This is a genomic window from Denitrificimonas caeni (assembly GCF_905120345.1).
Taxonomy (GTDB): Bacteria; Pseudomonadota; Gammaproteobacteria; order Pseudomonadales; family Pseudomonadaceae; genus Denitrificimonas; species Denitrificimonas caeni_A.
The window spans coordinates 133,302-248,644 of record NZ_CAJHOA010000005.1 but is presented as its reverse complement, the minus strand read 5'-3'; the positions used below and the strand labels follow the sequence as shown (position 1 = coordinate 248,644).

The following is a 115,343-nucleotide window of genomic DNA, read 5'->3' as shown; positions in this document are numbered from 1 at the left end:
TTGCGTAATGCTCGGCGCACGGCCCAAGTGGGTAGAAAATAAGGGGTGGCCAGCCAAACGGTCTGGTGCGCACCTTTGATGCTACGCAGTAATGATTTTTGGATATCGCGGTGCTGGGTCGAAGCCGCATAGGCAACGCGAGCTTTGCCGATATTCGCAAAAGGCAAGGCAGGTATATCCTGGATGGCTGTTGGTCGAGGGCTATTATTTTGTTGCCAAAAAAAGCGTTCAAGACAACTGTGCCACTGGTAATCAAATAAGGCTTGCCAGTCGCTAATAACCGGGCCTTGGACACGCACCATAACTTCATGCCACAGGCTATGCTCAGCGCCTGGCTGCCAAAAATGATCGGTTAAACCGGCGCCACCAACATACGCCAGCTGTTGATCAATCAGTAGTAATTTACGATGGTCACGGTAGAAGTTTTGCAGCCCCCGAGTCCAACGCAGAGGATTGTAAAAACGCAATTCAATACCCGCATCAAGCCAACGTTGACGCTGCGAATGTTTGAAATGGCGGCTGCCAAAGCTATCAAATAGACAACGCACGCGCACGCCACGTTGCACCGCGGCGATCAGTACTGCTTCAACATGATCGGCACTCTCACCACTACGGACCAGATACAATTCAACATCAATCTGTTCGCGTGCAGATTCGACTCGCGCCAGCCAATCTGAAAAAAACGCAGGACCATCAATCAACAGTTTAAATTGGTTACCGGCCCGCCAAGGGAAAATCAAACCAGCCATGTTTAATTCTCCTTAATGTTTACAGTGTGGGTGGCTGCGCAGAATCCGCACACAGACTATCACCTGCTTGCATGCTGGCAGGAGCGCTGTTGCACAGCGATCATAGTAAGCGCTGTGCCATTTTTTAAGCCAGATATTAACTCACAAAGACTTGACCAATACGTCGATAAAGCCTTTGTGAGTGACTGATCAAGGTTAAGTGGCACACCTTAACGCAGAATCTGTGGATCACCTTTACCAGCAACCGCCGCCGCTTCTTCGATGGTCAGTAAGGCTGTACGTGGTAAGTCTTGTAAACGCGCACAGGCGGCCAAGACATTCCCCCAACAAGCACGGTTAACAAACTGCATACCGAACTCATCCAAGGTACCGCCACGGTTACGATAGCCCAAAACATAGGTGCTGTTGGCATTGGGTAAAATCGTCCATAAATGACCACGAATCACTTCTGGACGCATGTGTGTCAATAGCACACGCATACGGAAACGATCAGGGAATAACCGCTCAACCAATTCATCACTGGCGAGGCTTTCCAGCTCCCAACGGTCACGTGGCGCGCGGAAACGTCCAGGCTCTTGTAAGTAAACCACGCGATAACCCATTTCTGCTTCTTCTAAACGCTGCGCAGCACGCAGTACTTGCTCCAATTGATAACTACCATTGGCGATCAGCAGTAACGGATCCTTACCCTCAACCTCTTTCACCACGATGGCGCCATCGCGGGCCAATTGTTCAGCTTGTGCTTGGCTGAAGTAAGCTGGACGCTCGCGTTTAGCCGCAACAATGCAGGCAATTTGCCCACGCGCACTGTAAACCTGTGGCAATAGCGCCAACATGCTGTTGTAGTCAGCAGGGAATAACACCCGAGAGACATCATTCATCTCTGCCAGCATCGCTTCACAGAACGTAGTGTCTTGGTGCGATTGCTGGTTTTTACCATTTTCCCAGGTGTGTGAAGTGGCGACTAACGGCCAGCCTAACCAACCTGCTGGACGACCAACTTCTTTTTGCTGACGCGAATAAATCAAACTCTGACGCACCGCACCGAGCATTTTTACACAAAACGCTTCGTAACTGGCGACAAGATTTAAGCCCGATTGATTGGCTAAACATGCCGAAACCACAGCTTCTTCATTCAGCGCAGTAATAATTTTGCCATCAATGGCTTCTAAATCACTTTCTGGCTCACAGACACGGTGACGTAAGGTTTTTAGCACCTCAGTTAAACGGTTACTGGCCAGTTCATCAGGGTTACCCACGCGTGGACGTAAGTCTGGATTGGCGGCAACCAGATCAACAAAGTAACGATCGAGAGCCGTCATGGTTGAGCAGGCATCATCACGGTAATGCAACTCGGGCTGCACTGGCGTTTGCGGATGACGATTGGCTAAGGGATTGTCACGCTCAAGTAGACGGTCTTGCGCTTTATGGGTATTAAGCAGTGCTAAAGCCTCGCGCATATCCTCAGGGGACACATACAACGGCTTAATATGTTGATTAAACAGCTCGCGTGAATGGGCATCCACGTGTGGATTACCCGGCAAAGGTAAGTTGTGTGCTTTATTTTCATCAGCACCATAAAAACCAAAACCTTTAACAGTTTCGGCAATGCCGTACGGAATCGGTAACGGGTAGGACAAAATGCCGCTATCTTTTTCTTGTACCCGACGCTCTAAGCGTTGCTCCATTTCCCAGATCGTACAAACAAAGGCGGCTGGATCACGACCATCAAACTCAATCGGATCAAAACCACAGCCGCGCAAATGGCGCTGGAAGCCTTTTAAACCTTCCAAGGTGCCCAGCTCTGTTCGCTGTTCAATCCGACGGCCATTAGCAATCATAATTGGCATGGCTGCGCCACTATCTTCAGCGCGCCACCAGCGGGGAATCCAATCGCTACCGCGTTGTTCTTCTGCGGCGCCATCTGATAAAAAGGCGACCAACTTTTCACCGGGCAACGGCATATGCGCATATTGCAACTCAGCAAAGCCTAAATAGCCACCCTCAATAATACCACCTGCGGTATGGGGGTTAACGTGACTGCCCAGCGGCGCAGCCATGGAACCATCAGAGGCAATCGCATAACCGTAAAAATCATTTAATAAGCGATTGATGCCTTCTTCACCATTGCCATAGGCTTGCTCTTGCTCAGGATGCAAGTTACCTAAGAGTACGTTCAGCGCCTCAATAGCTGCAACACTATGGCCCTGCCCCATGAGCCAACCACGGGTTTCGCCGGTCAGAGCATTCAGCGCCATGTATGCGGCATAACCTGGAACCATATTTAAAGCACCACCGGTGTGCCCTTCAGGCTGCACTTTAAACTCATCAGCGCTTAAATCGCTACCATCTAAATGTACTTTACGTGCATAGGTCATATGCACCACTAACGACATACCCGCCGCAGTGATTTTATCTAACGCACAGAACTTGCTATATACACTGGCCAAATCAGGCTGTATACCCGCTTGTACGAGTTGGTGGGCAAGACGATATACTGCAGCTTGAGTTTCTGCTGTGTGCTGGATGGGGCCATAGCCCTTTTGCCATTGCGCAAACACTGGCTCAGTTTTAGCATGCTCATTTAAGTCAGCTAGGCTCGGCAAAATTTGATGCATAGTAATACTCCATAAACTCGAATGTGGTGCAGTTTAAAGACAGCTCGATAAGGTTATCATGATAACCATCAATCACAGCTCACCCTGTAATACTCAATTCACACAGCCAAAAAGGAAATATCATGGCCTTACTCAATTTTCTCGGTGCAATTCAACAAGTAACTGGCTCGTGTTATTTGATCGAAACCTTTGATAAGAAGAAGATTCTACTTGAATGCGGTATGCAACAAGGTAATCACGAAGAAAACGATAACGGCAACCGCTCGCCTTTCGCCTTCAATCCAGAGCATATTGATGCTGTGGTGATATCCCATGCTCACATTGATCATTGCGGTATGTTACCGCGTTTAGTAGCAGAAGGCTTTCGCGGACCGATTTATGCAACCGATGCAACCTCTGAATTATTAGAGCTGATGCTACTCGATGCCGCGCATATCCAAGAAAAGGATACGGAGTGGGAAAACCGCTGGCGTGCCCGTAAAGGCAAACCAGCCATTAAACCGATCTATGTCAGCTCAGATGCTCAACGTGTTCTTAAACAACGTGAACCAGTCAACTACGAAGAAAGCGTTGAGATCGTACCGGGTGTCCATGTCACCTTCTACGATGCCGGTCATATTATTGGCTCTGCAATTGTCGAGTTACAGTTCAATGAGCCGAATAACAGCGTGCGCACTTTAGTCTTTTCAGGCGACTTAGGCAGCACTTGCTCACCGCTCATGAAAAACCCATCGGTGGTTAAGAAAGCCGATGTTTTGCTGCTTGAGTCAACCTATGGCGACCGTGATCACCGCTGCAGTGAAGACACCCTTGATGAGTTGGTAGCGATTCTTGAGCAAGCGGAAAAAGACGGCGGCAATGTGATGATTCCGGCGTTTTCTGTCGGTCGCACCCAAGATATTTTATTCCATCTAGGTCGTTTTTATCAGGAAGGCCGTTTGCCGCAACATACGGTATTTTTAGATAGCCCGATGGCAATTCGCGCCAATAATATTTACTTCCGCCATCGAGATGAGTTTGATCAATACCATCGAGATATGCTCGTCAAGTACAACATTAAATCAGAAAAAGACTGGCTACCGATTCTGCAGATGACACCGTCACCTGAAGAGTCGATGGCGATTAACCAAGTCAAAAGTGGCGCAATCATTGTGGCAGGTAGCGGCATGTGTAATGGCGGGCGTATTGTCCATCACTTCAAACACAACCTATGGCGTAAGGATTGCCATTTGATTTTTACCGGTTTCCAAGCCCGCGGTACCACTGGCCGTGCCATTGTCGATGGCGCCAAAAGCGTGCGTGTCTTCCGTGAAGATATTATGGTCGGCGCACATGTGCATACCTTAGGCGGCTTCTCGGCGCATGCTGGCCAATCTCAATTAATCGAATGGGCCAGCAATTTTGAGGACCGTCCAGAATTACATTTAATTCATGGCGAATTGGAAAAAATGCAGATCCTACAAAGCGAATTTAAAAAACGCTTGGATTGGGATGTCAATATCCCAGAATTAGGTGACCGTATTGCTCTATAAGGAGTTGTTATGTCGTTTCAGAATGATGATTATTTAGCGCGTCAGTATCAAGTCAGCAGCATCAATTTAGACAGTAAAGTTGATGAACTGCTGAGGATGGCAGTGCCGCCTACCAGCACTAATCTTGAGTTGTATCGCGAGATGATGCTAACCGTAGCGCGTATGGCGGAGGATGATCGGAACCGTTGGGATGCAAAAATAATGATGCAGACCCTACGCGAAATGGAGGCCTCCTTCAGTTTACTGGAACGCTTTAAACGCCGCCGCAAGGTGACTGTGTTTGGTTCGGCGCGCACTGAGCCAGACCACCCCTTGTATCAACAAGCCAAAGAGCTGGGAGAAATTTTAGCGCGCCATAACTTGATGGTCATTACCGGTGCTGGCGGCGGTATTATGGCGGCGGCACACGAAGGCGCAGGCTTGGAAAACAGCCTAGGTTTCAATATCGCTCTGCCCTTTGAGCAAGGTGCCAATGAAACAGTGAATGGCAGCGGCAACTTATTGTCGTTCCACTTTTTCTTCTTACGTAAGCTATTTTTCGTTAAGGAAGCAGACGCCCTCGTCCTTTGTCCGGGTGGTTTTGGCACGCTGGATGAGGCTTTGGAAGTACTGACGCTGATCCAAACGGGGAAAAGCCCACTGGTACCGGTTGTCCTTCTGGACCAAGAAGGTGGTACTTATTGGGATAAAGCCTTGGAGTTTATGCGGGAAGAACTGGCTGATAAAGCGTATATCTTGCCGAGTGATTTACGTTTAATGCGCCAAGTTCGCACGCCTACCGAGGCGGGACTAGAGATTGCGCGTTTCTATCGCAACTTTCACTCCACTCGCTGGTTTCAAAATAAATTTGTCGTGCGCATGAATCATCCACTCAATGGTGCAGCACTGGAAACGCTACATAAAGAGTTCTTAGACCTGTGTGTGAAAGACGGTTATAGCCAGACACCCTACTGTGCTGAAAAACATAATGAGCCTGAGTTCTGTAATCAGCACCGTTTAGAGTTTGTCTTTAATGGTCGCGATCACGGTCGCTTACGTGAGATGGTTGATTTTATTAACCTGCCGCAAAACTGGAAAAGCAACAGCTAAAGCAACTCAATGCGCTCAGCCAGATCATCGCTGAGCGCATTATTAGCGCGTTTAAATAGCAGTCATACCGCCATCAACCGTTAACGCATGCCCGGTGGTAAAGCCTGCACCATCACTGCACAAATACATCACTGCCGCCGCCACTTCCTCAACATGCCCCACACGCCCCATCGGATGCAGCTGCGGGATACGCTGGGCTGATGCAGGATCCATTTCACAGACACGCTGATACATAGCCGTATCAATCACCGCTGGGCATACCGCATTGACCCGAATATTTTTACGTGCATATTCAACAGCGGCGGTGCGGGTTAGACCTAACACTGCATGTTTAGACGCAGCATAGGCCGCCATTTTCGGCGCAGCACCTAAGGCCGCAACCGAAGCAGCATTAACAATAGCTCCGCCGCCTTGCAGCAACATCTGTTGTAACTGATACTTCATGCACAACCAAACACCCTTGACGTTAACATCCATAATCATCTCAAAGGAATGCATCGAACCTTCATGCAAGCGCTGGTTTTCCATCTCAATACCGGCATTATTAAAAGCGTAGTCTAGGCTGCCATACGTCTCAACCGTGGTCGTGAGCAGATGTTTAACCTGCTGCTCATCGCGCACATCACAACTGACAAACAGCGCCGAGCCGCCCGCATCAGTAATCAACTGCACTGTTTCTGCGGCACCTTCTGCATTGATATCGGCAACCACGACCTTAAGACCTTGCTCAGCAAAGGCCAGTGCTGTAGCACGACCAATACCTCTAGAAGCGCCGGTCACTAGTGCAACTCGTCCTGTTAACGTCATCAGCAACACCCTCAGTTATTATTTTCTGTAGGTGTTGATTCTAGTCAGCTCAGCGAACAGGCACAGCACTATCACTGCGCATGATAAGCAATTATAAATGGAAGACGTTTGTATGTCATCGCGGTAAAATATATGTATGCGTCACCCGCTCTTCTCAAGCACCGATAGAGTCTATAACTACTGTATCAATGCAAGAAAAGGACCAGACGTTCTTAGATAGGATTGCTTATGCCAGATCCGCCCAAATATCGTTCAGCGCTTGTGCTGGATCGGCGGCTTGGGTGATTGGACGACCAATGACCAAATAGTCCGAACCGGCCTGCATCGCTTGTACTGGGGTCAAAATACGTTTTTGATCATTTTGCGCACTGCCGGCAGGACGAATACCTGGGGTGACCAACTGTCCAGCAGGCCATTGTTTTTTCAGTAGACTGGCTTCTTGCGCGGAACAAACTAAACCATCTAAACCCGCTTGCTCGGCTAAACGTGCTAAACGTAATACTTGCTGCTCCGGGGTGACATCTAAACCGATCCCAGCTAAGTCTGATTGCTCCATGCTGGTCAGTACTGTTACACCAATTAATAAGGGTTTAGCCGCATGGCGCTGATCAAGGACTTCGCGGCAGGCTTGCATCATTTTTAAGCCACCGGAGCAATGCACATTGACCATCCAAACACCCAACTCAGCCGCAGCTTTTACTGCCATGGCTGTGGTATTGGGAATATCATGAAACTTAAGGTCTAAAAACACATCAAAACCCAATGCATGCAAACCCTCTACCACTTTAGGTCCGCAGCGAGTAAACAGTTCTTTACCGACTTTAAGGCGGCACTGCTGAGGATTTAAACGTGCAGCAAGCGCTAAAGCTTCGGCTTCACTGGAAAAATCTAAGGCAACAATAATGGGACTAGTCATGTCTTGAGTCTCGTATCAATAAAATGCTGCAGCATTGTAGCCTTCCTCTAAGCAAACTGTCTTATCGACTTTACTATTACTGTATTTTTCTAGTAAAGAAAGATCATATTAAATAAACCTACATTACCTAACAGTATGACAACATCAATTATATTATTAATATCAGTAGCATAAGTGTCCCATAGCGGTATGGGTAATAAAGATGTAGCATAATTACTCATGAGACTCATGAGTCAGATTCTCATTAATAGAGCTTTGGAGGTTTACATGCCTTGGTATATTTGGTTATTAATCGCTCTGGTACTTGGCTCAGTGGTTGCCGGTCTACTCAGACTGCGCAATACCGCGGACAAAATGCCCATCAGCAAGGAAAAGCTAGAATTAATGCGTAAACACAATGAAGAAATGGAGGAAGCGGAACGTAAGGAAGAAGAATAACCCTCACTACATCGTTGGAGATTTGTTATGTCCCGTACAGAAACCGATAGTCTAGGTGCCATTGAAGTTCCCGCTAATGCCTATTGGGGCGCGCAAACACAGCGCTCTAAAGAAAACTTTGCAATTGGCTCACAGCCAATGCCGCTGGCTCTAATACATGCTTTAGCTCAGGTTAAAAAAGCTGCAGCGCGAGTCAACGCTCGTTTAGGCGAACTGCCCGAAGATATTGCCACACTGATCGAGCAAGCGGCTGATGAAGTCATTAGTGGCACACTTGATGAACACTTTCCCCTAGTGGTTTGGCAGACGGGCAGCGGCACGCAAAGCAACATGAACGTCAACGAAGTGATTGCTGGTCGTGCCAATGAGATCGCTGGTCAAGGCCGCGGTGGTAAATCTCCAGTGCACCCTAACGACCACGTGAACCGTGCGCAAAGCTCCAACGACTGTTTCCCGACGGCAATGCATATTGCGGCACTACAAGCGGTTGAACACGATTTATTTCCTGCTTTAAAAATGCTACGTGATGGTTTGCATAAACAAGCCAAGCGTTACGCTAATTTAGTGAAAACGGGCCGCACCCATATGATGGATGCAACTCCGATAACCTTTGGCCAAGAGTTGTCCGCTTTTGTTGCGCAATTGGATTATGCGACCCATGCTATTGAAGCAACGTTGCCAATCGTGGGCCAGCTCGCACAAGGTGGTACTGCGGTAGGTACCGGTCTTAATGCTAATGCAAACTTTGCCGAGAATATTGCTCGCGAACTTGCCTCAGCGACTAAGTTACAGCTCACTTCGGCACCCAATAAATTTGCTGCGCTGGCAGGTCATGAAGCGCTGGTAAGCTTATCAGGCGCATTAAAAACCTTAGCCGTGGCGCTAATGAAAATTGCCAACGATTTACGTTTGCTTGGCTCTGGTCCTCGTGCAGGCTTAGCAGAAGTACTCTTACCGACTAACGAACCCGGCAGCTCAATTATGCCTGGTAAAGTGAATCCAACGCAGTGTGAAGCACTGTCAATGCTGGCCTGCCAAGTGATGGGTAATGATGTCACCATCAATATCGCAGCCAGTCACGGTCACTTACAGCTCAACGTATTTAAGCCGGTCATTATTCACAATATTCTTGAGTCGATTGAGTTAATGGCGGATGGTTGCCGCAACTTCCAAGAGCATTGCGTGGAAGGCATGCAGGCCAATGAGCAGCAAATGGCTGACCACTTAGAAAACGGCCTGATGTTAGTGACTGCGCTGAATCGTCATATTGGTTATGACAATGCTGCAAAAATTGCTAAAAAAGCTTACGAAGAAAATCTCACTCTACGTGCGGCAGCGCTTGAACTAGGGCTTGTGACTGACGAGCAGTTTAGCGAATGGGTGCGCCCAGAAGACATGCTCCATCCTACCCCGTACAAAGATGAGAGCAGCAAATCCGGCTCGCTCACCAGCCGTCGAAGTTGGTCTTAATAGCGGATACCCATCTGCGACTTAACCAGTGCGGGCAATTGCTCGCACTGGTTAGCAGTAGAGAGCTACGCTATTGCGCAACCCCATAGGGGTGACACAGCCGCCAAGTGCCACTAGAACAGCATACCTCGCAAAAATATCAGTCAACTGACTTTGCAACTGCTTGAGTTTTTGCGCCGCCATTGAGCCCAAACGTTATAAAGCAGGTTACCTATATGACTTATTCCGGGCAGGCTTAGCAAGACGACTGTTTTATTCAACCCCGCCACACGCCAATAGGCCAAGGTAGCGTTGAAGCCAATATGCATAGTCTGTCCATCAAAAAAATGAATACGAGTCAATAAGTCTTCAAGGGTGTAGCCTTCTGGTGTCTGAAAATTTTCAGCGCTAATATCGACCAACTTAACGTTAGGCTCTAAACGAGGTCGTAGATGTTCGATTTCCTTTTGGCATAAACCGCAGGAAGCGTCGTAATAGAGTTGGGCATGATAAGTCTTCAAGCAAGCTCCTCGTATATCACTGTAGACCTATCGCATATGATCCGTATAAACCATGCATAAGTAAAGCCTGACGTGTGAGTAAGCGCGTATCGGAGCGGTCACATGGGGCGCAGATGTGTAGAGTTATTTAAGGCTAGAAGGCTGCCGTCGCAGACATGGCTCGCATGGACTAAAAAGCCCAGGAGTAACACTATTTAGCAGGCGTGTGCGGGGTGTTTATGCCTGTGGGGTGCTACAGATCTGAGCCGCCACAGGCATATGGTTTAACCGCGGACAGCGGCAGCGACAATTAAGGCTTTCATTTCAGCAACGGCTGCTGGTAAGCCAACAAACAGGGCGTGAGCAATAATTGCATGACCGATATTAAGCTCATTAATCCCAGGAATCGCGGCAATTGGCTCCGCATTATGATAATTCAAACCATGTCCTGCATTCACCACTAACCCTTGCTTTAAAGCAAAAGCGGCCGCTTTACGAATCAAGTCTAACTGCTCGAGCTGCTCAGCCGGTGTTACTGCGTCCGAGTAATGTCCGGTGTGCAGTTCAATCGTCGTCGCACCGACGCGCTTGGCCGCCAGAATCTGTTGTTCATCGGCATCAATAAACAACGACACATCACAGCCCACCGCTTGTAAACGCTCCACGGCACTGGCAATACGTGCTTCCTGTGCCACCACATCCAAGCCACCTTCAGTGGTCAGTTCAGCTCGGGTCTCAGGTACAAAGCAGGCATGCTCAGGACGAATCTCTTCAGCCAAGACTAACATCGCCTCAGTCACACCCATCTCAAAATTCATCGGGGTCTGCATCACCTCACGCAACACCCGTATATCTCGATCCTGAATATGACGACGATCCTCACGCAAATGCACGGTAATACCATCGGCACCAGCTTGCTCAGCATCAAGCGCCGCCTTGACCGGATCAGGATAACGCGTACCGCGCGCCTGACGCACAGTCGCAATATGATCAATATTGACACCTAACAAAATACGCTTATTTAAATTCATCACACAGACCCTTTTTGTGCTAAAAACAATTCACGACTCATCAGCGGACGTCCACCTAAATGAGCAGCCAACGCCTGACGCATTAAACGCTTAGCCGTATGTAAAACACTTGCTTGTTGCCAGTCAACCGCTGTTAACGCCAAAATATCAGCACCTAAAAAAACACCCGGCTGCAACATCGACACCGCTACAAAGCCAGTGTCGGGAACTAGACGATACAACATTTGCGCCTGCAATGCCTGCCCTGCACTATCCCGCTCAAATGAAAAGCCATAGCCCAATTGCTCAAGCAGCCGCCACTCAAAAGTACGTAACAAAGGCTCAACCGGTAAAGCATGGGCCAGACCTTGCACTGTTAGAGCATAGTGATCAAAAAGTACAGGATGCGGATCATTGAGCGGCAATAAGCGCACCAAGAGTTCATTAAGATACAAGGCACAAAATAATGCCTGCCCCTGCAAGAAATTAAACTCGCCAGCAGGCTCAATACGGCTGATAGTTTTTAATTCCGTACGGCCACGTAACTCAATATCCAAGACAGAAAAAGGCCGTGCCACGCTCCCTAGCTTACCGCGCGCACCACGTAAAATGGCTCGCAAGCGTCCGTCAGGAGTAAACACATCCATTAACGCACTGGTTTCTTTGTAGGGGCGACTGTGCAGAATAAAGGCTAACGATGACTGCATAATTGAGCCTCTAAGCAGCATACGCTCCAGAACAGAGCGCATGCTTGATAGGTTTCAATACTCTTGATAACCCAATGAGCGCAAGGCGCGCTCATCATCAGACCAACCACTTTTAACTTTAACCCACAAGTTCAGCATAATCTTCGAGCCAAACATGGTTTCCATATCTTTACGGGCTTCTTGGCCGATTCGCTTAATACGCTCGCCTTTATCACCAATAATGATTTTCTTCTGGCCATCACGCTCAACTAAGATCAGCGCATGGATATGTAAAATGCGTCCTTCTTGCTTAAACTCTTCAATTTCCACATTGATCTGGTACGGCAATTCCGCACCCAATTGACGCATAATTTTTTCACGGACCAATTCAGCGGCCAAAAAGCGGCTGGAGCGGTCAGTGATTTGATCTTCAGGAAAGAAATGCTCACTTTCTGGTAAAAAGCCGCTGACTAAACCCTCAAGTGCCTCAAGATTATGACCGTGCAATGCCGATATCGGCACAATCTGTGCATTGGGTAATTTCTGAGAAAGCCACTCAAGATGCGCCAATAGCTGGCTTTTATCTTCTAAGCGATCGGCTTTATTCACTGCAATAATCAGCGGACAAGTCAGATACTGAATACGCTCGAAAACCATTTCATCTTCTTCGGTCCAGCGCATACGATCGACCACAAAAATGGCCACATCAATATCTTTCAGTGCGGTTAAAGCACTGCGGTTCATATAGCGGTTCAGCGCCGTTTTGCCACCCATATGTAAGCCTGGGGTGTCCACATATACCGCTTGCACAGCGCCTTCGGTTTTAATTCCGAGCATATTGTGACGAGTGGTCTGTGGTTTACGCGAAGTGATCGCTAATTTCTGGCCAAGAATATGGTTGACCAGTGTTGATTTACCCACGTTGGGGCGGCCAACTACGGCAACATAGCCACAGCGGGTTACTTGTTCAGTCATGCTGATGATTACTCTCTATGCCCAATGCCACCAGTGCTAAAGTCGCTGCCACTTGTTCGGCGATACGTCGACTTGCACCCTGACCGCGGGTTTTTTCATTAAGTAAGCTGACCTGGCATTCCACAAAAAAGATGCGGCAATGCGGCTCGCCCTGAATATCAACCACGTCATACAACGGTAAATCGCTACCACGTGATTGTAAAAATTCTTGCAGCCGAGTTTTGGGATCCTTGTTGGTATCCACCAGTGTCAGCTCAGAAAAATGTTGCTCAAGCCAAGCTAAGACGCGCTCACGCGCCACTTCCATACCTGAGTCTAAATAAATCGCGCCAATAATGGCTTCAGTCGTATCGGCTAGAATTGAATCGCGGCGAAAACCACCACTTTTCAACTCACCTGAGCCTAAGCGTAGATATTCGCCCAAACCAAAACCTCGCGCTAATACGGCTAAAGTTTCACCTTTAACCAAACGAGAGCGCAGCCGTGACAGCTGCCCCTCTTTCGCTTGTGGAAAGTGATGAAACAATGCCTCACCGGCAACAAAGTTTAAAATAGCATCACCTAAAAACTCTAAGCGCTCATTATTGCGCCCAGCAAAACTGCGGTGGGTCAGCGCTAAAGTTAACAATCCGCCATCTTTAAAGGTGTAACCAATTTTTCGCTGTAAAACCAGTAATAAATCACTCACCGGGCACGCACTCGATATTTTTTGTCAAAAGTTACCACCAAATTAATATTCTTAATAAGAGGCTCGCGTCTCTCATAGTTAAGGTGCACTAAAAATTCATTATTGGCTTGCGTGATCTGAATAATATCATCCACTTTCAAGTCGCGAATATTATTGGCCAGTATCGTTTTACTGATATAGCTGTACAGGTCAGCAGTGCTATCAATGCTATCTCCGATAGAGCTGTCAGCAGCGATAATGGCCTTATCTAACGTGGCATTATCAATGTAGTGCGGAATCAACTTAAAAGCAGCACTAGCAAAAAAACCAAGCAAGGCCAAAATCACTAGACCAGTAAAAAATGACACGCCCCTTTGTGCACGAACTTGATGCATAGCAACCTCGGCTTTTCATTAATGACTGTGCACTTTAATAGGTCTATGCATCAGCTCTGTCAGTGTATAACGCAGGTTTAAATTCTTTAGTGGATTAATCCTGCACGACTCAAGCTCGGCAATGCACTGAACTTAGGATCGGCCCATGTCAGCCAAATTGCAAAAGCTTTACCGACAATATACTCATCTGGAACCATCCCTTGCAGCTCAAAAGGTATGCTTGGATCATCCCAGTAACGGCTGTCTTTTGAGTTATCGCGGTTATCACCCATCATAAAGTAATGACCAGCGGGAACACGCCACTCACGCGTCGGCTCAGTTCGACGGCGCATTTCTTTACGAATATAATGCTCCTGCTCGCCCAACTGTTCGGTATATAAACGTGCACTACCCAGACTGCCTGGCTCTTCACCTAAGAAGGTTTCAGCAACAGGCTTACCGTTAATTAGAATACGCTTTTCATTGGTATAGGTGATGATATCACCCGGCAAGCCAACCACACGCTTAATGTAATTGATACGTGTATCTTCAGGGTATTTAAACACCATCACATCGCCACGCTTCGGATCACTGATCTCAATAATCTTCTCATCAATCACCGGCAGACGGATACCATAGGCAAACTTATTAACCAGAATAAAATCGCCCACTTCAAGGGTTGGTATCATCGATCCCGAGGGAATCTGAAAGGGCTCAACGATAAATGAGCGCAAAACAAAAACCACCGCCAAGACGGGGAAAAATGATTTGCCATACTCAATCAGTACCGGTTCTTTCTCTAAGCGCTCGCGCACTTCAGAATTATACGCCACTGCCTCTTTTTCATATTGAGCAATCGCTGCACGGCGGCGCGGTGCAAAATACACCACATCCAATAAGGCTAATAAGCCAGAAACAGCAACAGCGACTGCTAATATTAATGGGAAATTAAATGTCATGGGTTAATCATCCACTCTGAGTACTGCAAGGAAGGCTTCTTGTGGAATTTCCACATTACCCACTTGCTTCATCCTTTTCTTACCCGCTTTTTGCTTCTCTAACAGTTTACGCTTACGACTCACGTCACCGCCATAGCACTTAGCTAAAACGTTTTTACGCAACGCCTTAACCGAGGTTCGTGCCACAATTTGCCCACCCAGTGCCGCTTGAATGGCCACATCGTACATTTGTCGTGGAATCAGCTCTTTCATTTTCTCAGCCAATGCTCGGCCTTTCGATGCAGCCTTATCACGGTGCACAATCAAGGCTAACGCATCAACACGCTCACCGTTAATTAACACATCCAAACGTGACAACTGAGCGACTTGGTAACGATCAAAGCTGTAATCCAGTGAGGCATAGCCACGACTGACCGATTTTAGGCGGTCAAAGAAATCCAGAACCACTTCGTTCATAGGTAAATCATAGACCACTTGGACTTGGCTGCCTAAGAAATGCATATCTATTTGTACGCCACGTTTTTCAATACACAGGGTAATCACGTTACCGAGATGCTCTTGCGGCACTAAAATGGTGGCCTTAACAATCGGCTCGCGCATTTCTTCAATACTTGATGGATCAGGCATACGTGAAGGGTTATCCACGTAAACAATATCGCCATTTTTCAACACGACTTCGAAAATTACCGTCGGTGCTGTGGTGATTAAATCAAGATCGTATTCACGCTCCAAACGCTCTTGAATAATTTCCATATGCAGCATACCGAGAAAACCGATACGGAAACCAAAGCCCAAGGCTTCAGAGCTTTCTGGCTGGTACTGCAAGGCTGCGTCGTTGAGCGTGAGTTTTTCCAGTGCATCACGGAAGTCTTCAAAATCTTCTGAACTAACCGGGAATAAACCCGCATACACCTGTGGCTGTACTCGTTTAAAGCCCGGCAACATATCCACATCAGGGGTGGTTGACAGGGTTAAGGTATCGCCCACTGGCGCGCCTTGAATATCTTTAATACCGGCAATAATAAAGCCTACTTCGCCAGCTTTAAGATCAACCGTCTGGGTGTGTTTTGGATTAAACACACCAACACTATCCACTAGGTGCATGCGCCCAGTTGATTTAACCAAGACTTTATCGCCTTTCTTAATACGGCCATGCTTTACCCGTACCAAAGAGACAACGCCCAGATAGTTATCAAACCAAGAGTCAATAATCAGCGCTTGCAGCGGCGCATCAATCTCACCGACTGGCGGTGGAATCACTTTAACTAAACGCTCAAGCACTTCATCAACGCCCAAGCCTGTTTTCGCACTACAGGTCACGGCATCGGTCGCATCGATACCAATCACATGCTCAATCTCTTCTTGCACACGAATCGGATCAGCCTGCGGCAAGTCGATTTTATTTAGAACAGGCATCACTTCAAGGCCTTGCTCAATCGCGGTATAGCAGTTCGCAACGGACTGCGCCTCAACACCTTGACCGGCATCAACCACAAGCAATGCGCCTTCACAAGCAGCGAGCGAACGACTGACCTCATAACTGAAGTCAACGTGGCCGGGCGTATCAATAAAGTTCAATTGATAGATACGACCGTCACGAGCGGTATAGCTTAAGGTCACACTGTGCGCCTTAATAGTAATGCCCCGTTCACGCTCGATATCCATCGAATCCAAGACCTGTGACGCCATTTCGCGTTCGGTCAAGCCACCGCACATCTGAATGAAGCGGTCGGCCAAAGTGGATTTACCATGGTCGATATGGGCAATAATGGAAAAATTACGGATATGACTCAAGTCACTCACAGAACATCACTCTACAATTAAGTCCGTCGACAGACTGTCAACAGAAAATAGCCCGTGAGTTTACCTGATTTATAACGCTCAAGTCATCTATCCATGACTCAACACAGAAAAAAGCAGGACTGCAGGCACGCTACAAACTAAAAAAGCGACACTCAGTGGTCGCTTTTTTAGTTGAACTTAGGACGATCTGAACGTTACCGTTAGCTCGTCAATTTGAAGGTTATAAAGCTAGCACGGCCCTGACGCAAAACACGCATCGATACCGAGCGATTATTCGGTAGGTCTTGGGCAATTTTGGTAAAGGTTTTTGCAGAATCAATGACTTGATTATTTAGATGGGTAATCACATCACCCGGACGCAAACCAATCATTGCAGCCGCGCCGTCGTGCACTTCTTGAATCACTACACCACCTTGCAAATCAATCGCTTTTTTCTGCTCAGCAGTTAAATCAACTACAGTCATGCCAAGGCGATTACTTTTACTTACCGCGCCCTTACTGTCGGTCAGGGACATTTCCTCACCATCGCTGGGCAATGCACCTACTTTCATTTTCAAGGTTTTGCGTGAGCCTTCACGCATCACTACGAGCTCAGCAGTTTTACCGGGTTTAACTGCACCGACTAAATGGGGCAAATCGGCCGACATCACCACCGGATGACCATTCATGCTTAAGATGACATCACCCACTTTCAAACCGCCTTTGTCGGCAGGCCCATTTTCCAGAACCTGTGCGACCAATGCGCCAGCAGGCTTATCAAGACCGAATGACTCAGCAAGGTCTTTGTTAACTTCTTGAATCACCACACCCAACCAGCCACGGTCAACTTTACCGTTATTTTTAAGCTGCTCAGAAACATCCAAAGCGACTTCCATAGGAATGGCAAATGACAAACCCATAAAGCCGCCGGAGCGGGTGAAAATTTGCGAGTTAATACCGACCACTTCACCATTTAGATTGAATAATGGTCCGCCCGAGTTACCGGGGTTAATCGCCACATCCGTTTGAATAAATGGCACATAGTTATCATTCGGTAGATTACGACCTTTAGCGGAGACAATTCCTGCCGTCACCGAGTGATCAAAACCAAACGGTGAACCGATCGCCAAGACCCACTCACCCACTTTCAAATCTTTTGACTTACCTAAGCGCACCACCGGCAAGTCCTTACCTTTAATTTTAAGCAAGGCCACATCGGTACGCGGATCGCTACCGACTAACTCAGCAATCAGCTCACTGCGATCAGCCAAACGTACAATAATTTCGTCAGCATCGGCAATCACATGATTATTGGTCAGAACATAACCGTCAGAGGAAATAATAAAGCCAGAGCCTAGCGACTGCGCTTCACGTTGCTGACCTTTATTGCGGCCCTGTGGCGCTTGTGGCATCGGCAAGCTACGTTCAAAGAACTCACGAAAAATAGGGGGCAAACCTTCTAAGTCAGGTAGCGAATGAAAGCCACCAGCGGTGCTCTGCATGGGTACCGTTTGTCGCGTACTGATATTAACAACCGCCGGCGCAGACTCTTCAACCAAAGCGGTAAAGTCAGGTAGTTGCGCTTGCGCACTGGGCATGACCAACACCATCAGCGTTATGCATGCACTTATAAACAACGACGTTTTTTTCTGCGACATAATACTCTCCACTACTAAAATCAAATATCCAACTGCGGACTTAAAGCAATCTGGGCTTTGAGTACCACCGGTTGCGTTGCTGCATCATCAAGATAACGATGGCTATAAAGCCGTACCCAAACCGCGCCAGCTAGAAAACCCAGCGCGGCAGAAAAAATAATCCAAGGCTCTGAAGCATTCAAGGCATTCACGCCTAAAGCAGCACTAAACATAAAGAATAACGGCAGCATATAAACCAAAAAAGCACCGCGCACGAGTGACTCTTCTGAAATAGCCAAGGTGACTTGATCACCTTCGCGCAATTGCAAATCAGACTGTACTTTGATCGTATGGGGCTTAGTATCTGCCGACAAACTGTTCAGCAATCCTTGCCCACAAGCAGCCTTGGCCGAGCAACTACCACAGGTACTCTTGCGCTGGGTAGCCACCCAGACGCCCTCTGAATCAACAGCAACAACAACGCCCATTTCTTCAATCATCAGCGTGTTCCTGCTCGGCCTGCATCGACAGCGCAATTCGCTCAGCACTACCTAACGGAATTTCGCCAATCACAGTCACCATTACGGTTTTAGCACCTTGCTCTATTTTTCTTGATACCACTGCAGTAGGGCCTAACTGACGACGTCCACCCTCAACGTCGAGGTTATCTATGTTTTCAAAAAACACTGAGAAACTTGCTAAACCATCAGAGTACACCTGACTCAGCACGCCACTGGTAGTGCCTGACGGTTGTTTATAAAAACTTTTAAGCAAGACAAAACCGGGTGGCGTCCAGTCTACAGCCCAATCCACGCTAACCTCGTCAGCATCAAGTTGATTGGCATCAGTGATGGGCAAACACTCGGCACTCGGTGTCACTATAACGTGCTCAGCAGTAGTGAGTGTCTGACTAGGGGAAGCCTGAAACTGCACAAACTCTAAACGCTCAAGAAGCTGTCCCTGATCATTGAGCAACAGTGTTTTCAACGGAATTGCCGTGGCTTGGTCGATATGCAACTCAACGGCATAACGATGCTGATCACGCGGAGAAAACAACAAAACGCGTGCTATATGACCGGCAACTCTAGATTCACCGAGCTCATGCACGTCATACCACTGCTGCAGGTCTTGCGGTTTCACCAATGAGACCGGCCAAATATCAACCACAGGCAACTCACCAGCCAGTGTTGGACTGACACAGGTGACACGCTTATCAATGCGCACCACTTCATGCGCGGGTCCGTTCAGTTGTAAAAAACGTTCAAGCAATTGCCCTTGTGCATTGACCTGTCGCCAAATCTGATGAGTCGAAAATGCACCCTTACGTTCATAAACAAAAGTACCTTGATAGCCTTGCACCGCATCTGCACTTTGTAAGCGTTGTAACCACTGCTCGGCAGGGGCTGATTGCGCAGCATAGGCACTACTGGTTAGTGTCATACACAGCGCAATACCCGAACAAAAGGCTTTTACTGGCATCCCTTATTGACCTTCTAGACTTGCAGCTCGTGCATAAGGAAGACTCGCCTCAGCTTGATTAACACTGGTTTGCTGAGCATGTTGACGTAAATAGCTAGGCACACGTCGCTCATACCATAAATCTTGCTCAGAAGCTGTTTGCGCCGTTGCAACCGGTGCGCTTTGCGTACCGTAACTGGCTAAGACCACAGGGCTTTGTGATTGATTGGTTGCCGGCAGTCGTTGCTCGCTTTGCACCAGCATCGCATCTTGTTGCACAGTGTCTTGATTGTAAAAACGTACACCGCCTAAGACTGCGAGAGTGACCGAAGCGGCCACCGCTAAGCGACCCAACCAAGGCATCGTGCGTTCTTTAGCAGGTTGCGCGACAATATCCACTTGATGATTTGTTTGCTCAGCAACAAGTGCAGGCTCGGCGTCAATCGCCGCCATAATGCTCGCAGACAAATCGATTTGTGCACTGAAGGGTTCGTTATGCATCGCTGCACGAGCAATTTGATACCGTGACCAAGTAGCGCGCAACTCTGGATCGTTGCTGGCATTCAGTACTCGACGCAACTCCAACTCTTCAGCCTCATTATCAATAAGTGCTGAGAGCGACTGGTTAAGGATGTGTTGACTCATTTTAGCTTCCTCTCTTGGCATGCGTTGCGCACTACTAGGCGTCTTGCAGCAGGGGCCGTAAGGCTTTATCAACAGCCTCACGTGCTCGAAAAATGCGCGAACGCACTGTACCTACGGGGCACTGCATCACTGTTGCAATGTCCTCATAACTGAGACCATCAAATTCACGTAAAGTTAGCGCACAACGTAAATCCTCTGGTAATTGCTTAATACTTTTCTGCACCGTTGCATCAATCTCATCGCGTAGCATCAGGCGCTCTGGGGAAGCCATATCTTTTAAAGCATGGTCGCCATCATAAAACTCCGCATCACCTGAATCGACATCACTACTGGGTGGACGACGATTACGTGAGACCAGATAATTTTTCGCTGTATTAATCGCAATACGATACAACCACGTATAAAAAGCACTATCGCCACGAAAGTTTGCCAAAGCGCGGTAGGCCTTGATAAACGCTTCTTGAGTGACATCTTGAGCCTCATGCGGATCGTGCACAAATCGCACAACTAAGCCTAAAATCCGATGCTGGTACTTTAATACTAATAAGTCAAAAGCGCGTTTATCACCACTTTGAACGCGCTTTACCAGCTGCTGATCATCATCCGGCGTCATGCATAGTCCCCAACCTGCCACTTCGCAATATCACATTTCATAACACATTCAGTCTGCGTCATACTCGTTCTCCGCATTAAACATTGACAGTAAAGCATCTGGTATCAAAAGAAGACTCACCACAGACGCACCCAACCTTATATTCTACTGTAACGCTTCTCTGTTATTTACGCGCGGCTTAATGACATATGCCATTATTGAGCCATCTCTTCATCGAAAAGTTCCCAGCATTTGTAAGTATTTTACAAAGCCATCCGGCGTTATACTAGCCAGCGTCTTTGCAGCGGATCACCCTAATGAGCCATTACTACCAATATGACGTTCTAATTATCGGCAGCGGTGCCGCAGGTTTAACCACCGCTTTAACTCTTCCGCAGCATTTACGTATTGCCGTGCTCAGCAAAGGCGATCTATCCAGCGGTTCGACTTACTGGGCTCAAGGCGGTGTTGCTGGCGTACTCGATGACAGTGATACGATTGAGTCTCACGTGCAAGACACCCTGATTGCCGGTGCCGGTTTATGCAATGAAGAGGCTGTGCGCTTTACAGTAGAGAATAGCCGCAGCGCTATTGACTGGCTGATTGAGCAAGGTGTGCCCTTCACTCGTAATGACTCAGGCAGTGCGGACGGAACAAGCTTTGACTATCACCTGACGCGTGAAGGCGGTCACAGCCACAGACGCATCATTCATGCAGCGGATGCCACTGGCGCGGCAATTTTCACAACTTTATTAGCCAAGGCGCGCCAGCAAAGTAATATTGACTTGATCGAGCAACAAGTAGCGGTTGATTTAATTACTGCTAACAAGTTAGGTCATCAAGACAATGTCTGTTTAGGTGCTTATGTACTGAATCGCACCACTGATGAGGTGGATACCTATGCGGCGCGCTTTGTCGTACTGGCCACAGGTGGCGCAGCCAAGGTGTACTTATATACCAGTAACCCAGACAGCGCCTGCGGTGACGGCGTCGCTATGGCATGGCGTGCAGGTTGCAGCGTAGGCAATTTAGAGTTCAATCAATTCCATCCCACCTGCCTGTACCATCCACAAGCAAAAAACTTTTTAATTACCGAAGCCTTACGTGGTGAAGGTGCCCATTTAAAGCTACCCAACGGCGAGCGCTTTATGGCGCGATTTGACAGCCGCGAAGAGCTGGCACCTCGCGATATAGTGGCGCGCGCCATTGACCATGAAATGAAGCGTCTGGGCATTGAATGTGTATATTTAGACATCAGCCACCAGTCAGCTGAGTTTATTCAAGAGCACTTCCCCACTGTCTATGAGCGTTGCCTGACCTTTGGGATTGATATCACTAAAGAGCCGATCCCAGTGGTGCCCGCAGCTCACTACACCTGCGGCGGTGTCGTAGTGGACAAACATGGCCATACCGACCTTGCCAACCTCTATGCCATTGGTGAAACCAGTTTTACCGGACTGCATGGTGCGAACCGCATGGCCAGCAACTCATTGCTAGAATGCTTTGTCTATGGTCGCTCAGCGGCTGAAGATATTACGCGAAACGATGCGCAAGTCAGCGCGCCTGAGCAATTGCCACATTGGGATGCCAGCTTAGTCACAGACTCAGATGAAGATGTCATTATTACCCATAACTGGGATGAGCTCAGACGTTTTATGTGGGACTACGTCGGCATTGTGCGTACTGATAAACGTCTGCTACGCGCTCTGCATCGCGTGCGTTTACTGCGTTATGAAATTAATGAGTTCTATAGCAATTACCGTGTCAGTCGTGACTTAATTGAGCTGCGTAACTTAGCTTTAGTCGCTGATTTGATTATTCGCTCGGCCATGCAGCGTAAAGAAAGCCGTGGTTTGCATTACACGCTTGACTACCCAGAGCTGAGAGACCCTGCTCAAAACACTATTTTATCGCGCGCCAAAGCTGACGACTGAATTTTAAACGCACCCGCAGGCGGCGATGACTGTCCTGCGGCAAGCTATCAGCGGGAATCAACGCACTGCGATAAAACCATTGATGGGCATATCTGTAGCGTAATAAAATCAGCGCAGGTATTGCCATACTGTCGGCGCGCAGCTGCACAGAGCGCCAGCCATGCTGGGCGTTCCATAACTGCCACCCTTGAGTAGCGTTATGACGCACACCACTGCGCAAAGATGGCTGCTGATAATCACGCATTTGCAGCCACTGCTGAACTATTTGTAGAGTCAGCAACAACAGTAAACTGAGTTTTAAAAGCCAAGCAATCGCTGCCAATACAACGGCCAGCTCAGCCAGCAGCAATATCACTACCACTGCCTGTGACAGCCTTAGGGAAGGCTGCCAAAAACAGCGAAAAGTTTGCTTACTTAGGCTTTGCATGTTCCAAAACCAAATCAATAATACGCTTTAAATCAGCATTATCCGGCTCAGCACGACGCATACACCAACCAAAAATATCCTGATCTTCGCAATCGAGCAATAAACGATAACGCTCACGATCGGCTTCATCGAGCTTTAAATACCGCTCTTCAACAAAAGGCACCAACAGCTGATCCAGCTCCCACATACCCCTACGACTGTGCCAATAGAGACGTTTCACTTCAGTTTCGATAGACATGACACACTCCTAAAGATAGTAAATTCAGTATAAGACAGATTTAAACAAAGTCGCATACGCTGACAAGATGCTTTTAGCCCTCTATGATAGGCGCATGCATTATTCACAAGCGAGACAGTCATGACTGATTGTGCAAGTTTTACCCCGTTAACTCACGAAGGCGTTTTAGCCGTACGCGGCACAGACGCTAAATCTTTCCTACAAGGGCAAATCACCTGCAACCTTGGCTACGTTAGCGATGAACGCAGTAGTTTAGGTGCACGCTGTACGCCGAAGGGGCGCATGTTATCAAGTTTTCGTGTGCTTTTAGAGAATGACGGCTATTTATTGGCGATGGATCACGATATTTTAGTCGCACAACTGGCCGAACTACAAAAGTACGCTGTATTTTCTAAATCCAAGCTCACTGATGATAGCGCGCTCTGGAGTCGCTTTGGTTTATACCAAGGTGATGCGGCACTGCAGGCGCTAGGCATTGATCTACCCCGCGAAATCAACAGCACGGTACATCACAACCAGATGATCGCTATTCGTATCTCTGAGCATTTGACCGAGCTATGGGGCAGTGCTGATGACGGTTCATGCCTGCGTAAACGCTTACTCAATCTTCTGCCAGAAGCGCCGCTAAATACTTGGTTGCTAGAGCAAATACGCAGTGGTATTGGCCATGTTAGTATGCCCACCCGCGAACAATTTATTCCGCAAATGCTGAATTTACCGGCCTTAGATGCAGTGAGCTTTAAAAAAGGCTGCTACACCGGTCAAGAAATCGTGGCACGCATGCAATATCTCGGCAAATTAAAACGCCACATGTACCGCTTCCAGCTAGCCAGCAAAGAAATACCAGTCGCAGGCACGCCATTATTATCACCGGTTCATTCCAGTGCAGTCGGTGAAGTGGTCAGTGCGGCGCGCAGCGAGTATGGCGTTGAATTATTAGCGACCGCACTCAATGATGCAGTTGGAGACGGTCGTATCTATTTGGACGGCGATGAGAAAACGCTGCTTGAGCCTCTTGAGCTGCCGTACTCTTTAGATACTGAGCGCGAGATTTTACGCTAAGCCTTCTGCTCTAGAGTCTATCCTGCAAACCTCTGCACACTCCGTCAAACCGACGGAGTGTCAGCTTATCGATAGTTTACAATTCTATTTCACCTCACCGCGCCTGCTTGTTCTGTCTAGCAACGCCCGACTCTGTTTCATGCTTAATTATAAGCCATCGAGTCTCAGAAGCAGCCCTCCTCAGTAGTGCAATTGATCTCTGTCAAGGCCTCCACAGGGTAATCCGCTTAGATTAAGCGAGTTAAAAATGGATCTAGCGCCCAGATGCGCCCATACCCAAATGTAGGAGATCACATGCAACTGGTTTGTCCTGCGGGCAGCTTGCCTGCCCTTAAAGCGGCTGTTCGCCAAGGTGCTGATGCAGTTTATGTTGGCTTCCGAGATGACACCAACGCTCGTCATTTTGCCGGTTTGAACTTAAATGATCAGCAACTGGAAAATGGCATCGCTTACGCCCACCAACACAACACTCATATTTATATTGCCGTCAATACCTACGCGCAACCTGACGGCTGGCAACGCTGGCAGCGTGCTGTTGATCAAGCCGCTGACTTAGGTGTGAATGCATTGATTGCTGCTGACCCTGGCGTCCTAGCCTATGCTAGCAAGCATCATCCGCAACTCAATCTGCACTTATCCGTGCAAGGTTCTGCGACGAATGCAGCAGCTCTAGCCTTTTACCAGGACCGTTATAATATTAAGCGCGCCGTCTTACCGCGCGTCTTATCTCTGGCGCAAGTCAAACACGTTGCCAGTCAAAGCCCCGTACCGATTGAAGTCTTTGCCTTTGGTAGCTTATGCATCATGGCTGAAGGTCGCTGTCACTTATCCTCTTACCTAACAGGTGAATCGCCTAATCTCTGCGGCGTCTGCTCTCCTGCTAAAGCCGTACGCTGGAACAATGAAGATGGCGAACTGACCTCGCGCTTAAATGATGTGCTGATTGACCGTTACAGTGAAGGGGAATCAGCTGGCTACCCGACCCTATGTAAAGGTCGTTTTATGGTCAACGGTCAGCGTTTCCATGCTCTCGAAGAACCAACCAGTCTCGACACTATGGATTTAATTCCAGAGTTAGTAAAAATTGGCGTCAGCGCAGTCAAAATTGAAGGTCGGCAGCGCAGTCCAGCCTATGTTGAGCAGGTCACACGTGTTTGGCGCGCTGCTCTAGACAGCTATCGCCAAGCCCCTGAGCGTTATCAAGTTGAGCCTATTTGGCGACAAACCTTAGCAGGGCTGTCAGAAGGCAGCCAAACCACTCTTGGTGCATACCACCGCGCATGGCAATAGGTGCAATTATGATGAAGCTTTCTTTAGGTCCAGTTTTATTCTTCTGGGAACGCGACACCCTGATGCAGTTTTATGCCGAGATGGCTGAACAACCGCTCGATATTATTTATTTGGGTGAAACCATATGTTCAAAACGGCGCTCACTGTCACTGGATGACTGGCTCGGTTTAGCAGGCGATATGCAACAGCAAAGCAACGCTCAGGTGGTTTTATCAGGGCTCACTTTAGTTGAAGCGGCGTCAGAGCTGTCGAGTCTAAAACGTATGTGCGAAAACGGCGATTTTTTGGTGGAAGCCAATGATATGTCGGCTGTGCATTACTTAAGTCAGCGTAAAGTGCCCTTTGTTGGCGGGCCTGCGCTCAATATATACAACGGCTACACCCTCTCTGAGTTTATTGACGCAGGAATGATGCGCTGGTCGCCGCCAGTTGAATGCTCAGCTAAAATAATCGCCGCCGCATTAAACCAGTTGGACGAACTGGGCGTCGCGCGCCCTGAAGTCGAAGTCTTTGCTTATGGGCATTTACCGCTCGCATACTCTGCTCGCTGCTTTACCGCGCGCTCAGAGAATCGTCCCAAAGATGATTGCGATCTATGCTGTATTAAATATGAAGAAGGCATTCCTTTACTCAGTCAAGAAGGGCAAGCATTGTTTACGATTAACGGCATTCAAACTATGTCAGCGGAGATCAATAATCTGCTAGCAGACTTCCCTTCACTGCAAGCATCAGGCGTGGATATTGCCCGTTTAAGTCCACGCGCGCAGGGCATGAATGAGGTTATTGCCGCTTGGCATAACGTTCGTCAAGGCGAGCTCGCCCCTCTAGCCGTACAAGGCTGTAATGGCTACTGGCATAGTCGCCCAGGTATGGTCAGTGTTGAGGAGGCGGGGTTATGTTAAGTCGTGCTGCACCTTTTTTATTATCAGCAGGCGAACGTGTTTTACCTTTAGCCGCGCACGTACCTTTTTTCTTGCAACGCTTTACCTTACAACGCAGTTTGAATCAGGTATTTGCTAAAGCCATGCAAGAAGGCTTATTCGAAATTCTCGAGCAGCGCTGGATGCGCTTACAGGTCACTGATCTCAACTTATCCTGGTGCTTGAGCAAAGAGCCCGGCAAAAATCGCTTACTGATTAAGGATCGAGCACCAGTTGAGGTCACTATCAGTGGTAACTGGCGTGAGTTTTTACTGCTGGCCAGCCGCCAAGAAGATCCTGATACGTTGTTCTTCCGTCGCCGCTTACAAATTGCTGGCGATACAGATTTAGGCTTGGCGGTAAAAAACATGATCGATAGCCTCGATTCAGATGATTTACCCAGCTGGCTCTGGCAAACCATTGAAACCCTTGGCAAAGAGGCTGTGCCGGCAGCGGGTTAATCATTGTTTAGCTGCTTGAGCATTATCGAGCAAAGCTCTATCATTCGCTTAAATGCTAATGGAGCTTGATGATGCTGACTGTACTGCAAATTGACTTCCCGTTTAACGGGCCTTTTGGCGAAGAGATGAGCCAAGCAATGCAGCCTTTGGCGGAGTCAATCATCACCGAGCCTGGTTTGCTCTGGAAGATATGGACTGAAAACGCTGCCACGCAAGAAGCAGGTGGCGTTTATCTATTTAGCGATGCCTCCTCAGCACAAAGTTACTTAGCAATGCACAGCGCCCGCTTAGCAGCCAGCGGTGTCTGCGACATCCGCGCCAAACTGTTTTCGGTCAACAATCCGCTCAGTCTAATCTGTAAAGGCCCTCTCCAATGAGTACCAGCAAGCTTGATAAAATTTTGGCGCAATCCTACCAAGAACGCGAAAGCGGCTATCGTCATAAAGCGTTAAAAATGTACCCGCATTTCTGTGGCCGTTGCAGCCGCGAATTCAGTGGTAAAGGCCTCAGCGAGCTAACCGTACACCACCGCGACCATAACCACGATAACAATCCCTCTGATGGCTCCAACTGGGAACTGCTGTGCTTGTACTGTCATGATAACGAGCATCAGCGTCAAGTCGATATGCACTACCAAAAAGAAGAACAAGCAGGCCAAAAAGGCCCTCAGCAAACATTTAAAGGTTTAGCTGGGTTAGCGGATTTATTGAAAAAGCAAGAGTCTGAATAGGTTGTTGCTGTTAAGGCTGCGCGCTTGTCTTTAACTCGAAGTGAGTTTTATTGCTCGCGCTAGTTAGCCATCAATATGCCACTACAATACTTTACTTAAACATCTCAACCTTATTTTATACATCTGCTTTGAATTTATAAATCACTGTCAATTTAGGCAGTTTCTATTGTCTTTTATTAAAACACCTACTTAAAAAGACGTTAGAGTTGCAGTAATTTAGTCGTATTACCCTTATTTTAATTAATACTCTAGACACAAAGATCAAAGATGATTACCTTAAACAAGCGCGATAAAAGGCAACAAAAATTAAAAATTTTGGCAACTTAAGGAAATAGCCCATGAAAAAAATTATTGCAGGCTTAATTTTAGCTTCAGCATCTGGTGTTGCTTTAGCTAACGCTAACGGTCCAGCTGGTTGCGGACTCGGCTCAACAGTTATTTTCCCTGATGCCGACAAATGGTATCAGCATGTAATGGCTGCCACGACTAACGGCACCTCAGGTAACCAAACCTTCGGTATGACTTCGGGTACTTTAGGCTGCGAAGCTGCTAACGGACCTTTAAAGTCGGCACAAGTCTTTATGGATGAAAACATGGATCAATTGGCTGCAGACGCTGCCACTGGCCAAGGTGAAACTCTAGCGGCTTTAGCTGAAGTAATGGGTGTTAAAACTCAAGATACTGCAGCTTTTAATCGCGTTATGCAGTCTAACTTCGATGCAATGTTTAGCACTGAAGCCACTTCAGCGACTGCATTTGAAGCAATGACTTCTGCTATGGCTGCAGATGTAAATCTACAGAAATACTTGGGTTAATTCTTCCCTAATGTATTTAAAGCCCGCTCTCGCGGGCTTCTTTTATTGCTCACGTAAAGGTTTTTGACATGATAGCTAGGTCTCTCATTGCTAGCTTTTTGTTTTTATCTTATTCGGCATCTGCTCAAGACACGCCTTTACCATCATTAGAAAAGCTAGAGTCGCTCTCAAACAAGCAACAATGGGCACACCTTTTGCATTATCGCAAGCATCCATTTAGCGGACGCTATATCAGTCAAAATGATAGTGCAAATTTCTTTTTAGCTGAAAACGGTAAGACGTCATTACTCGCTGAACTGCAAGCAGATGCACAACATTTTTTGCTGACTGGCCTGCCTGATAACCAATCAGCTCAATGCCAATTCCCAGCTCGTTATTACTGGTTAAAAAAACAACTGCCAGAGCTTGAATGGATAGATCAATCCTGCTCAGAATTGGAACAATGGCAAAATGAGCTAGACACAGAGTATTTAACCTTAGTTTTTCCTGCATCACATATTAACTCGCCCTCCTCTATGTATGGCCATACATTTATTCGGATGGATAAAAAAGATCCCAGCAGTAATAAATTATTAGCTTACAGTGTGAATTTTGCTGCCAATGCAAATCCAGAAGATAATGAATTGGTATTTTCATGGAAAGGCTTAACCGGTGGCTATCCTGGGGTTGTCTCAGTGTTGCCTTATTATGCGAAGACCAATGAATATTCGCACATGGAATACCGAGATATTTTGGAGTATCAACTAAACTTAAATAAAGAAGAGACCGACCAGTTTGTACGCCATGTTTGGGAAACCAAAGATACTTTTTTTGATTATTTTTTCTTTGATGAAAACTGCTCTTATCGCTTACTAGCCTTATTAGATGCGAGTTCTGAACGCATTGATGTGACCGATGATTTTCAGTTCACTGCTATACCAGTGGATACCATTCGAGCATTACAAAAACGCGGTATTGTAGAAAGCACCGAGTACCGCCCCTCTGCTGCCAGCGAAATGGAATACAAAAGTCAGCAAGCATCCCTGCCCGTATTAGAGACAGCTAAACAGTTAGTTGAACAGTCTGACGACATGCAAACGTCACTGTCTGTGCTTACTGAACAAGAGCAAATTCAAGCCCTAGAACTGGCTTATGCGTATGCACGTTATTTGGCTGTACAAAAAAGACAAGCCAACCCTGAACTACGCAAACGCACCTTAGCTATTTTATCCGCTCGTGCCAAACATACGGCTTCTGCCGGTTTTGCCGAGATTCCAGCACCCACCTACCGAGATGACCAAGGCCATTTAAGCCAACGCTTAGGCATGAAGATCGGTAGTACGTTTTCTGATCCGCGTTCTGGCTCAGATCATCTAGGCTTTGTTGATCTTAATTACCGCGCAGCCTTCCATGATGTGATGGACTTACCACAAGGTTATGTGCCAGGTTCACAAATCCAGATGGGCAATTTAAGCTTAAGATTGTGGGAGGGTGGTGCTGTTAGAGTGCAGCAGTTTCAAGTGGTAGATATTTTATCACTCAGCCATCAAACCTATTTCCAGCAGCCTATCGCATGGTCGGTGAGCGGCGGTTTAGATCGTTTTATTGGTGCCGATGCGCAGCTATATGGCTATTTACACAGCGGCTTCGGTAAAGCATGGTTGACCTCAGCAGGCCGTTTTTATGGTTTAGCGCACGCGCAGTTACTGGTTGATAATCAATTTCATAAAGGCGCGCAATTAAGCTTGGGGCCTCGATTGGGCTGGCTGTGGCAAGGTAACACTCTGCAAGCCCAACTGGAAACTAACTGGCAAGGTCTCAGCTGGCTGGATAAAACCAAACGTACGGAGATTAAAGCCAACCTAGGTTGGCAACTGGCGACTAACCTGCAACTGAAATTAGAAGCTAAAAGCCAGCACTTCAAACACCACCAACAGTCCAGCGAACAGCACGAGGTGAGCCTTGGCATCAATTGGTATTATTAAAGCGCTGAGAGCAACACTAACAAGGCTGTTGTATGGATTAACAGTCCTGGTAAGTGGTTTGACTCTAACCGGCTGCACATCCTTATCTGCTTTGTTTTTTTATCCACAAAGCGTATTGATATCCACCCCTGAAGAAGCTGAGCTTGAGTATCAGGACGTGTGGCTTAAAGCCGAAGATAAGACCAAGCTGCATGCTTGGTGGATACCCGCACAGGGAGACATACCTGACTCTAATGTGATGGTGTTATATGTACACGGTAACGCAGAAAATATTTCCAGCCATAGCCGTAGTATTTATTGGTTGCCGGCCAATGGTGTCAGTGTCTTGGCGTTAGATTATCGTGGTTTTGGTGCGTCTGAGGGTCAGGCGCGAATGCCTGGCGTGTTGCAAGATCTTGAGGCCGCAGCCTTATGGATGAAACAACAATATCCACAAAAAGAACTGATCATCCTTGGGCAAAGCATTGGCGCAGCCATGGCGATCAACTTTACCGCACAAGCCGCTGAAACCTATCAAATACAAGCCTTGGTGCTAGATGCCCCATTTACCGGTTTTGCTACAGCAGCGCGCAGTGCGATGAGCAAAAACATTGTGGGCTGGTTGATTTGGCCGTTTACCGTATTGATTCCAGGCCAGTGGGATCCGATCAAGCATATAGAAAAAATTGATATTCCAGTACTGATCATGCACAGTCCAAAAGATGAAATAGTGCCTTATAAACAGGGTAAACAACTCTATAAAACCTGGAAAAAAGCCCATCCACAGCAACACCTCTGCTGGTTAGACGCAAAAGGCCCACATATTATGTCGTTTGCATTTCCTGAAATAAGACGGGCAGTCCTAACTTTTATGAACAGTAAGCGTTGTTATCAAGAGGCTCCTCATAGTTGACGCTGGGCTCTTATCCCAAGCCATCAGCGTCAGTTATACCGATAACCTACCGTCATAAACAAAACTAGCTTGATCTAAAAATCAGATGCTTTTCCCAGTCTTCGTCAGCCACATCCAGCTCACTGACCATACGACCCAGTTGCGAAACACGCTCGGTATGTACCGCATCAGCATTGCCGCAAACCAAGTGGTGCCAGACAAACAAATCCTTGCCTTCATGCACTAAACGGTACGCACAAGTAGTAGGCAACCAGCGGAAAGCATCAGACTGATCAGCGGTTAACTGAATGCAGTCAGGTACAAAGTTTTTCCGGTCCGGATAGTTGCTGCAACGTGCGGTATCTAAATCCAATAACTTACAAGCAATATTGGTGTAATACACCGCGCCATCATCTTCATCTTCAAGTTTTTGCAAGCAGCACAAACCACAGCCATCACAGAGCGATTCCCACTCTTCCTGATCAAGTTCTGCTAGGGTTTTACGCTTCCAAAAGGGTTCAACAATTGCTGCCATACTCTGCTCTACCTTTACTGAACGCCAAGCGAAGTAAACGCAAAATCAATCTTGTTTACATTCAACCTGAACGCGCATTTTAATGACTGTACTATTAAAACGGGCGGTTAAATGTGCTGTTTCACCGGCCGCGATACGTGCCTTTCGAGTCCGAGGTGCTTCTGGACCATTACGAAAACGCACTTTACATACGGCAGCACGAGATCCGTAGTTGTTTAATGAGACCGAGGCCATATTATTGCCTAAATCCAAAGTATCTACGGCTATTTCCGCACCATTAAATTGTTTTTCAACTTCAAATGGAAACGCCAACGCCATAACAGGAAACATTAGCGGCAGTATTATTATGATTTTTTTCATGCTGTACTCGCACATCAATTTACCCTCGCAGTGTAACGCATCAACACCGATAAACAGCCTGCACAGTGATAAAAGCTGATAAAAAACACTGTATTTGCCGACAATGGCCATCTATCATCACTGATTTACTGCTCCTCACCTTTACCGCAGAGATCGAAGCGACAGCATCGACCTGCTGATTTCCCCCTTAAGCACAGTACGATTTAATATTTTTATGCAGACATTTAATAGCGCCGTTACGACCATCAATAATCTGGTTTGGGGAACACCCATGCTGATTGCCATCTTAGGCAGCGGTGTGTTCTTGATGCTAGCCTTAAAATTTATGCCCGTGCTCAATATCAGGCGTGGCTTTTTAGAAATTTGGAACGGCCGCGCCAAGGGTGATGCCACTACCGGCCAGATCAGCCCTTTTGCAGCCTTAATGACCACCCTTGCCGCTACTGTTGGCACAGGTAATATTGCGGGAGTGGCTACAGCTATTGTCTTGGGGGGACCCGGCGCGCTCTTTTGGATGTGGTGTACAGCTCTAGTAGGCATGGCCACCAAGTATTGTGAAGTGGTACTCGCTGTGCATTTTCGTGAAAAAAACAGCCACAATCACTTTGTTGGCGGGCCTATGTATGCGATTAAAAATGGTCTCGGTCGCAAATGGGCCTGGCTCGGTGCTTGCTTTGCGGTGTTTGGTGGCCTCGCCAGTTTTGGTATTGGCAATATGGTTCAGGTCAACAGTATGGCCGCCAGTCTTGAAGTGTCTTTTGCCATACCAGCGTGGGTCAGCGGTTTATGCATTATGGTTTTGGTCGGGATGGTTATCTTGGGGGGAATTCAGCGCATCGGCGCAGTTGCACAAACCCTCGTACCCTTTATGTGCCTTGCTTATGTACTGGCCGCGCTATTTGTACTCATCAGCCACTATCAGGCCATTCCTGCAGCACTGTTATTGATTATTGACTCAGCCTTTAATGGTCACGCTGCCGTGGGCGGTTTTGCTGGGGCGGCGATGATCGCAGCATTACGTTTTGGTGTTGCCCGTGGAGTGTTCTCCAACGAAGCCGGCTTGGGTAGTGCAGGGATCGCACAAGCAGCCGGCACCAGTGACGATCCGGTTGTTTCTGGTTTAATTGGGATGATGGGCACCTTTATCGACACTCTGATCATCTGCAGCATGACGGGGCTAGCGATTATTTGCTCGGGAGTCTGGAGCAGCGGCCTCAGCGGAGCAGCCCTATCATCAGCAGCGTTTGAATCGGCAATGCCGGGCACCGGTAACTACTTACTGACAGTGGCACTGGTGGTCTTTGCTTTTACCACGATTTTAGGCTGGAGCTATTACGGCGAACGCTGCTGGGAGTTTTTATTTGGTGCCCGCGCTATTTTACCCTATCGTTTGATTTGGGTGGCAGTCGTACCCATGGGCGCCATCAGCCAACTGGATACAGTATGGCTGCTAGCCGACACCCTAAATGGCTTAATGGCACTACCTAACTTAGTGTCGCTGCTAGTTCTCAGCCCTGTCGTTATCCAGCTCACTAGAGCACACTTTGCACAGCACTAAGGTACAACTATGACTCACTATCAATCTCATTCAAAGCGCTGAGAGTGCCCTCGGGCACACGTGATAGCACGACATTAACACGACGGTTAAGCGCGCGATTGGCGGCGCTATTATTGGGCTTTAATGGATAACGCTCGCCATGAAAGCGCAGCACAATTTGATCTTCAGGAACACCATGCGCGATAAAAAACTGCTTAACGGTTAACGCACGTCGACGTGAAATTTCACGATTACTGAGGCGATTACCCCAGCTGTCAGAATGCCCGTCCAATTCAATTTGATTAACTGTCGGATCTTCTTTTAAATAATCCACAATCGACTGTAAGCGCGCTTGTGCCGACTCACTGATCAACATATCGGTGCTGGGAAAACTTATCCGAGTTTGCTTAAGCTGTTCAAAGTTGTACGGCAACAAGCCAGCCGTACAGGTGAGGTAGCGCTGGTACGCATCTGTAAAACGCGCGGGCAAGAGACGCACTTCAAGCGCCTCACCTTGACCCGTACGGTGACGGATTAACGGACCGCGCCCCTCCAGCAATCCCGTTAGCAAACGACCTGCTTGTAATTGTGATGCCTGCAGCGCATTACCATCGTTGTTAACTAAGACGATACCTAAGTTAATATCACCTTGGCTGGCACGCCAGGGCGCAGCGCCCGCCAATAAGGTCGCCGAGCCACGACTGAGCCAAGCTTCTTGGGCCTGTAGCTTAAAAATAGGCTTCTCACCAGCACGACGGACAAACTCACCTTGGCCAAAACCTTTAACAGGCTGTGTCAAACGACATTCAAAGCGATCGCCTTCCACCATCCATTCAACATGCTCTAATGGCGTTTGAAAGGTTAATGCCAGCGCAGGTGTTGCTAGCAGACCCGATAAAACTAAAAAAACACCTAAGCGCATTGCGCTCTCCCGTCACCAAAATGCTCGCTTAAGCTATCGGTAACAATCAGGAAAACTTTAAAGCAGATGCCCACTCCGCGCTTTTACGGTAGCATTCCATCTATTATATTTAAATAGACTGACTGGAAGCCTTCATGATTGACCGTCTTACCCTGCTGCGACCCGACGATTGGCATATTCACCTGCGCGATGGTGCAGTTCTACAGCACACTGTTGCCGACGCTGCACGCACCTTTGCTCGTGCGATTATCATGCCCAATTTAGTACCGCCCGTACGTAACACAGCGCAAGCCGATCAATACCGTCAACGTATTTTAGACGCCCGCCCAACGTCAAGTACCTTTGAGCCCCTGATGGTGCTTTACCTGACGGATCACACTTCAGCGCAAGACATTAAAGACGCTAAAGACTGTGGGTTCGTACAGGCTGCTAAGCTTTATCCTGCTGGCGCGACCACCAACTCAGATTCAGGTGTAACCTCGCTTGAAGCAATTTATCCAGCGCTAGAAGCCATGAGTGAAGTCGGTATGCCGCTGTTGGTACATGGTGAAGTCACCCATAACAGTGTCGATATCTTTGATCGCGAAAAGCGTTTTATTGATGAACAGTTGATTGGTTTGGTGAACCGTTTTCCCAATTTAAAAGTTGTACTCGAGCACATCACTACCGCTGACGCGGTCCAGTTTGTGACGGCAGCAAGTGACAATGTAGCGGCCACTATTACCGCTCATCACCTACTCTACAACCGTAACCATATGCTCGCCGGTGGTATTCGCCCGCATTTTTATTGCCTACCGATTCTTAAGCGCAATACTCATCAAGACGCTTTATTGGATGCAGCGACCAGTGCTTCAGCTAAGTTTTTCTTAGGTACTGACTCCGCACCACACGCACAAAACGCTAAAGAAAACGCCTGTGGCTGCGCCGGTTGCTATAGCGCTTACGCAGCGATTGAGCTGTATGCCGAAGCCTTTGAGCAACGCAATGCCCTAGACAAACTCGAAGCCTTTGCCAGCCACTTCGGCCCTGACTTCTATAATTTACCACGCAACCAAGACAGCATTACTTTAGTGCGCGAGCCTTGGACTGTGCCAGCCTCTTTAGCCTTTGGGGAACAACAATTGGTGCCATTACGTGCCGGTGATACCTTGAACTGGCGTGTATTAGGAACTCAGCTATGAGCCAAGACATCGAAGACTACGAATACGACCTCCCGAATAATGGCAATAATGGCCATGATAAACACAGTGGTGGTTTAAAATCGGCAATGGCACGGCGTTTTCGTGGTTACTTACCGGTGGTGATTGATGTGGAGACCGGTGGTTTTAATAGCGCTACCGATGCTTTACTGGAAATTGCTGCAGTGATTCCTGCCATGGATGAAGAAGGCTTACTCTATGCAGAGCACACCTTATTTTTCCGCATCAAACCTTTTGAAGGCGCGAATATTGAGCAAGCAGCGCTAGACTTCACTGGGATTAAACTTGATCATCCCTTACGTATGGCGGTCAATGAAGATCACGCGCTAGGAGAGATTTTCAAAAGTGTACGTAAATCCTTAAAAGCCAGCGGCTGTAAACGCGCGATCTTAGTGGGTCACAACAGTCATTTCGACTTAGGCTTTTTAAATGCTGCAGTTGAACGCTGCGGAATTAAGCGTAATCCCTTTCACCCGTTCTCAAGCTTTGATACCGCCACTTTGGGTGGTTTAGCCTATGGGCAAACTGTCTTGGCTAAAGCGTGTGAAGCGGCAGAAATCCGTTTTGATGCCCGCGAGGCGCATAACGCCCGCTACGATACCGAGAAAACTGCCGAGTTATTTTTTGGTATTGTCAATCGCTGGAAAGAAATGGGCGGTTGGGACGACTTTGAGTAACAGCACAGCATCCTAATTAAAACCCATTTACAAAAAAGGCTGTAAGTAATTAATATGCTACAGCCTTTTTATTACTTGTCTGAGCACAGTCTTTACAACTGTTTACCGCCAAGCAAACAGCAGTAAACAATTAATATTCACTTTAAGCGGCGCTCAATGCCCTTCTCAACTAAAATTTTTGCGGAAATTTCTTCTACAGAAAAATGCGTTGTATTGATAAAGTTTATATTTTCCCGCTCAAACAAACCCTCAACCTCACGCACTTCAAACTCACACTGTGCGTAACTGGCGTAGCGGCTGTTCGGTTTGCGCTCATTACGAATCGCCGCTAAACGATCCGCATCAATGGTTAAACCAAAGAGCTTATCTTTATGCGCCTTTAAAGACGCTGGAATTTGCAAGTGCTCCATGTCATCTTCAGTGAGTGGATAGTTAGCCGCACGAATACCGTATTGCATCGCCATATAGAGGCAGGTTGGCGTTTTACCGCAACGCGACACACCCACCAAGATAATATCTGCACTGTCGTAATGACGAGTACGGCCGCCATCATCATTATCTAAGGCAAAATGGACTGCCTCAATGCGTTCTATATAGTTAGCGCTATGTGCAATCGAGTGCGATTTTCCGACAGAATACGAAGAGCGCTCATTGAGTTCTTCTTCTAGCGGCGAGAGAAAACTGGAAAAAATATCCACTTTAAACGCATTGGCAGTTGTTAGAATATCGCGAATTTCAGCATTAACAATAGTGTCGAAGACAATGGGTCGCATGCCCTCACTTTCCGCAAGCTCATTAATTTGCTGTACCATTGCCTGTGCTTTTTCAACAGTGTCAATGTAAGGTCGAGTTAAACGGCGAAAGTCGATATTATCGAATTGCGCTAATAAACTTTGCCCAAGCGTTTCGGCAGTAATACCTGTTCCATCAGAAATAAAAAAAGCTGTACGTTTCATAATTGCCAAAAGCCTTAAGTCGTGAAGAGTTCTCGGTTATTATAGGCAGGTTTTTTGCCAGACATGTTGTCCGGCGACATTGTGACCCATTTTCCCCAAACAAGGCCAATAGATTACACTGGCCTTTTCAATACAGACGTGGAGAGATCACCTTGGTTGAGTACGTAGTTTCCCTCGATAAGCTCGGTAACCATGATGTTGAGCGTGTAGGGGGCAAAAACGCCTCCCTAGGCGAGATGATCAGCAACCTTGCAGGCGCAGGCGTTTCAGTTCCAGGTGGCTTTGCCACCACCGCACAAGCCTACCGTGACTTTATTGATAGCAATAATCTAGATGCACGTATCCATGACTTGCTGGATGCTTTAGACACTGATGACGTTAATGCGCTAGCCAAAGCTGGTACGCAAATTCGCCAATGGATTTTAGATGGCGACTTCCCAGCACAGCTGGATGCCGATATTCGTAGCGCCTTTGCCGAAATGGCTAATGGCAATGACAATATGGCTGTTGCTGTACGCTCTTCAGCCACCGCAGAAGACTTGCCAGATGCCTCGTTTGCGGGTCAGCAAGAAACATTTTTAAATATTCGCGGTGTCGATAATGTTATTCGCGCAGCGAAAGAAGTGTTTGCCTCATTATTTAATGACCGGGCGATTTCTTATCGTGTACACCAAGGCTTTGACCACCGTAATGTGGCCCTATCAGTCGGTGTGCAGCGTATGGTGCGCTCAGAAACTGCAGCGGCTGGCGTGATGTTCAGCCTTGACACAGAATCTGGTTTCCGTGATGTAGTGTTTATCACCGGTGCCTACGGCCTTGGTGAAACAGTCGTACAGGGCGCAGTTAACCCTGACGAATTTTATGTACACAAACAAACCTTAGCTGCCGGTCGTCCAGCGATTTTACGTCGTAACCTGGGCAGTAAAGCGCTGAAAATGATTTATGGCGCGGTTGCCAGCGCAGGTAAATCAATTGAAACCGTTGATGTCGCGCCAGCTGATCGTATGCGTTTTTGTTTGACCGATGCCGAAGTCAGCAACTTAGCGCAACAAGCAGTGATCATTGAGCAGCACTATGGCTGCCCAATGGATATCGAGTGGGCCAAAGACGGTGACGATGGCAAGTTGTACATTGTCCAAGCCCGTCCAGAAACCGTTAAAAGCCGCAGCAACCTCAATGTGATGGAACGCTACTTGCTGAAAGAGCAAGGTACAGTCCTCGTTGAGGGTCGTGCCATTGGTCAGCGTATTGGTGCCGGCCGTGTGCGGATCATCAATGATGTCTCCGAGATGGACAAAGTCCAGCCTGGCGACGTATTGGTTTCCGATATGACTGACCCCGACTGGGAGCCAGTCATGAAACGCGCCAGCGCGATTGTCACCAACCGTGGCGGCCGTACTTGTCACGCGGCGATTATTGCCCGTGAACTCGGCATTCCAGCGGTCGTTGGTTGCGGCAATGCCACGGCATTACTAAAAGACGGCCAAGGTGTCACCGTATCCTGCGCTGAAGGCGATACCGGTTATGTCTTTGAAGGCGAACTGAATTTTGATATCCGCACCAATTCTGTGGATGCCATGCCTGATTTGTCGTTCAAAATCATGATGAACGTCGGTAACCCTGATCGTGCCTTTGATTTTGCCCAACTGCCGAACGAAGGCGTGGGTTTAGCGCGTCTTGAGTTTATTATCAATCGCATGATTGGTGTCCACCCGAAAGCACTGCTGAACTTCAATAGCTTACCGAGCGATTTACAAGACAGTATTGAAAAACGCATTGCTGGTTATGCCAGCCCGATTGATTTCTATGTCGACAAGCTGGTTGAAGGCGTCAGTACTTTAGCAGCAGCGTTCTGGCCGAAAAAAGTCATTGTGCGTTTGTCTGACTTTAAATCCAACGAATACGCCAACCTGATTGGTGGCAAGCTCTATGAGCCTACCGAAGAGAACCCAATGTTGGGCTTCCGTGGTGCCTCACGCTATATCAGCGAATCATTCCGTGATTGCTTCGAGCTGGAATGCCGTGCGATGAAGCGTGTACGTGATGTGATGGGGTTAACCAACGTTGAGCTGATGGTGCCGTTTGTGCGCACTGTCAACGAAGCGGCGCAAGTGGTCAGTTTACTCGAAGAGTATGGCCTTAAACGTGGCGAAAACGGTTTACGTTTAATCATGATGTGCGAATTACCATCCAATGCGTTGTTAGCCGATGAGTTCCTTGAGCACTTTGATGGTTTCTCGATTGGTTCCAACGATATGACCCAGCTGACCTTGGGTCTGGACCGTGACTCAGGGGTGATCGCTCACCTGTTTGATGAACGTGACCCAGCGGTTAAAAAACTGCTATCAATGGCCATTCAAGCCTGTAATAAAGCGGGTAAATACATTGGTATTTGCGGCCAAGGACCCTCTGATCACCCCGATCTGGCTCGTTGGTTAATGGAGCAAGGTATCGAAAGCGTTTCCCTCAATCCAGACTCAGTCCTGGATACGTGGTTCTTCCTCGCGGAAAACAACTAAGCGCTTCCCCACCTGCACGTCTAATCCAGGCGTGCAGGTGTATTATTACCCAAGCAATACTCTTAACCAGCCCTCTATCTCTAGACCCTCTTATCCCACCCCTACCAAGCCTGTACGGCATGCATTACACGCAGCCACACTAAATATTAAGTTATAAAGAACAGCTTCTATATAACCATATAGCAAATCATTCCTTTTGCATCAGCGCACTATGTGCCATTATTACGTCACAGATCTAGGAGTTATCGCTATGAAACATATATACGCCTACATGGCGTTTTTTTTATGCGCATTATTTAGCAACGCACAAGCGGCGACCTACCAGCCCTTAATCGAAGCACAAGCGTTAAATGAAGCGCTCAGCACTCATCCCCAATTGCAGCTTATTGATATTCGTAGCCCAGAAGACTATGCCGCAGGGCATATCCCTGGTGCTCTGTCAGCGCCTTACGGACAATGGCGTGGCCCAGCGGATAACCCTGGACAGCTCGCTGACAATGCTTACTTTGAACAACTGCTACAAAAACTGGGTTTAACTCATCAACAGCCTATTGTGGTGTACTCCAGCGGTGCTGATGAAACCGATTTCGGTGCGGCAGCACGTGTTTATTGGACGCTAAAATACTTAGGTTTAACCGATTTAAGCATTCTCAATGGTGGTTTGCAGCAGTGGCAGCAAACGCTGGTCAGCGACACAACACCAGTGCAAGCCAGCCAACTGAAGGTGCAAAGCAATCCTAAGTTGGTGATTTTCAAAGATGAACTCTTAGACAAAATCACTCAACACGACAACCACTACCAGCTACTGGATGCGCGTCCGCCACTTTTCTATCAGGGTCAAGTCAAAGCACCAACAGCCAGCACCGGTGGTACTATTGCGACTGCGCAAAACACGCCGTTTGGGCAATGGTTTAATCAAAATGACACGCGCATTCGCCCTGTTGCAGAAATTAAAGAACTCGTGCGTAACCAAGATTTAGATCAAGCAGAAGAAACCGTCTCTTTTTGCAACACGGGACACTGGGCGGCGACCAACTGGTTTGTCTTATCGGAGCTGGCTGGTTTAAAGGATGTACGTTTGTACCCTGCTTCGTTAGCAGAATGGACGCAAGCCAAAGAAAGCTTACCAATGGCCAATACTCCAAGTCGCTTTGAACAACTGCAAGCCAAGTTTTCCAAGCTGGTGAACGAATAACATGAAAAATCGTCTTGCGTTAACCTTGGTTTTTGCCATCTTTGCAGTCTTTTTATTTTGGTTTGTTTCAGTACGACAAAGCCTGCTATTTTTGGTCGGTATTGGTTTAGGTGCTGTATTAGCCGGTGCGCGCTTTGGCTTTACCACCGGCTGGCGTAACTTGATCGAACAGCGTGATGCCAGCGGTGTATTCGCACAATTACTCTTACTGGCGGTTGCTGCAGCTTTTTCCATGCCGTTGCTGGCCAGTTTCCCAAGCGAACTCAGTGCTGCTTTAGGTCCACCGAGTATCAGCTTGTTAGTCGGTGCGTTGGTGTTTGGTGGCGCAATGCAAATTGCTGACGGTTGCGGTTCCGGCACCTTGTATAAAGCAGGCTTAGGTATTCCACTAAATATGGCTATTTTGCCAGTGTTTGCTTTGGGCAGCTTCTTAGGCTCAGCGCACTTAGGCTGGTGGCTTGACCTGGGGCATGTGCAACCGATTGGTTTAGTCGAAGAAGTTGGCTTAGGCGGTGCGTTAGGACTGACTTATTTGGGTTTGATTTTAATCGGTCTCGCGGCGTGGTGGTGGTCAAAAACCAGTGGCGTGCCGCGTAACTTATTAAATAAAAACTTAATCATTGGCGCGGTATTGATTGCAATATTAGCCGTACTGATCTTAGTGATTGCTGGCAAGCCTTGGGGCGTGGTCTATGGCTTTGGCTTGTGGGCGGCAAAAATTGCTCAAGCAGGCAACCTATTTGATCCAACCACTAATGCCTTTTGGAGTCAGTCGGTTAACGCAACTGCACTCCAGCAGTCAGTATTTTTAGACCTGACTTCAATTACTAATATCGGTATTTTGGCCGGAGCCTTGTGGATTTTCTCACGGAATAAATCCGGAAAAACCAACAAACTGAATACTCAGCAATGGATTGTCGGCATTATTGCTGGTTTCTTGCTGGGTTATAGCTCACGTTTAGCCTTCGGCTGTAACGTTGGCGCGATGGTCAGCGGTATTTCCACCGGCAGTATCCATGGCTGGATCTGGGTGGTCATGGCATTCTTAGGCTCTCTGATCGGTGTACGTATTCGCCGTTACTATGGATACTGATATGAATACATTAAGCAGCTTACGTATCGTGGTGTTTTGGACACTACTGGCTGGTTTCTTTGTCTGGGACTGGCACAGTTCACAGCCGGTTAACCTACGCTTAGAAGCACCCATCATAGCTATTGGCTCAGGCCAAGCGCCATCAGGTGGGCATTGCGCGACGTTTTGAGTCGTACCATATCAGAGCGTCCGCTAAGGCAATATTAGCGGACGCTCTGATACGCTTCAAAGAGCAAAGCTTGCACGTTACTCTGCTACCCTGACACCTGCAGAGACCTGTTTACTACCGACCGCAGGCAACAAATAGCCGTCTTGGTAACAGGATATAAATAATTCAGCCTCTTCGGCATCATTAGCATCAGCGCCTTGAATAGTTAAGTGTACGCGCTCCCCTTGCATCTTAGCGTCAAGTAATTGCGCAGGCTCACCGTCGATCCAAGCTTGCCCACTGAGCATTTGAAACGCTTGCTGTAAGACCACACGATAGAGCTTTCCGTCAGCACTGAGCCACTCCCAAGTGCCTTGCACTGGCGCGGGGACATACCATTTATAAAGATAGATGCCGCCAAACGCACGTTTTGCATCAGGCTTCCAGCGCCCCATATTAAAGGCATGAGCAATAATACGTGTACCGGGTTTGAGTTCAGTCAAAATCCGTGCTTTAAGTCTCACGTTCAGTGATGGCAGTAAATAGAGTGTGACCACTGTGGCATCACTAAAATCAACAGTCAGCAAATCGTCTTGGATAAATTCAACACGATGCTCAACACTGACCATTTCTGCTAACGCATTGGCTTCAGCAATACGACGTGGGTCCATATCAACACCCACCGCCCGTGCTTCACGCTCCATCGCTGCGGCAACGACAATGCGACCATCACCACAACCAAGGTCATACAGCACATCATGCCGGGTCACTGCAGCCATTTTCAGCATGGCTTCCACAACCAACTCATCAGTTGGCACAAAAATAACATCCAGTTCAGCATCCACCTCGGTAAATCCTTCTTCAAACAACAAATCAGTAAACAATCAGGGCACCAAACAGGTTAAGAATAAAGTGAGTGATCCAAGTATCGCAGCAATACATAACATGTATATCACTGCTGGCTGAGGTATTGCAGCTTAGTCTACTAATTGACCTCGCTCTGAGTCGTATTGTATAGATAGATTGAGGCCCGTGCAGCGCAGCACAACACCGTCACAGTAGATGACTATCAGCTTAACTCTGCTATTTACTGAAGAAGGGCTCGCAGATACTTTATATAGTTGTATACTGTATCTTTATTGACCTGCTTATTCAGTTTTGACTGGTGTAGCAATGCATCACGGGGTTGGATATGAAATACATCACTTGGTTAAGCAAGAATCTGAGCTTGAGCATACCGTTATTTTTATTACTTGGCTTGGTTGCTGGACTGGCCTTGCAAACAGAAAGTTTAAGCGTTTTAATTGCACCACTGACGATCTTAATGGTGTATCCAATGATGGTGGGTATCAAGCCTAAGCAGCTATTAGTCGGCGGTGATAACGCTGTACAGTTGTGGGCGATAGCCATTAACTTTTTATTTATTCCCTTTGTCGCCTATATGTTGGGACGAATATTCTTTACTGAGCAGCCAGCATTAGCACTAGGCTTATTATTAGCGGCCTTATTACCTACCAGCGGTATGACCATTTCTTGGACAGGCTTTGCCAAAGGCAATTTACCCGCCGCTATTAAGCTCACCATTATTGGTTTATTTTTAGGTTCAGTACTGACACCTTTTTATGTAAAATTTCTACTGGGTTCTGACATCCCAGTGCAATTATTAGTTGTCTTCCAACAGATTTTACTATTTATCGCGATTCCTTTAATTGCCGGACAAATCACCCGCACGCTGCTGGTACGTAAACATGGCGTTGAAGGTTTTCAGAAAAAATACGCCCCTAAATTCCCACCTTTTTCGAGCTTAGGCGTATTGGGTATTGTTTTTGTAGCGATGGCACTTAAAGGCCCCTCTCTACTGCAGTCACCGAGTCTCATCCTGCGCTTATTAATTCCACTGTTGTTGCTGTATGCGATCAACTACGTGGTCAGTACACTGATTGCTAAAAAACGTTTAAACCGCGGTGACGGCATTGCTTTAGTCTACGGTACGGTGATGCGTAACTTATCAATTGCCTTAGCGCTATCAATGACAGCTTTCGGTGAAGCCGGCGCACAAGCTGCGCTGCTGATTGCCTTGGCCTACATTATCCAAGTGCAATCAGCCGCTTGGTATGTGAAGTTTTCGGAAAAGTTATTTCCCATACAATAACTAAAATGCTCTAACGCTTGTTTAAGTCTGCTGACTATATCCGGCAGGCTTAAACACACCCCTCTCCGGCTATCACAACGTTGTTGCTCATTGCTGCTAGATCATGCATTCCGTTGACAGCAGCTCTTGGAGCAATCGTGTTGATTAAGCGTGTAGCGCTCCCACAAAAAAGCGCTCATAAAGAGCGCTTAAAATTGCCACACTGTTAGCAATCAAACTTAGAACGTATCACCAGGAATACGCACCCAGCCTTCCATCAAGACGCGTGCACTGCGACTCATAATGGCTTTTTTCACCACCCACTTACCGTTTTCTTGCGCGGCTTCAGCACCGACACGCAAGGTACCAGACGGATGGCCAAAGTTCACTGCTTGACGGTCTTCCCCACCGGCAGCGAGATTAACCAAAGTGCCTGGAATCGCTGCTGCAGTACCGATCGCCACAGCTGCGGTACCCATCATCGCGTGATGCAGTTGCCCCATGGATAGCGCACGCACCAGCACATCAATATCAGCCGCTTTGATTTCTTTACCACTGGACGCTGTATAGCTGGCAGGCGCTGCAACAAAGGCCACTTTCGGCGTGTGCTGACGTGCAGCAGCCTCAGCAACATCCTTGATCAGGCCCATCTTTACTGCGCCATAGGAGCGGATCAGCTCAAACTTAGCCAGCGCGGCTTTGTCACTATTAATCGCTGACTGCAGCTCAGTACCGCTGTAACCAATATCTTCGGCATTGACGAAAATGGTTGGAATACCCGCATTGATTAAAGTTGCTTTTAAAGTGCCAACGCCTGGAACTTCGAGATCATCAACGACATTACCAGTAGGGAACATCGCCGCATCATCACCGTCACCATCCGCTGGATCGAGAAACTCAATCTGCACTTCAGCCGCTGGAAAAGTCACACCATCCAACTCAAAATCACCAGTTTCTTGCACTTCACCATTGGTAATTGGTACATGGGCAATAATGGTTTTTTCAATATTGACCTGCCAAATACGCACGGTGCAGATACCGTTTTGCGGAATCTTATCGGCAGCGACTAAACCGTTAGAAATAGCAAAGGAGCCGACCGCAGCGGTTAAGTTACCGCAGTTACCGCTCCAATCGACAAAGGGTTTATCAATGGAGACTTGGCCAAATAAGTAGTCAACATCATGCTCAGCCTGACTGCTTTTTGCCAACAGTACCGTTTTACTGGTGCTAGAGGTGGCGCCGCCCATGCCATCGGTTTGCTTACCATAAGGGTCAGGACTGCCGATGACCCGCAGTAACAAGGCATCGCGCGCAGCACCCGGCTGCTGCGCCGCTTCGGGTAAGTCATCAATACGGAAGAACACACCTTTACTGGTGCCGCCGCGCATATACGTCGCGGGGATTTTAATTTGTGGGACCTGACTCATAGAGGAATCTCCCTAATCTAACAATAGGAATAATAGCGGTCGCAAAGATGCTACCGGCAGAAAATAATAACCCGCTAAACAAGGTGCACTCGCTTAGCGGGTTAGGTCATGCTTTAACGTGCGTTAGGCACTGGTAGCTTCTGAAGCCAAGAACTCTTGAGCAAAGCGTTGTAAAACACCGCCTGCTTGATAGACAACCAGCTCAGCAGCGGTATCCAGACGACTTAGCATCGGCACACGCACGATTTCACCGTTGCGACGCGTGATCACTAGCGTCATAGTGTTACCTGGTTTCAACTCACCTTCTACATCGTAGGTTTCAGTACCATCAAGGCCCAATGTTTTACGTGTGGTGCCTTCGGCAAATTGCAGCGGTAAGACACCCATACCGACGAGGTTGGTACGGTGAATACGCTCAAAACCTTCAGCAGCAATCACTTCAACACCGGCCAAACGCACGCCTTTCGCAGCCCAGTCACGTGATGAACCCTGACCATAGTCAGCACCGGCAACAATAATCAGCGGCTGTTTGCGCTCCATATAGGCTTCAATCGCTTCCCACATGCGGGTCACTTTACCTTCCGGCTCAATGCGCGCTAATGAACCTTGACGAACATTACCTTGCTCATCCAAGACCATTTCGTTAAACAGTTTTGGGTTAGCAAAAGTAGCACGTTGTGCAGTAAGGTGATCACCACGGTGGGTTGCGTACGAGTTGAAGTCAACTTCTGGCAAGCCCATTTTATGCAGGTACTCACCCGCCGCACTGTCCAACATAATCGCATTAGACGGTGATAAGTGGTCAGTGGTGATGTTGTCACCCAGTACTGCTAACGGCAGCATACCTTTCATCGTACGCTCACCGGCCAACGCACCTTCCCAATACGGCGGACGACGGATATAGGTACTCATCGGGCGCCAGTCATATAAAGGACTGGGCGACTGCGTGATCGAACCGAGGTCAAACATAGGGATATAAACTTGATTGAACTGCTCAGGCTTAACGCTGGCCGCTACAATCGCATCAATTTCCGCATCGGTTGGCCACAGATCTTTCAAGGTAATCGCATTACCCTCTTTATCGTAACCTAGCGCATCTTTTTCGATATCGAAGCGGATGGTACCGGCAATCGCATAAGCAACTACTAATGGTGGTGAAGCCAAGAACGCTTGTTTCGCGTACGGGTGGATACGGCCATCAAAGTTACGGTTACCTGACAGCACTGCGGTGGCGTAGAGATCACGATCAATGATTTCTTGTTGAATCACTGGATCCAAGGCACCGCTCATACCGTTACAGGTGGTGCAGGCAAAACCAACAATACCAAAACCTAACTGCTCAAGTTCTTCGAGTAAGTTGGCGTCTTTCAGGTAGAGTTCAGCGACTTTAGAACCGGGCGCAAACGAGGTTTTTACCCAAGGTTTACGCTCTAAGCCTAACTTATTGGCGTTACGTGCGACTAACGCAGCAGCGATCACGTTACGTGGGTTACTGGTGTTGGTACAGCTAGTAATGGCTGCAATAATCACTGCGCCATCCGGCATTAAGCCTTCTTCTTTTTCCCACGCGCCAGCAATGCCTTTCGCCGCGAGATCGCTGGTCGAGACACGTGCATGCGGGTTGGATGGGCCAGCCATATTGCGGCCTACTGCAGAAAGATCAAACTTAAGTACGCGCTCATATTCAGCGTCAACTAAGCTGTCGGCCCACAGACCGGTTACTTTTGCGTAGTTTTCAACCAGTGCCACTTGCTCTGGTTCACGGCCAGTCAGCGTTAAGTACTCAGTGGTTTGTTGGTCAATATAGAACATACCAGCCGTTGCGCCGTATTCTGGGGTCATATTGGAAATGGTGGCACGGTCGCCAATCGACAAAGTCGCAGCACCTTCACCAAAGAATTCCAAATACGCGCCGACCACGCGCTCTTTACGCAGAAATTCAGTCATTTCCAGCACGATATCAGTCGCCGTAATACCCGGTTGACGCTTGCCGACCAACTCAACACCAACAATATTTGGCAGGCGCATCATCGATGGTAAACCGAGCATGACTGTCTCGGCTTCCAAGCCACCCACACCAATGGCCAATACACCCAAAGCATCCACGTGTGGCGTATGACTGTCGGTACCGACACAGGTATCAGGGAAAGCCACACCGTCACGCGCCTGCACCACTGGAGACATTTTCTCCAAGTTGATTTGGTGCATGATGCCGTTACCAGCAGGAATCACATCAACGTTTTTAAAGGCAGTTTTAGTCCACTCAATAAAGTGGAAACGGTCTTCGTTGCGACGATCTTCAATCGCACGGTTTTTCTCAAACGCATCAGGATCAAAACCACCGCTCTCAACTGCTAGCGAGTGGTCAACGATCAACTGAGTCGGTACCACTGGGTTCACTTTAGATGGATCACCGCCCTGCTCGGCAATGGCATCACGCAAGCCAGCCAAGTCAACCAATGCGGTTTGCCCCAAAATATCGTGGCACACAACGCGTGCGGGATACCAAGGAAAGTCCAGATCGCGCTTGCGATAAATCAGTTGCTTGAGCGAATCCGTAAGCTCACTGGGCTCGCAGCGGCGCACTAAGTTTTCTGCAAATATGCGTGATGTGTAAGGCAGCTTGGCATAAGCGCCCGGTTCAATGGCATCAACCGCCTCACGCACATCGTAATAATCGAGTGCTGTGCCAGGTAGTTTTTTACGGAATTCGGTATTCATAACGTTTTAAAATCCATCAGGTAAACACGGGGAAACGCTGTTAGCGCAACCACAAAAACCAGCTGTATCGATGCACAACTGGTTAATGGGTCAGCCTTTAAGCGTTCAAACTCTTAGCGCTTCTCAATTGCCGGAACGGCACGTTGCTCCTCACCAATATATTCAGCACTTGGGCGGATAATGCGGTTGTTAGCACGCTGTTCAAACACATGTGCAGCCCAACCTGTTACGCGTGAGCACACAAAAATCGGTGTGAACAACTCAGTTGGAATGCCCATAAAGCGGTAGGCTGAAGCGTGGAAGAAGTCAGCATTAGGGAATAAGCGTTTCTCATCCCACATAAAGCTCTCAATCGCCACAGAAACTGGGTAGATAACCGTATCACCCACTTCATCAGCCAACTTTTTGGAATAGCCTTTAATCACTTCATTCCGAGGATCTGATTCACGGTAGATTGCGTGACCAAAGCCCATGATCAAGTCTTTACGAGCGATCATTGCTTTAAGTTCGGTCACGGCTTCTTCTGGTGAGCTGAAGCGATCAATCAGAGCCATCGCCGCTTCGTTTGCACCACCATGCAGTGGTCCACGTAGCGAACCAATGGCACCGGTCACGCAAGAGTACAAGTCAGACAAGGTTGACGCACACACACGACCGGTAAAGGTCGACGCGTTAAACTCATGCTCTGCATAGAGAATCAACGACACGTTCATCACTTCACAGTGCAGTGCGTTAGACGACTTACCGTGCAATAAAGCAAGGAAGTGACTGGCAATATCTGGCTCATTGGTCATGCAATCGATGCGTACATTGTCATGACTGAAACGGTACCAGTACAACAAGATCGCTGGAAATGCAGCAATCAAGCGATCAACCACGTCCAGCTGCTGATCGAAGCTCAGCTCTGGCTCTAAAGTGCCCAACATCGCCGTACCCACGCGCATCACATCCATTGGGTGTGCATCAGCAGGAATACGCTCAAGAACTTCTTTTAGCGTCGCAGGTAAATCACGCATATCGTGCAAACGCTTCAGGTAAGCAGTGAGCTCACTCTGATTGGGCAAGTGACCGTAAAGTAGCAAATAAGCCACTTCTTCAAAGTGCTTGCAGTTAACCGCTAAATCGCGAACATCGTAACCACGGTAGGTTAAGCCCGCACCTTCTTGACCGACAGTACACAGAGCCGTTTGCCCAGCAATCTGACCACGCAAACCCGCGCCGCTCAGTACTTTTTTCTTTGCTTCAGTCATTACGTTATTCCTCGTACTTTTATTATTGGTTATCACGCTATCGGTGATTAACTCGTAGTTAGTTTTTTTTCTGAGCAAACAAAGCGTCTAAGCTCTGCTCAAAAGCGTGGTAGTTGATGCGGTCATACAGCTCCATACGGGTTTGCATGGTATCGATCACATTCTTTTGCGTGCCATCACGACGCACTGCGTTGTAGACATTTTCCGCAGCTTTATTCATCGCGCGGAAGGCCGACAGCGGGTACAAAACCAAACCAACGTTAGCCGCTCTTAGCTCGTCCACAGTGAACAGTGGCGTTGCACCGAACTCAGTGATGTTCGCCAAAATAGGTGCATTAACACGCTCAGCAAACAGCTTATACATATCCAGTTCGGTAATGGCTTCAGGGAAGACCATATCGGCACCGGCTTCAACGCATGCAGCAGCACGGTCTAATGCAGAGTTCAAACCTTCAACTGCCAGCGCATCAGTACGCGCCATAATCACAAAGCTGTCATCGGTACGCGCATCTACAGCTGCCTTAATACGGTCAACCATTTCCTGCTGAGTAACGATTTCTTTATTGGGACGGTGGCCACAACGCTTAGCACCCACTTGGTCTTCAATGTGAATCGCAGCTGCGCCGGCTTTGCTCATTGAGCGAACGGTACGTGCAACGTTAAACGCTGATGAACCAAAACCGGTATCAACATCGACTAACAATGGCAGCTCACACACATCAGTGATACGACGTACATCAATAAGAACGTCTTCTAAACCGGTAATACCTAAATCTGGGATACCCAGTGAGCCAGCAGCAACACCGCCACCGGACAGGTAAATCGCTTTAAAGCCAGCGCGCTGTGCTAATAAAGCGTGGTTGGCATTGATCGCACCGATAACTTGTAGCGGGCTTTCTTCTACAACAGCATCACGAAAGCGTTGACCTGGAGTTGTACGACTCATAATTTACCTCGTAGGGGTTGGACGGTGTTATTGGCACCTTGATAATGACGCTCAACATTGCGTCGTGATGCAGCGATATGACGACGCATCAGTAACTCGGCTAATTCACCATCACCGGCGGCAATGGCATCTAATATACTGTGATGTTCTTTAAAAGCTTGCTGTGGACGATTGGGCGTTGTTGAGTATTGAATACGATACATACGCACCAACTGATACAGCTCTTCAGTCAGCAGCTTGACCAACATTTGGTTACCACTGCCTTGGATAATCTTGTAATGGAAGTCGTAATCACCTTCTTGCTGGTAATAGCCCACTCCCGCTTGGAAGGCCGCATCACGCTCATGGGTGTCGAGTACCGCACGCAGCTCGGCCACTTCGTCAGCCGTCATTCGATGCGCGGCTAAACGACACGCCATACTTTCTAATGATTCGCGAATCTCATACAGTTCGATCAACTCAGAGTGCGATAGCGCAACCACGCGTGCGCCGACATGTGGAACCCTGATTAATAAACGCTGCCCTTCCAAACGATGGATGGCTTCGCGTAAGGGACCGCGACTGATACCGTAGGTGCGCGCCAGCTCAGGCTCAGAGATTTTACTGCCTGGCGCGATATCACCACAGACAATCGCCGCCTGGATACTACGAAACACCTGCTCAGACAGGGTTGCAGAATCACTGCTGATAAGTGCTGTTTCTTCAAGAAGCTCTGGCACAGTGTCGACACCTTTATTCAGTCAATGGCTGAAAGCTACCTTCGAGACCCGCATATGTCAACAAAACCAACAACATTGTCGACAATCTTCAGACCAAGGTCGAATAATGGAACGTATCAGCATTTAAAACGTCCATCTATCTACTCAGCGCAACCACGCACTAGAAAACAGCTTACATACGGATTACATGGTTATTTTTAGCGTTGCCGATTAGAATACGTCGCCACGGCTGCTACATTCTCCCAAGTAAGTCCTGAGTGGGGTTACGCCCGAGCACGTGCCTTGACGACACTGAACAAAATCACATTTTTATATTTGCGAGAATTATGAGATTTTTTAATATTACTGCCTTGTTAACATATTTTTTATTATTACCCACCATGACCTTAGCCAGCGAAGTGAGCGAAAAGAACATCTACGGATTAAATGAGCATGTTTATATCGCTGACATTGATATGCACATGACAGCGAAGCTGGACACTGGCGCGAAAACAGCATCGCTGAGTGCGCGTGATATTGAACGTTTTAAACGTGACGGAAAATCTTGGGTGCGTTTTTATTTAGCGCTCGATGAAACACATGAGCGCGCTTTCGAGTTACCCTTAGCACGCATCAGTAAAATTAAGCGCCGCTCGGGTGATTATGACCCTGAAGAAGATAAAAGTTATACACCACGTCCAGTGGTCAATATGTCGGTATGTATAGGGCGCACGCTAAAAACGGTTGAAGTGAATCTCACTGACCGCAGCACTTTCCAATATCCTTTTTTACTGGGCTCAACAGCTTTGAAAAAATTTAATGCTTTAATTGACCCCAGTTTAAAATATTCTGTGGGCAAGCCACAGTGTGATACCCAAAACATCTCTACCGCCTTTGCTGAGTAATTACCATGCGTTCGTTGACAGTGCATCTAAGAATATTAATCGCTCTATGTATGATCATCGGAGTCTCAGTCACGGCCTATCAGATTTATGTCTTAGGTATTCCTGTTACTGCTGAAGAAACCGACAATCTATGGAATATCGATGCCAAGGTAGAGTTTCGCGCGAACTCGCGTGAGCCGGTCAAACTACAAATGTTTGTGCCGCCGCTCAACCAAGATTACGTCAGTCTCAATGAAAGCTTTATTTCTAATAACTATGGTGTAAGCGTTAATCGTAGCGATGATAACCGCCGCGTCACCTGGTCAGCTCGTCGCGCTAGCGGCAAACAAACGCTGTATTACCGTCTAGTAATGACCAAGCGTTACAGTGGTGAACAAGCCAAAGCCAAAGGCCCTATCTACCGAGAAACCTTGCCAATTGAAGGCGCAGAGAAAATTGCTGCTGAAGCGTTATTAGCACCGATTCGCCAACACTCAGCCGACGTAGAAACCTTTATCAGCGAAGCCATTAAGCGCGTTAATAACACGGCTGATGACAATGTACGTTTGTTACTCGGTGGTGATAACTCCAGTGAGCGCAAAGCCGATGTCATTGATGTCCTTCTATCAATTGCGCATGTGCCTATGCAACGCTTACACACCATCCGCTTGCAGGCTGATATTGCTCAGTCACCAGAATTATGGCTACGCAGTTTTAACGGCGAAAAATGGCTGTATTTTAACCCTCAATCAGGCGAACAAGGTTTGCCTAATGATCGTATGATTTGGTGGTTAGGCGATGAGCCTTTGTTAAATATCGAGGGCGGTAACCAAGCATCTGTCACCTTCACTCTCAATAACAGTGAAATGAATGCGATCCGTTTAGCCCAACTCAGTAACGAAAATACGGATGCCAGCTTTTTAGATTACTCACTGTATGGCTTACCTTTACAAACTCAGCAAACCTATCAAGTCATGATCATGATTCCCCTCGGCGTGATGGTGATTTTGATTCTGCGTAACCTCGGCGGTCTGCAAACACTGGGGACATTTACCCCGGTATTGATTGCTCTGGCCTTCCGTGAAACACAGCTGGGTTTTGGTATTATTCTGTTTACCATTATCACCACTTTGGGCTTATCACTGCGCTCGTACCTTGAGCACTTGAAGCTACAAATGTTGCCAAGGCTGTCGGTGGTGCTGACCTTTGTTGTCGTACTGATCGCTGTTATCAGCTTATTTAGTCATAAACTCGGCTTAGAGCGTGGTTTATCAGTTGCTTTATTCCCGATGGTCATTTTAACCATGACCATTGAGCGCCTATCGATTACCTGGGAAGAGCGCGGCGGCAACCATGCCTTTAAAGTGGCGATTGGTACATTGTTCGCCGCTTCATTAGCGCACTACTTAATGAGCATTTCCGAGCTGGCTTACTTTATCTTCACCTTCCCTGGTGTGCTGTTAATTATGGTGGCCTTTATGCTGGCAATGGGTCGCTACCGCGGCTATCGCCTCACCGAGCTGTTCCGCTTTAAAGCCTTTTTGAAGGACTGATATCATGCTTGGGTTTGGTTTAATTAAAACGTGGCGTGAACTCAGTGCTAAAGGCATTATGGGTATCAATCGCCGTAATGCCGACTACGTACTCAAGTACAATAAACGCAGTCTCTACCCCTTGGTGGATGACAAAATCCTGACCAAAGAGCGCGCTATCGAAGCCGGCATCAATGTGCCCGAAATGTATGGTGTAATTTCTACCGAAAAAGAAATCGAAAAGCTCGATAAAATTATCGGTGACCGTACCGATTTCGTGATCAAACCGGCAATGGGTGCAGGCGGTGACGGCATTTTGGTAATTGCTGATCGCTTTGAAGATCGTTACAAAACAGTCTCAGGCAAGATCATCAGTCACGAAGAAATTGAATATCAAATTTCAAGTATCTTAACCGGTCTCTACTCGCTCGGTGGCTCGCGTGACCGCGCCTTGATTGAGTACCGTGTAACACCTGATCCACTGTTCAAAAGCATCAGTTATGAAGGCGTACCCGATATTCGTGTGATTGTCTTGATGGGCTATCCGATCATGGCCATGTTGCGCTTACCCACACGCCAGTCAGGCGGTAAAGCCAATTTGCACCAAGGCGCCATTGGTGTCGGTGTAGATTTAGCCACAGGTATCACCTTACAAGGAACCTGGCTGAACAATATAATCAACAAACACCCCGACACCAGTAACCTAGTGGCCGGCGTACAACTGCCGGACTGGGATGGTTTTATGCGTCTTGCATCAGGTTGTTATGAGCTATGTGGACTGGGTTATATTGGTGTAGATATGGTTCTGGACCAAGAAAAAGGCCCATTAATTTTAGAGCTTAATGCGCGACCGGGCCTAAACATTCAAATCGCTAATAACGCAGGATTGACGCTACGCGCGCATGCTGTCGAGCATCATATTGCCGATTTAAAACGTAAAGGTATTACCGAATCTGTTGAAGAGCGTATGCGTTTTTCTCAGAATCTGTTTGCCTCCAGCCTACCTCAATAAAATGTGTGAGGCCTCTACGCTAAGCACAGGCATCGTCGCCTGACTTAGCGTGACCCAGTGCTTATGCTAACCTGCCAGCTTTTTCCTCTTAGCTATCATGTTGATCCTGCCTATTATTTCCAATACGTGCATGCGCAAGCAGGCGCGGTTCTCTTGGATTCAGGTCAGCCGATCAGTCAACGCGGTCGTTTTGACCTGATCAGCGCTTGGCCACTGGCAAGCCTTATACCCAACGTCGAAGAAACGCTCGACTCATTTCGTCAGCGCTGCCAAACACTGCTAACACAGCTTGAGCAATGCCAAACACCTCATTGCATTGAACTACCGTTTACTGGCGGTCTGATCGGCTATTTAACCTACGAATTGAATACGCTTGCGCAAGCGACTGACATTGAAGGCTTAGCCAGCGCCACAGTCAATCTATATGACTGGGCGTTGATCACTGATCATCAACTGCAACACTGCTGGTTGATGTGCCACCCCAGCATGTCCACGCAGCGTAGCGATGAACTGTTAGCACTCTTTACAACCACGCCAACCACCCCTAGCACTGCACCCTTTAGACTCACCAGCGTCTTTGAACCTCGTATCACAGCTCAACGCTACTACGCTGACCTCGATCGCGTGCACAACTACATTGCTGCCGGCGACTGTTATCAAGTCAACTATACGCAACGCTTTAGCAGTCACTATCAAGGTGATCCTTGGCAGGCCTATATCAGTTTGCGGCAACAGTGCCCAACTCCATTTGCCAGCTTTATTCGCGTCAATGATAAGCAAGCAATTGTCAGCTTATCACCCGAGCGCTTTATTCAAGTTCGCCAGCGTCACGTAGAAAGCCGCCCGATTAAAGGCACCCGTGCTCGCGCGGTAGCAGCGCTTGAGGATCAAGCTCTAGCGGATGATTTATTAGCCAGCGCTAAAGATCGCTCAGAAAATCTAATGATTGTTGATTTGCTACGTAATGACTTAGGCCGCTATTGCAGCACTGGCAGTATTCGTGTGCCGGAGCTCTTTGCTCTAGAAAGTTATCCCAATGTCCATCATATGGTCAGCAGCGTCACTGGCACTTTAGCGCCACAATACGATGCCCTCGATGTACTGATCGGTAGTTTTCCAGGCGGCTCGATTACCGGCGCACCGAAACGTCGTGCCATGCAAATTATCGAAGAACTCGAAGCCAGCGTACGCAGTATTTATTGCGGTAGTATTTTCTATCTGGATACACGTGGTGAAATGGACAGCTCAATTACCATTCGCACCTTACTGGCCAATCAAGGTGAAATCAGTTGCTGGGGCGGCGGCGGAATCGTTTATGACTCCAATCCAAACGACGAGTATCAAGAATCGATTCAGAAAGTGCGCGTATTGATGAGCACTTTAGAACAGCAGCACCTGGTTAAATAGCAATCGCTTACAGCTACGTGTTGATGATATAGGCTGCGCCAAGCGCACTAGCAAGACACAGAGACGCCGCCAATAGCGCTTGCCAGTAAAAGCGTTTAGCAATGTCATCCTCACCGTAACTGGACAAAATAAACGGCTGGTTTTCTTCTGGCTTACGCAAATAATGCTGCACCGGATCCGCACTGCGCGCACGCTGTAAGCGCTCGGCTTCGATTTTGGCGCTCTGACGCACATTATGCCATTCCTGCTGATCGAGTTGACCATTACGGTCACGATCAAAGCGGCGTAATAAGCCAACATAGTCACGCTTCCATTCACGAATCAACGCGCCTTGACTGGCGAGTAAATCAAAGGCCTCTTGAGCACCGCCACGACTGACAAAATCACCAATCGCATACAGTGGTTCATCGACATGTAAGCGTTGCTCAGTGTAACGATAGCGCTTGGCTCCAAGCAGTAAAGTTTTTAGAAAGTGTGGCTGCAGATGTTTCTGCTGCGGATACCGCTCAGTGCCATACCAGATTTTTTTGGTCATTGGCAGCACCTGCGCACCTTGCGGATCAATCAGACAATCGCCTGTACCATCATTTAGACACAGCAGCGCAGTACTGCTGGCTTTTTCTAGCGACTGCCAGCGAGTATTATCCTTACTGCTGCGCACTTGCTCATCAATCCTAAATGACCACCAGACACACGGTACAGCGCTCAAAGGTGCATTCAACTGCCCTACGCCTTGCTGAAGAACACCGTACAACTCAACATAACCTTGCGCTGCCGAACGTACCTTTGAGGTGGGCGTATCTAATAGGTAACGGGCTTTCTTTAAATTATTAATGCACCACCAGCCGCTGCCTAAACAGACGGTACTGGTTACCGCTAAAAAAACACTAATACCGACAATATCCACAACCACTTAACCAAACAGGCTTTTGATATCAACATCAGCTTTTTCAGCATCAGTAAAGCGTAACAATTCAGCCGCAACAAAATTAAAGTAACGCGCGATAAGCACATCAGGAAACTGCTCAATACGAACGTTATTAAGATTAACTGCTTCGTTATACAGTTCGCGACGGTCAGCAATGCCATTTTCTAAGCCACTGATGCGTTGCTGTAAAAACTGGAAACTTTCGTTAGCTTTCAACTCTGGATAATTCTCTGCCAAAGCAAATAGCTTGCCTAAGCCTGAGCGTAGTCCCGTTTCAGCAGCACCTAGCGCGCCAATATCATGCTGTTCACGCGCATTGGAAACGGCATTACGCGCCGTAATTACGGCATCCAATGTTTGCCGCTCATGTTGCATATATTGCTTACAGGTTTCCACCAGTTTTGGTAGCTCATCGTGGCGCTGCTTCAACAGCACATCAATATTCGACCATGCTTTAGTGACACCATGCTTTAAGCGCACCAAAGCGTTATAGAGGCTCACAGCCCAAGTCGCAAGCAAAACTGCGACAATCAATAAACCCACTAAAAATAAACTCATAGGGTACTCCACTGGCTGTAATGAGAGGCCGCAGTTTAATCGCTCGAGATAGTAGATACTACTGTTTATAAGTAAACCCATAGCCTGCGGTTGATATCTAAAGACACTCGTAATGTGGACGCACGCATTCGTACTGATACGTACAATACACACCGCACTCGCAACCTAAACTGCAGCCTCATGATAAGTAATATTGAACCCTAAAGGTTATCTGCACCTAAGGTGTTAAGCAGCAGTAGCAAAGTATTTTGCTATACTGCATTTCATTTTTTATCTGTTTTAAAACTGGTTTACTGACTATGCGCAATGACACTGACGATGACTTCGATGAACAGCTTAACCCTTCTAGCGGACGAATTGAGCCGCAGTTTAATAGATCAAAAGTAGATATCCCGCTGCTGGATAGTCCTATTGCCTTCTCGGCTCAAGCAGCGGCACCGCGCCGATCGAATAAAGCTCTGGGTGCTCTATCGGCGTTGACCCTTGCTATTTTATGCTCTAGCGCAGTGTTTGGCTGGTGGAGTATGCAACGCATGCAGTTATTAGAGCAGCAACTGATTGCCACACAAGACAGTTTCTCAAAAATAAGTGAAGATGCAGCGGGCCGTATCAACGATATCACCGGCAAGGTCAGTGCGACACAAACCTCAGTTCTAAGCGATAATGAAGCGCTTAAAATGCGTCTAAATACACTTGAAAATAGTGCTGTAGACACTCAAAAAAAACAACACATCAGTTTAGCTGAATACGCTTCACGCTTGACACAACTGACCGGCCAAGTTGCGACACTTAACGAGCGTAGCAGTCGCTTGAGCAGCGCTCTAGAATCGCAGCAGGAAGCTGCAACTCAACGCGATACCATTCTCTCGGCAGAACAATCCAATCTAAGCAAACAACTCGCGACACAGCGCACCGAGCTGCTGCAGTTAGCAGAAAAAACACAGACCCATCAGCAGCAATTAGTTCAACTTGACGAGCTCAAAACACGCTTAAAAAACATCACAACAGAACTCGCTACGCTACAAAATAACAGCGCAGCCAGTGCTGACCTGACTCGATTACAGCAAGATATTCTGATTTTACGCAGTGAACTCGAACAACGCGCAGCTCCAACTCCCGTTGCAGCACCGGCGCGCAACACAGGGCCGTCCTTGGCTGATTTCGATGCATATCGCGCACAAACCAACCGCACTATCAGCGCGTTACAAGAACAAATGCGCACTTTACAAAAAAACACGCCATAGCATGTTTTTTTGTATCTTAAATGCTTAGCAAAGCGGCGTTACTACAACTTAAACTGATTCGCTAACCGTTGTAGTTCCGCCGCTAAACGCACCAACTCCTCACTGCTGTGCGCGGTTTGCGTCGCACCAGTAGAAGTGTTATCAGCAATGCTACTGATCGTCGTAATATTACGGTTGATCTCTTCAGCAACCGCGCTCTGCTCTTCTGCAGCAGTGGCAATTTGTGTATTCATATCATTGATAGTCGCCACCTCAGCCGCAATCACATGCAAGCTTTGCGACGCTTTTTCTACGCAAACAGAGCCTGACGTCGCACGACCTTGGGCACCTGCCATCGCCCCCACAGCGTTGTTTACACCGTGCTGCAAGCGCTCAATCATATTTTGAATTTCTTCAGTCGACTTTTGCGTACGTGAGGCTAACGTTCGAACCTCATCCGCAACCACCGCAAAGCCTCGTCCTTGCTCACCCGCTCGTGCTGCTTCAATCGCCGCATTTAACGCCAATAAGTTGGTTTGCTCAGCAATACCTTTAATAACATCCAAAACCGCACTGATACTGGCTGTGTCAGCTTCGACCTGTTGCACTACAGCTGCAGCACTTTCAATCTCTGCAATTAACTCTCGGATGCCATCAATTGCTTGCTCAGCAACTAAAACACCTGCTTTCGACTCATCATCAGCTTCTTGTGAAGCTTGCGCTGTTTGGGCAGCGTGTCGAGCCACCTCTTGCACAGTGGCACTCATTTCATTCATCGCCGAGGCAACCATATCGGTTTCGGTACGCTGATCCACCACAGCTTTCAAAGTGGTATCTGCGACGCTAGAGACTTGATCAGACACAACATTCAACTGCTGTGTCACGTCAGAAACCGCATGCAAGCTGTGCTTAAACTTAGCAATCATGTGATTAAAAGCCTCGCCCATTGCTCCCACTTCATCATGGGCCTCAATCACCACTGTATGCCTTAGGTCATCATCTCTAGCAATGGCTTCCATGGTATGACGCATGGCATGAATACGTTTAAGTACAGTGCGGCGCACAATGTACATAATCACCACCAGGCCAGCCAGCAACAACAGCAACTGAATGCCTGCGGCAGTCCACAGATTACGCTCGACCTGAGCATCCAATGCTTCTAATGAATAACTGATACGTACCGCTCCCAATACCGTATCTTCAGCCACTTGGTGACACGTTAAGCAATTGGTGCCGCGGTAATTACTTTGAGCATGTATCGGATTAATTACGGTCAATAGCCGTCCATCACTGTTTTCAGTGATGTGCATAATAGCCTCACCAGCCAACGCTCGACGATCCAACTCATCCGCCGGAGCTTGGTGATCGTAACCTGCGCCATACACAGAGGTGACCGCCTCAGTACGAATAATCCGCGCGTCAGTCACGCCAGGTCGCGCGAGGATTTTATCGCGCAACACATTACGCTTCGCCATAGTGCCGGTCAGCATCATGGTATTAATGCTGTCAAAGTAACTGTCTGCTGCATCTTTTGTCTGCGTTTCAACAACGTCTAAAACTAGCTTTTTCTCATTATTAGCAGAGAAAATTAGTGAGGCTGACATCACAACAAAAAAAACTGATAACAAAGCAATATTTATTTTTGTTTGCACTGACATCTGACGTTTTGCTGGCTGGTGACTCATCATGTTTGACCCCAAAACCGCTGAATAAAATGTTCAATAACTGTTTCAGCTAGACAGTTCATACTATTAACACCCCTGAGTATGACTATCGTGCCTAGTGGCTAGGTATCGGCAAAAAGAATAACAACTAAAGGTCTATCGCCCATACTTCCTAAAATAATTGGTATAGACCATCGCCTTAGTGCTATTTTTGACAAATGCACAGTTTATTGACACTAATTTTGTATATCAAGCAGGATGCATGCCAAAGACAAAGTCTCTTGTCTTTGGCAGCTTACTTGAAAGCAGGGGCTATATTATGCAGGTTCTGCGTTACGTTCTTTTACACAGGTCAATACTAAACGCTCGCCATCGACATCTACTTGCGCAATACCACCCTTATCTGCCAGTGCGCCAAATAGAATCTCTTCAGCCAGTGGCCGTTTAATATGATCTTGAATCAAACGCGCCATGGGCCTTGCACCCATATCTTGGTCATAGCCATGCTCGGCTAACCAATGACGTGCCGCATCAGTGACATCCAATTGCACGCGTTTCTCTTCTAACTGCGCTTGCAGCTCGGTTAAAAACTTATCAACAATAGACTGCAAGGTTTGCGGACTTAGGCGGCCAAATTGAATAATGCTGTCGAGACGATTACGAAACTCAGGACTAAAGGTCTTCTTCAACACTGTCATTGCATCGCTACTGTGATCTTGATGTGAGAAGCCCATAGACGCACGGGCAGCTGACTCAGCACCAGCGTTGGTGGTCATCACCAGAATCACATGTTTAAAATCAGCCTTACGGCCATTGTTGTCAGTCAAGGTGCCGTTATCCATCACCTGTAACAACAGATTAAAGACATCAGGATGGGCTTTTTCGATTTCATCCAACAGCAAGACACAATGCGGTTGCTTAGTAATCGCTTCGGTGAGTAACCCACCTTGATCAAAACCCACATAACCTGGCGGTGCACCAATCAGGCGCGAAACGGTATGGCGTTCCATATATTCAGACATATCAAAGCGTACTAAAGCAATACCCAGCGAGTTAGCTAACTGCTTAGCCACTTCTGTTTTACCGACCCCAGTCGGACCGGCAAATAAGAAAGAACCAACGGGCTTATTGGCTGATTTAAGTCCTGCTCTCGATAATTTAATCGCCGTCGCTAAGGCATCAATCGCTGCCTCTTGACCAAATACCGTCAAACGCAGATCACGTTCAAGGTGACGCAACTGCTCTTTATCTGAGCTGCTCACTTGGCGCGTAGGAATACGAGCAATTTTTGCGATCACTTCTTCAATCTGGGTGACATCAATGCATTCAGCGCGCCGGTCTTTAGGCTGCAAACGTTGGAAAGCCCCAGCCTCATCGACCACATCAATGGCTTTATCCGGCATATAACGATCGTTGATGTGTTTGGCTGCCAACTCTGCGGCAGCACGCAAGGCTGCGTCAGTGTATGTAATCTGGTGATGCTGCTCAAAATGCTCTTTTAAGCCCTGCAAAATGCGGTAAGTATCATCCACCGAAGGCTCACTAATATCCACTTTTTGAAAACGACGGGCCAAGGCACGATCTTTTTCAAAAATCTCACGAAACTCTTGGTAGGTTGTCGAACCAATGCAGCGAATTTCCCCAGATGACAACAAGGGCTTGAGCAAATTCGAAGCATCCATCACTCCGCCAGAGGCGGCGCCGGCGCCAATAATCATGTGAATTTCATCAATAAACAAAATCGCGTGCGGACGTTTGCGCAGTTCATTGAGTAAATCTTTTAAACGTTTTTCAAAATCGCCACGGTATTTAGTACCTGCTAGTAGCGCACCTAAATCCAACGAATAGACCACGCTTTTGAGTAAAATCTCGGGAACGTCGCCGTCAACAATACGTCGCGCCAAACCTTCAGCAATCGCGGTTTTACCAACGCCCGCTTCACCAACCAGCAAGGGGTTATTTTTACGGCGACGCACTAGAATTTGTGCCACGCGTTCCAGCTCATGCTCGCGACCAATCAGTGGATCAATACGACCTTGACGGGCTTGCTCATTTAAATCTTGCGTATACGCCAATAAAGGATTCGCAGGTGCGTCCTGCTCACTCTCGCCTGCTTCATGATCCGCAGAGTCTGTCGCTGAGCTGCCACTATCCGAGTCTAAACCATGAGAGATATAGCTGACTACATCAAGACGTTGAACGTTATGCTGTCTCAGCAAGTACACCGCATGGCTATCCGCTTCGCTAAAAATCGCGACTAAAACACTTGAGCCACCGACCTCTTGCTTACCTGAGCTTTGCCCATGGAATACCGCACGCTGCAGTACCCGCTGAAAACCAAGCGTGGGTTGTGTCTCAGCATCTTCAATATTTTCTGCCAAGAGGGGCGTCGTATTCTCAATAAAAGTACGTAAATCATGGCGCAAGGCATCAAGGTTGACACCACAACCACGCAGCACTTTTGCGGCCTCACGATTATCTAGCAAAGCCAATAAGAGATGTTCAACCGTCATATATTCATGACGACTGACCCGAGCATCTTTAAATGCCAAATTGAGGGTGACCTCAAGTTCTAAATTCAACATGGTTTCACCTCATTTTTAGACAGCGTGCCTGCTATGCGTCTTTCTCTATTTCACACAATAAAGGATGATTACATTCGCGTGCATATTGACTAACCTGGTGCGCTTTAGTCTCCGCAATGTCACGCGTATAAATACCACATATTGCATGTCCTTGTTGATGTACGGCAAGCATCGTTTGTGTCGATTGCTCACGCGTCATCGCAAAATAGGTTTCTAACACTTCGACAACAAAATCCATCGGAGTGTAGTCGTCATTCAGCATAATGACACGATACATTGGCGGCGGTTGTAAAGTGGGTTGCGCCGGTGCAATCGCTAAATCGTCGTCGTATTGCTCAAAGTGATCAGGGTTTAATGGATTAACAGTCATCGTGCACTACGCTTTAAATCTCAAAAATTGATATTGCAGTCAATATACTACGCTTTACCTAACTTGGCTCGCAAAGACATTACCGAGATGTCGCTGATGTTTTCGATCGCTGCGAAAAACCCTTGACTATTGATCCACTAAAGTTGCTAGAAAGCTAATGCGCTGCACAATAAAACCAGCAGCAGCTCCACAAGGGTAAATTCTGATAGTTTTTAACGATCTCTAGCGCTGCCGAGGCACTGCTGTCAACCCGTTCCCATAACAATTTAATAATGTTGTCCACATTTTAACGGTTGACTTTTGTAATTGTTATTTTTTCATAAGAATGATTCGTTTTCTCGAGAAAGATTCTTAACGCATTGATTATAAAGACTTTTTTATAGCGTCTGATTTTTCATCAATCTAAGTCACAGCCCCATAACATCGGCTCTGCAGCCATCTACAACCAACTTACCCACACAGTTATCCACAGCTTCTGTGGATAACTGTGTGGGATCTAATAACCATTGAGTCAAACGGTTAATAGCCTAACGCCAAACCCCTCGCGCACTGCGATGGCTTTGCATCACTTGCACATAATTGGCCCTATCATAAGCGCTAGGATCAATCGCTCGATCACGGCAGACGCTGCCTTTCAGTTGCTGCACCGACGCGTACTCATGCTCCGCCATCCACTCGCGTATGCCTTGCTCAATCTCAGCTACTGCCTGCGGACCTTGTTTAAGCAACACACTGCATAAATGGGTAACATCGGCACCAGCCATTAGAGCTTTGAGCGCATCGGCGGCAGTGTGAATACCGCCGGTCACAGCCAGTGATAAATCAACCTTGCCAAACAAACTGGCAATCCAATGCACACGCAATAAGCTTTCATACGAAGACGACAAACTTAAGGTGGGCACCACTTCACGGGTCAACAGATCAATGTCGGGTTGATAGAAGCGGTTAAACAACGACACGCCTTGCGCGCCAGCCTCTTGCAAACTGCGGACAAAATGCCCCACCGAACTGAACTGCGAAGACAGCTTCATGCTAATCGGCAAGGTGACATGCTGTTTTAGCTCACTAAGCACATTAATGTAACGCTCCTCAACCTCAGCACCCGACTCAAACACATCTGCAGCGACATAGTAGACATTCAGCTCTAGCGCATCTGCACCAGCATCTTGCAGCTGCTTACCGTAACGCGTCCAGCCTTGTGTCGACACTCCATTGAGGCTGGCAATCACTGGAATCGCCAGACTACTTTTTAGCGTCTGAATATGCTCTAAGTACTCATCCAGCTCGCTGCGATACAGCGCATCATCCGGTACCGGTAGGAAACTGGCGGCTTCGCCAAAACCAATGTCTTGTTCATGCAAGAACCGCGCGGCAGCAGCTTCGCTCGCCAAAATACTTTCTTCAAACAGAGACGGCAAAATTAGCGCACTGGCACCGGCATCTTCGAGTTCTCGCGCACTATCTAAAGTACCGGTCAAGGGTGATGACGACGGCACTAACGGATTTTTTAGTTTAAGACCTAAATATTCAGTGGATAAATCAATCATCGCCTGACTCCTTTTTCTCGAGATCCGCCGCGCCAGGTAAATCCGCTAACGACTGATAATGGGCAAAACGAGCAATCACATCATCTTGTGCTTGCTTCTGATAGATCTTCGCCGCTTCTGGATAGGTACGATTGAGCATACTGAAACGCGCTTCAGTGGAGCTGAAATCAGTGTAATCAATCGATGGTGCTGCAGAATCTAAACGCAATGGGTTCAAACCTTTTTCAGCACGGGCCGGCTCATAACGAAATAACGGCCAGTGTCCACTTTTCACCGCAAGATTTTGCTGACGATGGTTATGAGTCAAGTCGACACCATGGGCAATACACGGTGAGTAAGCAATGATCAGCGATGGGCCATCATGGGCTGCGGCATCAATAAAGGCGCGCAGGGTTTGCGTATCTTTCGCGCCATAAGCCACTTTGGCGATATAGACATTTTCATAGCCCATGGCAAGCATGGCCAAGTCTTTTTTCGCTGTAGGTTTACCGGCATTAGAGAATTTCGCCACCGCACCGCGCGGTGTGGCTTTAGAGGTCTGGCCACCCGTATTGGAGTACACCTCAGTATCCAGCACTAAGATATTGACGTTACGCCCCGAGGCAAGAACATGATCGAGTCCGCCATAGCCAATATCATAGGCCCAACCATCACCGCCAATAATCCACACACTACGCACTACCAGCTGTTCAGCGACAGTCAGCAACTCTTGCGCGCGCGCCTGTTCTGGCATTGCGGCCAAACGCTCTTTTAGCTGCACAACACGCACACGCTGCTCAGCTATTTCTTGCTCAGTATTTTGCTCAGCGGCGAGTAAGGTATCGACCAACTCAGCACCAATACTCGCGCGCAGCTCAAGCAACAGCTCTTGCGCATAAGCTGTTTGCTGATCAATAGCGATACGCATACCTAAACCAAACTCAGCGTTATCTTCAAATAATGAGTTATTCCAAGCAGGACCACGGCCCTCGGCATTCACTGTCCACGGCGTAGTTGGCAAGTTAGCACCATAGATCGATGAACAACCGGTAGCGTTAGCAACCACCATGCGATCGCCAAATAACTGCGTTGCCAGTTTTAAATACGGTGTTTCACCGCAACCCACACAAGCACCAGAGAACTCGAATAAGGGCTGCAGCAACATCGCACCTTTAATCGTCGTCTGCTTAATCGCACTACGATCGTATTCAGGTAACGCCTCAAAGAAACGCCAGTTCGCTTGCTCTTGCGCGCGAATCGGTTCAATCGGCTGCATATTCAGCGCTTTATGCGAAGCATTGGACTTATCACGAATCGGACAAATATCCACACACAAACCACAGCCAGTGCAATCATCCGCTGAGACTTGATACATCATCACATGATCTTGCGGGTAATCACGTCCCAACGCGGGATGCGATTTAAAGCCTGGCGGTGCATCTTCAACAAAAGTTTTCGGCACCAACTTACTGCGAATTGCCGCGTGCGGACAAACCATCGGGCATTTACCGCACTGGGTGCACAGCTCTGCATCCCAAACCGGAATTTCCAAAGCCAATTTACGTTTTTCATAGGCCGCACTGCCCAATGGGAAGCTGCCATCCACCGGCATCATACTCACCGGAACACGATCACCTTCACCGGCAATTAAGCGCGCGGTGAAACGACCAATAAAGTCTGGAGCATTATCATCCACCAACGGCGGACGCTCAAAAAGACTGGTAACTTTGTTGGGTAGCGGCACTTCATGCAAACTGGCTAACGCGGCATCAATCGCTTGGAAGTTAAAATCAATAATGCTCTGCCCTTTGCTGCCGTAGGTGTTTTGCACCGCTTGTTTAATCGAGGCAATCGCCTGCTCGCGCGGCAAAACACCTGAGATGGCAAAGAAGCAGGTCTGCATAATAGTATTAATGCGCTTACCCATATTTGCTTGCTGAGCAACGCTGTAGGCATCAATGCAATACATGCGAATATTCTTCTCAAGCAGCTGACCTTGCATACGCCGTGGGAGCTGGTCCCAAACCTGATCGGGGGCATAAGCAGTATTCAGTAAAAACACCGCACCCGGCGCGGCCTTATCAAGCATTTCAAAACGCTCGATAAACTGCGGCTGATGGCAGCCAATAAATTGCGCCTGATGATCACCAATTAAATAGGTGGAACGAATGGGTTGCGGACCAAAACGCAAATGCGACACGGTCATAGCGCCAGACTTTTTCGAGTCATAAACGAAATAACCTTGCGCATATAAATCTGTAGTTTCGCCAATAATCTTAATCGTATTTTTATTAGCACCAACCGTACCGTCCGAGCCTAAACCATAAAACAAAGCTTGCACTGATTGTTGATGCGCATCGGTATGAAAGTGCTCATCCCAAGCTAAACTGGTATGAGTAACATCATCATAGATACCGATGGTAAAACCATTCTTCGATTGCTCACGTTGCAGCTCAGCAAAGATCGCCGCAACCATGCCAGGGGTAAATTCTTTCGAGGATAAACCGTAACGCCCGCCAATCACTCTTGGCAGCTCAGCAAAAGGACTCGTGCCTTGCATCTGTGCTTGCGCCAGCGCAGTAATCACATCTTTATATAAAGGCTCGCCATCAGAACCTGGCTCTTTAGTGCGATCGAGTACCGCAATGTGTTTGACGCTGCTCGGCAAAGCGGCCAATAAAGCTTGCGCATCCAGTGGACGGTAGAGGCGTACGCGTAACAGACCAACTTTTTCACCCTGCGCCTGCAGATGATCCACCGTCTCATGCACGGTTTCTGCGCCAGAGCCCATGATAACAATCACCCGCTCGGCATCGGCAGCGCCGTGATATTCAAGCAGTTGATATTGACGACCGGTTAACTGCGCAAACTGATCCATCAGTTGTTGCACTAATTTTGGAAAGGCCAAATAAAACGTATTAACCGTTTCCCGTCCTTGGAAATACACATCAGGGTTTTGTGCAGTACCGCGCAGCACCGGATGATCAGGACTCATCGCGCGAGCACGGTGTGCATATAAAGCTTCTGTGGAAATCATTGCATGCAACACATCATCGGCAACCGCTTGGATTTTAGCCACTTCATGCGAAGTACGAAAACCATCAAAGAAGTGCAACACTGGCAAACGGCCAATTAAAGTGGCCGCATGGGCGATCAGCGCAAAGTCCATCGCCTCTTGCACTGAGCCAGCGCAGAGCATGGCAAAACCGGTTTGCCGCACCGCCATCACATCACTGTGATCACCAAAAATCGACAAAGCCTGACAGGCCAAAGAACGCGCTGCCACATGAATCACCACAGGCGTCAGCTCACCGGCGATCTTGTACATATTGGGGATCATTAGTAGCAATCCCTGCGAGGCGGTAAAGGTGGTGGCTAAACTGCCCAACTGCAAAGCACCGTGTACTGCACCAGCCGCACCACCTTCACTTTGCATCTCCACGATATGCGGCACAGTACCCCATAAATTGGTACGCCCTTGCGCCGACCATTCATCCGCCCACTCGCCCATGGCTGAGGCTGGGGTAATTGGATAAATCGCACAGACTTCACTGAGTCGGTGCGCAATTGTCGCTGCTGCTTCATTTCCATCAATCGTCAACCAGCGGGTTGTTTGCATGTTGAGCTCCTTATTTAACGCAATCGCACATAGCTATGAGCAACATTATCAAATTAGTTTAACTAAGCAACAGGAAACAGCCTTGTCGCAGGTCAACAGGCCTTCTTAGCGGCTAAAAAAAACCGTACTAAGTGACTAGATACACCCTGAGATTGGCGACAATCTGCGATACTTAATAGCGCAGTAAAGATTTTCTGGCTTATATTTTTCGGATAAAGCATTAAGCTTGCTGCGTCTTCAATAAAATCAGAATCGCTATTGAACTGTGCGGCTCTGTGGGATTAGCGCTGCCAATCCCGCCGTCAAAATTTAATTACAAAACGCGGGAATATCAGTTTGCGCACGACCCAGAATCAACGCATGCACATCGTGGGTACCTTCATAGGTATTCACCACTTCGAGATTAACCAGATGCCGAGCCACCCCATACTCATCGCTAATACCATTGGCACCAAGCATATCGCGGGCTAAGCGGGCAATCTCCAAGGCTTTACCGCAATTATTGCGTTTAATTAGCGAAGTGCCTTCGACTGCAGCGATGCCTTGATCTTTCATCTGGCCAAAACGCATCACCACTTGCAGCCCTAAAGTGATTTCCGTTTGCACATCAGCTAATTTCTTTTGAATCAATTGATTGGCGGCTAATGGACGACCAAACTGTTTACGGTCCAAAGTGTATTGGCGAGCGGTATGCCAGCAAAACTCCGCAGCGCCCATTACACCCCAAGCAATGCCGTAGCGGGCACTGTCCAGACAAGTGAAAGGACCACGTAAACCACGAATCTCTGGAAAAGTGTTTTCTTCGGGAACAAAGATATTGTCCATCACGATCTCACCAGTGATCGACGCGCGCAAACCTACTTTGCCATGAATCTCTGGCGCGGATAAACCTGCCCAGCCTTTCTCTAGAATAAAGCCACGAATTGCACCAACATGACCTTGTGCCGAGCCCCAGACCACAAAGACATCGGCAATCGGGCTATTAGTGATCCACATTTTTGTACCGCTCAGACGATAACCGCCCTCCACTTGCTACGCGCGCGTCAACATACCGCCAGGATCGGAGCGCCTGTCCAACAGCTAACAGCTGCTCTAAGATAAATACTGTGACACGCAAAGCTTTTTTGCAGAGCATCGTCTGTTACAGCAATGCTAAAGAGTGATATTGCAGGCTGGAGTGGATCCATCTCAGCCAATAACGAGTCTGCGTATTTTATGTAGCCCAGCTTAATGCACCGATAGGTCTTGAGGCTTTAGCCACGACCAATTTTTATAAGATATGTTTAACTGTAAACAGACTAATAGCTGACTATAACAGTCCAAGGCAGAAGGATTGTTAATAGCAGCTTTACTCATGAAAAAACTGCTATTAATGTGAGGAGATTAGTACTGTCTATCGATAAAATAAAATTCCGCACCCGTTTGTTTTATCGCCTGCCCTATTTTAGTTCGCTTGCTGTCTTTATTCGAATAAACGATTTGCACTCCAGTTAAATCTAGCTCTTTCACGGCATTAGCAATAACTGCATAGTCCAGTGAAGGATTATCACCTATCATAAGAGCCCAATTATTTTCTGTGTGTTTCAATTCTATTAATATATCTCTTAACTGCTGTGCATGTGCACCACCGCCTAAACCAATAACCAGTTGATCAGGTAAAACACCATGACTTGGAATGTTAATTATCGTTACTTCAGGCTCTACGTCACCTGAGCTCATTGCCACAACTGTTAACGCCTCTTGGTAAATATCAATATCTTTTTTCTTACCAGCAACTGTGCAACCACTTAACACTACGATTAAAAAAACTATTGCTATTTTTTTCATATTTTTCATCCTTGAAAATTACTTCCGCTAATATAACAAACATTAAGGCGGAGGGTTATTAAAGTCCATTCTTTCGCAGGCAGCCGGATTCGGCGCAGTATCTTTACAAAACTGATAATCTCTCTTCCTCTTACAGTAATCACTATTAAGTCTTCTTTCAGTGCTTGGTGTAGGTATTTAGACACTTGGTTGGCAATAAGACAGGTTCAATTCAGCCGTGCTTTGCATATTGTGCGAGACTCTCTATACCTAACCACTTGGATCTTACAACGATGAACAGTTAGTTGCAGCTAATAATAATTTTTTAGTCATAATCAAGGTACCCCACACGTTGGCCAGTGAATATTATAACGAGTACATCCCTCTATATATTGATAGCTTTTTTCAGCATGCAACGCTGCACCTCGGCATGCTGCCCCGCTAAAATCTCATTATTTATATGTGCATCCTCACCAAGATTAAAAGCATGAACATCTTTATCCTCTAAAGCCCAATAATAACACGGGGAAAATAATTTCGTACTCTTCCATCTAAATAATATCGTGTGTTAGTACTGCGACTTTATTAACACTAAGTGATACATCAATAGATAGTTTTAATTATTACTTACTAGCAATAGCTGTTATCCATTAGATAACGGAATAGGTTATTTGTGTTTATCAATGAAGTAATAGAGGGCACCGGTTTTTTTGATAACTTTCGCTATTTGAGTTTGCTTAGCATCTAAACCTGAGTAAACGATATGTGTGTCTGACAAATCTAAATCTTTTACCGCATTAGAAATCATCGCATAGTCTAGAGACGGATTTTCACCCATTATCACTAAAAAACTATTTGGTGTTTTTCTCAGAAAAATGAATGCATCTCTCAAACCAGTTACAATCCTGCCACCACCGGCACCGATAACAATCTGATCACTTACCATGCCACTGCTTGAAATCTTATAACCCAGTGCTTTAGGTTTTACTTTTCCTGAGTCCATTGTCACTGCATCTATCGCTGCTTGATAAATTTCATCATCTGATTTTTTCTCAATAGCAGCACAACCACTGAATACGACGACTAGTAAAGCAATTGCTAACTTTTTCATATTCTTCATCCCTGAAAATATTTTCGATAATAAAACTAAGGTAAGCACTCAGGTGGGGGATTATTAAAATCCATTCTTTCGCAGGCAGCAGGGTTCGGTGCGGTATCCTTACAAAACTGATAATTTATTGCACTCTTACAATAATCACTACTGAGTCTTTTTTCTATACTAGGCTTTGGTATATTAGCTCCTTTCTGACACGCAGCTAAGTCAGGCCAATTCATACACCACACGTTGTGATTTTCTCTCTTCCCATTAACAGAAACAAGTAAAAAATATCCTGCTTGCACCATACAAATATAAGTTAGCGCTGAATCATTAATACTAATCATATCCCCAGATGGGTTCTTCCCACCGCACTCCAATAACTTTTTCTTTATACCAATCTCATCATCACCAGCTTTTTCCCAAAGCCTATAATAATCCGGCATTGGCTTATCAATATTAGAGATACTATAATTACCAGAACACCCCCAAACAAATACATTTATAAAAATAATTAATATTTTATTTTTTATTTTTTCCATATGATTCTACCTGTATTGTTTTCGATACCCCATATGCACTTTCACAACCATCTTTTCCAACGCCATAACAACTATGTACTGTAGGACCATTTTTAAACATATTAATCCACTCTTTACCCTTGCTACTGTTCTCTGGTCTTTTATCATATGAATAAGGATTCCCTCCTATAATACCGCCTTCAAAATCATCTTTATGATTTTGAAGGTTGACTGTGTTTTGCTTTCCACCACTCAACTCATATAACAGTTCAGCAGCCTTTTCTGCACCGTAGGCTGCTCCAAAAAAATTTACAAATGTATTACTTAATACGCCCGCAGCAGTTGTACTTAAAGATGAAAGCGATTCCATTGCATTGCCGATAGTCATACTACCTCGACTGTGCGCATCCAACTCAAGCACTGACATACCATGCTGCCGCATAATTTCTGTGAATTCTTCCATTGAGTTGGTCAAACCCCAGAAATTATTTTCAAGGTGTTTCTGATAGCCAGCAACCATCAACTCAGCTACCGAACTATCCGCTTTAGGAAATGACACAATGTATAATGGGCCGCCTGTTAATTCAGGATTATTCTGCGCTGCATATATAGCAGCACCATAAGGATCATTAAATATACCATTTGCAGCAACATGTACCTTGCCTGAATCATTAGCCTGTAAATTTTTTTCTCCTCAAACGAGAGTTCACGAATCTTCGGGGTTCCATCTGCATTTTGTTCAGGCTTTCCATTTCTACCCAGAATCACCTCATACATTTTATGTTCTTTAATAAACATAGTATGGTATGCATCATCAGTAAACTTAACTATCTCAGCAAAAACAGCCTGTTTAATAATCCGCTCGGCTTCGGCCTCACGCTCTAAAGCTTGGATATTTAAACGTTCTGCTGGTGTATGACTAGGCTGTCTCATGGCTGCAGTCTTTTAGATAGCGAATCACCCGACGCATAGCCAAGCCTGATAAATAATACTGGCATAATCTTCGAGCATAAGTTCTGGGTTGGAGTAGTAATGCCATTTACTAGAAGCTCGACCATTTATACTTAACCCTAAAGAACCCCCGATTAAAACTTTATCTCCTACATTAATACTTGACAGAAACTCAATAGAAATAAAGTCCCCATTTGTATTGTTTTTGTAATCAGGCCAGTTTCCACAAGGGGTCGACTTCACAAAACTAGGCATATCAAAGGTTGCACGATTTAAGTCAGTTATCCTATTTTGAGCACGCTCACATAAAGGATAAGTTACTGCTCCAAGCTTAGATAAGACACCATTTTTAACTTGATAACTACCGCAAGCTGATAATAAAATATAGTAATTAAACCTCCATGTCTTACATATTCATCAAAGCTTCTCAAGTAACAAAAACTACAAATCTATATTTATTTAAAGTAAATCCATATTAATTCAACCCTAATCAATCAAATTATTAACCTGTAATTCTGCTATAAAAACCAAAAAACCAGGTAAATAGTCAGACGGGACAGTATTAAAATCCATTCTTTCACAGGCTGCAGGGTTCGGTGCCGTATCTTTACAACATTGATAGATGGTGTTTGGTTTGATCCGATTTTCTATCGAACAAATAAATATTTCAAGCTTATTTCCAACAAACATCTCCCCCCCTGTAACGCAACTAGTTAAGTAATCACCAAGATAATTACGAGGAAGACAATAAGTCTTTTATTAAGCGCTTTCAACTCCCTCTAAATAATATCTCCAATACTTGCCATGCTTCAGATGGCAACATTTCTGATATGGAAAAGAGCAGAAGTAAGCAACGTCACTGTTTTATTATTTATTACAAGCTGGAGTAGCCTGCAGAATAGAATTATCACAACGCCCTGTATATCGATAGCCTTTAGTTAACATACAGCGCTGTATTGCATCGTATTTCAAATTGGTTTTTTCGTGATAGCTTTGACCTGTATCACTAGGAGACCTCTCAACATAATACCAACCTTTGCTATCCCCCCCGCACTCAACCCAACCCTGAGTTAAGTCTGCTGTAGAGCTGCTATCTTTTTGCCAATCAGCTCGCAGCGGTACACTTTCACTTAAGTTTGGATTCCCGTTCATCCAAAAACCACCTATTCCACAACCAGTTAATATAAAAGCCTGAAAAAAAAGTACACAACCTAAGCTAAAATAACTTTTCATTTTGCCCCCTTTATTAAGACTGAAATCGCTTGCCATACTGGAGCAGGTAATGCATCTGCAGCTGCAAAAGGTGCAGAGATAGGAATGGCTGCAACGCTCCACGCTTCCTGTCCATACTTAGTTAATTGGAAGCGGCCACGCTCGGCATTACCGCTTTGATCATAAAGACCGCCAAACTTTCCTCCTATCATATCGTGCGGTCCGGCAAAGGTTGGTCTATAGATTTTTTCATATTGCTCAACTTATCGCATCGATCCACGCATTCAAACCAAGGTTGACCAGACCAATCGCCATAGTCTCTGACACGAAACCAAGAAATTTTATCGGATGAAAAAAACCATCGTTTTGGATTTCTTAGAAATTAAAACCCATAAGCTTCACCATCGCTATTAACGTACATGTATATATTGGATGATACCCTTGGGTAGTTATCGGTACATCTTTTTGATGTGCCGTGATTAAGCATCATATGGGCTGAACAGTATTGATAGTTATAGCTTTTTGAATAAGCCAGATAACGCCCATTGAAAGCATGCGTAATCTCCCATTTATACTCTTTAAGTAAAGCCGGATGACGATAGCGTCCTGTTTGCATTGCACTAGAATCCAAATCGACAGGAGCATCCCTATCCTCTCTCATCGAAAACACGGGGTAATCTAAAGGGTCGATACGTAGATATTTATCATTCGTTGAAAAACTCTCATCACCAGCTTCATACGCATGATAGGCAGACTCAGGAAAACAGCCCTGTATAATTAATATTGATAAAAAGACACTACTCTTTAATATATTTTTTATAGTTTTCAAAATTATGCTCCCAAGATTTAATCGAGATATTTTTTCATTTCAATTAAATAATCTTCCTTGAAAAAAATTACTCAATAATAAAGCTAAGGCGCGGGTGACCTAAAAGCAAGCCTGTCATATCAATTACAGTGCCATATTGCGCATGTTTGCGAATCCCAAAGCCATCTTTCGGACGTCTTTCATACGAGGGAGAAAGCCCATACCAGTTTCCTGGATAAGAAAAAGGTGTATCAATCACCCGAGGTCTTAATCTAAGTAATATTTCCTTCAACTCTTTAAATTCATACTCAGAAAGTAGACGAACATCCTTTAAGAAAGGACCTTGCCCGTAATTTAAATACGTATATTTATCTGCATATAAAAAATCATCAAATACACTTATATGTTCTTGTGAACCTGGCCTGCCAATCACCTCTCCTTTTATTGTAATCAGGTCATATAATCTTTCAACTTTGGGTAAGTAAGCAATATCATGCCCGCAATCTTTTAAATAACGGACCGTTCTGCGCATATCAGTATCGCCACCCAAAAACTGACCTTGAGCACCGGATGTATCGTAAAAAAGCTTTGAATCACGGCAAATCTGTTCACGCTTAGACTTATACTCTGCCAGAGTTTCAGGATCAGCTGGGTTGATCTGCATACTGTCTAAAATAGGTTCAATCAATACTTTTTCAAAGTCTGTGCCACCTGTACTACCGCTGGGTAAACGCTCCCATGCATGCAGATGAATGGGATAAGGGTAACCACTGACAGTCTCCCAGCAAAAGTAATCCATACGTCGAGAACGTAAAAGCCCATTATCAGACTCCACCGGTAAGCGTAAACAACGCATACCGGCTCGTTCTACCCAAGAGTATTCGACAGCCAGTTGATACCAAGGCCAAGCCTGATAAATAATACTGGCATAGTCTTCGAGCATAAGTTCTGGGTTGGAGTAGTAATGCCATTTACTAGAAGTTCGACCATTTATACTTAGTCCTAAAGAACCACCAATTAAAACTTTATCTCCCATATTAATACTTGAAGGAAACTCTATAGAAACTGAGCTCTTATCTATATCCGTTTTATAATCTGGCCAATTTCTACAAGGCTCTGCCTTCACAAAATTAGGCATATCGAAGTTTAAGCGATTTAAATCAGTTATTCTACTCTGAGCACGCTCACATAACGGATAAAAAACAACTCCTGCTTTTGAAGCAACCCCATACTCAACTTTATGGATCCCACAAGCTGACAATAAAAATATAGTAATTAACAGAAAAAATTCTCTCATCATTTATTCAACATCTGCATTTTACTTATTTATCAAAAATTTTAAATTAAAATCTTGCAGTCCTTGCAAGTAAAACTATATTTTTAAAAAGCTCATAGAGTTATTTATTAACCAGAATTCTTACTGCTAAAATCAAGGCAAACACTCAGGTGCTGGGTTATTAAAGTCCATTCTTTCGCAGGCAGCAGGGTTCGGTGCGGTATCCTTACAAAACTGATAGCCCCTCTTCCTCTTGCAGTAATCGCTATTAAGTCTTCGCTCTGCACTCGGTGCAGGTATCTCTGCCCCAGGCTGACAAGCGGGCAAGTTCAATTCCGGCTGTGTTGAACAAATTGACGCATAATCTCCGTACTCAAATGTATAGCCAAGTCTGCGCATACAAACCTCAACAATAGCGTGCTCATTATCAGTCATTGAAGAAAAGGCTTCTCCAGTACCGGCTGGAGTTGGCTCTCCGCACTCCAATAGAGCTTTTTTAACGTCAATCAGAGACATTCCCGGCTTAACCCAAAGAAAATACTCATAAGGAACTGGCTTAAATGCTTTTTCACATCCAGTGAATAAAACAACGTAGCAAAGCCCAAGAATTAAATACCTAATCACCTGGGTTTACTCCTCTGTGCTTTTATTTGAATCGTTTTTGGCTCACCATAACGTTCATAACAGCCTCTTTTACCGCTTCCACCACAACTATGTACCGTTTCTGCACCTGAAAACATATTGATCCATTCATTAGCTTTACTGCTATCTTTCGGCCGCTGATAATAGGTAGCTGGATTTCGCCCTAATACTCTGCCAACAAAGTCATCATTGTGATTTTGTAGACTTACGTAATCTTTAGCTCCACCGCTAAGCTTATAGAGCAAATTAGCAGTTTCTTGTGCATTAAAAGCTGGACCGAAAGGGTTGATATCTGTATTGCTTAACACGTTTTTAGCGCCATCACGCTCCATTGACTTCATTGCATTACCTAATGTCATTGAGCCACGACTATGAGGACTCAGATCTAAACCTTGAGAGCCATACTGATACAAAATATCTTTTACTTGCTGCGTGTGATTAGTAAGCCCCCAGAAATCACTTTCTAAAAACTTCTGATAACCTGCTACCATTAACTCGGATATAGCGTTACCAGCTTTTGGAAATGCTGATATATAAATAGGTTCTTTTTTATTCTCACTATGTTGTATGGCATACAATGCCGCATCATACTCATTGTTAAAAATGCCATTAATAGCCATTTGTATTTTCCCATTTGAATCCAGCTCCATATGTCTTATATCTTCTTCCGTCAGCTTATAAAGTAAGGGTTTATCTTTTTCTTCATAAATAGTATTACCCTCACCATCCTGTACAACTTTATAAGCATCTGGCTCTCGTCCAAACATCGTATGATATGCATTATCAGTAAACTTAACTACCTCAGCAAAAGCAGCCTGTTTAATAATCCGCTCGGCTTCAGCCTCACGCTCTAAAGCTTGGATATTTAAACGTTCTGCTGGTGTATGACTATTCTCCGTATCACGATTAAGATATGAGATTGTCTGCTCTGTTGTCTGTCCAGTTCTTTCAATCTGCCCCTCCTCATCTCGAATCTTAACTTCTCCCCCACTTATCCCACTTAATGTTTGGCCTGATGAACTATCTTTAGCTGAGCCTTGATTTAAAACGTTACCAACAACACCTTTGGCAACACCATATTTACCCTGAGAAAGCATATGACTACTAAGATTTACACCTTTGCTAGTTGCTTTGGCATTAGCATAATTACTAATATCACTGAAAGCTAAAGTATTAGTTTCTAAACGATTCAGATTGTTTTCTACTGCACTATCACTACTAGAAATAATAGCCCCAGTCAGATCAGTATGCCCCTGCACCTCAATCTGAAAGCCGCCATCGCCGGCTTTTATGCCAGACTGCTCAGTAACGCTAGCGTAATCACCTTTAACTTTACTGCTGTTAAGACTGCCGCTAACTGTACTGGCACCTGCGCAAAAACCTGGGATACATAAGCTTGCTCCAATACTAGAACCACTGTTTTTTGAGGTGTAAATACTAGTGTCTTGCAGGCTTTCAAGGGTTAAATTACCGCCTACTTTGGCTGTGACTTGCTCACCTTTAACAACAGCACCTTTCAGCACTGTATCTCGACCTGACTCAAGAACAACTTGGCGACCGGCTTCTATTTGAGTGTTAGTCCATGTGCTATCACTGCCATCACTCTTTCCTCGAAACTGGTTGGCAGCTAAGTCCAAACTAAAGCCGTTTTGAGCGCTGCCAATACCCAATCCTATTCCAGCACTCCAGCCGCTACCGCTATTTTTACTGTTTTGTTCAGCAGTATTTTCAGCAGCAAGTAGTAAAATATTACGATCTGCTTTTAGATTAATATCTCTCCCAGCATTAACTGTGCTGCCAATAATTTGCACATCACTATGGGGTGTTCCACTGGCCTGTATATGCACATCACCACCAGCTGTAACAGAGCTAGCCACCACATTACGACTCTGTTGAGTACTTTCGCTTTTACTCTTTTCATGACTCAAGCTAACGCTAAACTTAATGCCTGTCGCATCACCATCGACGATTGCTTTAGCATTGTTGTATGCTGTCTTTCCTTGCATCGCAACAGTTGCTGCTGCTAGCGCTTGCATACGCGGATCATCAGTATGCGTTGCTGCACGCCCTACTTGCTGCATGCTTAGTGCTGCATCAACAACAGGAATATTAACCGCACTACCTATTGCCGTGCGGCTTGAGCTTTGTTTCTCACTATGATCTAGCGTGTCATAGCCTGCAACAATACTGACCTGCTGCGCCTGAATGCGGATATCACCTTCAACAGCGACAACTTGACTGGCTGTTTGCTGATAATCCTCTCCTGCTTGAAGATTAATACCGCCATTCAATGAAGCCAACTGACTACCACTTTGCTGGGTAGTGTGGCCTTGTGTTTGCTTTTTATGTTTAACCTGCCCAACCGCTGGCTGCCACACTTTACCTATATCACCCGTCTGAGTACGGCTTGATGAAGAGGCGTAGCTGGCACTATTTTCCGCGCTACTGATAGCTAGATTGCGACCCGCTGAAATACTCATATCTTGTTCAGCAATTAAAATACTGCCTTGGATTTGATTATCGCGACCACTGATTACTGTTAAATTATCTGCACTGATATAACTGCCAACAGCGTCTGTGCTAGTTTGTCTAGCCTCTGCTTGTTTTTGAGTCTGCGTCAGTAACCCGTGGTTCGAAAAACTCAATCGACTGGATTTTTCAGAACTGCTCTGAGTCGATTGTTGCTCGGCAGCCACTAGCTGGATATCTCTTTTTGCATGTAAATAAGTATCGGCCTCTGAACGGATATCACTGCCTGAAATAAGTAAGTCTCGTCCAGTACGGATGACAACATTCTGTCCAGTAAGCATGCTACCAACAGCTGTTGTTTGGCTTTTCTCGCTGGTTTTTGCCTTACTCGATACAAGGCCTTTCTTCGATTTGGCTCGCGCTTGCTGGTAGCTATCCTGAGCAGCCAGTAACTGAATATCGTTGACCGCCTGTAACTCAAGCTTCCCCTCAGCACCCAAACGTACGCCTTCCGCTATAAAATCATCACCACTGTATATGCTCAAATCGCTCCCAGACGACACAGATGAAACCACTGCAGTATCACTTAAACTTTCATCCATACGGTAACTCTTACGCCCCAAACTGCCCTTCTTCTTTTTCTCAGAGAAAGCGTAGTCATAGTCTTGCTCGGCCAGCAGCTGTATTTTCCCACCAGCAACCAAATAAGCTTCATCGTTAGCAGCAACAGAACTAGACACTAAGGTTAAATCTTGCCCCGCTACAGCAATAAGTTGACCACCCACTTGCACTTCAGTAGCCACTTGACGTACTTGGTCACGTTGGCTGGTAGTCTTTTTACTTTGACTATAGTAATGACTTTCATCCACAGCCGAAGCTAGAGTCAGATCATTACCCGCAATCAACTGCATATCTTTGCCTGATTCAATGCGACTGGCGATTATGGTTAAATCGCGATCAGCCTGAATATCCAGACGACCGCCAGCAAGAGTTTCACTGCCCAGCTGCTGGCTTTGTGCATTCAAGTAATGATTGCCACGGCTTGTGCTATGGCGCTCTTCCACTGAGGCCAGCGTGACATCTCGGCCAGCGCTAACCTCAAGGTCAGCTCGACTATCTAATACACCACCTAGATTTTGCACATCGCGGCCTGCGCTTAAGGTTAAGTTACCTGCCGCTTCAATACGTGCAGCACTGTCAGCAAAGCTGCTTTCCCAACGACTATTGCCCAAAACACTGTCATGACGTGTAACCGTACGCTCGTTAACAATATCGCCAGTTCGCGCAGTGAGATCAACATCTCGCCCCGCTAATATGCCACCTTGACGGTTATACAGGCTGTCTTCGGACTGTAAGGATAAGCGCTCACTCGCTTCAATTAAGCCGCTATTGCTGATGTTTTGTGCTTGCGCGGTGAGGCTGTGAATCGCACCTAAGGTACCTTGATTGCTTAGATCACCACCACTGATCAAGGTTAAATTACGTCCTTGAATTAAAGCGCCATTGGGCGCTAAGCGCCCATCAGCCTGAGCCATATACAACACAGGGGTAAGGACTTTTTCACCCAATACTTCACGCTCTTCCAGCCAAACAATATCGTGGGTTAAAGCAGCCACTTGCTCTGCATTAAGTGATACACCAACAGATAATTGCAGCGCTTCTTTACTGGCAATGGCGTTATCCATCAAGTAGCGGTACATAGCCTCATCGTTATCAATACCTGCAATAAAACGCTGTCCGGTGCGAGCAACTAGGGCTTCACGCATCAACTTCTGCTCATACAGTCCATCCCCTAAACGCTTTTGTACATGATCTGCACTTAAGCCAAGACCATCCAGCAAATGATCACTGCTTAAGAACTGATTAATACTGGTCAGTGCAGGGTTGGTTTCAACCAAATAGTGATGCCCATTGTTCTGGCCTTGTACATTTTGCAGGCTGCTAGGAACAACTTTTACTTGGCTTCTTTCATAAGAATCATCAGTTGTACTCGACCCAATCAGTTGACTGCTGAGCACTATATGCTGCTCAAAAAATGAAGAGCCTTGCTGTGTTAACTGAGCGTCACGTGCGGAACCCTTACTGGCAGTAGAGTTAGCGTCGCCTGCTGCTTGCGTCTGCATCTCTTGTACTGATTGACCGCTTAAACGGAACAAGCCTTTATCACCCGTGGGTAAGTTAAAGCTTGGTAAGACTGTAGGATCAATTTGCTTTTGCTGAACATCAGCTGGTAATTGTGAGTTGATACTCACGTCTGTTGCATAGTTACCGCCTGGAGTGCCGTTATCCTCTCGGGTACCGCCGCTGACGTAGCTGTAATTTGGGCGAATAACACTGTTTTCTAATGTTTGTTGCGCATTAATTGTCAGATTGCCACCAGCTTGGATAATCGCTGAGTATTCTTCACCCGCTAATGGGATTTCAATAAGCTCGCGTCCAGCAAGATACTCTCCTTCCATACGTCCAATGAAATGGCTAAGATCCTCTTCAACTGAGCTTTTCTGCACACCAAGGCCGTGCATAGCATTAAATTGATTGGCTAAAAATAAGTAAGTGTAGTAATTAGGTTTACGTCCTGAAACAAAAATACGTTTTGCTTCAATATCAGCGGGCTTAACCCCAATATTGCTCACTTCATTAAATGATAGATTTAAATCCCCACCACTACTGATTAGACTGCTGCTGTTTAACAGGCTGTCGCCAGAAAACGAAAGGGTTCCACCTGCTAATAAATTAGACGCTGCGCTGCTATTAACCACGTCCAGTTTTTCACGCTCGGTGATTTCCCAAACCCCTACACGACGCCCATTGCTACCCTGTTTACAGTCACCGTATGGATTATAAGGACCACGGCAAGCCAGCTCATTAATAACAACACTGTATTTGCCCGTGTTTTCAACGTCTAAAATATCACGACGATTTTCTACAAAAGCACTGTACAAACTAAAATCATGCGCCGCTTCAATCCCCCCAGAAACATTCTCCACCCGCTGCGCTTGGTTGTTGTTAACGTAACCTGCTAAATCAATACTGCCTAAGCTATATATATCGGCATAACGGTTACTCAACTGCTCAACCCGCAAAACCATATCCGCACCGCTAAATATCAAGCCATTGTCATTCGATAAATACGGCGTGCTGATACTCAGCTGTTGTGCACTGCCTAAGCTGCCTTGATTATTTAACGCTTGCGTATTAATTACTAACGCCCCAGCAGCGCTGATATGTCCTTGGTTGGTCAGTTGTTGACTATCAATACGTCCAACAGCGTCACTGTAAATCACCGCTTGCTCACCCAACGTAAACTGATTGGCTGACAATTGCATAGTGCCTAAGCTTGTCACTTGGCCATTACCGCTGTAATTGCCAGTGAGCTGAAGACTCAAGTCACCATCACTAGCAATCAAACCATCATTGATCCACGTATCACCAGTCGCAGTTAAAGAATGGCTGGCAATTAATTGCCCCGAAGCAGTTTGTGTAAACTGGCCGATATTGAGTGTCAATGCACCCGCCTGGAAGACTGTGGAGTTTTCCCAACTATCGCTGGTAACCAGTAAAGTTCCTTGCGATGCAAGTGTGCCGCCAACATTGTCAGCATGACCGCTCATGACATCAAATTGGCCGCCGCCTGCATGCGCAACCGAGCCTGATTGGTTAAGTAGATTAGGTGCATCCAAAGCAAAGTTTGTATTGCTGGTTTCTATGCTGCCATTGCGGTTATCAAAAGTACTCTCGGTACGAATTACGCTGTCGCCGGTAGAAGCCAGCATGCGTAAACGACCTTGATTGTTACTCACCGAATCAGCGGTCACATACAAATGATCGGATTCAACAATGCCAGATTGATTGTTTAGAGCGCCGGTTAGACTAAAGTCAATAGTATTCGCTGCAATTTGTCCTTGTGCACTGTTATCAAGGTTATGCCCTGAGACGATAAGCTGTTGCTGCGCATAAATACCACCACCCTGATTAGCGACTTCATGAGCGTCAATTATGACGTCTTGCCCTTGAACAGTACCGGCGTGGTTATTGACTAAACCTCGAACGCTTAAAGTTAATCGGTCAAGCAAGCTAGCAAAGATACCTTCTTGGTTATCTATTGTTTGCGCTTGCACCGACAGGGCACCCTGTTCACTGATAATGCGCCCATTGTGGTTGACCAGTTGCTGCTTAATCTCTAAATCAAGTTGATCACGTGCCTGTATTAAACCATTGCTATTACTCAAGGTGTCAGCCTGTACCGTTACACCTGAACTCTGGCTGTAAATAGCACTTTGGTTATCGATGTGCTGAGCCTGTAACTGCAACTGATCGGTTGCCGCAATGATTGCACCTTGCTGATTATGCAGATGCTGCGCAAATACAGACAGCAAGCCCTCGCCAGCAATTACGCTGTTGTGGTTATTGACCGTATTGGCTGTTAACAGCAGCTCCTGACCGCTAATGATGCTGGCACTCTGTTGATTTAATAATTCCTTAGCCAGGGTTATAGCCAGTGTTTTCTCTGCACTGACCTGACCTGCGCTGTTAAAGAGATTGTCTGCATGCAGCGTTACATCTAAAGCAGAAATCTGACCTTGTTGGTTATCAATATCACCCGCAACCTGCAGCTCGACGCCTGCCTCTGATGAAACAATGCCTTGCTGGTTATCTAAACGTCCTGCCTGTACCTTTAAAGACTGCTGGCTAACAAATGCACCTTGCTGGTTATTATTGATAGACCCAGCAACCTGTACAGTTAGCTCTCCCATCTGACTGGACAGCGTGCCGTTATGTTGGTTTTGTAAGCTGTCAGCAGACACATGCACGCCTGCTAACCCTGATAACAAGCCTTCTTTTTGGTTATCAAGCTGCTTGGCATAAATATTGAGCTGCTCATTACTGATAATCACGCCACTTTTGCTGTTATTAAGTGCCGCAGTCGCTATCTGTAATTGCCCATCTGCTAAAATCGCACCCTCTTGACTGTTATCCAGCTGCTTATTAACCTGCAACAACAGGTCTCCTTTGGCAACAAGCATGCCTTTCTGACTGTTATTGAGCGTTTCTCCGCTAACCTGCAAATCATGGCCTGCTGACAGCAAGCCCTGCAGGGTGTTGTCAATAATCCCTTCAACCCTTAATTGCAACGTATGTCCGCTGCTGATGAGACCGCCCGCATTATTCAATTGCTGTGCATTTAAGACTAAGTCGTTAGGTGTCGATATCTCACCACCTTGGCTGTTATTAAGTAGACCAATCTGCTGTAACTGCAATTTCGGTGCGTAAATCAATCCGCTTTGGCTATTATTAAGATGACCATTAGACAGGTTGAGATAAATAGCTTCGCTACTAATCAGTTCACCGTTATGGTGCTGATCGAGCTGATTAAGCTGCGCGTGTAAGAGACCTTTACTGAGCAACAACCCTTGATCATAATTATTTAACTGCTTGGCTTCAATGTTCAGCACACCATCACTGCTAACAGTGCCCAACTGTTGATTATCCAGCCGTTCAGCTTGAATATTTAACGTTGTTCCCGCGCTGATCAGGCCTTGGCCACTGTTATCAAGAACCTGAGCAGTCAGATTCATCTCGCCTGCACTGAGTATTTGCCCTTGGCTTTGTTGCAACAACTGCGTACCTAGAGTTAATGCCCGTCCTGCAGACAACTCGCCGTTGGCGTTATCGATCGTCTGTGCAGTCACTGTTAAGTTATGACCAGCAGCAATCACACCTTGAGTATTGTTCAACTGCGCGTGATCCAGTCGAACATTATTAGGGCTGGCAATACGTCCTCTATCATTATTAAGAGTGTGCCCCTGAAGCGTCACTCCCGCATCAACAATTACGGTTCCTTGCTGATTATTGAATTGATTGACTGTCGCCTCTAACACGCCATGACTTAACAGCAAACCATCAGCACGATTATCTAAGCTATCGCTATTGATACGCACACCATTATTGCCAACAATCTGGCCGTGCATATTATCGATGAAGTGTGCATTAATACTGAGCAAGCTCTGCGCGTCTAAAACACCACCGGAATTATTTAATCGCTGCACATCAAAATGTAAATCTGTGCCACTTAATACACGGCCACCACCATGGTTATTTAAGCTATCTGCTGTTATCGCGAGAGTTTGTGTACCTTTAATCACACCTTGAGCACTGTTATCCAGATGCCTCGCACGGACTGTTAAATTATTATCTGCAACAACAATCCCTGACTGACGATTATCCAGTTCGTGGGCGACAATCGATAAATCAGCTTCACTGATAACGCGACCACCCTCGCGATTGTCCAATACTTCAGTGTTCACCATAAGCTGCTGTTGGCTAGAAAGTTCACCTTGATTACGGTTATCAATATGCTGTGCAGAAACCTCAACCGTGCCCGTAGCGGTAATCAACCCTTGCTGATTATCAAGCTGTTGAGTACGCACAGTTAAGTCAGCATCAGCAACAAGATAAGCCGCCTTATTCGACACCCGTTCTGTAGAATCAATCTGCAAATGATGGCTGGCGATAACACTACCGTTGTTATTTAGCGTGGTGCCTTTTATGCGTATATCAGCCGTTGCGTTTAAAGTATTGTCTGCTCGCAAACCAGCTTCTATTAAACCGTGGTTATCAACCTGCTCTACGCTCAATTCAATGTCATTGGCGGCAAATAGATTGCTTTGATTCGTCAGTTTTTCTGCTTGAACCTTGACTTGATCGCCAGCATAAACTTGCTGAGTTAAATCAACCTCTTGCGCATTCACTGTGAGTTGCTGTGCGGCACTTACACGCGTTAGCGTTAGCTTGCCACGGGTATCTACTCTAATATCACCAGCACTGCTAGCCATATCACCGGCCAAGTTCACGCCGACACCCGTTTCAGTACCGAGTAAACGAATAGCGCCAGCGTACATGCCTCCCAGCGCGGAGCTATCAATAGCAAAGCTGGGCTTATCTTCTGGATGCTCTACTTTTGCAGTGGTCTCGAGGGTTTGCGCGTCCACACTGTTACGACCGGTAATAATATTCAGCTCATTGGCATGCAGTTCAGCGTTAATTTTTGCGCTGCGGGTAATCAGATCAAATTGACTGATATTCGTCGCATTAAGTCCTGCGCCAGCAATTTCAATCTGTCCACCGGCCACGTCATAGCGCGATAATTGACCCTGTTCAATCACTGGCTGTCCGCTAGCCAATGAGACATGCGGCGTATTGATAAAACCGCAACCATCACAGGTGATGCCATGCGGGTTTGCTACGACCACATGTGCTTGGTGACCTGCGACCTCGGTGTAACCTTTTAGCTGACTGGCTTGCCCACCATTAACCTCATTGAGAATCAGCTGCGCAGGCTGACCTTGTAAGTAGCCATTGCCAATAATAATGCCGCTCAACAGCGTTTGCGTAAATTTTTCAGTACTGTTATTTAAAATCAACCCTTGTTGATCGACGTTATAATCGATGAATTTATTATGCGATAAGCCCTTTTCATTAGGCTTCGCAATAATAACCATCGGCACACCATTACCCGCTTGAGTCATGTACGTATGACCACCAGCACTGGCATCCACACGCACTCCTGCGGCAAGAGAACATAACGGCTGCAGCCACATCACACTGATTAATGTATGGGCGGTGACTTTAAATAAACGGCTATGCGTATTCACACTGAAATCCTTTTCAGAAAAACACATCAAATCGGAAATAAACGGGGCGCTCTTTACGCTCAACAATGTTGGGTCGCGACAGTGAATGTGCTGCTGTCAATGACAGCGCCATATGCTTGCCTCGCGCACTCAACTCAAGAGCATGACTGGCTAAGCGACCACTTTGTTCATGGTTATATTGATCACCACGAATCGCACCCATATCGTATGCAGCAGTAAGGCTGTAGTCCTGTGCAATAGGTTTCAACCAATCCCAAGTGACCGGCCGTGTCCAACGCAATTGATTGCGTAAGTAATAACCACTGTCACCGGTGACGGATTGCTCTTTAAAACCGCGCACAGAATACAACCCACCCAAGCTAAAACGCTGTGGACTGAACAACACATCTTCACTGCGCTGTGCACTAAAAACGCTATCAAAACTAAAACGCTCGCCTAACCATTGAAATGGATGTAAATAGCTGGCGGTTAGTGTGTATTTGTTATACCGCGCAACGGGCTCACCTTTCTGTAGATGGCCAGAACGCTGGGCGTCTAATGCACCCACACCACGCTGGTAGCCAAGATCGACGTTTATAAAGGCAGGACCAATGCGTCGCCCATGATTGAAGCTGACCTGCTGCTCCGTAAGACGCTGACTGGAGACATCTAAACGATAATTATCCAGATAGTTACGACTGCGCAAATGATTAAGACCCAAACCAAAAGCCGTTTTACTGACAGCATTGCGGTGCAAGACACGCTCAGCAGTCAGTGCTTGAGTCGTACTGACGCCATCAAGCAGAAATGAAAACCCTTGCACATAATTTTTAGTACGATAGTAGCTATGATTGTAAAAGTAATTAAACGTCCACCAACCGTAAGGTAGGCTGTAATTTAGACCATGCGTGGCTGAATGCTTATAGTGATCACTCACTGCATCGCCGCTCCCTCGCAAGCTCAACTGGTCGGCTAAACCCAGTGGACTATCCCATGCAAAATCAAGCCCCCACTGCTGTTCGCCGGTGCTACGCTGACCATCGTTATGCCGATTTAAAGCCACCCGCCAAGGCTTCAGCTTTTGTCCTTGCAAGACGACGCGACTCGAACCGACCTTTTCTCCTGGCGTCAGCTCCAAGCTGATCTGCCGCGACGGTAGACGTGATAACTGATCAACCAGCTGTTCTAATTCTCGTAGATTTAAGCGCTCACCAATACGCGCCGGAGAGCTCATTGAGATTTCCAAAGCAGTGCTTAAGTTGCGCCCGTTAATGCTATCCAGACGCCCTTCAATCACTTGAATCTGTAGCACGCCGTCTTGCAAATCTTGCGCTGGTAGATAGGCGCGCGTAGTGACATAGCCACGCTTGAGATATGCACTGGTAATCTCGCTTAGTAAACGATTGAGGTCACTAGCGGTTAAACATCGCTCAACAAAAGGCTCGATTAATGCGGCTCGTCGTCGCACGGATAAAGCATCTGCACCGTTGAGTTCAATGCTGTTGATCTGCAAGCAGTCTGTACTGTCGTCTGCAGGTAAGCTAGGAACGCTACGCACCTGACCTGGGAGCGATTGCAGTTCTTCTAAGCGGCGCTGCTGCTCTTGTAGTAAGCGCTCTTGGCGCTCGCGCGATAACTCTCTATCCGCAGGAAGCGGTGCCTGCGCCAGTGCACTCGAGAAATACAACAGGGATAATAAAGCACATCCATATGCTCTTAATAACATAACGTTCCTGCCCAACAATTAATAATGTATGCCAAGACATAATCATTGAAGTACAGACCTCGAGTATTATCAAAAAAACTTAAGTGACCTATCTCTCAAAACAAACAAACAAACAAAAGAAAGTCTAAGAAGCTCTGTTTACTATTTTTAGACAGCCGAAAGCCGGCAATCCAGACAGTTTTGTATGGATTACACAGCACACTGCGAATTAAGCACATTATTTTGATTGAGGCGTCAAACACCACAACGAGGTTATTTCTGCACTGCGCGCCGCAAACAGTGGATCAGTATTGTCTTGACTGCGACCATGTTTAGGCTGCGTATCCAGACGGTATTTAACCTCTAAACCCGCCTCAGCAAACCAGCTTAGTAACTCTTCTCGAGTGCGTAGTTGCAGATGCTCGGCTAAATCAGAAAGTATCAGCCAAACGTCACCCTGTGGCGCTAAATGTGCTGAAGCGCCCTGCAAAAATCCGCGCAACATCGCGCTATTGGCATCATAAACGGCGTACTCCAATGGTGAACTGGGCTTAGCCGGTAACCAAGGTGGATTACAGACAATCAGATTGGCTAATCGCGCCTCAGCCGGAAATAAATCGGCTTGCTGCAACTGCACGCTGGGTAGCTCTAAACGCGCAAAGTTCTCACCTGCGCAAGCCAAAGCACGCGGATTGAGATCGGTGGCAATCACCTGTTTAACCCCGCGTTGCGCCAAGATAATCGCTAGCAATCCGGTGCCAGTGCCGATATCAAAGGCCAGATCATGCACAGCAGGCAGCGCTGCATCCAACATCAGCTGCACGTACTCATGTCGAGTTGGCGCAAACACGCCGTAATGTGGGAAAACAGATAGGTCTAAACTGGCAATCGGCACGCCTTTCTCACGCCATTGCGCTGCGCCTAAAGCTCCTTGCAGATCACGAAAGGAGATTAAACAGGGTTCATCCAGCTCACCAAAGGCTACGGTACAGGCTGCGCTAAATTCTGGAGCGCGGCGCAAACGGCTGATATAGCCAGCATCCAATTCCAACAGTAAACGACTTAACACCCTTGCGCGCTGGGCCTGAGCTTGGCGTTGCTGATGAAAGAGATTGGGGATCACCGCGGTATCAGGCGTGGACTTAGCAGACTTAGCAGCTTTGCTGAGTTTGCGTTGTTCTGTGCGTTCAATACGTCGAGCTAACGCCTGCAGTAATTGCCGCGCATTATGAAAGTCACCTTGCCACAGCATTGAGGTGCCTTCACAAGCAAAACGATACGCTTCATCGGCCGTGGTCTTGTCATCCACCCGCACAATTCGCGTCGGTGCTGGATGTTGACTTTCAGAGAGCCAACGCGTGTTGCGCGTCACATCATTTTCTTGCCACTGCACATACTGTTTTTCTGTTTGCAACACGTTGTCTACCCTTCGCCATCAACAAGACTGTATGTAAAGCGCAAGACTCTCTCGATAACATCGTCTGCGCGCTGATTACTGTATTTAATAATGTTAAAATTCTAGCCAAAATCGTTCTGCTCTGCTCTTTTACCTGACGTTCTACGCCCCAGAAATATTCTTACCTGCGCTGTTAGAACAAGGTCAGCAAAATATTGTCAAGGATAACAGCTAACACCGTACAATAGGCGCCAGCAGCTTTGATCGACTGCCTGCTTAGCCCTCTGACTTGAGTTTTTATACATGCCAACTTTCACTCTACGCCACTTTTCTTGGTTGCCTTCGTTCTCTTTGCCGTCATTCTGTGGCGCCTTAGTGCTTGGCACGCTGGGCAGTTTGTCAGGCTGCCAGCTATTGGAGTCGGGCCCCAACAGTAGCGTGATTGCCGACAGCGGCGTAGTGCGTTTACAGGGTATTGTGAAATCCAGTCAGATCGCTAAGAACGCTGCTGGTATGCCGCTGATTGAAGCCAATAACTTTCATGATCTGTTGTTTAGCTTAGGCTATAGCCACGCCAGTGACCGCCTGACGCAAATGGTGCAACTGCGTCTCTTAGCCCAAGGCCGCTTAGCTGAGATGCATGGCACTGAGATGCTGAATCTCGATCGTTTAATGCGCAGTATTAACTTGCGTGCTGATGCGCAAAATTTGTACAAAAATGCGCCTAAAAATCTGCAATCTTTTTTTGAGATTTATGCGCGCGGCATTAATGCTTATATCTATCAAATGCGTGGCGCACTGCCGCCTGAATTAGCCAAGGCCAATTATCAACCCGAGTACTGGAAAGCCGAAGATAGCGCACTACTCTTCACCCTCTTTAGTTTTAGCCAAAGTGGTAATCTGTCTGAAGAGGTTTTAGCCTTAGCTTTCGCACAAAACTTGACCAACAAACAACTGCCGTGGTTATTGCCAGTCTACCCTGATGAGCCATTGGCGCTGAATGAAGCGCAGCAGTTACAGGCACTGCCACGCTCGACATTGCAAAATACGGCGTTGCGTCAGAGCACCCTACAACTCGTAGACACCCTCAATCAATTTGCTGCCGTCAACTCACTAAAAGCCCCCTTGGCCACTAGCTGGGCAACTCGCGGCCAGCACAGTGTCAATCGTCGCAGTCTGTTAACACTGTCCACGCTACAAAACAAACCAGCCACGACACCTGTATTAGCAGAGTCGCGTGCACAAACGTCGCCATACAGTTGGGTCAATTTACACTCACCGCAACTGCAAGCGGCAGGCTTAACTATTCCTGGCGTGCCTTTCATAATGTCTGGCTTTAATGGCCGTCTGGCCTATAGCATCAGCGCCGTGATGGCCGATACGCAGGATGTGTTTATTGAACAACTGCGTCAGAACAATAGTCGTCTTGAGTACCTGATCGATAAAAAGTGGCAGCCTGCCCAGCAACGTACCGAGACCTTTTTTATTCGTGGTCAACGCCCAGTACGAGAAACCTTATATAGCACAGCACATGGGCCGTTATTAACTACACTTCCGGTTAATAACAGCGGTGGTTATGCTTTGGCGCTGCAACATGCACGCCTTGCCGATGATCAGAGTTTAAATGCGCTGTGGCAACTGCTACGCATGAAGACGGTTGAACAAGCGACCCAGCTTGTGCCAACTTTGCGCGCGCTACCGGCCAGCGTTTTACTGGCCGACGCCGAGCATATTGCTTGGCAAGTGACGGGTTTGTATCCCAATCGCCGTAACAGCCGTGGCCTCTTTCCTTCAGCGGGCTGGGACTCGTCTGTGGCATGGGAAGGCTATGCTGATCCAATGTTGCACCCTTACGATCAAGATCCGCAGCAAGGTTGGCTCAGCGCCGCCAATCAACGTTTGACTCAGCCCGGTTATGGCATGCAACTGTCCAGCAGTTGGGCCAATCCTGAACGCGCTGAAAATCTAACGCTACAGTTAGCAAAAAGGCCTGTTAGTGCCAGTTTTGCTATACGCAATAGCGCAGAGCAGCGACCTTGGTTAATCGGGCAATTGCAATCGATGCTTAATGCCGGCGGTATGCCTCAAGCGCTACAACAGGCGACTCAAAAATTACCCGCGCAACAACGTACTGCGGCGCAACAGGCACTAAAAAGCTTTTTAGCGCTATCTGCTCAGCAACCTTTAAGCCAGAACAATGCCGCTTGGCTCGAGCGCTTTTTAGCACAAGTAGAAGAGCAATTGTTTAAAGCAGAATTACAGGCACTACCGTCCAGCATGCAACAAGCGTTTGCCTTGCATAATCAGTACAGCTACCCAGCCTGGTTGGATCATTTACTGGGCCGTGACGACAGTCCATTTTGGCCAAGCGTAGCAAGTTCTAAAGCGCAGTTTCTGCTGGATAACCTGCTGAGCAGCCGTCAAGCAATCAGTGCACAGGTGCTTAAAGGACAAACGATAAAGAGTCAAACAATGCTGGTGGATTTCTCACGCCCCATACCGTTATCCGCAGTGAGCTTTAGCGGCCAAGCAGATAATCCACAAAGTCCGTACTATCAGTTGAAAGCAGGCGTTGCAGGGCAACTCTATCCCTTGCCTGTCAGCTATAAAGACATCATTAGCGTCTACGGCAAGCAACGCCTCACCTTGTTGCCAGCGCTTTAAAGAAGGGACACTAGCAATAAGATGAGCTTGCGGGCGGGCCATCGCCAACAATACATTAAGCATTACCAGCCTAACGCTGGTAATGCTAATACTTAAGATTGCAGACTTATCCGCACTTACTGTCACCACAAGCTAAACAGGTTAAACAGCCATCCATCTGTACCGCTGCTTGGGTGTGACACTTGCTACAGAGCTGCGCACCGACGGGGTAGTTCTCCGTACTGTCATCGCAATCAGCGGCCATCTGTTTTGCCGCTGTTCGCTGTTCAAACTCAGCCCTTTTTTGCGCCACAAACTGTTGTTGATGCTCATCGAGGTCATTGTCCATCAAGCCAATAAATTTAAGATGGCGCTCTAATACATCACCAATCTCCGCCACTAACGACGGCATCCACTGGCCACCTTGCTTAAAGTAACCGCCTTTAGGATCAAACACACTTTTCAGCTCTTCGACCAAAAAGGTGCAATCGCCGCCCTTGCGAAACACTGCAGAAATAATCAAGGTCAGCGCGGCAATCCACTGGTAGTGTTCCATGTTTTTCGAATTGATAAAGACTTCAAACGGACGGCGCTGCTCATGCTCACTGCCCTGATTAAGCACAATGTCATTGATCGTAATATAAAACGCATGCTCTGAATTAGGCGTTTTAATTTTATAGGTGGAGCCGACTAAGGTCTCCGGCCGTTTAACTTTTTCATGCATCTCAACAAACTTTGGCGCTGGGAGTGCAGCAGGTTCTGCTAGCGTCTGCTCATTGGCCGACACTAACTCATAGCCAACGATTTTTTCGCTGATTGTAATGCTCATCGTCTGTTCCTCAGCTTAAAATTTACCGTAATAGCCTTCTTTCAAGGCCTCATAAAGATTGGCGGCACTGTGCAACTCACCATCGTATTCAATCTGCTGATTACCTTTAGCCTCAACCGTTGAACCATCGGCCAGCTTGAAGCGATAAGTGGTTTTCGCCAGATCATCTTCTTTCACCAACACCCCTTGAAATGCCTCGGGGTTAAAACGGAAAGTGGTGCAACCTTTTAACCCCTGCTGATAGGCATAGAGATAAATATCTTTAAAGTCCTCATAAGGATAATCGGTGGGCACGTTGGCCGTTTTCGAAATTGATGAATCAATCCATTTTTGCGCTGCAGCTTGCACATCGACATGCTGAACGGGACTCACTTCATCGGCGCTAATAAAGTATTCAGGCAGGTTTTTAGTCGTCGCCTCAGCATCAATCAGGGTGCGATATGCCAATAGCTCATAGCTGAATACATCAACTTTCTCCTTGGATTTTTTACCTTCACGAATAATATTGCGCGAATAATGATGGGCAAAACTTGGCTCAATACCATTGGAGGCATTATTGGCCAGCGATAAGGAAATGGTGCCGGTTGGCGCAATCGAACTGTGGTGAGTAAAACGCGCGCCATGCTCGGCCAAGGCCTCAACCAACTCTGGTTCTGCCGCAGCTACTTGCTGCATATAGCGACTGTATTTAGCCCACAACACTTTACCTTTGATTTTTTCGCCGATTGTGTAGCCGTCATCAAGCATTTCTGGACGCTTGGCTAGCATTTCCCCAGTAACCCTGAACTCTTCCTCCATCAGCGGCGCCACGCCTTTTTCCTGGCCCAATTGCAGACCTGTACGCCAACCTTCCAGCGCCATCTCTTTGGCCACTTGTTCGGTAAATTCCAGTGACTGCGGATCGCCATACTTCATGCGTAGCATACAGATGGTTGAACCCAGCCCAAGAAAGCCCATACCATGCCGACGTTTGCGCATAATTTCTTCGCGCTGCTCAGGCAAAGGTAAGCCATTAATTTCGACAACATTATCCAGCATGCGGGTAAAGATGCTGATCACTTTGCGGTACTCATCCCAAGCAAAACTGGCCTGCTCGGTAAAAGGTTGGCGGACAAAACGGGTCAAGTTGATCGAACCGAGTAAACATGCGCCATAAGGCGGCAGTGGCTGCTCCCCGCAAGGATTGGTGGCGCGGATTGCTTCACAGAACCAGTTGTTATTAAACTCATTGACGCGATCAATTAGAATAAAACCTGGTTCAGCAAAATCATAAGTGGACGCCATAATCGCATCCCAAATCCGCCGCGCTTTAAGGGTGCGATAGACTCGACACGCGACCATGCCATCGTCACGGGTTATATAGTTTTTGCTTGTCGACCAATAGCGCCAAATCACTTGACGCGTATCATTGAGGTCTAATTTTTCGGTTTCTAATTCAGCCGCAGTTAAAGGGAAAGATAACGCCCAATCGCTGTCATCCTGCACTGCTTGCATAAACTCACTGGTAATCAGCAACGACAGGTTAAACTGACGCAGACGGCCGTCTTCTCGCTTAGCACGGATAAACTCCAGCACATCCGGGTGACCGACATCAAAAGTCGCCATTTGCGCACCACGACGACCACCGGCAGAGGAGACGGTAAAGCACATCTTGTCGTAGATATCCATAAACGACAGCGGCCCAGAGGTGTAAGCGCCAGCACCTGAGACATAGGCGCCTTTGGGTCTAAGCGTGGAAAACTCATAGCCAATGCCACAGCCCGCTTTTAAAGTAAGCCCAGCCTCATGCAGTTTGCTTAAAATATCATCCATCGAGTCATTAACAGTTCCCGACACGGTGCAGTTAATGGTCGAGGTCGCGGGTTTGTAAGCTGTGGCGCCGGCATTGGAAATAATCCGGCCGGCCGGAATAGCACCACGGTACAGTGCCCATAAAAACTGCTCATACCAATGCTCGCGCTGCTCCGGCAACTCAATTTCAGCCAACGCCCGCGCCACACGTTGATAGGTCGCATCAATATCACTATCAATGCCCTGGCCATCCTTGGTTTTGAGGCGATATTTGGCATCCCAAATATCCAAAGAGGCGGGCTGTAAGTCTATATTGACCGATGTTGAAACCTGAGTAACTGCCGCAACAGCTTGATTCATGCTGGACTCCTAAAAACCTGATCTGTGCTAAAGCCCTCTAGAAAACACTGCTTAGAGCATCACTGAGAAAACTGCCAAAACACAATATAGTGTAGATAGCGAGCAACTCTATAACTATATGTAGTGAATAACAAACAAATTACACTGGGCTTACTTGATCAAGATCATGGCAAAAAAGCAGATCAACGCTGGCGCGCCTTAGCGTGAACGCCGTTTATCGGAAAGGGATTTAATCAGAAGAATGACTTAGGGTTTAGCTGATAGCTTCACCAATGGCTTGACCTAATACAGACTAGGTAAATCGACCGAAGCACCGTCATAAACAATGTGGCCATCGGTCAGACGAATGGTACGCGGGCAACGTTCGCTTAAACGTGGGTCATGGGTGACAATCACAATCGCGCACTGATGCTCGACATTAAAACGCTCAAATAAGCTAAACACTTCATCCGCCGCTTGCGTATCCAGGTTACCGGTTGGCTCATCTGCTAAGACTAACGACGGACGTGTCACCAAAGACCGAGCAATCGCCACTCGCTGCTGTTGCCCACCAGAGATGCGATTAGTGGGTTGGTGAATAAAGCTAGCCAAACCCACTTGATTAAGTAAGTACTCGGCATACTGCTGCTGTTCTGCTGACGGTTTACCATAGCGCAACATCAGTGGCATCAAGACATTATCTAACACGCTAAACGCACTGATCAGATGGTGAAACTGAAAAACAAAACCAATCGACTCGCTGCGCAATTGCGTGCGCTGTTGCTCTGTCATGCCTTGAGTTAGGTGCCCTTGGATGCGTAGTTCACCTGATGAAGCGGTATCCAGTAAACCCATCAGATTCAGCAAGGTGCTTTTACCCGAACCCGAGGTGCCGACCAAAGCCACCAGTTCACCGCGGCGTACCTGTAACGAGATATCGTGCAGCACATGGTTTTGCAGCGGCGTCTCAGCATTAAAGATCTTATTCAGCTTATCCAGCTGCAAAACCACCTGTGAGTCAGCGGTATCGTTCAACGTCTGCGGCTGCGCTTTAGACATAACGAATCGCCACTGCCGGATCGTATTTAGCGGCACGACGAGCGGGCACCATCGCGGCGACGACTCCAGCAGCAGTAGCAATTGCGATGGCGGATAACAACATTGAAGGTTCGAGACGAATCAAAAACAAGCGTCCTTCAATATTATTAAACACCTGCACTAAAGTGTAGCCAACCATGACGCCTAATAACGAACCCGCCAAGCCCAGCAACCCACCTTGCAACAAAAACACCCGCAAGATCTGCTGCTGAGTACTGCCCATCGCGCGCAAAATACCAATCTCACGGGTGCGCTGCACCACACTGACGGCTAAAACACTGGCAATACCAAAGGCCACCGATAACGCGACAAACACGCGAATCATCTGCGTGGTCATGGTTTGCGAGCGCAGCGCATTCAGCAGTTGACCATTGCTTTCCATCCAACTTTGCACATGCAAACCGGTTAACTGAGTAATGCGCTGCGCCCAGTATTCGGCGCTGAAGACGTCATCAATTTTTAACTCTAAAATAGTGACACCGCCAGGCAAGTTCAACAAAGTTTGCGCTTGTTTCAGATCGGTATAGACATAACGACTGTCCAGTTCACGTACGCCCAATTCAAAAACACCCGCGACATCCATGACTGTTTGCCGGTTATCGCCGGCATCCAAACGTAATTTATCACCGGTACGCAAACCTAAGTCTTCAGCTAATTTGCGCCCAATCAAGACATCACTGGCACCGACACTAAAGCGCCCTTCTTGCAGGTACTCTTCCAGCTCAATAATCCCTGCGTAACGCTCAGGGTCAATGCCCATCAAGGCCACCGACGCGCGTGCATTGCCTTTCTGCGCAAAAGCTGGACCAGAGATAAGCGGCGAGACAATATTTAAGGCGGGATGTTGATCTAAAACATCACGCACTTCTTGCCAGTTATTAATGGTTTGTAAACGCTGCGCCCGTGGGCTTTCCAGCGCCCAGATATATTTTCCATCTGCGGTCGCCGAAAAATTATTGTGCTGACGGGTCGCTTCAATGCGGATATGCGCCTGCGTACCCAGCGTCCTATTAATCACGTTATCCTGTAGGCCAGTCATCAACGCCGTGATAAACACAATCACTGCCGCACCCACAGAAATAGCCACGCTGATTAATAAAGTTTGCAGCGGGTTATCCGCTAAAAAACGTAGCGCAATGCGCCATTCAATCCATAGCGAATCACGCCAGCGGCCAACACTGCTAACGAATGACATGCTGCGCCTGCTCAAAGCGCACACGGGCACGCTGGCCGTCGCTAATTTTATCAGCCTGCACCACCACATCGCCCTCGGCTAGGCCAGAGGTAATTTCACTGTGGGTCATATTACGTAAACCCAACTGCACAGCAACTGCGCTGACCTTGCCATCTTGCCAGCGTAGGACCTGAGTCTGTCCCGTCGAACTAGACAGCAGATAATCATTAGGCAAAACCAAAGCACGCTGACGTTGCGCGGCAATAATATTGGCGGAGACGGTCATCCCTTGTAAAAACGCATGACGTTGCTTGGAGTCATCAGCCAAGACACTGATATGCACATCAATGGTGCCGCGCGAGCTGTCGACGGCGGGAGCAATAAAACTGACAATGCCAGGCACCGTTTGCTCCGGCCAAGCATCGGCAATCAACTGTACCGGTTGTTGCAGCTGTAACGGGGCAAAGTTTTTCTCATCCAACGCGACGACGACTTCGAGACCATCGCTGGCGATACCATCACGATCCAGACCATCGCTACGGGCAATTTCTAATAAGATTTTGCTAGGTTGCACCAAATCACCCGGCTCAACATTGCGCGTTTGTACACGTCCAGCAAAAGGTGCATAGATGCGCGTTTTCGCCAGTTCTGCCGCAGCACTATCAATGCGTTGTTGTAATAGACGCTCTTCCGTACTGTTGGCTGCCAAAGAATCGACAGCAAGCTGCGCGCGGGTCAGAGTCGTTTTCGCGTTCAACTCAGAGCGTTGTGCTTGCTCCACCTGCTCAGTGGCAAGCATACCTTGCTGAGCTAAAGCCTCACGCCTGCGCGCTTCACGACTGGCTTGGCGCAGGTTATCACGCGCTTCAACTGACGCCGCTTGCGCTTGCGGACGGCTGATTTTCTGTAACTGTTGCAGTAGGGTTTGCGCTTGAGCTAAGCGTGATTGCAACTCGTCAGAATTCAGCTCAATTAACAAATCACCTTGACTGACTCGGTCACCTTCGCGGACATGACGAGCGATGACCGTACCCGTTATTTCGCTGCCGATGCGCGCCAGCGACTGATAACGCACCTCGCCACTGGCAACAATGCGCAATTCCAGCGGCATCTGCTCAACCGTTAACGCGGGTAAGATAGGTCCACGCCATTTTTGCACGCCAAGCAACAAGACGACGCACAGCGCGGCAATTACAACTCCATAAATAATGCGCATCTAAGCCCCGTTACAATACAGCTAAACCAGTTCGATAGAGTCTGGCAGAATACGGATTAAACCTTGTTTATACAGGCCGCCAATGGCTTTTTTAAAGTTACCTTTACTGACACCAAAAGCATCCGCTATCACCGACGCAGGGCTCTTATCGCCAAGCGCTAACTGACCGTTGTTATCGCGCAGCTTGCTCAGAATCGCTTCGCTAAGACTATCGCGCAGCTCTTGTCCTTGTGGTTGCAGACTCAGATTGATCAAGCCATCATCGCGTATTTCACGAATAAACCCACGCTCTTGCATACCGGTACGCAAAAACTTAAAGGCTTCATTTTTATGAATCAAGCCCCAATGAGCGCCATTGATAATCGCCTTAAAGCCTAGATCAGTGGCTTCGGCCACCAATAAATCCACTTCTTCGCCAATCGCATAATTAGCAGGTACTTTATCTAAATAACGATCCAAGCGAGCAGTTGCGGTAATGCGTTTAGTGCGCTCATCGATATAGGCATAGACCACACAATAATCACCCTCTTGTAACGGGCGCTTTTCTTCAGAGTGCGGCAGTAATAAATCTTTATTTAAGCCCCAATCTAAAAACAAACCAATGCGGTTAATATCCACCACTTTCAGGCTAGCAAACTCACCCACCTTGATCTTTGGTGGACGACTGGTCGCAATAATACGGTCTTCGCTGTCGAGATAAACAAAGACATTGACCCAATCCTCATCTTCGCACGCTTCACCTTTAGGCATTTCACGCCGTGGTAAAAGAATATCCCCTTGCGGACCGCCATCCAAATACACGCCAAAATCAGCCTGTCGAATAACCTGCAGGGTATTCATATCTCCAATCAACGCCATGCGTATGCACCTTAACCAAACACTTAAAGAAGCCTATTATGCCTGTTTAAAGAGCATAAGCGGGCGATTTAATGACGCAGCCCAGCAGTAAATAATCACCAACCAAAACCAGCAACGATTAAGAGCGATAACAAAGCGCATCAAACCTCATCACGTTGCAGTCGTTCTTGCACGACATCGGCCAAACGATCAGGTTGAAACTTAGACAAAAAATTATCACAACCAACTTTTTCTACCATCGCCGCATTGAAACTACCCGACAGAGAGGTATGCATCACGACATAAAGATCACGCAAACGTGGATCGTGACGAATTTCAGTAGTGAGGCGGTAGCCATCCATTTCAGGCATTTCAGCATCAGTCACGACCATCAACAGTTTGTCGGTCAGCACTACACCTTGATCAGCCCACAGCTGCAATTGCTGTAAGCCTTTTAAACCATCGGTGGCTTTATGTACGATCATGCCCAACTGGCCTAACGCATCGGTAAGTTGATGCAGCGCAACCATGGAATCATCAATAATCAGCACTTCACGGCCACGAGCTTTGGCCAGCAAAGGATTACTGAGCTTTTCAGCAGAAATTTTAGTGTTCATTGGCACGATTTCCGCGAGAACTTTCTCCACATCAATGATTTCAACAATCGAATCATCAACATTGGTAATAGCGGTCAGATAATGCTGGCGTCCGGCGGTACGTGGTGGCGGCTGAATATTTTCCCAGTTCAGGTTGACGATACGCTCCACGCTACCAATCAAAAATGCCTGAATGGAACGGTTATATTCAGTCACAATCACAGTGCTGTTTTCATTATGCAGCAAGGGTCGCATACCGATAGCCTGGGCTAAATCAATGACCGGAATCGTTTTGCCACGCAAAGTAATCACGCCACACATATGCGGGTGACGCTGCGGGATCAAGGTTAACTTGGGCAGTCGTACGACTTCTTGCACTTTAAACACATTGATCGCAAACAGCTGGCGGCCGTGCAAACGAAACATCAAGATTTCTAAGCGGTTCTCACCGACAAGCTGCGTGCGCTGATCCACACTATCAAGAAGACTGGCCATCAATTACTACCTAAATAAGATCGGGATATGCAGGTATCGGCCAGTTGAGACAAAGCATAAGCGGCCAAGACAATTGCACAGGTTTAGTTTAGACACCTGAGAAGTCGCTGCATACTGCAAGGCGACAATGGTGAACCGCTGTAAACCTTGCGCTATAGAATAGCCTACAGCGCACGCTTTTGCTGATACCCGTCACCAAGCCTTGCACTACACTCGCCTCACCTTAGACAGCCCTGTATCGCCAACTCACTCTAAGTCTTTCGCTCAACAGATAGCATCGTCGAGACTCGGCAAGGCTGCATTGGGCAAGCTATAAAACTGTTGATAAATCCGCAAATAACGCTGCTCTTCTGCCGTCCATCGTTGCTCATCCCAGCCTAAGCGCGGCTGACAAAGGGAGCGAACCTGCTTTAACAGGGCAATAGCACCTCGCTCAACCAATAAGCCCAAGCGAGTGCGGCGCAATAGTAAATCATCCAGATGCACGACTAACTCATGCTCGCAGGCATAGGCCAACTCAGCCCAGAAAATCGGCGTATGGGCAATTTGTTCAGCGCCTACCTGCTTAAATACAACACAAAAAGCTGACCAATTAGCACGATAACGACCATACAAACGTCGCTGTAAGTCAGCAGAGAGATCGGCTAAGCCACCAGCAAAGCTATTGGCTGCGACAGGGGATACGTCTGCTGCAGTTACGCGCATTGATCGATCATTAAATTCAGCACAGGCCTGCAGTACTTCGACCGCCAATAAGCGAAAGGTGGTGAGTTTGCCGCCGGCAATACTGACACGGCCTGGCTCAACCCAAAGCTTATGCTCACGTGATTCATCTGAGGGTTTATGCGTACCTGACACTGTGGCCGCCACAATCGGCCGCACACCCGACCAAGTCGACAGCACATCTGCGCGGCTAATCTGCGCCATTGGAAATAATTTGGCACAGCCCGCCAGCAAGTAATCCAGCTCAGCTTGGTTAATCGCCGCTTCTTGGTTTAAATCAGCGTTGTGGTCAATATCAGTGGTGCCAACTACCGTCGCACCTTCCCACGGATAGATAAACATCAAGCGTTGATCATCGGGATGTTTAAAGCTGAGCGCTTGCTGTACTGGTAAACGCCAACAAGGTAGCAGCAGATGGCTGCCGCGTAATGGTCGAATATGCTGGCGTTGCCCACTCAGCGCGGCAGCATCGGTCCATACCCCCGTCGCTTGCGCCACCGCCTGACAGTCTAACGAGCACTGCTGACCGCTGAGCGTATCCTTGATATTCAGGCCCACCACACGTCGCTCTGCACTGTCTTCGTCACCACTATAGATCGGCTGCAAAACCTCGACCTGGCTGATGATACAAGCGCCCATGGCTCGCGCTTGCGCCAAGACATGCATCACCAAGCGCGCATCATCGGTGACGGCATCTTGAAACTGACTGATACCGATTAACTGCTCTTGCTGTAACCCTGCAACACGCTGAGGTACTTGCCGTGCAGGGTAAAATTTATGTAACGACTTACCAGCAAAACTGTCGTAGAGACACAACACCCCAGTAAACAACCAGCGCCCAGGGAACTCTCCGCGATAATGCGGATAAATAAAGGTCAGCGGCTCAACCAAGCCGGCTTCATCATCTAATAAGCGCTGGCGTTCACGCACGCTATCACGGGTTAAAGCAAATTCACCCTGGCTAATGTAACGCAGCCCGCCATGCACCATTTTCGAAGAACGACTGGAGGTGCCCCAAGCAAAATCACGTTGCTCTAGCAATAAACAGCGCCAACCGCGCCGCGCCGCCTCACGAATAATCCCTGCGCCAATAATCCCACCACCGACCACGATTAAATCCCAACTCTGCTCAGCCAGAGTTGGCAGCACCTGCTCGCGCCACGCTTGCGTCCAACCTAACCGCTGTGTTGTTGAATTATTCATCGCCGCCATCCATTCGCTGCAAACCCTAGCCAGAGTTGACCTTACATGCAGCCAAACACAGGATAGCCTGCAATGCAAAGTCTGCTTAAGTTATTAAACAGTCGCCAGGTTCAAGAATGTTTGGTTTTAACCGCAAGACGGTCAGCACTAAGTGGACACTCAGCACAGCAGAAAGCACTAAACAGTAGGTTTAACGGTAAAAAAGAGAATGACCAACAAAAGATATCAAGCGCGCCAGCACAGCGCGCTCAACATAACAGACAGGTACGCAGTTACAGAGTTAACTGACGATTGGACGCTTTGATAAACTCTTTCTTTAAATCTGCAAAGGTATGCACCGCGGGGAACTGCGGGAACTCTTGAATAACATTGTCTGGCGCATGAAACAAAATACCTGCGTTGGCTTCAGCCAGCATGGTGGTGTCGTTGTACGAATCACCGGCAGCAATAACGCGGTAATACAGCGTTTTCAAGGCCAACACCGATTGACGTTTCGGATCTTTTTGGCGCAGTTGGTAATCCACCACACGACCGTTCTCATCTGTCACCAGCTTATGGCACAACAGCGTTGGGAAACCAAGCTGGCGCATCAGCGGCTGAGAGAACTCATAAAAAGTATCAGAAAGAATCACCACCTGAAAACGCTCACGTAACCAGTTCACAAACTCGACAGCACCATCCAACGGCTTAAGCGTGGCGATCACTTCTTGGATGTCGTTTAAGGTTAAACCGTGCTCATCCAGAATACGCAGGCGTTGCTTCATCAACACATCGTAATCAGGAATATCACGTGTGGTCGCCCGTAGGGATTCGATACCAGTTTTTTCTGCAAAGGCAATCCAAATTTCTGGAACCAATACACCCTCAAGGTCAAGGCAGGCGATTTCCACAGCAATTCCTCATCACATAAAAAAGAGGCACTCTAGCCCCTCCACCCAGTCCATGCAAGATTAAGATGCGTTACATCGCCATGTATAGCCATAAAGCATAAGCATAACGGTTTTTATTCATTCTAATCACAGTGCACACTTTGCTAGTATAAGTCTCTCAGTAACCGCTACGAACTCCATAGGAATCCAGCATGACTGCTTCAATTGACCTTCAGCAACTGATCGCTAATTGCGCCGACGCCACCCCTAAAGACATTCTCAAGCAGGCCTTTGCCACTTTTGGTGATGAGCTGTGGCTGTCATTTAGCGGTGCCGAAGATGTGGTACTGGTGGATATGGCTTGGAAAATTAATCCTCAGGTCAAAGTCTTTAGTCTGGACACAGGACGCCTGCATCCTGAAACCTATCAATTTATTGAGCAAGTCCGCGAGCATTACAGCATCGCTATTGAAGTGCTCTCACCTGATGCCGAACAAGTACAAAACTTGGTGCGGGAAAAAGGGTTATTTAGCTTTTATAAAGAGGGTCATGGTGAATGCTGCGGTGTGCGTAAAATAGCGCCACTACGACGCAAACTCGCCACCGTTAAAGCTTGGGCCACAGGCCAACGCCGCGATCAAAGCCCTGGCACGCGCAGCAATGTTGCGCCAGTGGAGTTAGACAGTGCGTTTTCCACAGCCGAGCAGCCGTTGTACAAGTTCAATCCCTTGGCACAAATGAGCAGCGAAGAGGTATGGGCTTATATTCGTATGTTGGAACTGCCGTATAACACTCTGCATGAGCGCGGTTTTATCAGCATTGGCTGTGAGCCTTGCACACGCCCTGTCCTACCCAATCAACATGAGCGCGAAGGTCGTTGGTGGTGGGAAGAAGCCACACAAAAAGAGTGCGGTTTGCATGCCGGCAATATTATCGCCGCGCAATAACAACGCCCAGCACTCATCTACAAAAATAAATCCAAGATATTTCTTTATCCATTCACAATATAACGCGCCAAGCTGGTTATACTTGGCGCGCACCGCATAGTGCTGGGTCTAATACTCAGCAACTCTTAAGTGCTTACAGTTTACTTCTATCGTTAATTTATTTGGGAGCCCTATGAAAACCCCTGCACGCCTGATTCCCCTCGTTGAAGATGGGCTGATTGATGAGGTGTTACGCCCCCTAATGAACGGCAAAGAAGCCGCCGTCTATGTGGTTCGCAGCGGCGATGAAATTCGTTGCGCCAAAGTCTATAAAGACATGGACAAACGCAGCTTTAAAAAAGCCGCACTGTACCGCGAAGGCCGTAAAGTCGGCAACAGTCGCCGTGCCCGCGCTATGGAAAAAGGCTCAAAATTTGGTCGTGAAAAATCTGAAGAAGCGTGGCAAAACGCTGAAGTGGATGCGCTTTATCGTCTTGCGGCTGCCGACATACGCGTGCCGAAGCCTTACGGCTGCTTTGACGGCGTACTACTGATGGAATTGGTCACCCTGCCCGACGGCCAAGTTGCACCACGCCTGAATGACGTCACTCTCGACGCCGAACAAGCCCTTAAAGATCACGCCACATTGATCGAGTCAATCAAGCGCATGCTCTGTATTGGCCTGATTCATGGTGACTTGTCAGAGTTTAATGTCCTGGTTGATGAACACGGCCCAGTGATTATTGATCTGCCGCAAGCCGTTGATGCCGCAGCCAATAACAATGCGTTTTTCATGCTCAACCGCGACATCAACAATATCACCCAGTACTACGGCCAGTACGCGCCTGAGCTACTGGAGACGCGTTACAGCCCAGAAATGTGGAGTCTGTACAAGGAAGGCCGTCTAGAGATGAATACCGAGCTGACCGGCGAGTTTGCTGAACCGGATGGCGAAGCCGATGTTGACTCCGTGATGGAAGAGATTCAAGCAGTACTGAGCGAAGAGCGCGAACGTGTGGCACGTGCCAATGCTGAAGATTTTGAAGACTTCTAATTAAGAGCGGCCAGTGCTTGCGCTGGCACTTTTCTATAGGCAATAAAAAACCCGCTTAGAGCGGGTTTTTTAATACAAACGCTGGCAATGCGTTGGTTATGTATGGCGTTCGGAGCCGGAATCGAACCGGCACGAAGTTACCTTCGAGGGATTATAAGCCCAAGAATAAAACCATATAAATCAAAAGTTTAAGTCGTAATTCTTTCCGCACTCTATAGCTTTCAGCTGCTCTGTAAGCCAATAACGACGCGGGGTCTAAAATAATATCGGAAAGGATTTTGGCTCTATTTACTCAATGTGCCGGCTGTGCTTTCAGCTCTATATTAAGCGCCTGAATGACCTTGAGCACAGTATCAAAACGTGGCTTAGCACCTACAGCAAAAGACTTATAAAGACTCTCGCGGCTAAGCCCAGCATCTTGGGCAATTTTCGCCATACCCTGCGCCTTAGCAATATAACCAATCGCGCGAAGTAACTCGTCGCTATCTCCATCAGCTAAGACTTGTGACAGGTATTCTGCAATAGCTTCATCGCTATCTAAAATATCTGCTAAGTCAAAGCTAGTTAATTGAACACTCATGCTATACCTCCTGCGCCAACGATTTGGCCTTTTTTATGTCGGATGCTTGGCTCGACTTATCGCCGCCTGCCAAGAGAATAATGACCACCTCGCGCCGCATTGTGTAATACACACGATAGCCTGCTCCGACATCAATCCTTAACTCCGAAACACCTTCTCCAACGGATTTGTTATCACCTAAATTCCCATTCGCTGCGCGATCAATGCGACGAGCAACTGCAACTTTTGCGCGCACATCTCGCAAAGAATGATGCCAGCGATCAAAGTCTTTCGTTTTCTGGATAAGGTAGTTCATGCGCCCATTGTATCCACTTAGATACAAATGAAAAGGATTTTTTAAATACTCATACGATCGACTGGCAATCTCAAGCTACGAAATAACTAAAGCAAAGCCACGCGTTAAAAAAACAGCCGCTAGAACATAAAAGCCAAATGCAAAAGCAGATACTTTTTTTAACGTAAAAATATTTTTTTCAGTGTAAGCAAGTCCGCTAACAATTGACCCCAGTCTTCTATTATCAACATTCGATAGCTTCTCACTTTTCTCCAGATAGAGCTTTTCATTGCGCCAAATTTTGAGCGATTTGTTTTGCCTGGCCTTCATGCTCTGCGTTAGCACAGCCACGAAAACCAAGGATAATAAAGATATGATTAGTTTTTCAATAGACACAATCAGCGTAAAACTCGCTATAGAAAGCGTAAATAATAACGCTCCTATCACCGTATTAAGTAAAAAAGCCCAGTATTCAGTTTCCTCTGCAATCTTGAATAAAGCAATTTGGTCTTTCCCTAACATTAACCACCCTTAATTCAAATATACAGTCAACAATCATCATCTAGATTACTTATGCATTTGTATCAAACAATACAACTATACCGTTGACGCTTTGCTTTTTTCAGGCAACCTTTCTCGCGTCGCTGCAAATTCAGCGACCGGGTTAATCTCACGGTGCACAACACCGCTTCAGCGGTTTTTTGTGCCTGCTTTATGGCGGGCTGTGCATGGGACACCTTCGGGTGTGCTGGGGTCCTTTCACCCGGTCGACTAACCTGCGCGCAGTTCGCCACCCGTTGTTTAGTCGCTTCGGTGGTAAACCACTCAAGTCTGAAAGATTCTCACTATGAAAATCAAATATCACAAGCCGACTTTTACAATCACCTGCTTATCGTAATCACGCAAGGCAAACAGAAACCAGCTGCAATGAAACCAATCTGCGAACGCATCAGCCTAGCATGGAGTTAGTCAGGTCTTATCATTTGGCCCACAACCGTAACGATAACGGAGGCGTATATTCGTGACAGGAAAGGCAAGAAAGTTATGCCGACAAAGTGAAAGTTCGGAAATAATGTATAAGTTCGGAAATGATTTTAGCGCTAAAAGCAAAAAATCCGCACTAGGCGGATTCTCTGTAAGCCGCTGGCGGCGCGGCTTTGATGTATGGTGCCCGGAGCCGGAACCTTTTCAGTTTTAGGCTTGCGCTGTTATTCCATGTTTTACGCTTAAAAGCCTTGCCAGCACTAGCTTACAAGCCGACCGCATATTGCTTAAAGCTGTCTTTGATTGTGTTTTATTGTTAGTCTCTACGCCAAATTTACGCCATAGAGAGGTAGCGTGGTGGCTACTTATAGAAAGCGCAGCGGTGGCTGGCGAGCAGAAGTATCAAAGCTAAGTGTCCGTGACTCTGCAACATTCCCAACCCGTGCAGCAGCAGTTGCCTGGGCGACTGCGCGCGAGGCTGAAATCTTAGCCAGCGCCGGGCGCTCAACTTACGACAATAATTATACATTACTTGACGGTATGCATCGCTATGCTGCAGAAGTGTCTGTTACTAAAAGAGGCTCACGGTGGGAGCAAGTACGCCTGAAGGCATTCGAGACCACTATGAATTTTGTCGGTGAGAAGATCGAAAGTATTAAAGCCGACACAATCGCTAAGTGGCGTGACGACAGACTTAAAACAGTCTCATCTGCCACAGTCCGTAGAGAGCTTACATTGGTTTCAGGTGTATTTAATTATGCTTTAAAAGAGTGGCGCTGGTGTTCAACAAATCCGACAAAACAAATCACTTGGCCATCTGATAGCAAACCGCGCGATCGACGTATCAGCGCGCAAGAAATCAACCTGATTTTGGACGAACTAGAGCACAGCGAAGACGGTACGCCGGTCATGTTAAAGCAGGAGTTAGCTATTGTTTTCTTGTTAGCACTTGAAACAGCCATGCGCCAGGGTGAAATCTTATCGCTAACGTGGAGCCGAGTGCATCTAAATCAACGCTACGTACACCTTGATGAAACAAAAAACGGTCACGCCCGCGATGTGGCACTTACCACCCGCGCAGTTGAGCTTTTGAAGATTATGCAGCGCACCGGTAATGGACCTCGTGTATTTCGACTCGCATCAGGCACAGCAGATACTCTATTTCGAAAAGCACGGGATAAAGTAGGCATCAAAGGCCTACATTTCCACGACACGCGCCATGAAGCAACAACTCGACTGGCTAGAAAGCTTGATGTGCTTGATTTGGCGCGTATGACTGGTCACAAAGACACACGTTCGCTGATGGTTTATTACAATGCCACTGCTACAGAGCTTGCCTCAAGACTAGACTAAACTTCCTATATTACTTAGCCCGTTTCTAAGATCTTTATTCAAAACGAGACAAACAAAGAGGCACAAATAAGGCATCTAGAGCGTTAAAATTAAAATAATATTTATAATTTACAGAGCAATCAGATGAAAGAAATAAATAAAATAAAGAGAAAACTAGAAAAATTTTCATACTCATCCATACTAGATATTGTTTTAAATAATTTAACTAATTCCAGGTTCATATCACAAAACAGCATTCCACACGCCAGTCAAATGAGCTGGATAAACATAGCAATATTATCTTTAGCCAAAAATAGTTTTGCAACGAAACCGATCAAAGCAATAGACCACTTCAATATTTGTATTGATATATTCAAGCTATCAGATTCATTAATTCCAAAAAATAATGAAAATAATTTATTATGGGTAAGACCTCTAATCAACCAACAAGCACTATATAGCAATTATGAACAATCACAGTTTATCCAGAGAATAACTAGAGATTACATAATAATAAATAACTGTAAAAAAATAAAAATAAAACTAGAGTCAGAATTAAAATATAGTATTGCAGACAGCTTAATTATAAAAAAAATCATATCTATACATTTATTTACTAAAAAAACAATATGCGTAGGCGAGATAATTTTAGATCTAAACGGAAGAGTAAGCGCGAACTCATTAATAAATTTTTTTCTTAATAACACAATTAAAAAAGAAAATATAAAATCTTTTCTTGAGGAAAATGAAATAACAACAATTGACAGCGCACACAGAGACTCTCGTTTAAAAGAATTTATTTTTTATACATCGAACTATAAAGTACAACCTATAGAGTTTAACTTATCTGTACAGAGCATTGGTCAAAATATATTTATGAAAATGAAGAGGCATTGTGAAAATCTATATGAAGAATATACTAATGAATTTGAAAAATACATACTAGACTTACTTAGACAAAGTAATTTAACAGTGTTATCAGCGGAAGACTTAATTGTTCTCTATAGAAAAAATTGTGTTCCAAACTCAGGACGCTCGAATACTGATGCAGTATTCGTTATGGATGAAACCCTCTATCTTATAGAGGTAAAGGCTATTCAGGAGACTGATTTTATTAAAGCATCAACAGATCAAGAAATAGTAACAAAGCAATTTGACAGGTCTTTAACAAAATCAGTACATCAAATAATTAAAACAGCATCATTAATACAAGAATATAATATTTTAGCTTTTAAAAAAGCAGTCGGAATAACCGTTCTTGCTGATGAATTCACGCTACTAAGCACTGCAACTTCAATCACACAAGCCATAGGTAAAGAATTCAACATCCCAGACAACATATGTAAAAAGCTCTGCATAAAAGATATTCATGTGATGGGTGCTAATGAATTTGAAAATTTCTTCCATGAAAAAAACACATCAAGCAAAAACAAAATAAAAGAACTTTTGGAAGCTCGAAAAAACAATATTCACAATGGTGGAGAAAAGCCAATTATCACTAAGGATCAATCATATCAAAGAAAGCTCTTACAGGCCATTAAAACAAACACTGTAAAAAAATATGACTTACTATCTACCATAAGCTCTTTTAATGAAAAAATATTTGATTAAAAGAATATCGCCTCGACTTCTGAAATTGCCGTTCTAATGAGTCCAGAGACAGTAGTATAAAACTCTTAAGCAGCGATGCTTAGGGGCTTTTTTGTTTCTGCAATTCGATGCATCCTTTCACCTGGACAGCACACGCCAGCAGATTATCCTCCAGGTCATCCACTGCCCTACGCCAATCATCGTTAGTCACCAGTGCTGGTCGCGCTGGAAGCTGGCACTCAATCAGTGCGCACTTCGGACGGCTTTCGATATGTACCGGGATCGGTGGTGGCGGTACGTTGGTACAAGCGGCCAAGCTCGACAGGCACACCATCGCGCAAATACTCAGTAATGGTTTTATCATTTTGTTGTAGCTCCTTAAGTGCGTGAAATTGCGCTCTGCTCTGCCCTGCGATTGTTTGCAGCAGTTCGCGATTGCGTCGTTCGTTTTCTGTGATATCAAGAATCTGCAACTGCTGGTCACGGATCAGATCGACACGCTGCTCATCCAGTTTCTGCAACTCAACAATTTTTTCTGCTGCGGTGGCGTGATTTGATTCAGCTAGTTCAATACGTGGCATCGCAACAAGCCACCACATAAGTCCAGCCACTACTAAAGCGCTGACTGCGTAGATAATTGTGCGGCTCATGATTCATTACTCGACACTGAACCGTCACTTTGCAGTACGGACAGATCATAACGATGATTGGCTGGCACAGATTTGACGGGCGATCCATCTATCCAACGGCTCGGCCAGTAATGCCCAGCGATCCGACTGGGCGCGAATGCTGCAATGCTGACCGAGTCATTTTGATTACCACCAATCAGCATAATATTGCCGCGCGCGTCTTTGCCGACTACAAAACCAACGTGCCCACCGCCTGCGCGATCCAGCACAGCAATGCACCCATACGCAGGCCCTTGTAGTTTTGTTAGCAGTGGCGATGCCCATTCTTTGGCGCGGTACCACTCTTTAACAACATAACGGCCTGATTGACCCATAATCCAGCCTACGAACAAACCGCACCATGGCGTCTCATCATCCCGCCACCACGCCTGGGCCTCGCCGCTAAACTTGCCCATCTCCTCAAGCATTCTGATAATGACTGAATCGTGCCGGCTACCTTTGATTTCACGCAGCCCAACATACTCACGCGCCTTTTTTACCCATTCCAACTCGCTTTGTCGTGTCATGTCTTCACCTTATTTTTAGCAATAAAAAACCCGCCGAAGCGGGTTTGTTGGTTTGTTTTTGAGTTGGCCAACTCAAAATTGCGTTGACTTAAAACAGCCCTGACGGCTCAGCCTGCACATCCCAGCTAAAGATCAAAACCTCACGCGCCTCTTTAGCGTTTTCACTGCCTCCTACCGTGTACTTGATATCTGTTGACTCAAAGTGGAATCCAGCAAACCAGCGCCGCACGTCGGGGTGATCATTCAAACTGATGATCGCCTTGCCTTTCATGTTGCGCATCAACTCGGCCATTTCTTCAAACTGCTCCGGGCCAAAGTCAAAACCATAGCCTGCAGTTTGCCAATACGGAGGGTCCATATAAAAAAATGTGTGCTCACGATCATAACGCGTGATGCAGTTTTGCCAGGTTAAGTGCTCGATGAAAACCTCAGAAAGCCGCAAGTGCGCAGCTGACAGCTGCTCTTCAAGCCGTAGCAAATTAAGTCCCGGCGTTGCCAGCGTTGCGGTACCGAATGACTGCCCACTGACTTTGCCGCCAAAGGCCAGCTGCTGCAGGTAGTAAAACCGAGCAGCTCGCTGGATATCAGTCAGAGTTTCCGGCCGCGTATCTTGTAACCATTTGAACACCTGCCGACTGGTCAGCGCCCATTTGAACTGCCGCACGAACTCTTCGAGATGATTCTGCACAACGCGATAAAGACAGATCAGATCGCCATTTATATCGTTGATAACTTCAACATCCGCAGCGTGCGGCTTCATAAAAAACAGCGCCGCACCTCCTGCGAACGGCTCTACATAACAAGTGTGCACGGGTATAAACGGCAGGATGCGATCCACAAGTCGCCGTTTACCACCCATCCATTTGATTATTGGTCCAGTCATTATATTTTCCTCAAGAAAGGCGCTAACGTGCGCTCTGTTGTTGAGGCTCTCTGGCCTGCCAGTTAGTCATCCCCTTGCAGCGATGACATTTGATAGTGATTGAATAGTGACCACTGGCCACCCCGAGTTTACGTTTGCAATGAGCACAACGAAGTTCTGAATTATTAGCCTGCATAACCTTTTACCTTTTGGTAATATCGGCCAGCTCACGTGAGCGGGTGGCCTTGGTTGGCTGCAGCTATGTCCTGCGGTTGATGGCGTATTGCTGGTGTTCGAGCACCGGCAATACGCCGCCATCTTTAAATTTTGGCAATAAAAAACCCGCAGAAGCGGGCTTTGTTTGAAAATTATATGCTATTTAAAATAGTTATTTTTTATTACATGCTGGAATGGAGTAAAGCTTTCTTTCATTCACAAGAATACGACCTAGCTGCTTATATCTTCCATTTATCTGGCCAGCCGAAAACAAATGACCTATTAACTTTTGATAAAAGTTAATAGTTAGCTCGTCATCTTTTTTATTGTTTTTCAAAATACGCTTTCTATCGTTAAGCAAAGAGCTGATAGTGCTTCTATGCCTGTTCATTACTTTCAAACCGTTTTTAGTCAAAACCACCCCGGTTATTTTTTTTGGAGTGCTAGGATTATAACTTCTAATTTTATGGCACTCATAACCTCTAGATTTTTTCAAATAATAAACAATATAATCTCTAAAACTTAAAGGTATAACTTTTCCTGAAAAAGAAAGATCGTCAACATAACAGCTAAACCGTATATTCCTGCTGTGACTATGCTTATGAATGTGATCAAAAACAGGTCTATTTACTGCCATTGACAACGACAAGGAGACAGGAGATCCAGTAGGGATATGATTATTATAAGTGCATATTTCAGAAAGCGTTTTAGCTACATCTTGAGAGCATTTAAAAACACTTATAAAACATCTAGCCACTTGATCTTTACTTACGGATTGGTAATAGCTTTTAATATCAAGCTTTAAAACGTTGTAATTATTGTCATGCACTCTAGCATTCAATACGTTTGAGCGACCCTTAACGCCAGAGTATAAATAATCTGGCTGCTCTATTCTTCGCAACAGACTATCTATTCTTTTGTGTATTCTTCTCAACTGATTTAAAGGTACTTGAATATCTCTATCGTCAACTTTAGACAGATAATAATTATTATCAGATTTTGAAACAATTTTTGTTAAAACTGAACTGCTTTTAACACCAAGAACAGATGAAAGCTTTTTGTGAGAATTTATACGATACAATGGACTTTGATTTAAATTATATGATTTAATCATTTCTTCAGATACAAAATCATTTCAATATATTTATACATTAACTTTATTATTAATCCTTTAACAAAACCATCACCACTATACATTACTATTTTTTTTATACTAATAGCGCTTATACCCGTTCTATCAGAGTAAAAATTTATCAGTTTAAAGTTAGGGGTGAGTTTTTCATCTTCAATATCTTGAATAAATTGCTGATCTATACCAACAGCAAAACTTACTTCACTCAAGCTTAAGCCTAAGTATTCTCTCAGTATTTTAATCATAAAAACCTCAAAAGGTTATATGCAGGCTGGTGATCTAGCATCTTAATGCAAAGGCAGTGTTATTCCTGCTGTTGAGAGCAGTGCAATAATTATTATTTTCAAGCTCCACCCCACTATATAAGCTGAAATGTTCCATAAAAAAACAACCACCCTGGGATGCCCTAACAGACACCCAAGCCACCTTTTCGATCGCATCACAAAGTTTTTCAAATAGCGCATATTTATGCTCCTCTTTTACGCATGAAAATTCATGCTCACAGAGTAAAAGAGTTTCTAATTACTATGATTATTGTGATGCTTTACCAGCTAGCGAACCTGTCACGCTCACAGCGTGACGATCCGGGCGCCCGACCAGTCGCTGCGAGTCATCGCATGGCCGCGTCACCGGATCAGTTAGAAAGCGAACTTTC

The 115,343-nt window shown here is 46.8% G+C and carries 99 protein-coding genes and 1 pseudogene (1 of these 100 only partly in view); 32 read left to right on the top strand and 68 right to left on the bottom strand.

Translation table 11 applies throughout. The features are described from left to right. Both JYJ62_RS11285 and JYJ62_RS11280 read right to left on the bottom strand, forming a co-directional pair. A protein-coding gene (locus JYJ62_RS11285) for a phospholipase D-like domain-containing protein (protein WP_205342325.1) crosses the window boundary here: on the bottom strand, positions 1-749 show its 5' portion. It extends 418 nt beyond the left edge of the window; only the first 749 of its 1,167 coding nucleotides appear in the window; the start codon lies at positions 747-749; the stop codon falls past the left edge of the window. Positions 750-958: 209 nt separating this feature from the next. Further along, complete coding sequence (locus JYJ62_RS11280) at positions 959-3,367, bottom strand: xylulose 5-phosphate 3-epimerase (protein ID WP_205342324.1); 2,409 nt, start codon at positions 3,365-3,367, stop codon at positions 959-961. Between the two features lie 122 nt (positions 3,368-3,489). Here JYJ62_RS11280 and JYJ62_RS11275 point away from each other — a divergent pair, with 122 nt between their 5' ends. Beyond that, on the top strand, positions 3,490-4,899 hold the full coding sequence (locus JYJ62_RS11275) for an MBL fold metallo-hydrolase RNA specificity domain-containing protein (RefSeq protein WP_205342323.1): 1,410 nt from the start codon (positions 3,490-3,492) through the stop codon (positions 4,897-4,899). Positions 4,900-4,908: 9 nt separating this feature from the next. Continuing rightward, positions 4,909-5,988, top strand: coding sequence for an LOG family protein (locus JYJ62_RS11270; RefSeq protein WP_205342322.1), 1,080 nt, complete (start codon positions 4,909-4,911; stop codon positions 5,986-5,988). Positions 5,989-6,039: 51 nt separating this feature from the next. Here JYJ62_RS11270 and JYJ62_RS11265 read toward each other — a convergent pair whose 3' ends face one another. Together JYJ62_RS11265 and pyrF are read right to left on the bottom strand one after the other, a co-directional pair. Then, a complete protein-coding gene (locus JYJ62_RS11265) occupies positions 6,040-6,801 on the bottom strand; it encodes an SDR family oxidoreductase (protein ID WP_205342321.1) in 762 nt (253 codons plus the stop codon). 220 nt (positions 6,802-7,021) lie between these two features. Further along, on the bottom strand, positions 7,022-7,711 hold the full coding sequence (gene pyrF, locus JYJ62_RS11260; RefSeq protein ID WP_205342320.1) for an orotidine-5'-phosphate decarboxylase: 690 nt from the start codon (positions 7,709-7,711) through the stop codon (positions 7,022-7,024). 267 nt (positions 7,712-7,978) lie between these two features. On the opposite strand from pyrF, the gene JYJ62_RS11255 reads away from it, so the two are divergent. Together JYJ62_RS11255 and JYJ62_RS11250 are read left to right on the top strand one after the other, a co-directional pair. Next, positions 7,979-8,149 carry a DUF2897 family protein gene (locus JYJ62_RS11255; RefSeq protein ID WP_205342319.1) on the top strand — a complete coding sequence of 57 codons (171 nt, stop codon included), beginning with the start codon at positions 7,979-7,981 and terminating at the stop codon, positions 8,147-8,149. 27 nt (positions 8,150-8,176) lie between these two features. After that, on the top strand, positions 8,177-9,619 hold the full coding sequence (locus tag JYJ62_RS11250) for a class II fumarate hydratase (protein ID WP_205342318.1): 1,443 nt from the start codon (positions 8,177-8,179) through the stop codon (positions 9,617-9,619). 143 nt (positions 9,620-9,762) lie between these two features. Here JYJ62_RS11250 and JYJ62_RS11245 read toward each other — a convergent pair whose 3' ends face one another. From JYJ62_RS11245 to rpoE, 13 genes are all read right to left on the bottom strand, one after another. Next, the gene (locus tag JYJ62_RS11245; RefSeq protein WP_205342317.1) at positions 9,763-10,119 is read right to left on the bottom strand and encodes a thiol-disulfide oxidoreductase DCC family protein; all 357 of its coding nucleotides are present in this window, start codon (positions 10,117-10,119) and stop codon (positions 9,763-9,765) included. 263 nt (positions 10,120-10,382) lie between these two features. Then, positions 10,383-11,129, bottom strand: coding sequence for a pyridoxine 5'-phosphate synthase (gene pdxJ / locus JYJ62_RS11240; protein ID WP_205342316.1), 747 nt, complete (start codon positions 11,127-11,129; stop codon positions 10,383-10,385). Beyond that, on the bottom strand, positions 11,129-11,815 hold the full coding sequence (recO, locus tag JYJ62_RS11235) for a DNA repair protein RecO (RefSeq protein ID WP_205342315.1): 687 nt from the start codon (positions 11,813-11,815) through the stop codon (positions 11,129-11,131). Before recO ends, pdxJ begins: the two co-directional genes overlap by 1 nt. Before the next feature lie 54 nt (positions 11,816-11,869). After that, complete coding sequence (era, locus tag JYJ62_RS11230; protein ID WP_205342314.1) at positions 11,870-12,769, bottom strand: GTPase Era; 900 nt, start codon at positions 12,767-12,769, stop codon at positions 11,870-11,872. Further along, positions 12,762-13,457 carry a ribonuclease III gene (gene rnc / locus JYJ62_RS11225; RefSeq protein ID WP_205342313.1) on the bottom strand — a complete coding sequence of 232 codons (696 nt, stop codon included), beginning with the start codon at positions 13,455-13,457 and terminating at the stop codon, positions 12,762-12,764. Before rnc ends, era begins: the two co-directional genes overlap by 8 nt. Continuing rightward, positions 13,454-13,831 (bottom strand): DUF4845 domain-containing protein, encoded by a 378-nt coding sequence (locus JYJ62_RS11220; protein ID WP_205342312.1) that lies wholly within the window; start codon positions 13,829-13,831, stop codon positions 13,454-13,456. The genes rnc and JYJ62_RS11220 overlap by 4 nt, the downstream gene beginning before the upstream one ends. Before the next feature lie 86 nt (positions 13,832-13,917). Continuing rightward, complete coding sequence (gene lepB / locus JYJ62_RS11215) at positions 13,918-14,769, bottom strand: signal peptidase I (protein ID WP_205342311.1); 852 nt, start codon at positions 14,767-14,769, stop codon at positions 13,918-13,920. Between the two features lie 3 nt (positions 14,770-14,772). Beyond that, positions 14,773-16,572 (bottom strand): translation elongation factor 4, encoded by a 1,800-nt coding sequence (lepA, locus tag JYJ62_RS11210; RefSeq protein WP_205342310.1) that lies wholly within the window; start codon positions 16,570-16,572, stop codon positions 14,773-14,775. A gap of 200 nt (positions 16,573-16,772) precedes the next feature. Continuing rightward, positions 16,773-18,161, bottom strand: coding sequence for a DegQ family serine endoprotease (locus JYJ62_RS11205; protein WP_232365773.1), 1,389 nt, complete (start codon positions 18,159-18,161; stop codon positions 16,773-16,775). 68 nt (positions 18,162-18,229) lie between these two features. After that, positions 18,230-18,688 (bottom strand): SoxR reducing system RseC family protein, encoded by a 459-nt coding sequence (locus JYJ62_RS11200; RefSeq protein ID WP_205342308.1) that lies wholly within the window; start codon positions 18,686-18,688, stop codon positions 18,230-18,232. Then, a complete protein-coding gene (locus tag JYJ62_RS11195) occupies positions 18,681-19,667 on the bottom strand; it encodes a MucB/RseB C-terminal domain-containing protein (RefSeq protein WP_232365769.1) in 987 nt (328 codons plus the stop codon). The genes JYJ62_RS11200 and JYJ62_RS11195 overlap by 8 nt, the downstream gene beginning before the upstream one ends. Positions 19,668-19,670: 3 nt before the next feature. Continuing rightward, the gene (locus tag JYJ62_RS11190; RefSeq protein WP_205342307.1) at positions 19,671-20,291 is read right to left on the bottom strand and encodes a sigma-E factor negative regulatory protein; all 621 of its coding nucleotides are present in this window, start codon (positions 20,289-20,291) and stop codon (positions 19,671-19,673) included. Between the two features lie 34 nt (positions 20,292-20,325). After that, the gene (gene rpoE, locus JYJ62_RS11185) at positions 20,326-20,904 is read right to left on the bottom strand and encodes an RNA polymerase sigma factor RpoE (RefSeq protein WP_205342306.1); all 579 of its coding nucleotides are present in this window, start codon (positions 20,902-20,904) and stop codon (positions 20,326-20,328) included. Positions 20,905-21,200: 296 nt separating this feature from the next. Between rpoE and nadB the strand changes: the two genes are divergently transcribed. Beyond that, the gene (gene nadB / locus JYJ62_RS11180) at positions 21,201-22,817 is read left to right on the top strand and encodes an L-aspartate oxidase (RefSeq protein WP_205342305.1); all 1,617 of its coding nucleotides are present in this window, start codon (positions 21,201-21,203) and stop codon (positions 22,815-22,817) included. Here the strand turns inward: nadB and JYJ62_RS11175 are convergent. Next, entirely contained in the window at positions 22,786-23,244 is a 459-nt protein-coding gene (locus tag JYJ62_RS11175; RefSeq protein WP_332461637.1) for a protein YgfX, read from the bottom strand. The two genes, nadB and JYJ62_RS11175, sit on opposite strands and share 32 nt — an antisense overlap. After that, positions 23,228-23,482, bottom strand: a complete 255-nt coding sequence (locus JYJ62_RS11170) for a succinate dehydrogenase assembly factor 2 (RefSeq protein ID WP_205342303.1) — start codon at positions 23,480-23,482, stop codon at positions 23,228-23,230. Before JYJ62_RS11170 ends, JYJ62_RS11175 begins: the two co-directional genes overlap by 17 nt. Positions 23,483-23,602: 120 nt before the next feature. On the opposite strand from JYJ62_RS11170, the gene JYJ62_RS11165 reads away from it, so the two are divergent. From JYJ62_RS11165 to JYJ62_RS11125, 9 genes are all read left to right on the top strand, one after another. Further along, positions 23,603-24,544 carry a YgfZ/GcvT domain-containing protein gene (locus JYJ62_RS11165; RefSeq protein WP_205342302.1) on the top strand — a complete coding sequence of 314 codons (942 nt, stop codon included), beginning with the start codon at positions 23,603-23,605 and terminating at the stop codon, positions 24,542-24,544. 294 nt (positions 24,545-24,838) lie between these two features. Continuing rightward, a complete protein-coding gene (gene ubiU / locus JYJ62_RS11160) occupies positions 24,839-25,834 on the top strand; it encodes a ubiquinone anaerobic biosynthesis protein UbiU (RefSeq protein ID WP_205342301.1) in 996 nt (331 codons plus the stop codon). Positions 25,835-25,845: 11 nt separating this feature from the next. Further along, the gene (locus JYJ62_RS11155; protein WP_205342348.1) at positions 25,846-26,736 is read left to right on the top strand and encodes a U32 family peptidase; all 891 of its coding nucleotides are present in this window, start codon (positions 25,846-25,848) and stop codon (positions 26,734-26,736) included. Further along, complete coding sequence (gene ubiT, locus JYJ62_RS11150; protein WP_205342300.1) at positions 26,730-27,215, top strand: ubiquinone anaerobic biosynthesis accessory factor UbiT; 486 nt, start codon at positions 26,730-26,732, stop codon at positions 27,213-27,215. The genes JYJ62_RS11155 and ubiT overlap by 7 nt, the downstream gene beginning before the upstream one ends. Positions 27,216-27,283: 68 nt before the next feature. Continuing rightward, complete coding sequence (locus tag JYJ62_RS11145) at positions 27,284-27,592, top strand: monooxygenase (RefSeq protein ID WP_205342299.1); 309 nt, start codon at positions 27,284-27,286, stop codon at positions 27,590-27,592. Beyond that, complete coding sequence (locus JYJ62_RS11140) at positions 27,589-27,945, top strand: YajD family HNH nuclease (protein WP_205342298.1); 357 nt, start codon at positions 27,589-27,591, stop codon at positions 27,943-27,945. Before JYJ62_RS11145 ends, JYJ62_RS11140 begins: the two co-directional genes overlap by 4 nt. A 338-nt stretch (positions 27,946-28,283) precedes the next feature. Continuing rightward, complete coding sequence (locus tag JYJ62_RS11135; RefSeq protein ID WP_205342297.1) at positions 28,284-28,760, top strand: DUF3015 family protein; 477 nt, start codon at positions 28,284-28,286, stop codon at positions 28,758-28,760. A gap of 194 nt (positions 28,761-28,954) precedes the next feature. Further along, positions 28,955-30,724, top strand: coding sequence for a DUF4105 domain-containing protein (locus tag JYJ62_RS11130; protein WP_205342296.1), 1,770 nt, complete (start codon positions 28,955-28,957; stop codon positions 30,722-30,724). Continuing rightward, positions 30,702-31,616 carry an alpha/beta hydrolase gene (locus JYJ62_RS11125; protein ID WP_205342295.1) on the top strand — a complete coding sequence of 305 codons (915 nt, stop codon included), beginning with the start codon at positions 30,702-30,704 and terminating at the stop codon, positions 31,614-31,616. The genes JYJ62_RS11130 and JYJ62_RS11125 overlap by 23 nt, the downstream gene beginning before the upstream one ends. Before the next feature lie 64 nt (positions 31,617-31,680). On the opposite strand, the gene JYJ62_RS11120 is transcribed toward JYJ62_RS11125, so the two are convergent. Together JYJ62_RS11120 and JYJ62_RS11115 are read right to left on the bottom strand one after the other, a co-directional pair. Continuing rightward, positions 31,681-32,130: a YcgN family cysteine cluster protein gene (locus JYJ62_RS11120; RefSeq protein ID WP_205342294.1), complete on the bottom strand. Its 450-nt coding sequence runs from the start codon at positions 32,128-32,130 to the stop codon at positions 31,681-31,683. 45 nt (positions 32,131-32,175) lie between these two features. Continuing rightward, entirely contained in the window at positions 32,176-32,601 is a 426-nt protein-coding gene (locus JYJ62_RS11115; protein WP_232365768.1) for a 3-phosphoglycerate kinase, read from the bottom strand. A gap of 103 nt (positions 32,602-32,704) precedes the next feature. Here JYJ62_RS11115 and JYJ62_RS11110 point away from each other — a divergent pair, with 103 nt between their 5' ends. Then, positions 32,705-34,048, top strand: coding sequence for an alanine/glycine:cation symporter family protein (locus tag JYJ62_RS11110; protein ID WP_205342293.1), 1,344 nt, complete (start codon positions 32,705-32,707; stop codon positions 34,046-34,048). 7 nt (positions 34,049-34,055) lie between these two features. Here the strand turns inward: JYJ62_RS11110 and JYJ62_RS11105 are convergent, their stop codons facing one another. Continuing rightward, entirely contained in the window at positions 34,056-34,949 is an 894-nt protein-coding gene (locus JYJ62_RS11105; RefSeq protein ID WP_205342292.1) for a flagellar protein MotY, read from the bottom strand. A gap of 134 nt (positions 34,950-35,083) precedes the next feature. On the opposite strand from JYJ62_RS11105, the gene pyrC reads away from it, so the two are divergent. Continuing rightward, complete coding sequence (pyrC, locus tag JYJ62_RS11100; RefSeq protein ID WP_205342291.1) at positions 35,084-36,130, top strand: dihydroorotase; 1,047 nt, start codon at positions 35,084-35,086, stop codon at positions 36,128-36,130. After that, on the top strand, positions 36,127-36,825 hold the full coding sequence (rnt, locus tag JYJ62_RS11095) for a ribonuclease T (protein ID WP_205342290.1): 699 nt from the start codon (positions 36,127-36,129) through the stop codon (positions 36,823-36,825). Before pyrC ends, rnt begins: the two co-directional genes overlap by 4 nt. A gap of 137 nt (positions 36,826-36,962) precedes the next feature. Here rnt and ppsR read toward each other — a convergent pair whose 3' ends face one another. Continuing rightward, positions 36,963-37,781, bottom strand: a complete 819-nt coding sequence (ppsR, locus tag JYJ62_RS11090) for a pyruvate, water dikinase regulatory protein (RefSeq protein ID WP_205342289.1) — start codon at positions 37,779-37,781, stop codon at positions 36,963-36,965. A gap of 152 nt (positions 37,782-37,933) precedes the next feature. Here ppsR and ppsA point away from each other — a divergent pair, with 152 nt between their 5' ends. The 4 genes from ppsA (at position 37,934) to JYJ62_RS11070 (ending at position 42,757) form a co-directional block, all read left to right on the top strand. After that, positions 37,934-40,300, top strand: a complete 2,367-nt coding sequence (ppsA, locus tag JYJ62_RS11085; RefSeq protein WP_205342288.1) for a phosphoenolpyruvate synthase — start codon at positions 37,934-37,936, stop codon at positions 40,298-40,300. A 250-nt stretch (positions 40,301-40,550) separates the two neighbouring features. Continuing rightward, entirely contained in the window at positions 40,551-41,495 is a 945-nt protein-coding gene (locus JYJ62_RS11080) for a sulfurtransferase (protein WP_205342287.1), read from the top strand. Between the two features lies 1 nt (position 41,496). Continuing rightward, positions 41,497-42,588 carry a YeeE/YedE family protein gene (locus JYJ62_RS11075; protein WP_205342286.1) on the top strand — a complete coding sequence of 364 codons (1,092 nt, stop codon included), beginning with the start codon at positions 41,497-41,499 and terminating at the stop codon, positions 42,586-42,588. A 1-nt stretch (position 42,589) separates the two neighbouring features. Further along, positions 42,590-42,757: a hypothetical protein gene (locus JYJ62_RS11070; protein ID WP_205342285.1), complete on the top strand. Its 168-nt coding sequence runs from the start codon at positions 42,590-42,592 to the stop codon at positions 42,755-42,757. Positions 42,758-42,834: 77 nt separating this feature from the next. Here JYJ62_RS11070 and JYJ62_RS11065 read toward each other — a convergent pair whose 3' ends face one another. Then, a complete protein-coding gene (locus tag JYJ62_RS11065; RefSeq protein ID WP_205342284.1) occupies positions 42,835-43,620 on the bottom strand; it encodes a class I SAM-dependent methyltransferase in 786 nt (261 codons plus the stop codon). A 308-nt stretch (positions 43,621-43,928) separates the two neighbouring features. Between JYJ62_RS11065 and JYJ62_RS11060 the strand changes: the two genes are divergently transcribed. Next, a complete protein-coding gene (locus JYJ62_RS11060) occupies positions 43,929-44,888 on the top strand; it encodes an arsenic resistance protein (protein ID WP_205342283.1) in 960 nt (319 codons plus the stop codon). 218 nt (positions 44,889-45,106) lie between these two features. On the opposite strand, the gene prpF is transcribed toward JYJ62_RS11060, so the two are convergent. The 5 genes from prpF to JYJ62_RS11035 form a co-directional block, all read right to left on the bottom strand. Beyond that, the gene (gene prpF, locus JYJ62_RS11055; RefSeq protein WP_205342282.1) at positions 45,107-46,294 is read right to left on the bottom strand and encodes a 2-methylaconitate cis-trans isomerase PrpF; all 1,188 of its coding nucleotides are present in this window, start codon (positions 46,292-46,294) and stop codon (positions 45,107-45,109) included. A 123-nt stretch (positions 46,295-46,417) separates the two neighbouring features. Beyond that, positions 46,418-49,015 carry a Fe/S-dependent 2-methylisocitrate dehydratase AcnD gene (gene acnD, locus JYJ62_RS11050; protein WP_205342281.1) on the bottom strand — a complete coding sequence of 866 codons (2,598 nt, stop codon included), beginning with the start codon at positions 49,013-49,015 and terminating at the stop codon, positions 46,418-46,420. A gap of 113 nt (positions 49,016-49,128) precedes the next feature. Next, complete coding sequence (prpC, locus tag JYJ62_RS11045) at positions 49,129-50,265, bottom strand: bifunctional 2-methylcitrate synthase/citrate synthase (protein WP_205342280.1); 1,137 nt, start codon at positions 50,263-50,265, stop codon at positions 49,129-49,131. 58 nt (positions 50,266-50,323) lie between these two features. Further along, on the bottom strand, positions 50,324-51,211 hold the full coding sequence (gene prpB / locus JYJ62_RS11040) for a methylisocitrate lyase (protein ID WP_205342279.1): 888 nt from the start codon (positions 51,209-51,211) through the stop codon (positions 50,324-50,326). Next, positions 51,208-51,930, bottom strand: a complete 723-nt coding sequence (locus tag JYJ62_RS11035; protein ID WP_205342278.1) for a GntR family transcriptional regulator — start codon at positions 51,928-51,930, stop codon at positions 51,208-51,210. Before JYJ62_RS11035 ends, prpB begins: the two co-directional genes overlap by 4 nt. Before the next feature lie 326 nt (positions 51,931-52,256). On the opposite strand from JYJ62_RS11035, the gene JYJ62_RS11030 reads away from it, so the two are divergent. From JYJ62_RS11030 to pabB, 4 genes are all read left to right on the top strand, one after another. Further along, the gene (locus tag JYJ62_RS11030) at positions 52,257-52,814 is read left to right on the top strand and encodes an ATP-dependent zinc protease (protein ID WP_205342277.1); all 558 of its coding nucleotides are present in this window, start codon (positions 52,257-52,259) and stop codon (positions 52,812-52,814) included. A 5-nt stretch (positions 52,815-52,819) separates the two neighbouring features. Continuing rightward, entirely contained in the window at positions 52,820-54,346 is a 1,527-nt protein-coding gene (locus JYJ62_RS11025; protein ID WP_205342276.1) for an inactive transglutaminase family protein, read from the top strand. A gap of 4 nt (positions 54,347-54,350) precedes the next feature. Next, positions 54,351-55,337, top strand: a complete 987-nt coding sequence (locus JYJ62_RS11020) for an alpha-L-glutamate ligase-like protein (protein WP_205342275.1) — start codon at positions 54,351-54,353, stop codon at positions 55,335-55,337. Positions 55,338-55,400: 63 nt separating this feature from the next. Further along, a complete protein-coding gene (pabB, locus tag JYJ62_RS11015; RefSeq protein WP_205342274.1) occupies positions 55,401-56,744 on the top strand; it encodes an aminodeoxychorismate synthase component I in 1,344 nt (447 codons plus the stop codon). A gap of 13 nt (positions 56,745-56,757) precedes the next feature. On the opposite strand, the gene JYJ62_RS11010 is transcribed toward pabB, so the two are convergent. Both JYJ62_RS11010 and JYJ62_RS11005 read right to left on the bottom strand, forming a co-directional pair. After that, complete coding sequence (locus tag JYJ62_RS11010; protein WP_420042842.1) at positions 56,758-57,651, bottom strand: GIDE domain-containing protein; 894 nt, start codon at positions 57,649-57,651, stop codon at positions 56,758-56,760. A 6-nt stretch (positions 57,652-57,657) separates the two neighbouring features. Then, positions 57,658-58,230, bottom strand: a complete 573-nt coding sequence (locus JYJ62_RS11005; protein WP_205342272.1) for a LemA family protein — start codon at positions 58,228-58,230, stop codon at positions 57,658-57,660. A gap of 299 nt (positions 58,231-58,529) precedes the next feature. On the opposite strand from JYJ62_RS11005, the gene JYJ62_RS11000 reads away from it, so the two are divergent. Continuing rightward, on the top strand, positions 58,530-59,474 hold the full coding sequence (locus tag JYJ62_RS11000) for a hypothetical protein (protein WP_205342271.1): 945 nt from the start codon (positions 58,530-58,532) through the stop codon (positions 59,472-59,474). Between the two features lie 41 nt (positions 59,475-59,515). On the opposite strand, the gene JYJ62_RS10995 is transcribed toward JYJ62_RS11000, so the two are convergent. The 18 genes and pseudogenes from JYJ62_RS10995 to JYJ62_RS10910 all read right to left on the bottom strand — a co-directional run bounded on the left by JYJ62_RS10995 (position 59,516) and on the right by JYJ62_RS10910 (position 90,751). Continuing rightward, positions 59,516-61,138, bottom strand: a complete 1,623-nt coding sequence (locus JYJ62_RS10995) for a methyl-accepting chemotaxis protein (protein WP_205342346.1) — start codon at positions 61,136-61,138, stop codon at positions 59,516-59,518. 296 nt (positions 61,139-61,434) lie between these two features. Then, on the bottom strand, positions 61,435-63,702 hold the full coding sequence (gene clpA / locus JYJ62_RS10990; protein WP_205342270.1) for an ATP-dependent Clp protease ATP-binding subunit ClpA: 2,268 nt from the start codon (positions 63,700-63,702) through the stop codon (positions 61,435-61,437). 31 nt (positions 63,703-63,733) lie between these two features. Beyond that, positions 63,734-64,072: an ATP-dependent Clp protease adapter ClpS gene (clpS, locus tag JYJ62_RS10985; RefSeq protein ID WP_205342269.1), complete on the bottom strand. Its 339-nt coding sequence runs from the start codon at positions 64,070-64,072 to the stop codon at positions 63,734-63,736. A gap of 527 nt (positions 64,073-64,599) precedes the next feature. Beyond that, on the bottom strand, positions 64,600-65,619 hold the full coding sequence (locus tag JYJ62_RS10980; RefSeq protein ID WP_205342268.1) for a dihydroorotate dehydrogenase-like protein: 1,020 nt from the start codon (positions 65,617-65,619) through the stop codon (positions 64,600-64,602). Then, positions 65,612-69,217 (bottom strand): pyruvate:ferredoxin (flavodoxin) oxidoreductase, encoded by a 3,606-nt coding sequence (gene nifJ, locus JYJ62_RS10975; RefSeq protein WP_205342267.1) that lies wholly within the window; start codon positions 69,215-69,217, stop codon positions 65,612-65,614. The genes JYJ62_RS10980 and nifJ overlap by 8 nt, the downstream gene beginning before the upstream one ends. Positions 69,218-69,526: 309 nt before the next feature. Then, a pseudogene (locus JYJ62_RS10970) lies at positions 69,527-70,282 on the bottom strand (acyl-CoA dehydrogenase family protein); the annotation flags it as partial. Positions 70,283-70,600: 318 nt separating this feature from the next. Then, a complete protein-coding gene (locus tag JYJ62_RS10965; protein ID WP_205342266.1) occupies positions 70,601-71,044 on the bottom strand; it encodes a hypothetical protein in 444 nt (147 codons plus the stop codon). Between the two features lie 646 nt (positions 71,045-71,690). Beyond that, the gene (locus tag JYJ62_RS10960) at positions 71,691-72,134 is read right to left on the bottom strand and encodes a hypothetical protein (protein ID WP_205342265.1); all 444 of its coding nucleotides are present in this window, start codon (positions 72,132-72,134) and stop codon (positions 71,691-71,693) included. A 35-nt stretch (positions 72,135-72,169) separates the two neighbouring features. Then, the gene (locus tag JYJ62_RS10955) at positions 72,170-72,661 is read right to left on the bottom strand and encodes a hypothetical protein (RefSeq protein ID WP_205342264.1); all 492 of its coding nucleotides are present in this window, start codon (positions 72,659-72,661) and stop codon (positions 72,170-72,172) included. Next, entirely contained in the window at positions 72,642-73,199 is a 558-nt protein-coding gene (locus tag JYJ62_RS10950) for a hypothetical protein (RefSeq protein ID WP_205342263.1), read from the bottom strand. The genes JYJ62_RS10955 and JYJ62_RS10950 overlap by 20 nt, the downstream gene beginning before the upstream one ends. Positions 73,200-73,219: 20 nt before the next feature. Beyond that, positions 73,220-73,573: a hypothetical protein gene (locus JYJ62_RS10945; RefSeq protein ID WP_205342262.1), complete on the bottom strand. Its 354-nt coding sequence runs from the start codon at positions 73,571-73,573 to the stop codon at positions 73,220-73,222. Between the two features lie 885 nt (positions 73,574-74,458). Continuing rightward, positions 74,459-74,824 (bottom strand): hypothetical protein, encoded by a 366-nt coding sequence (locus JYJ62_RS10940; protein ID WP_205342261.1) that lies wholly within the window; start codon positions 74,822-74,824, stop codon positions 74,459-74,461. A 361-nt stretch (positions 74,825-75,185) separates the two neighbouring features. Then, the gene (locus tag JYJ62_RS10935; RefSeq protein ID WP_205342260.1) at positions 75,186-75,632 is read right to left on the bottom strand and encodes a hypothetical protein; all 447 of its coding nucleotides are present in this window, start codon (positions 75,630-75,632) and stop codon (positions 75,186-75,188) included. A 67-nt stretch (positions 75,633-75,699) separates the two neighbouring features. Further along, positions 75,700-76,911, bottom strand: a complete 1,212-nt coding sequence (locus tag JYJ62_RS10930; protein ID WP_205342259.1) for a hypothetical protein — start codon at positions 76,909-76,911, stop codon at positions 75,700-75,702. Positions 76,912-77,040: 129 nt separating this feature from the next. Then, positions 77,041-77,511: a hypothetical protein gene (locus JYJ62_RS10925; protein ID WP_205342258.1), complete on the bottom strand. Its 471-nt coding sequence runs from the start codon at positions 77,509-77,511 to the stop codon at positions 77,041-77,043. Next, positions 77,508-87,650: a hemagglutinin repeat-containing protein gene (locus JYJ62_RS10920; RefSeq protein WP_205342257.1), complete on the bottom strand. Its 10,143-nt coding sequence runs from the start codon at positions 87,648-87,650 to the stop codon at positions 77,508-77,510. The genes JYJ62_RS10925 and JYJ62_RS10920 overlap by 4 nt, the downstream gene beginning before the upstream one ends. A 13-nt stretch (positions 87,651-87,663) precedes the next feature. Further along, the gene (locus JYJ62_RS10915; protein ID WP_205342256.1) at positions 87,664-89,355 is read right to left on the bottom strand and encodes a ShlB/FhaC/HecB family hemolysin secretion/activation protein; all 1,692 of its coding nucleotides are present in this window, start codon (positions 89,353-89,355) and stop codon (positions 87,664-87,666) included. Between the two features lie 217 nt (positions 89,356-89,572). Beyond that, positions 89,573-90,751 carry a methyltransferase gene (locus tag JYJ62_RS10910; protein ID WP_205342255.1) on the bottom strand — a complete coding sequence of 393 codons (1,179 nt, stop codon included), beginning with the start codon at positions 90,749-90,751 and terminating at the stop codon, positions 89,573-89,575. A 282-nt stretch (positions 90,752-91,033) separates the two neighbouring features. Between JYJ62_RS10910 and JYJ62_RS10905 the strand changes: the two genes are divergently transcribed. Then, complete coding sequence (locus JYJ62_RS10905; protein ID WP_205342254.1) at positions 91,034-93,394, top strand: penicillin acylase family protein; 2,361 nt, start codon at positions 91,034-91,036, stop codon at positions 93,392-93,394. A gap of 106 nt (positions 93,395-93,500) precedes the next feature. On the opposite strand, the gene JYJ62_RS10900 is transcribed toward JYJ62_RS10905, so the two are convergent. From JYJ62_RS10900 to thrH, 9 genes are all read right to left on the bottom strand, one after another. Further along, positions 93,501-94,202 carry an NrdJb gene (locus JYJ62_RS10900; protein ID WP_205342253.1) on the bottom strand — a complete coding sequence of 234 codons (702 nt, stop codon included), beginning with the start codon at positions 94,200-94,202 and terminating at the stop codon, positions 93,501-93,503. A 15-nt stretch (positions 94,203-94,217) separates the two neighbouring features. After that, positions 94,218-96,353 carry an adenosylcobalamin-dependent ribonucleoside-diphosphate reductase gene (locus tag JYJ62_RS10895; RefSeq protein ID WP_205342252.1) on the bottom strand — a complete coding sequence of 712 codons (2,136 nt, stop codon included), beginning with the start codon at positions 96,351-96,353 and terminating at the stop codon, positions 94,218-94,220. A 282-nt stretch (positions 96,354-96,635) separates the two neighbouring features. After that, on the bottom strand, positions 96,636-97,391 hold the full coding sequence (locus JYJ62_RS10890; RefSeq protein ID WP_205342251.1) for an ABC transporter ATP-binding protein: 756 nt from the start codon (positions 97,389-97,391) through the stop codon (positions 96,636-96,638). Next, positions 97,384-98,625, bottom strand: a complete 1,242-nt coding sequence (locus tag JYJ62_RS10885; RefSeq protein WP_205342250.1) for an ABC transporter permease — start codon at positions 98,623-98,625, stop codon at positions 97,384-97,386. Before JYJ62_RS10885 ends, JYJ62_RS10890 begins: the two co-directional genes overlap by 8 nt. Further along, positions 98,612-99,820 carry an efflux RND transporter periplasmic adaptor subunit gene (locus JYJ62_RS10880; protein WP_205342249.1) on the bottom strand — a complete coding sequence of 403 codons (1,209 nt, stop codon included), beginning with the start codon at positions 99,818-99,820 and terminating at the stop codon, positions 98,612-98,614. The genes JYJ62_RS10885 and JYJ62_RS10880 overlap by 14 nt, the downstream gene beginning before the upstream one ends. A 21-nt stretch (positions 99,821-99,841) precedes the next feature. Further along, positions 99,842-100,678, bottom strand: coding sequence for a S1 RNA-binding domain-containing protein (locus tag JYJ62_RS10875; protein ID WP_205342248.1), 837 nt, complete (start codon positions 100,676-100,678; stop codon positions 99,842-99,844). A gap of 140 nt (positions 100,679-100,818) precedes the next feature. Continuing rightward, complete coding sequence (locus JYJ62_RS10870) at positions 100,819-101,748, bottom strand: chemotaxis protein CheV (protein ID WP_205342247.1); 930 nt, start codon at positions 101,746-101,748, stop codon at positions 100,819-100,821. Between the two features lie 264 nt (positions 101,749-102,012). Further along, the gene (locus JYJ62_RS10865) at positions 102,013-103,674 is read right to left on the bottom strand and encodes a glycerol-3-phosphate dehydrogenase/oxidase (protein ID WP_205342246.1); all 1,662 of its coding nucleotides are present in this window, start codon (positions 103,672-103,674) and stop codon (positions 102,013-102,015) included. Positions 103,675-103,946: 272 nt separating this feature from the next. After that, a complete protein-coding gene (thrH, locus tag JYJ62_RS10860) occupies positions 103,947-104,564 on the bottom strand; it encodes a bifunctional phosphoserine phosphatase/homoserine phosphotransferase ThrH (protein ID WP_205342245.1) in 618 nt (205 codons plus the stop codon). A gap of 191 nt (positions 104,565-104,755) precedes the next feature. Here thrH and JYJ62_RS10855 point away from each other — a divergent pair, with 191 nt between their 5' ends. Together JYJ62_RS10855 and JYJ62_RS10850 are read left to right on the top strand one after the other, a co-directional pair. Beyond that, positions 104,756-105,490 (top strand): phosphoadenylyl-sulfate reductase, encoded by a 735-nt coding sequence (locus tag JYJ62_RS10855; protein ID WP_205342244.1) that lies wholly within the window; start codon positions 104,756-104,758, stop codon positions 105,488-105,490. 172 nt (positions 105,491-105,662) lie between these two features. Continuing rightward, the gene (locus tag JYJ62_RS10850; RefSeq protein WP_205342243.1) at positions 105,663-106,523 is read left to right on the top strand and encodes a PA4780 family RIO1-like protein kinase; all 861 of its coding nucleotides are present in this window, start codon (positions 105,663-105,665) and stop codon (positions 106,521-106,523) included. Between the two features lie 292 nt (positions 106,524-106,815). On the opposite strand, the gene JYJ62_RS10845 is transcribed toward JYJ62_RS10850, so the two are convergent. The 3 genes from JYJ62_RS10845 to JYJ62_RS10835 form a co-directional block, all read right to left on the bottom strand. Then, positions 106,816-107,103 carry an addiction module antidote protein gene (locus JYJ62_RS10845; protein ID WP_205342242.1) on the bottom strand — a complete coding sequence of 96 codons (288 nt, stop codon included), beginning with the start codon at positions 107,101-107,103 and terminating at the stop codon, positions 106,816-106,818. Between the two features lies 1 nt (position 107,104). After that, the gene (locus tag JYJ62_RS10840; RefSeq protein WP_205342241.1) at positions 107,105-107,398 is read right to left on the bottom strand and encodes a type II toxin-antitoxin system RelE/ParE family toxin; all 294 of its coding nucleotides are present in this window, start codon (positions 107,396-107,398) and stop codon (positions 107,105-107,107) included. A gap of 75 nt (positions 107,399-107,473) precedes the next feature. Continuing rightward, entirely contained in the window at positions 107,474-107,899 is a 426-nt protein-coding gene (locus JYJ62_RS10835; protein WP_205342240.1) for a hypothetical protein, read from the bottom strand. A gap of 1,086 nt (positions 107,900-108,985) precedes the next feature. On the opposite strand from JYJ62_RS10835, the gene JYJ62_RS10830 reads away from it, so the two are divergent. Further along, on the top strand, positions 108,986-109,714 hold the full coding sequence (locus tag JYJ62_RS10830; RefSeq protein WP_232365767.1) for a site-specific integrase: 729 nt from the start codon (positions 108,986-108,988) through the stop codon (positions 109,712-109,714). A 123-nt stretch (positions 109,715-109,837) separates the two neighbouring features. Then, a complete protein-coding gene (locus JYJ62_RS10825) occupies positions 109,838-111,304 on the top strand; it encodes a hypothetical protein (RefSeq protein ID WP_205342238.1) in 1,467 nt (488 codons plus the stop codon). A gap of 79 nt (positions 111,305-111,383) precedes the next feature. Here JYJ62_RS10825 and lysC read toward each other — a convergent pair whose 3' ends face one another. From lysC to JYJ62_RS10795, 7 genes are all read right to left on the bottom strand, one after another. Then, on the bottom strand, positions 111,384-111,617 hold the full coding sequence (gene lysC, locus JYJ62_RS15985) for an Rz1-like lysis system protein LysC (protein ID WP_420042843.1): 234 nt from the start codon (positions 111,615-111,617) through the stop codon (positions 111,384-111,386). Continuing rightward, a complete protein-coding gene (locus JYJ62_RS10820) occupies positions 111,523-111,933 on the bottom strand; it encodes a hypothetical protein (protein ID WP_205342237.1) in 411 nt (136 codons plus the stop codon). The genes lysC and JYJ62_RS10820 overlap by 95 nt, the downstream gene beginning before the upstream one ends. Next, positions 111,930-112,478 (bottom strand): TIGR02594 family protein, encoded by a 549-nt coding sequence (locus tag JYJ62_RS10815; protein ID WP_205342236.1) that lies wholly within the window; start codon positions 112,476-112,478, stop codon positions 111,930-111,932. Before JYJ62_RS10815 ends, JYJ62_RS10820 begins: the two co-directional genes overlap by 4 nt. Positions 112,479-112,566: 88 nt before the next feature. Further along, on the bottom strand, positions 112,567-113,361 hold the full coding sequence (locus tag JYJ62_RS10810) for a DNA adenine methylase (protein WP_205342235.1): 795 nt from the start codon (positions 113,359-113,361) through the stop codon (positions 112,567-112,569). 22 nt (positions 113,362-113,383) lie between these two features. After that, positions 113,384-113,536 (bottom strand): Com family DNA-binding transcriptional regulator, encoded by a 153-nt coding sequence (locus JYJ62_RS15980; RefSeq protein ID WP_205342234.1) that lies wholly within the window; start codon positions 113,534-113,536, stop codon positions 113,384-113,386. A gap of 192 nt (positions 113,537-113,728) precedes the next feature. Then, entirely contained in the window at positions 113,729-114,670 is a 942-nt protein-coding gene (locus JYJ62_RS10800) for a reverse transcriptase family protein (protein WP_205342233.1), read from the bottom strand. Further along, positions 114,667-114,933 (bottom strand): helix-turn-helix domain-containing protein, encoded by a 267-nt coding sequence (locus tag JYJ62_RS10795; protein ID WP_205342232.1) that lies wholly within the window; start codon positions 114,931-114,933, stop codon positions 114,667-114,669. Before JYJ62_RS10795 ends, JYJ62_RS10800 begins: the two co-directional genes overlap by 4 nt. Positions 114,934-115,343: the final 410 nt, after the last annotated feature.

Coding starts and splice junctions, on each gene's coding strand:
- JYJ62_RS11280 (WP_205342324.1), bottom strand. CDS start 3,367: ATGCATCAAATTTTGCCGAGCCTAGCTGACTTAAATGAGCATGCTAAA.
- JYJ62_RS11275 (WP_205342323.1), top strand. CDS start 3,490: ATGGCCTTACTCAATTTTCTCGGTGCAATTCAACAAGTAACTGGCTCG.
- JYJ62_RS11270 (WP_205342322.1), top strand. CDS start 4,909: ATGTCGTTTCAGAATGATGATTATTTAGCGCGTCAGTATCAAGTCAGC.
- pyrF (WP_205342320.1), bottom strand. CDS start 7,711: ATGACTAGTCCCATTATTGTTGCCTTAGATTTTTCCAGTGAAGCCGAA.
- JYJ62_RS11255 (WP_205342319.1), top strand. CDS start 7,979: ATGCCTTGGTATATTTGGTTATTAATCGCTCTGGTACTTGGCTCAGTG.
- JYJ62_RS11250 (WP_205342318.1), top strand. CDS start 8,177: ATGTCCCGTACAGAAACCGATAGTCTAGGTGCCATTGAAGTTCCCGCT.
- pdxJ (WP_205342316.1), bottom strand. CDS start 11,129: ATGAATTTAAATAAGCGTATTTTGTTAGGTGTCAATATTGATCATATT.
- recO (WP_205342315.1), bottom strand. CDS start 11,815: ATGCAGTCATCGTTAGCCTTTATTCTGCACAGTCGCCCCTACAAAGAA.
- era (WP_205342314.1), bottom strand. CDS start 12,769: ATGACTGAACAAGTAACCCGCTGTGGCTATGTTGCCGTAGTTGGCCGC.
- JYJ62_RS11220 (WP_205342312.1), bottom strand. CDS start 13,831: ATGCATCAAGTTCGTGCACAAAGGGGCGTGTCATTTTTTACTGGTCTA.
- lepB (WP_205342311.1), bottom strand. CDS start 14,769: ATGACATTTAATTTCCCATTAATATTAGCAGTCGCTGTTGCTGTTTCT.
- JYJ62_RS11205 (WP_232365773.1), bottom strand. CDS start 18,161: ATGGTGTTGGTCATGCCCAGTGCGCAAGCGCAACTACCTGACTTTACC.
- JYJ62_RS11200 (WP_205342308.1), bottom strand. CDS start 18,688: ATGATTGAAGAAATGGGCGTTGTTGTTGCTGTTGATTCAGAGGGCGTC.
- JYJ62_RS11195 (WP_232365769.1), bottom strand. CDS start 19,667: ATGCCAGTAAAAGCCTTTTGTTCGGGTATTGCGCTGTGTATGACACTA.
- JYJ62_RS11190 (WP_205342307.1), bottom strand. CDS start 20,291: ATGAGTCAACACATCCTTAACCAGTCGCTCTCAGCACTTATTGATAAT.
- rpoE (WP_205342306.1), bottom strand. CDS start 20,904: ATGACGCCGGATGATGATCAGCAGCTGGTAAAGCGCGTTCAAAGTGGT.
- nadB (WP_205342305.1), top strand. CDS start 21,201: ATGAGCCATTACTACCAATATGACGTTCTAATTATCGGCAGCGGTGCC.
- JYJ62_RS11175 (WP_332461637.1), bottom strand. CDS start 23,244: ATGCAAAGCCTAAGTAAGCAAACTTTTCGCTGTTTTTGGCAGCCTTCC.
- JYJ62_RS11170 (WP_205342303.1), bottom strand. CDS start 23,482: ATGTCTATCGAAACTGAAGTGAAACGTCTCTATTGGCACAGTCGTAGG.
- JYJ62_RS11165 (WP_205342302.1), top strand. CDS start 23,603: ATGACTGATTGTGCAAGTTTTACCCCGTTAACTCACGAAGGCGTTTTA.
- ubiU (WP_205342301.1), top strand. CDS start 24,839: ATGCAACTGGTTTGTCCTGCGGGCAGCTTGCCTGCCCTTAAAGCGGCT.
- JYJ62_RS11155 (WP_205342348.1), top strand. CDS start 25,846: ATGAAGCTTTCTTTAGGTCCAGTTTTATTCTTCTGGGAACGCGACACC.
- ubiT (WP_205342300.1), top strand. CDS start 26,730: ATGTTAAGTCGTGCTGCACCTTTTTTATTATCAGCAGGCGAACGTGTT.
- JYJ62_RS11145 (WP_205342299.1), top strand. CDS start 27,284: ATGATGCTGACTGTACTGCAAATTGACTTCCCGTTTAACGGGCCTTTT.
- JYJ62_RS11140 (WP_205342298.1), top strand. CDS start 27,589: ATGAGTACCAGCAAGCTTGATAAAATTTTGGCGCAATCCTACCAAGAA.
- JYJ62_RS11135 (WP_205342297.1), top strand. CDS start 28,284: ATGAAAAAAATTATTGCAGGCTTAATTTTAGCTTCAGCATCTGGTGTT.
- JYJ62_RS11120 (WP_205342294.1), bottom strand. CDS start 32,130: ATGGCAGCAATTGTTGAACCCTTTTGGAAGCGTAAAACCCTAGCAGAA.
- JYJ62_RS11115 (WP_232365768.1), bottom strand. CDS start 32,601: ATGGCCATTGTCGGCAAATACAGTGTTTTTTATCAGCTTTTATCACTG.
- JYJ62_RS11110 (WP_205342293.1), top strand. CDS start 32,705: ATGCAGACATTTAATAGCGCCGTTACGACCATCAATAATCTGGTTTGG.
- JYJ62_RS11105 (WP_205342292.1), bottom strand. CDS start 34,949: ATGCGCTTAGGTGTTTTTTTAGTTTTATCGGGTCTGCTAGCAACACCT.
- pyrC (WP_205342291.1), top strand. CDS start 35,084: ATGATTGACCGTCTTACCCTGCTGCGACCCGACGATTGGCATATTCAC.
- rnt (WP_205342290.1), top strand. CDS start 36,127: ATGAGCCAAGACATCGAAGACTACGAATACGACCTCCCGAATAATGGC.
- ppsR (WP_205342289.1), bottom strand. CDS start 37,781: ATGAAACGTACAGCTTTTTTTATTTCTGATGGAACAGGTATTACTGCC.
- JYJ62_RS11080 (WP_205342287.1), top strand. CDS start 40,551: ATGAAACATATATACGCCTACATGGCGTTTTTTTTATGCGCATTATTT.
- JYJ62_RS11075 (WP_205342286.1), top strand. CDS start 41,497: ATGAAAAATCGTCTTGCGTTAACCTTGGTTTTTGCCATCTTTGCAGTC.
- JYJ62_RS11070 (WP_205342285.1), top strand. CDS start 42,590: ATGAATACATTAAGCAGCTTACGTATCGTGGTGTTTTGGACACTACTG.
- JYJ62_RS11060 (WP_205342283.1), top strand. CDS start 43,929: ATGAAATACATCACTTGGTTAAGCAAGAATCTGAGCTTGAGCATACCG.
- prpF (WP_205342282.1), bottom strand. CDS start 46,294: ATGAGTCAGGTCCCACAAATTAAAATCCCCGCGACGTATATGCGCGGC.
- acnD (WP_205342281.1), bottom strand. CDS start 49,015: ATGAATACCGAATTCCGTAAAAAACTACCTGGCACAGCACTCGATTAT.
- prpC (WP_205342280.1), bottom strand. CDS start 50,265: ATGACTGAAGCAAAGAAAAAAGTACTGAGCGGCGCGGGTTTGCGTGGT.
- prpB (WP_205342279.1), bottom strand. CDS start 51,211: ATGAGTCGTACAACTCCAGGTCAACGCTTTCGTGATGCTGTTGTAGAA.
- JYJ62_RS11030 (WP_205342277.1), top strand. CDS start 52,257: ATGAGATTTTTTAATATTACTGCCTTGTTAACATATTTTTTATTATTA.
- JYJ62_RS11025 (WP_205342276.1), top strand. CDS start 52,820: ATGCGTTCGTTGACAGTGCATCTAAGAATATTAATCGCTCTATGTATG.
- JYJ62_RS11020 (WP_205342275.1), top strand. CDS start 54,351: ATGCTTGGGTTTGGTTTAATTAAAACGTGGCGTGAACTCAGTGCTAAA.
- pabB (WP_205342274.1), top strand. CDS start 55,401: ATGCTAACCTGCCAGCTTTTTCCTCTTAGCTATCATGTTGATCCTGCC.
- JYJ62_RS11005 (WP_205342272.1), bottom strand. CDS start 58,230: ATGAGTTTATTTTTAGTGGGTTTATTGATTGTCGCAGTTTTGCTTGCG.
- JYJ62_RS11000 (WP_205342271.1), top strand. CDS start 58,530: ATGCGCAATGACACTGACGATGACTTCGATGAACAGCTTAACCCTTCT.
- JYJ62_RS10995 (WP_205342346.1), bottom strand. CDS start 61,138: ATGAGTCACCAGCCAGCAAAACGTCAGATGTCAGTGCAAACAAAAATA.
- clpA (WP_205342270.1), bottom strand. CDS start 63,702: ATGTTGAATTTAGAACTTGAGGTCACCCTCAATTTGGCATTTAAAGAT.
- clpS (WP_205342269.1), bottom strand. CDS start 64,072: ATGACTGTTAATCCATTAAACCCTGATCACTTTGAGCAATACGACGAC.
- JYJ62_RS10980 (WP_205342268.1), bottom strand. CDS start 65,619: ATGATTGATTTATCCACTGAATATTTAGGTCTTAAACTAAAAAATCCG.
- nifJ (WP_205342267.1), bottom strand. CDS start 69,217: ATGCAAACAACCCGCTGGTTGACGATTGATGGAAATGAAGCAGCAGCG.
- JYJ62_RS10965 (WP_205342266.1), bottom strand. CDS start 71,044: ATGAAAAAAATAGCAATAGTTTTTTTAATCGTAGTGTTAAGTGGTTGC.
- JYJ62_RS10960 (WP_205342265.1), bottom strand. CDS start 72,134: ATGAAAAAGTTAGCAATTGCTTTACTAGTCGTCGTATTCAGTGGTTGT.
- JYJ62_RS10955 (WP_205342264.1), bottom strand. CDS start 72,661: ATGGAAAAAATAAAAAATAAAATATTAATTATTTTTATAAATGTATTT.
- JYJ62_RS10945 (WP_205342262.1), bottom strand. CDS start 73,573: ATGAGACAGCCTAGTCATACACCAGCAGAACGTTTAAATATCCAAGCT.
- JYJ62_RS10940 (WP_205342261.1), bottom strand. CDS start 74,824: ATGAAAAGTTATTTTAGCTTAGGTTGTGTACTTTTTTTTCAGGCTTTT.
- JYJ62_RS10930 (WP_205342259.1), bottom strand. CDS start 76,911: ATGATGAGAGAATTTTTTCTGTTAATTACTATATTTTTATTGTCAGCT.
- JYJ62_RS10915 (WP_205342256.1), bottom strand. CDS start 89,355: ATGTTATTAAGAGCATATGGATGTGCTTTATTATCCCTGTTGTATTTC.
- JYJ62_RS10905 (WP_205342254.1), top strand. CDS start 91,034: ATGCCAACTTTCACTCTACGCCACTTTTCTTGGTTGCCTTCGTTCTCT.
- JYJ62_RS10900 (WP_205342253.1), bottom strand. CDS start 94,202: ATGAGCATTACAATCAGCGAAAAAATCGTTGGCTATGAGTTAGTGTCG.
- JYJ62_RS10895 (WP_205342252.1), bottom strand. CDS start 96,353: ATGAATCAAGCTGTTGCGGCAGTTACTCAGGTTTCAACATCGGTCAAT.
- JYJ62_RS10890 (WP_205342251.1), bottom strand. CDS start 97,391: ATGTCTAAAGCGCAGCCGCAGACGTTGAACGATACCGCTGACTCACAG.
- JYJ62_RS10885 (WP_205342250.1), bottom strand. CDS start 98,625: ATGTCATTCGTTAGCAGTGTTGGCCGCTGGCGTGATTCGCTATGGATT.
- JYJ62_RS10880 (WP_205342249.1), bottom strand. CDS start 99,820: ATGCGCATTATTTATGGAGTTGTAATTGCCGCGCTGTGCGTCGTCTTG.
- JYJ62_RS10875 (WP_205342248.1), bottom strand. CDS start 100,678: ATGGCGTTGATTGGAGATATGAATACCCTGCAGGTTATTCGACAGGCT.
- JYJ62_RS10870 (WP_205342247.1), bottom strand. CDS start 101,748: ATGGCCAGTCTTCTTGATAGTGTGGATCAGCGCACGCAGCTTGTCGGT.
- JYJ62_RS10865 (WP_205342246.1), bottom strand. CDS start 103,674: ATGAATAATTCAACAACACAGCGGTTAGGTTGGACGCAAGCGTGGCGC.
- JYJ62_RS10855 (WP_205342244.1), top strand. CDS start 104,756: ATGACTGCTTCAATTGACCTTCAGCAACTGATCGCTAATTGCGCCGAC.
- JYJ62_RS10850 (WP_205342243.1), top strand. CDS start 105,663: ATGAAAACCCCTGCACGCCTGATTCCCCTCGTTGAAGATGGGCTGATT.
- JYJ62_RS10845 (WP_205342242.1), bottom strand. CDS start 107,103: ATGAGTGTTCAATTAACTAGCTTTGACTTAGCAGATATTTTAGATAGC.
- JYJ62_RS10840 (WP_205342241.1), bottom strand. CDS start 107,398: ATGAACTACCTTATCCAGAAAACGAAAGACTTTGATCGCTGGCATCAT.
- JYJ62_RS10835 (WP_205342240.1), bottom strand. CDS start 107,899: ATGTTAGGGAAAGACCAAATTGCTTTATTCAAGATTGCAGAGGAAACT.
- JYJ62_RS10830 (WP_232365767.1), top strand. CDS start 108,986: ATGAATTTTGTCGGTGAGAAGATCGAAAGTATTAAAGCCGACACAATC.
- JYJ62_RS10825 (WP_205342238.1), top strand. CDS start 109,838: ATGAAAGAAATAAATAAAATAAAGAGAAAACTAGAAAAATTTTCATAC.
- lysC (WP_420042843.1), bottom strand. CDS start 111,617: ATGGTGTGCCTGTCGAGCTTGGCCGCTTGTACCAACGTACCGCCACCA.
- JYJ62_RS10820 (WP_205342237.1), bottom strand. CDS start 111,933: ATGAGCCGCACAATTATCTACGCAGTCAGCGCTTTAGTAGTGGCTGGA.
- JYJ62_RS10815 (WP_205342236.1), bottom strand. CDS start 112,478: ATGACACGACAAAGCGAGTTGGAATGGGTAAAAAAGGCGCGTGAGTAT.
- JYJ62_RS10810 (WP_205342235.1), bottom strand. CDS start 113,361: ATGACTGGACCAATAATCAAATGGATGGGTGGTAAACGGCGACTTGTG.
- JYJ62_RS15980 (WP_205342234.1), bottom strand. CDS start 113,536: ATGCAGGCTAATAATTCAGAACTTCGTTGTGCTCATTGCAAACGTAAA.
- JYJ62_RS10800 (WP_205342233.1), bottom strand. CDS start 114,670: ATGATTAAATCATATAATTTAAATCAAAGTCCATTGTATCGTATAAAT.
- JYJ62_RS10795 (WP_205342232.1), bottom strand. CDS start 114,933: ATGATTAAAATACTGAGAGAATACTTAGGCTTAAGCTTGAGTGAAGTA.